The sequence below is a fragment of the Pseudoalteromonas sp. SIMBA_162 genome, assembly GCF_046535955.1.
In the GTDB taxonomy this organism is placed as follows: Bacteria; Pseudomonadota; Gammaproteobacteria; order Enterobacterales; family Alteromonadaceae; genus Pseudoalteromonas; species Pseudoalteromonas marina.
Map to the genome: position 1 here is coordinate 115,344 of NZ_JAWJBQ010000004.1, position 106,450 is coordinate 221,793.

Genomic DNA, 106,450 nt, shown 5'->3' on the forward strand with positions numbered 1-106,450 from the left:
TACGCAGGGCCACCTCTAAATTCGCCGTTACTATCGCGAATTTTATACACTTGGCCTAGTATACTTTCTGCAAATCCGGTTGCCATGCCCAATATAGCAATGACCCACATCCAAAATATTGCACCACTGCCACCAAGCGATATAGCGACTGCAACACCGGCTAAATTACCCGTACCTACCCGAGCACAAAGCCCTGTACACAATGCCTGAAATGACGAAATATCGTTTTTATTACATTTACTGCTGCCTTTTAATAGGCTAAACATATGCTTAAATTTAACTATTTGAATTGCTTTTAAACGCACAGAAAACCATACGCCGGTGAAAAGTAAAATATAAATGAGTACCTGACCTTCTCCCCACAAAAGGTTATTTACACTTTTTACTACCGTATCGAACATTGCGGATTCCTTATTATATTTTTATAGTTATGCGCTTTAACATAGGCATTTTAAAATGTACTGGCAACGCTTAATATTTTATTCGTAATAAAGGCAACCATGTTGCCTTTAGCTTTTGTTATTTGCTTTGTAAATGTACCCCTGCAATCATACATCTTACTGAACCACCAGCAGACTCAATGGTAGGTATGGGCAAAGGCACCAGTTTAGCCGTTTTTTGTATTGCAATTATTTGCTCGGCTGTAAGCGCATTATAGGCGGTTTGTGACAGCGCTAAAATTCGCCCATTTTTACCTTGTAATTCAATGGCATTCCCGCAAAAGTTATTTATTTGCTCAACCGACAAATCAATTACTTCGTGATGGCTTTGTAAAAAATGCCCTACCAGCTCACTGCGTTGGTCTTCAGGCACCATATTTAAGCCAATCATTACAAACTTGCTAGCCACACACATTAGTACATTAGTGTGATACACCGCTATACCTTGCTCGTCAGTTGCGTTAAACACAACCGGCTTAAACGAAAGTAAATTACACACCGTATTAACGACCGACCTTGTTGTGCGTTTAGATTCTACCGCGTAGGCAAGTTTATATTGGTGATCGAGCACCAGTGATCCGGTACCTTCCAGAAATGAATTTTCTTCCGCTAAATGCGCATAATCAGTCACTACCGCCACTTTATAGTGATCCGTTAAAAAATCAATTATATCTTTACGATATTCTAATCTTCTGTTTTCAACAAACATTGGGTAAATAATTAATTGCCCATTTTCATGCGTAGAAAACCAGTTGTTTGGAAAAACCGAGTCGGGTGTGTGTGTTTGCTCATCTTCAAATAAATGAACGGTTACACCTTCGCTTTGTAGTAACTCAACCGCGTGGGTCACCTCTTTAAATGCTTGCTCGCTTTCATTTTTTACTTCACATTCGCTTTGAAATGCATTGTCGAGCATGGTTTGTGGATTAGAAGTAAAGTGATGCGGACGAACCATAACAACCGCGCTCGGTGCTTGTTGTGTTAGGCTCATGCTGCATTCTCTTTATCTTTATGCGGTATTTCAAGAACTGAAAATAAATTGCGCGGGTCGCCCTGCTGAGTGATCAGGTCAAGTATTTCGTATTCTCCTGACTTAATAAGCTGCTCTCGAATATACACTAACGCGCTAAAGTCTTCGCTTGCAAAGCCTACACCGTCAAAAATAGTAAGCTCTTTTTCGCATGTACGACCAAGGTGCTGTTTATTAATTACTTTATGAAATTCGGTTACAGCAAAACACCTGCTCATTTGTTGAATCTCGCCCTCTACTCTAGTTTGTGGTTCGTACTCTACAAATACATTAGCACGTTCCAGCAACGCTGAATCAAGCTCAGTTTTTCCAGGACAATCGCCTCCAATTGCATTAATATGAACACCTTGTGGGATCATATCGTTTGTTAAAATGGTTGCGTTGGTTTTATCGGCCGTGCATGTGGTAATTATGTGCGCGCCCTTTATTGCTTCCTCTACACTTTCACAGATAGTCACGGTTAAGCCTTTATTGCTTAAGTTATTAAATGCTTTTTGAGAAGCTGCTTCGTCTATATCGTATAAACGAATGTGTGTAATACCTAATACCGCTTTAAATGCTAAAGCCTGAAATTCTGACTGAGCCCCATTACCAATCAGAGTTAAGGTTGTTGAGTTTTTTGGTGCTAAATAAGTAGCCACCAGCGCTGATGTTGCAGCAGTGCGTAGTGCGGTTAATAAGCACATTTCGCTAATCATTACTGGGTAGCCGCTATCAACATCTGACAAAATACCAAAAGCCGCAACCGTTTGAAGTTCCTTAAACGTGTTTTTTGGATGGCCATTGACATATTTACAGCTAAACATTTTTCCATCACTTACCGGCATAAGCTCTATTACACCATCCGGAGAGTGAGCTGCATAACGCGGCGATTTATCAAACTCATGCCACCGAGCAAAGTCGTGTTTTAACGTGTTAGTTAGGCTAACTAATACGTTTTCTATTCCTAATGTATTTATTAGCTTAGTCATAGCTTGAACACTTACAAATGGAACGCCTTGTTTTGGCTCTGCTATAAAATGACTCATGACTACCTCTGTAATAATAATATGAACTAATTAAAATAAGTTTATCGACTACAGATGCTATTTAATATGGTAATACTTTATACAAATAGTAGTGATTTTTATCAATTTGCTATGCATAAATGTAAAATTTTAGTATTTTGTATAAAAAACAACTAGAGGTAAGCGAATGGTCCCTTACATTTACGACTCATTAGATAACGCCTTAATAGCCGAATTAAGAAAAGATGGCCGTGCTTCTATTTCAGCCCTAGCCGATGTTTTAAAGGTGTCGCGCGGGACAGTACAAAATCGTTTAGACCGTTTAGTTTCATCGGGCGCTATATTAGGCTTTACGGTGCGTGTACACGAACACATAGAAACCGAAGCTGTAAGAGCAATAATGATGGTGGAAGTGGTGGGTAAATCTACATCGCAGGTAATTAAAACTCTGCGGGGCATACCAGAGCTCACTAAATTACATACCACTAACGGCGCCTGGGATTTAGTAGCAGAAATACAGGCGGCAAATTTAGGTGAGTTTGATGGCGTACTCAGGCAAGTGCGCGAAATAGAAGGCATTTTAAATAGCGAAACCAGTATATTATTATCATCTACTTAGGTTTTATTAACGCTATGTTTTACTTAAAGTATTTAAGGCAATACTCGATTTATTTATTAGGTAATGGAGTAGGCAATGAATAAGCTTTCTATTCGGTATTATTCGCAAGATATAAAGCGCCACCAGCATAATTACTATCAACTCGTTTTACCCCTACACGGGGAAATTTTCATAACGTTAAATAATGACTTTAAAACAACGGTGAGTACGGGCAGTTGTATCGTTATAGAGAAAAATGTAGTGCATGCTTTTACGGCCGATGAAGCCGCGCGTTTTATTGTGGCAGATTTAGACGCGCTTCCTGATAACCTTATTAACCTTTTATGCCCTAAAATCCCAATAGATAGCCGTTTATTAAGTTACTTACAGTTTATAGAGCAGCAACTGCTCGTTGTTAGCGATGAAAAGCTTACTAATTCAACTTTTGATTTATTTTACTTATTACTTTGTGAGCAAAGTAGCCACAGTAATATTGATAAGCGAATAGATAATGTAATAACCATTGTTAAGCAAAATTTAGCCTACCCCTACACGTTAAAAGAGCTGGCCGATATAGCCTGTTTAAGCGTTACGCAATTTAAAACTGTGTTTAAAAAAAGTACCACTATGAGTGCACTGCAATATTTAACTATGTTGCGAATGCAGCACGCTCGCGCCCTTTTAACCCATTCAGACTTACCGATTGCTTTAGTAGGCGAGCGCATTGGTTATAACGATGCCTCTGCGTTTAGCCGCCGGTTTCATTTATACTTTGGACAGCCACCTAAGGCGTTTGCAAAGCAGTAATTTAGATAACCTACACACGAGATGATAAATAAAGCTCAAGCAGAGAGTAGGTTAAATAGCGTCAGAGCAAACAATAATACCGTCTTTTTAGCATATTTTTATAAACCTATATTGATACACTCAGTACATAGTATTTACGGAGGGTAATTAATGGCAACACACATAGGTTTTTTAGCAATATTTTCGTGGGGGCTTTTAGCATTACTAGGTAATTTAACCAAAGCGATCCCTGCTTTTCAGTTACTTTTTATGTGCTTTGCACTTTCTTTTATTATTTTATTAGTAAAACGTTTTGCTACAAAACAACCATTATTGACCCCTCCAAAGCTTTCTAAAAAACAAATTGTAATAGGTGTTACCGGCTTATTTGGTTTTCACTTTTGTTATTTTATGGCTTTAAAATACGGTCCTTTAATTGAGGTAAGTTTAATAGTGTATCTTTGGCCATTATTACTGGGTGTATTTGTGGCTACCCCTGGGTCTAAATTTAAAGCAATATTGGGCGGATTACTGGGATTTTTAGGCACGCTTAGTTTAATTACCGATGGCAGTGGGTTATCTATCAATAGTGAGTATTACTTAGGGTATTTTTTTGCAGGTTGCTGCGCAGTATTGTGGTCTAGTTATTCTTATTTAATGTCGCAATTTAATAGCCATGTAGATGACATAGGCTGGCTTTCACTTATTGTGGCTGTGCTTGCCCTTTGTGCATATTTTTATTTCGAAACAACCGTTACTAGTTTGTCTGTTTCACAATGGCTAGGCGCTATTTTATTAGGATTAGGCCCAGTGGGAGGTGCATTTTATTTATGGGATCATGGTTTAAAATTTGGTAACCGCTCTCTATTAGCCTCGTTAAGTTTTTTAACGCCGGTGCTTTCTACTTTTATTTTAATACTCGCCTCGCAGGCTCCCTTTAGTTGGTCAGTATTTATTGCTTTAGCGCTTATTTTATTAGGCGCGGCAATTAGCAATAAAAAGCCATCGATAAATCTAAAAAAAGCATCGCTTTAATTTTACCAAGGCACTTTACTAACGCTTAAACTTAAGTGGTAATTTAAGTTTAAGCGTTAATCACAGCTACATGGCGTAGCTGTGTGCGTAATCTACAATACGTGCATTTTGGCTTTTTAAGTATTCTCGGCCTGCTTTTACACCAAGCTTATGATCTTTACGTAGATCGTCGTTTGTACTGCCTAATAATTTGCTGTGCAGTGTTTCGTCTGCAAAAATTTGTATAATTTCTACATCACTTGGCGGGTTTGCCATAAAGTTTAGCTCGTCTAAGTAAGCTTGTTCGTGCTGAATTAGGTAGTCGAGTGTTTTTGGGCAGTAACCGGCAGCTGTAGCAAGCGATCTAAGCTTTTGAACCCACGCAGATTGCGCTTGAAAATCAGCATCTACCGTTCTAATAACCACAATTTTACGTGCCCCACGGTTATACGCTTCGCGTACTGGTAATGGTGCTGCTAGCCCACCATCAAGAAAAAAATCTTCTTGGGCTTTGTTTATTTGCGTGGTTTCGTTAGCCGCTTGCGCATTTAACCAAGGCGTTAATTTAACACCTTGTTTGTATAAAAATGGTAAAGCACTTGACGCTTTTAATAGCTCTCTCCATTGGTGCTCTTCACCCGTTGGCGATAAGTAATACGCTTTTCTGTCGCGTGCGTTTGTAGCAGTAATAAGTAACTCACGTTTACCTAAAGACGTTTTAGCTGTTTTAAAGTCAATCGCTCTGTTTACTTCTTTTGTTTTATCAAAGTACCAGTCTAAATCAACAATGTGTTTTCCCATTAGGCCGCGACCTAGCTGAAAAAAACGTTTATTGCGAGACAGCCCTCTAATCAGGCGTTTAGCGTAACCTTTTTGACGTGCTAAATAGCTTGTTAAGTTTTGTGAACCTGCCGACGTGCCAATAAATAAATCGAATGGGTCGTAGTTTTGCTCTAACCACGCATCAAGTACACCTGCGGTGAAAATCCCTCGCTGCCCGCCACCTTCAGCAATTAACGCAACCTTAGGCTGTGCTATTTTAGTTACTGAAGAAGCTGTTGCGCTGTTTAGAGAGTTCACGGGGTACCTGCCTTTAATTTAATAATGTTTGTTTCAATAAATACATTTTATAGAATTAAAGTAATGCCTTAAAATTGATTGTTTAAATCAGTTTGATTGATAAAATAGAACGAAAAACTATCCATTAGTACACTTAGCTAATAATGACCAATGCGTTTTCCTGATTTTAAATATTTAGGCATCACATCAATTAATTTAAATTGTAAATTACTGATTGATGCCACTACTTTACCAAGCCTTAGGTGTACGCTTGCTTAACTAAAATAAAAATGAGTGTTGACGAGTGTATTAAATAGCTAAGTAACCTATTTTACTTAGCTATAATGAATTAAGCCGTTTGTTTATTAGCTTGGCGCTCTAACTTGTAGTTTTCTGAATTTAAGCCTTTTTTCCAGTAACCTGATGCCACTATGTTGCCCCTTGGTATTGAATGCGTGTTAGTTAATGCTGCTTTAAGCTCACCCACTAGCCCAGCTTCAAGTGCCATAAATACAATAGGTGGCTGTTCATAATGCTGTAGTGTGGTTAATGCATTAGCCATCTCAACCTCTGGCGTTGTAGTTATTAACCAAGTGACCTGGCGCGTTGAATCTAAGCTGATTATATCCGCATCAGTTGGGGCGTGAATAAACGCGTCAATTTTGGCGTTTATTGGCAATTGCTTAATGTAGCCTTTTATAGCGTTTACTGAGGTCAAATCGCCCATCAATATATAATGAGGGTGGGTAAAATTATCTAGCTTTTTAGGACCGGGGCCTGCAATAGCCAGTTCATCACCTACTTGAGCGGCTTTAGCCCAGTTAGTTGCAGGGCCTTGGTGCATATTAATAACAAAATCGAGCGTAATTGCACCATTGCTTTTATTTACATTTTGTATTGTGTAAGAACGCATACACGCCGTTTTTAAATTGAAGTCGGCCACACCGTTTTTTGGAATAAGCACTTTTACATAACTGCCAATGTGATCGGAAGTTAAATCTGTAAACTCTTCAGAGCCTAAAACTATACGTTGTAAATGTGGGGTTAGTTGCTTTGTGCTTAATACTGTTGCTTTACGTACTTTTTTTGCCATATAAATTAACCTCATTGATTAAAAATCACTGCTTTATAAAGCAGACATTGCATAACGCCCCATTGGTTGATAGAATCAACTATATAGATTTAATTGACTTTGTCAACCATTTGGGCTGTATTATGAACACCTCTTTAGCCAATACGCTATTTATGTTAATGCAAAACTACCGAGTAACCATACGCGAAGCCATTAATGCCAGCGAGCTCGGTTTAAATGCAATGCATGTACGTTGCTTGCATATTATTGCAAGTACCTCGCAGTGCACAGCAAACGACATTGTAAATAAAACCCAACGAGATAAGGCTCAAATAGCGCGGCTTGTAAAAGAACTTATAGCTTTAAAGCTTATAAATAAGTGTGCCAGCGAACACGATAAGCGCTGTTTTATTTTAACGTTTACCGATCAGGGTGCCGTGCTTTTTGAAAAATTACTGGCCGCAGAAAAACATGTAAACGATCAAATGTGTAAAACGTTAAACCCAAAGCAAATCAATGACTTTTTAAACACGGCTCAGCAAATGATCAAAAATATGCAATGATCTTTACTTCATTACTTGGCATAAGTTAAACAAAACACATATACTGTACACTTATACAGTATATGTGTTTTGGTTGTTTATTTATGTTTGTTATTCCTATTTATATAGAAGCAGGTATTTGCGGGTTTGAATCTCCTGCCGCACAATACACTGAGCTTGGCGTTTCCCTTGATGAGCTATTAATAAAGCACCCTGATGCCACTTTTATTGGTATTGCGTCGGGTAGCTCTATGCAAGAAGTAGGGATTTTTGAGGGTGATTTACTTGTAGTAGACCGAGCAGAACACGCTAAAGATGGCGATGTAATTGTGGCTAATTTAAATGGCTTATTTGTGTGTAAGCTACTTGATAAAACAAACGCTCGATTACTATCGGCTTCGCCTTTATATCAACCCGTTAATATTACGCCTAGCGATGAGTTTCAGCTTGAAGGCGTAGTCAGTTTGTCAATTCGGATGCATCGCCAAAGCCCTGAGTTACTTTCATGTATGCCTTAGTCGATGCCGTGGCGTTTTATGCCAGCGCCGAAAAAGTATTTGATCCCGCCATTCGTTCAAAACCTGTGGTTGTGCTCACTAATAACGACGGCTGCGTATGTGCGGTATGCCCTATTGCACGACGTTTAAATATTCCTAAATTTGGCCCTTATTTTAAAGTTAAGCAGTTACTAGAACAAAACAATGTGGTTGTACGCTCTAGTAACTATGAACTATACGCTAATTTAAGCGACCGAATGATGAGTGTGATTGGCCGCTTTTGTGACACCCAGCATATTTACAGTATTGATGAATCGTTTTTGCACTTTAGCGGTTACGAAAACGTTGTAAAAGATTGGCATACTTACGGGCACCTTATTAGACGAACCGTATGGCGAGAAACAAAACTCCCCGTTGGCGTGGGGTTTGGGCCAACGCCTACACTTGCAAAAGCGGCAAATCATGCAGCTAAAAAATTAACAGGCTTTGACGGTGTTGCTGTCATAAATGACGAAGCAAGCCGGCGAGCTATTTTACAGCGCATGGACTGCCAAGATGTATGGGGAATTGGCAAGCGCTTAGCTAAAAAGCTAAAAATAATGAACATAAATACCGCATGGCAACTTGCCCAACAAAACCCAAAAACTATGCGCCGCGCTTTTAGTGTGGTGGTAGAGCGCACAGTAAGCGAGCTTAATGGCTTAGTATGTTTAAACTGGGATGATGTACGCCAAGATAAACGCGAAATTTACTCAACTCGCAGCTTTGGAGAGCGTATTTATGAACCAACCGCTCTTAAAACTGCTTTAATTAACCATGTCACTATTGTGGGCAAAAAACTAAGAGCCCAAAAGTCGCTAACAAAGCAATTATATATTTTTGCATCTAGCTCATCTCATGAAGATGTATTTTATAAAAAGTCTTATATGTATCAGTTTAGCATGCCAACAAACGATACTTGCGTTATGGCCAATGCGGTGTCTGAAGTGTTTGAAAAAATTTACCAACCTGGCGTGCGGTTTTATAAATGTGGTGTAGGTGCACTAGAACTTACTGCTGAGCAATTTCAGCAAAGTGACTTATTTGCACCACAACAAGATAACCTAAAGTTAATGGGCTGTTTAGATGCTATTAATACCCGATACGGCAAGGGTATGTTGGGCTTAGCAAGTAGTAAATTAAACGATCGCTGGCATATGAACAGAGATTTTTTATCGCCTCAGTACACAACCCGCTGGCGGGATATACCAAAAATAAAATGCGATTAGCTAATAGTTGATATATTACTGGACAGCTTTTTTAAACTTGCACTCAACACTTGCTGAGCTTAATGTGTAAATAAGCATGTCATTAGGTAAAAAACGAATGCTTTGTCGAATTGTTTTTTCGTTTATTGGATCCTCACAACGGCTCATTCGTAAGCCATTATCAAGCCCATCACTTTTATATTTTAACGAACTAGTAATAAAGCAAAAGTTTGGCTTTTGTATAGTTTGAGTTCCGTTATGTAATGAGCCAAACACAATTTGTTCACCCAGCTTAAACCCCTCACTTGGGTTACTTGCATTAATTAAACTCAAGTCACTGTTTACGCATAACCCTGAATTAGCAGAAACCACCTTATATGTACCAAGTTTTGATTTTAAAAGGGGTATAAAGCGTGCCTTATTGCTTGGCTCAGCGGCTACGTGGACGCTGACCAAAACAAACATGAATAAAGTCAATTTGATGTGTTTCATTAAGTAAACGTATCCTTATGCGTTAATTATTTTTTTAGTTCGTATACTAAATGGCTTAACTTTATTACATAGCTAAATATAACAGAGATTTACTACTAGAAGACAAGGCTATATAAAAAGAAAAAACTAAATTAAGGCATGTAATTATTTATCACATTTTGAGATACGTTATCGAACAATAAAACGATTTAAAATAATGCGCTAAATAAGCGCATTACTATAAGATTTACTGCCAATATTTTGAGAATAATTGTGGGTAGGCTTGTTTTAAAAATTTTGCTTTGTCTTTAAAGCGTTTGCCTGCGGGTTGATCGCCTGATGGCACGAAGGGTAATTCATCCTCATTGCGCTCTTCATATAATAAGCCGGCGATGAGGTCATACTCGTCAATGTATGGGTAAGGCTGTTCATTTAAGTGATAAACAGGTGTACATAATGCAATGGAGTCGGCATTAACGAGCGCGTTATCAAACACTGTTTTACCGCGTGAAATAAGCCAACATCTAAACTCACTAAAACCATATTCGTCATTGCAGCCTGCCATAACAAATGCAGCGCCAAATAAATCCCATGTAAAACATTTACGCATATTTATGCCAAAAAACTTATCAAATGCAATAAGTTGCTGATCGTCTAAATTGCTTAGATTTGCTTTAAGGTGGTCGCTTACACTTTGCGGATCAAGGCCTAAGTCAGGTGTAGTCACTAATTCCCAAAAAGCCTGCTCTGATAACGCTGCCATTATAGAATCTCTTTTACTCGGCCTACTTGGCCATCTTCTAATCTCACTTTAATACCATGCGGGTGGTTTGGTGATTTAGTTAATAAACGCTCTACCACGCCTTCCGTTAATGTCCCGCTTCGTTGATCTTCTTTTAAAACAATATTAACTACAGTGCCTGGTGATATTTGCGAACGAGAAGGAACAGCCATTATTTAAACCCTAAATATAATTTTTTTAATTATAACGCCCAACTGCAGGCAAACCAACAAAACCCATTTTAATTGGCAAAAAACACTATATGTGACGGTTTTATCGTCAATTTAATACCCGTTAGTTGAGTAATAATTATAGATTTAAGGTGTTCAATCTCAGAGTCAGCGTTATTAAGCGCTATAGTATCTTCAAAATAGCAGTTAACTTTTAAGGTGTTAGCTTCGTTATTTAAATCGACAGTGTGTGTAAGGTATGCAAAATCGGTCACTGAGTCTTTTATAGACTCACAGGCTTTAGTCAGCGCTGCGCGTATTTGTTTGTCTCGTTGTTTTTGTGTTTTAGTCATGAGGAGGATTATTTACTTTTTTCTGCTTGTTGTTTTTTAAATTCTTCGTAATTTGAGTCTTGCTCTTTAAGGCACTCATAATATTCTTTATCGGCTTTGTAATTACATTCGTTAAGGCGGGCTGATTGCAATTGTTCAAAGCGTGCGTCGGAACTACACCCGGCTAAAATAGGTAATCCGATTATAAATACAGCACATACTTTTAATTTATTAATAACCATTAAATTTCCTTACACTATTGCGTTTAAAAAGACGTTAAATTATGCCGAATATATTGTATATTAGCGCCATAAAAATCTTCGTATTTACAGGACCACTTATTATGATGTCGCAGTTACAAGCCTTGTTTCAGCGTATAGACAAAAGCAAGATATTTCAATCATTTGTTATAGCTGTCATTATTGTTTCTGCCCTTACTGTAGGCGCTCATACCTATAGTCTTCATCCTACGGTTGAGCTTGCACTTAACTGGATGGATATTGGCATAACCGCATTCTTTTTAATTGAGCTGATTATTCGCTTTGTTGCAAGCAAAGGCATAAAAGACTTCTTTTCAAAGGGCTGGAATATATTCGACACCATTATTGTATTGGGTAGTTTATACCCCGCTGCGGGCTCTACGATGCTAATAGCGCGTTTACTACGTATATTTAGAGTGCTCAGGTTAGTGTCGATGATTCCTGAACTTAGACTACTCGTTAATTCCTTGCTTAAAGCAATCCCGCAAATGGGCTACATAGCTCTACTTATGTTTGTTATTTTTTATATTTACGCCGCTATGGGCAGTATGATGTTTGCCGACATTAACCCCGTGCTTTGGCAAGACGTGTCTATTTCAATGCTAACGCTATTTAGAATAGCGACCTTTGAAGATTGGACCGACATAATGTACGAAACAATGGCGGTGTACGAGCTAAGCTGGATTTACTACCTGACCTTTATATTTTTAACCGCCTTTGTGTTTTTGAATATGATGGTTGGCGCAATTTTAGAAGTAATGGGTGAAGAACACCGAAATGCACGAGAAGAACAGGCCGATAACGACTCGCTTCCTGCAACACAAGGACAAGTTAACGAATTACAAGCGCAAATAGCAGAGTTAAAAACATTGCTGAGTAAAAAGTAACAGTTTAAGCCTCACAAAATATGTTTGTGGGGCTTAAAACTCAATTAGCCTGTTTCTCATCTGATGTACTTTCTACTGTTTCAAACGATATCACGTCGTCCACTTCCATTTTAAACGCCTCTAAAAAAGCATTTTTTAATACCGATACCACTGCCTGAAACGTAGATATATCGGTGTTGTTTAATGTGCCATCGATCGGTATGCGCGCAGCAACTAACTCAGATTCATCATTTTCAAGTAATTCGCTGAGTATATCTATGCTGCCTTCAAAAATAGCAGTGAACAATCCATCATCGTCTTTTTCTATATCTTCACGCCACGAAAAAACACTCAAGTCATAAACACCGGCCTTTGCATAGCCGTTTAAAACATTGTCTTTTGCAGCAAGCTCCATTGCACCATCTATGCCACCAGCTTCAATGTCAAACGGGGTATACACTTTAAAAACCGTTTCTAGGTGTTTAACCGAAAAACGTTGAACCTCTACATTAAAGTCAAAGTTTGCTTTTTCACTAAATGGGTCTAATTGACCTTTAAGAGACAATGCAGCTTCGCCCATTAAATCCCCTTCAACGTTTAACGAAGTCACTAAGGTTTTTGTAAGGTTTTGAGCATTGGTTATGTTTTTAATCTCTGCGTCAATATTTGAGATATAGGTAGGTTTATCACCCTCGCTGGTGGCATTTACTAACGAAACTTTACCGTTAACAATACTTAAAGTGTCAATTGAAAAAGGGACTAAATTATTAGCAAGCCCTACCCAGGTTGTTTCATTTTTAACTTGTTTATTTTGCTCTGTTTTATTAGGGGCTTTGTCGTAAACCACAATTTCAGGGTAGGTAAATTGCATATTTGTCACTAAATTCCCTTTCAGTAGTGCTGACCATGAAAGCGAAAAATTGAGTGTTGAAACGCTAAGTAGTGGTTTAGCCGCTAAATTATCCTCTTTTGCATAAATTTTTATGCCGTCAATAGCATACGCACCGCGGTACAAATATAAATCAACGTCACCTACGTGGCCTGTTATTCCCTGCGTGTGTTTAATTTGTTGATTAACATAATATTGAATAGCATGGGGCGCACCAACACGGAATATTAATAAAAGCACAATGATTAAAACAAAACCAGTAAACCATTTAGCTCGAGTAACCTTTGAAATTAACGCCATATAACCATCCTTATTTGTGTAATTATGAGCATGACAATGTGTAAAAACTACACAAAAATAAGCACAACTGCGCTGTTAAGTACTTAAATTACTGGGTGCACGCAAAATACTATTTTAACTTTTGCAATGGGTATGCCACACAGGAGGTTATTTAAAAGCCACAAAAGAGTGTAAAAGGAAGGAATAAAAACTAAAAAGGGTTAGCACTATGCTAACCCTATAAAATTAAGAAATTAAAAAACTAAAATTACTCAGCGTCTACAATAATGCGAAGCATACGACGAAGTGGCTCTGCTGCACCCCATAAAAGCTGATCGCCCACTGTGAAAGCGCTAATATATTTAGGTCCCATAGCAAGTTTACGAATACGTCCCACTGGGATACTTAGCGTGCCTGTTACTTTAACCGGCGTTAAATCGGTGGATGTAATATCACGCTCATTTGGAATAACCTTAACCCATTCGTTGTGCGAAGCTAATATTTCTTCTATTTTTTCGACGCTTATGTCTTCACGTAATTTAATAGTCATTGCTTGGCTATGACAACGCATTGCGCCAATGCGAACACATAAACCATCAATAGGTACAGGCTGCTGGGTAGAGCCTAAAATTTTGTTAGCTTCAACTTGTGCTTTCCATTCTTCCTTTGATTGTCCACTTGGCATAAGCACGTCAATCCATGGGATCAAGCTACCTGCTAATGGCACGCCAAATTGATCTTGTGGTAAATCGCTTGAAGCCATTTTTTCACTGACTATTTTATCAATTTCTAAAATAGCTGAACTTGGGTTATCGAGTTGCTGAGCAACACTTGAATGAATAGCGCCCATTTGTGAAATCAGCTCTTTCATATTGCGTGCACCCGCACCCGAGGCTGCTTGGTAAGTCATAGGGCTTACCCATTCAATAAGGTCTTTCTCAAACAAACCACCTAAAGCAAGGAGCATTAACGATACCGTACAGTTACCGCCAACAAAGGTTTTAACGCCTTGCTCTAAACCTTGAGTAATGACATCTTTATTTACAGGGTCAAGAACAATAATGCTGTCATCACTCATACGAAGTGCAGAAGCTGCATCAATCCAGTAACCATCCCACCCCGATTCACGAAGCTTTGGGTAAACCGCTTTGGTGTAATCGCCCCCTTGACACGTAACAATAATATCCATTTTTGAAAGTTCAGATACATCGCTTGCATCAAGTAGCGGTTTTGCATCACCCGCTAAATCAGGACCAAGTTGTCCGGCTTGTGAGGTAGTAAAAAAAGTGGTGTCTATATTGGCAAAATCATTTTGCTTTTCCATACGCTCTAATAACACAGAACCAACCATGCCACGCCAACCGACTAAACCTACTTTTTTCATTGTTTTATCCACTGTTTTGTTCATAAAAGATGCCTTAATACATTAAAAATTAAATTCATTGCGTGAGATTCAATTTTCAAGTTAACAAACTAACACTGCTAGACGGCTAAAACTAGTTAATAAAACAGAACTTAAAAATTTTTCATGCGTAATTAAGGTATAAAAAAAGCCCTGCATTTAATACAGGGCTTATAGCGCGAATGTAAAAGGCTTAACGCATGCTAAAATTAAAATTCATAGCTATAGCTTAAGCTAAACTCGGTGCCGGTTTCTTGGCCCCAAAGGGTTAAACCTTCTTGCTCTATTTGTTTTTCTTGGCCAAGAATATTCTTCACTTTAAAATTAACTTTAGAGTTAAAGTTAGGAAAGTAAGAATAAACTAAATCAAGTGAGTGAAATGACTTTTCTTCAGCATCTTCATTTCCACGCGTACCTGGTACAATAATTCGAGGCCCAAACACATTGTAAATAACCGATGTTGAATGAAAACCGTCATCTGAATCGTAACCCATTTGTAAGTTAGCAACCCATTCAGAGTGGCCTACTAAACGGCGTTTGTTGTTAGTAACAATGTTTGAAACGGTATCGGCTTCGAGTGCTTCTTTAAGTTGCGTTTCAAATAATGAATCGACATTATCTGAGTCATTTATACCTAAATTGACGCTCGAATCAGATAGCGTTACGTTACCCGACAAAAATGCAGACGACCAATCTTTATTAATAAAACCAAAGTCAGTTAAAAAATCCACCTCAATACCAGATAGCTTACCCGACTGCGCATTAGCCGTAAGTAATTGCGGAGACGCACCACCTACACCTGCAAGTTCTACCATTTCAATTGGGTTTTCTATGTCCTTGTAAAACAATGCAACTGACAGGTTATTCCCTGTTGGCATGTACCACTCAAACCTAAAATCAACATTCGTTAATTCAGAGCTTTGTAAGCTAGGCGAACCACGAACCAAAAATTCAGTAAGCGGGTCAACAAAGAACGAAGTACTTACATCACGTAAGTCTGGGCGAATAGTGGTTTCACTCACGTTTAAGCGAAACTGCATTTCTTCATCCATGATGTACGTAACAGCAAGTGATGGAAAAAAAGTATCTTCGTTAATGACAACGTCTTGAATTTCTTCAAGCGTGTTTTCGAATAAGTTTGAATGTGCCTGATAGCCAATCGATACTTGTTTGAAATCTTCCCAGCGAACACCGCCGGTAATACGCCATGTATTTTCAAAAAAGTAGTCAGCCATAAAGTAATAGGCATCTAACTTATGCGCTGCACTGTATTTGTCACCGTCAGTTGTGCCATCATCAAAAATACCTGAACCCGTAGCACTTGTGTAAAACGCGTCGTTTGATGTGTTTGCATCAGCAAAAATATCGCTAATGTTATTACCAAACGTAAACTCATCGCTTATACCACGGTGCGTTATGCCAAATTTAACATTGCTTGCATCACGTTTTTTTTCTGAAAAGTCACCGCCAATTTTAAGTTCGAGCTCGTAGCCGTCCCCGTAAAAAGGTAACCCCATGTTCCAACCAAATGTTTCTACGTCATCGTGAAGTACCTGGTATTCACGCGTAATATTAGTTGCTGCAACATCTTGAAGCTGCTCTGACTCAAATACACCGTCGTTATAGTTTTGTTGAAAAACAACATCTAAACCGCCTGGTGCGTTACGGTTAGCTCTACTTAAGCCACCATACCAATCAAAGAATAAATTATTTAGCTCTGGAAAGTTATGTGTGCCTTTAAGCTGAGAAGAAAACATTTCACGTTCTTCGTAGCTAATATCAACACGGCGAAGCTCAGTAACACCCTCTTCGGTTTCATTGGCATCGTAATAGTTACGATTACGAACCCGATCGCTCATGTCGTGTAACGCAATGTTAGTCAGCTCAAATCGATGGTTTGAGTTAAACTCATAGCCAAGGTTTAACGTTCCGCTCCAGCGAACATTTTGTTCAGTCGATGTACCATCGTAATATTGTGCAAAACATTTGTTCTCACAACCCAAACTACCTAAGCTTGAACCACTTTGTTCTTGAACAACTTCCCATTCGTTGTCATAAGAAACAGCCGCAAGCACACCAAAGGTGCCTATTTCGCTTTCTAGTCTGTCGCCCACGGCAACAGAAAAGCTCATAGCTGGGTCAACATCTTCCTTGCTAATGCCTACATTCCAATCAAGCGATTGAATAAGGTTTTTACGCTCTTCAAGCGTAGAATTAATATTGCCTTCAAGGCCTGCGTCGCTGGTAAGTGCTGTAGTAAATACATTAGATAGCGCACGTGTGCCATCATCACGGCCCATCCAATCATCATCACCGCCTTCGTAAAAGTAGCCAGAATCACTATTTGACGTGTTATACGATGAGCCTACTTGTACTTTAAATAAAAAGTCAGACGGAATAGACTTGGTACGAATGTTTACATTACCACCACCAAAATGCGCAGGCATATCTGGTGAAAATGATTTTTGTACACTTAAGCTTTCGATAATTTCAGATGGAAATAAATCGAGTGGCACAACCGAGCGAGTAGGATCGGGGCTTGGTACATACATGCTATTTAATTGTGTACTTGAGTAACGCTCACCTAAACCACGCACATATATAAATTTACCGTCAACTAAGGTTAAGCCTGTTACACGGCGAAGAGCCGATGCAGCATCACCATCGCCGGTGCGTGAAATTTGGTCGGCACCCATAATATCAGCAACAAATGCCTGATTTTGGCGTTCTTGCAATACTGCACCTGCGCTCCCTTTGAGTCGTTGCCCTACTGCAACCACTTCTTCTATTTCTTGCTCTTGAATGTCGGCTTCTGCAGCAGCAGTATTTACCGACCAACCAAATAGTGCAGCCAAAACGGCGCAATTTAATGTTGATAAGGCAAGTTTAGAGGGTTTATAAGAATTCATTTTTATACTCCGAAACAAAACAAGACATTAGCCGGGCTTTCGCCCGGCCTAAAGCGTTTAAGGTTAAAGACCTACTTTTACCCAACCCGCTGTCCAGTCTGTTTGTGCATCCATTGCACCAATGTAATCTACTGTATCAAAGTAGCTATCTAGGCTAGAAGAATCAAAACCTGCACCTAGTAGTAATGATTCACTTGAAGGCATGTAACCGTTACTCGCTAGTGCAAGGCTTGCAGCTGTTTGCACTGAGTTACCAGCTTGTCCTAAGAACCAAGACTCAACATTGCCATCACCAATTGCTTGAGTACCAAAGTTGTTAGCTGTTTCACACGCAACCACTGAGTGAGTGATAGTAAGTGAACCGTCTTCGGCACGTGGTGCTGAATCAGAACCTACACGTAAACAGTTAGCGTAATCTGCGCCACCCGTTACCACTACGTTTTTAAGTATGCCCGCAGTACCTGCACGTAAGCGAATACCGTTTACGCCTGCGTCACCAATAATGGTTACATTAGAGATGGTAGGCATAGTAAGCGGTGATGCATCTGAATCAAATTCAGAGTTATCAGCTTCAATCGCGTTATCGCCCTCAGATCCTGATTGTTTGATAAGTACGTATTGCGCTTTACCCGTCCAACCAAATGACCAATCTAAAGAATCGTCACCAATATTAGTAAGCACTAAGTGGCTGATGTTTGCTGTGCCACCGAAAAACTCTACGCCGTCATCTAGGTTTTCATGAACGTGGATGTAATCTAGCTCTGTTTGGCTACCTACACCAGCAAGTGATATACCGTTTAGTTCATCACCATTACCTAAAGTTTTGCCCGCTTGTTTTACAGCAACATACTTTAATGTACCTGAGTTATCTTCTGGGTCATTACCACCAAATTGGCCCGCATCACCTTCAGCAGATACACCACAGTTTGCAAGTTCATCAGCTGTCGCTTCACCTTCTTGGTCGCCACATGAGTTAGCCGGTGCATTACCTAATAATACTAAGCCGCCCCATTGACCAATCGTTGTTTCGCCACCCGTTACATCTTGAATAGATGTCATGGTGATTGGCTGAGTTGCTGTGCCTACGGCCTCAATTTTTGAACCACGACGAACAACTAAAAAGTCATCACCCGATTCACCAATTAATGTTGTACCAAACTGAACATACAATGTTGTGTTATCTGCGCGGTCATTACCAACAGCTGTACGTCCTTTTAAAATCCAATGTGCATCATTTGTTAGTGTTACATCAGCTGTGAATACCACATCTGAATTTAACTGATAAACAGGCTTATCGGTAATAGCTGGAAAACTTGCAGACACATCTGTTGCTAGCCCTTGCTCTAATGCGTTTTGGATATCAGTTGGGAAGCTAGGTTTAATAGCAACGGTCCAGCCTTCCATCCAATTATTATCACCGTCAAACGCACCAATGTAATCGGTTTTAGTGAAGAACGAATCAAGGTCAGAAGTATCAACACCTGCACCTAGTAAAGGTGAACTCGACTTAGGTGTATATCCGTCAGTTGCTAAGCTTAGGTTTGCAGACGTGAGTGTTTGGTTACCTGTTTGGCCTTCAAACCACGATTGAACGTTTCCACCAGCAATTGCTTCGCTACCGAAGTTATTATCTTCATTACAGGCTACTACTGAGTTTTCAATAGAAAGCTCACCCGATTCTGCATTAGCTACCGAGTCAGAACCTACACGTAAACAGTTTGAATACCCATCTGGGCCAGTAATAACAACATTACGAAGCACACCCGCTGTACCTGCACGTAAACGAACACCGTTAGTACCATCTGCACCTACAATTGTTACGTTAGAAATAAGTGGCTTAGTCAATGGAGTTGCATTTGAATCAAATTCAGAGTTATCGGCTTCAATGGCATTATCGCCCTCAACAGCACTTTGTTGAATGTAGATATTTTGTGCACGACCTGTCCAACCAAACGACCAGTCAAATGCGTCATCGCCAATATCAGTAAGTACAATGTTACGTACATTTACTGTACCACCAAAAAACTCTACCCCGTCGTCTAGGTTTTGATGAACCTGGATATATTCAACCTTAGTTTGTGAACCTACACCTGCAAACGAAATACCGTTTAGCTCATCGCCATTACCCAGTGTTTTACCAGCATGTTTTACAACAATGTAACGAAGAACACCTGAGTTATCATCGGTGATATCACCACCAAACTGACCTGCATCACCTTCTGCCGATACACCACAGTTAGCGAGCTCTTCTGGTGTAGTCTCACCTTGTTGGTCGCCACATGAGTTAGCAGGTGCATTACCAAGTAATACTAAACCACCCCATTGACCAATATTTGTTTCGCCACCCGTTACATCTTGAATAGATGTCATAGTGATAGGTGCTGTTGCGTTACCATTAGCGTTAATTTGTGAACCACGGCGAACAACTAAGAAATCGTCACCAGTTTCACCAATAAGCGTAGTGCCCGCTTGAACGTAAAGTGTAGTCGCATCAGCGCGATCGTTACCTACCGCAGTACGGCCATTTAAAATCCAATGTGCGTCGTTTGTAAGCGTTACATCGGCTGTAAATGTTGTATCTTGTGTTAAACGGTAAACAGGCTTATCGGTAATTTGTGGAAATTCACTTGATACATTGGTCGCTAAACCCTGCTCCAATGCATTTGAAATATCTGTTGGGAAGCCACCATTAATACCTACTGTCCAACCTTCCATCCAGTTAGTTGTACCATTAAATGCACCAATTTGCCCATTGGCAATAAGCGGTGAACCCGGCAGTGGTGTGTAACCATTATCATCAAGCATTAAATCTGCGGGAGTTAGCGTTTGGTTGCCGTCTTGAGCTTCAAACCATGATTTAACATCGCCGCCATTAATCGCTTCACTACCAAAGTTGTTAGCTGTTGTTTGACATGCAACAACTGAATTAGTGATAGTTAATGTACCATCTTCTGCGCGTGGTACAGAGTCTGAACCCACACGTAAACAATTTTCATAAGTAGCTGGACCCGTTACGAATACATTACTTAATGCGCCCGCAGTGCCTGCACGTAAACGAATACCGTTGTTACCTTCAGCACCTACAATTGTTACGTTTGAAACGGTTGGCATTGTAAGTGGTGTTGCACTTGAATCAAACTCAGAGTTATCTGCTTCAATCGCATTATCACCCACGTTTGCAGCTTGTTGAATGTATACGTTAGTTGCAGAGCCTGTCCAACCGAACGACCAGTCAAGTGAATCATCACCAATGCTGGTTAATACAACATTGCTTACATCAACTGTACCACCGAAAAACTCGATACCGTCATCAAGGTTTTCGTGTACTTGAATGTAATCAACAGTTGTTGCAGAACCTACACCGGCAAACGAAATACCGTTTAGCTCATCGCCATTACCCAGAGTTTTACCTGCTTGCTTAACGATTAAGTACTTTAATGTACCTGAGTTATCATCTGCAACATCGCCACCAAACTGGCCGGCGTCACCTTCAGCAGATACACCACAGTTAGCTAGCTCGTCGGCTGTTGCTTCACCTTGTTGGTCGCCACATGAGTTAGCAGGTGCATTACCTAATAATACTAAACCACCCCATTGACCAATGGCTGTTTCACCACCTGTTACATCTTGAATAGAGGTCATAGTAATTGGCTGGCTTACTGTACCAACCGATTCAAGCTGTGAACCACGACGAACAACTAAAAAGTCATCGCCAGATTCACCAATAATTGTTGTGCCTTGTTGAATATAAAGCTTTGCGTTATCTGCACGGTCATTACCTACTGCTGTACGACCATTTACAATCCAATGCGCGTCGTTTGTAAGTGTTGCATCGGTAGTGAACGTTGTATCTGCTGTTAGGCGATACACTGGCTTATCAGTAATTTCCGGAAATTCGCTTGATACGTCTGTGGCTAAGCCTTGAACAAATGCGTTGTCAACAGTGGTAGGGAAACCAGTTGTGCCGTTTTGTGAATCATCACGAGATGACGTTTCACCGCCTGTGTCTGAGCCGCCTTCAACAACGTTTGTTATTGTATCGCCTTCGTTAATTGTTGTGTCGCCTTCAGATACTACTAAGTCACCACCACAACCCGCTAAAGATACTGCAGTTGCAATCAAACTAACTTTGAATAAGTCAGATAATTTCATTGTTCACTCCGTTAAAGTATTTAATTATTTTGTTAGCGCTTTATAAAAACTCAAGTCACTTTAAAGCACTTAATAATGCGTTAAGGTCACTTGAGTTATCAGCAGGGCTTACCTTACGGGAGCTATATGACACTGGAGTTACACTTTAATAAACATAACATGACAAAACTATATCATTAAAATTCAACAGCTTAATTACCAAGGCAATAAAAAAGCCGACTCAATTATTATTGAGCCGGCTTGCGTAGTGCGATTATGAAATTGATATTACAAGCACCAACGAAGTAGTGACTTGTTGTTTTAAAATTTAAAGCAGAGCGGTTCTTAACGTTTCAGCATGTACTTTTTCACGTTTGACATACTTAATCCATTGCTTAGCCAAACGCTGTGATTTTTTGTGTTTTTCAGCTTGTTCAAACGCTAAAATAGACGCATCGAAATTTTGCAAATTGTACTGCGCCATACCCAGTGCAACAAAGGCATTTGACTCAAAATCAAGTCCCCCTTTATCAAGCGCTTTACGCGCTGAATCCGCAGCATCTTCATAGTGCTCTGTATTAACATACACCTCAGCTAAACGCTGATCGTATTGCCCATGATCTGATAAATCGGCGGCTTTAACAAAATACTCTATCGATTTTTCATCTTCTTTTGCTTGGATCATCGCCTCGGCTACAAACGCATAGTTTTTAGCTGTTTTTTCGGCAATGCCATTATCTATTGCTTTACTCATAACTTCTGCCGCTTTAAAAGCAAGTCCATTGTATAAGTAAACTTGAGCAAGTTGGCGTAAGTCGGCTCTTGATGTTAAAAACCCTTGCTGATAGGCAGCTTCAATAACAGCTAATTGCTTCTTCTCTTGCCCTGTTTCACCATACATACCCGAAAGCTGTACCCAGTATTCTGGTTTATCATAAAGCTTAACCATGCGTTCAAGCACTTCAACCACTTTGTTAGTTTGATTTAGTGAATAAAACATAGCGCGCTGTAATACAAGCCAGTTTTCTTTTGGGGTTTTACCTTCGTCATCACTTAATGAAATAACTTTAGTGATGTAGTCTAGGCCTTGCTTATAGTCTTTTAACTGGTAATACGTTTGTGCACGAAGTAAGTAATACCCTTCAGGTATTGGCTGAGTGTTAATCTCATCCCAGTTATCCAAAAAGGCAATGACTTTATCGTAATCGCTGTTTGCCATTGCAAGCTGCGCTAAACTAAAAGTGGTGCTTAAACGCAATGTTTCAGGGATCCCTTCTTCTGCCACAACGCGTTCAAATGAAGCTATCGCTTTTGGTAAGTCATTTTGATTGTAGTAAATGAACCCGTAAAAATTATGCATCATGGCTATTTCGTACGAGTTCATACTTGAAGAACGTTCATTAATGCTATCGAGCGCTTCAAGTCCAGCTTTTACATCGCCATCGTCTGCCAATTTTTGTGCGCGAGCCAGTTGGCTGTATACTTTTTCACGAAGCGCAGGAACGCGTTTTGTTTTTTGCTCCTGCGCCGCTTGAGCACTTGCAATTGATACGCCAGGTAACAACGTTAGTGCACTGGGTGTAACAATACTGAACCCTATCGCAGTGGTACAAAGTAGTGTTACTTTTAAAAGTTTAGTTTTGGTTAATAATTTCATAATCGCCTCACGGTCTTATCTAGTTAGCTACTATCCGCCAATTTGAAAAGATATTTTGTTCTGAACACCCGCTACTTCAACAGCTTCACCGTTGACAACACGCGGTTTATATTTAAATTTAAGAGCAGCGTCCATTGCAGCCCGATCAAATAACGACTCTGGCTCTGCTTTTAATACTTGCGGATCGCGAACGGTACCTTGCTTTGTCACTGTAAATTCAACAATCACATACCCTTCAATACCGCGCGATAGCGCTCGACGCGGATAAACTGGTGCAACTTTTACAATGGGTAAATATTCGCCATCGCTCGTTTCCAGTGCTAATCCACCCGCCAGGTTCACTTCGGCGTCAACATTAGCACCAAAGTCAAAGTTGTTAGCGTTGGCATTAGCATCACTACTTTGCATTTGTGGCGACTCCAATGGTGGTGGCGGCTCTTTTGGCGTAGGTGGCTTTTGTGGTTTACGCTCTTTCTTTTGAACACTTTCTTCTTTTTTCAAACGAACAAAATCAAGTACATTGCCTTTAGCTGGTTCGCTCATTGCCCCTTCACCGCCGGTTATAAGTGCTTGCATGCCCAAAAACAGCATAAACGTGACTACACCGGCAACAATTAATGCTACTAAATAACGCATTACTTACCCTTACGCTTCTTGAGCCGCAATTGACACATCAAACACACCTGCAGCGCGTGCGGCATCCATTACTTTAATTAACGTATCGGTGGTTGCTTTTTTATCGGCTTGAATTACAACGCTACCTTGTGGGTTTTCAGCTTTTAAGCGTTCAATATTCGCCTGCACTGCGCGAACATCTATTTGGCGTTTGTTAATCCAAATTTCACCCTTATCTGAAATAGCAACTAAGATATTGGCTCTTTCTTTTTTAACCGCAGTTGCGGCTTCTGGGCGGTTTACGTCAATGCCTGCTTCTTTAACAAATGAAGCTGTTACAATAAAGAAGATAAGCATAATAAATACAACATCTAGCATGGGTGTCATGTTTATTTCTTCAGCTTCATCTTCTTGCATTAAATTACCTAAAGGCGCTCTCATTTTTATTCTCCTGATATGAGCGGGTATGTTTAGCCGCTCATAAAACTTATTTAGTGATCTAGCAACATGCTATCTTCAAGTAGTTCTACTTCACGTTTGGCTTTACGTTGTAAGTACGTTGAGGCAAATACACCAGATAATGCCCCTACCATACCCGCCATTGTCGGGATTGTGGCTTTGGATACACCTGACGCCATTGAACGCGCACTCCCGGTGCCTGTTATAGCCATTACATCAAACACTTCAATCATGCCCGTTACTGTGCCAAGCAACCCAAGTAGTGGACACAAAGCCACCATGACATTGATAAGCGGAAGGTTTGCATTTAAACGCATACTTGCTCGCGAAATCATAGCTTGGCGTATTTGCTCAGCATTCCAACTATTGCGTTCGTTACGGGTTGACCATGTTCCTTTAATGCTATTTTTGTATCCGCGAAACCCGTTGAAAAAGTATATAAATCGCTCGAGTATCAATAACCACATCGCGAAGATTAACACCCCAATGACCAAGAGGACTTGGCCACCGGTGTCGAGAAAATCACGGATAGCATTGATTGAGTCAATCAATAGCACCATGGTTTATTCTCCCTTCTCGCTTCGCTCAGCAATGATACCTGCGCTTTGCTCTTGTAAAATAAGCAGTAAGCCTTTTGAACGCGTGTTTAGTAATGTGTATATAAATACTGTTGGGATTGCCACAACTAAGCCAAGTACGGTCGTAACTAGTGCCTGAGAAATACCACCAGCCATTAATTTAGGGTCGCCAGTACCAAATAATGTGATTGCTTGGAACGTGTTGATCATACCGGTCACCGTACCTAGCAAGCCAAGTAATGGGGCAACAACAGAGATGATTTTTATAAGCGTTAAGTTACGTGTGATTTTTGGCATTTCACGTAAAATTGCTTCACTTAATTTAAGCTCTAACGTGTCGTAAGCAACATGTGGGTAGTCGTCTTTTACTTTCATTACACGACCTAGCGGATTGTCGTCACGCGCTACTGAATCTTTTAATTGGCGACGAATTTTTCCACCAACAAGTAACAATGAAATAAAGCGCTCAATTGCAATTAATAAAGCAAGCAAACCAACACCTAAAATGACATAACCAACCGCACCACCTTGATGAACTTGCTCTGATGTATCTGGTGCTTGAACAAGTAAACCTAAAATAGAGCCTCCTGTTGGGTCTAATGCAAACTGTACAACACCACTTTTAGCATCTTGTAAGTCAGCAGCTGTAGCGGTATAACGAGACACTGGTTGGCGAGTAAGCGCGCTCAGCGTGTTTGTTCCTGGGTTATATTCTAAGTATTGACCCTGTGAAATTAAGTTAAAGGCACCAACACGAACAACTTCTTGCTCTGCTTTATTTCCACCTTCAACAATAACTGAAGTATTAAAGCGACTGACTTTACCTTGCTCAGTCATTTCACGTTGCAGCTCGTACCACACCTTTTCAATATCTTCTATTGAAGCAAGCTTAGACGTTGAACCCATTTTTTGAGCTAACTCGTCCATAAAGTCACTACGGCCCGGTAATTCTGCTGATACAACCGAAGTAGCAAACTTATTGCTAGAGTCCCCAGCGACTTGCTGTAATACCCCAAATAACTCTTTAAGTGATCCCATTCGCTTAGATAAGGTATCGGTTAAGTTAGCGAGTTTAACTTCGTTTTCTTCAAATTGTGTTTCAAGGCGCTCTGATTCAACAAGCATTTGGTTACGCTTTGCAGTTGTATCATTTAACATTTGAACTTGCTGGTTTTGGCGAGAAGTAAACTCCTGCTCTCGTTGTTTATTTTGCGCACTTTGAACGGTCTTGCCGTTTTCTAATGTTTTTAATAATGAATCAAGATCCATTGTTTCTGCCGCAGTGCTAACGCCTGCAAAACCGAGGCTTGTAACAAACAATGCCATTTTTGTCATTTGAGTAAACAATTTCATTTTTAACCTCTTATTCTGCTGCGTGTACTGGCAGAGTTAGCATATCTGGGGCAAGTTGCTTGCGCGCAATACGTAAACCTTTATTGATTTGACTAATTGTTGAATCTGATAATGTTTCAAATGTTTTAGTCTCTGTGTTGTAGCTACCAGCTTGCTTACCATCACGTGTTAGGTAAATCAGCTCTAATCGGCCAATGCGTAAAAAGTCAACTTCACGCTCTTTACCGTTTACATCTAACAATGCGGTGTAAGCTTCAATAGTGCGCCCGTAATCTACCTCTACTTGGTAAGCTTCTAACACACGACGAAATTTTTCACTCGAGGTGATATCAGCGCGGTCCATCATGGCTTTCAGTGATACTAAACGCTTAGCGCGCTCGTCTTGCAAAAAGGGAATGTCTAACGATACAAACTGCTCAAGACCTGTGATCATTCGCATCATAAGTGGTGTAATTTGGCGCTCAATAATAGAAACCTGATCCATTGATAGGTTAAGCGATTCCATTTCTTCAATTTGATTATTAAGCTGTTTATTTAACTGCGCGTTATAAACAGCTAAACCGTCAATCTCTTTATTGAGCGTTTTAAATTGCTGTAAACGTCCTTGCATTGAATCTGCAATCTTGTCTATTTTTGTTTGTGATTGCGCAGCTGATTTATTAATTTCGCTGCTTTTATCAATAACCTTATCTAAATCGTTAGCGTGTACTGCTGCACTTGCGGCCACAATACCAGCTAAGATTAATGGTTTAACGCCTTTCATCGCATACACCTTTACTCGTTAATTAGCGGATTTGCTAGGTTGTATTTCAAGCCAATAAACAGAGCTTTAGTGGCTTGAATAATTCAATGAAGGGAAGTTTATAGATAAAAGATGACAAGGATGTTGCGCAAAAAAGTCGCTTTTATGACAGCTGTCATAATTAGGACTTATAGCAGAGTAAAGACGGTCGAGGCGTTAAAATTAACGCTGCCTAATCAATAATATTTAAAATTTGGCTGTAAGTACTTTGCCAATCAGTGTAATTAACGCCAATAGGATAGTAGCTGTTGTTATGAATAAGTACCAAGGAAGGAAAGCCATTAATAGGCAACGCATTAACAAATGCCAACTCGTCACTCAATTCATTATTTAATGATGAACTGACTAATTCATTTGCAAATCCCTCTTTATCTAGACCAATGCCTTGAGCGAGCGCTACTAAGGTGGCTTCATCAGAAGGGTTTTGCGCATTTAAATAGTAAGCATGTTGGATTGCTTCTATCATTTGCGCTTCTTTATTGGTTTTACGCGCGATCAGAGCTGCTCTACAAGCCGGGTAAGTAGAACGTCGAGGTTCGCAATTACGCCAAAAGTCATGATTAAACTGGGTACCTAACTGCTTTTGTATTTTGTGCCACGTATCTTCAAGCATTTCTTTCATTGCTTTTGGCATAGGCTGCTGACTATCGGCAGCTAAGCCGCCCACTTTATATTCAACAATAATTTTATGCTCAAGTTGTTCTTTTAATTTTAGCCACGTAGGTGCATAGCCCCAACACCAACTACACATTGGATCGTGTATATAAATTAACTTACTTTGAAACATAACAACTCCTACATAAAAGCTGAAACAACTTTATTTCGACCCGTTTCCTTTGCTTTATAAAGGCATCGATCGGCTTGTTTTAAAGCATCATTGTAATCTGATAGTTTATTTACTTGTGCTACACCTATGCTACAGGTAAGTGCTACGTTTTTACTTTCAACATTCAAAAGTGTTGTATTGGCGACACTTTCTCTAAAGTTGTTAGCAATGTGCTCTGCAATTTGAATAGTCGCTTTTGGGAGAATAACCACAAACTCTTCACCACCATAACGCGCTTTTATTGAATCGCTACTGAAGTGTGACTCCAGCATTTTAGTAAATTCTATTAGGACAGTATCACCACTATCATGACCATAGTTATCGTTTATAGACTTAAAATGGTCGAGGTCTAATAATAAAATACTAAATGGTAAATACTCATCTGGGCAGTCACTTACTAAGTTAAAAAAGTGAGATGTGACAAAACGTCTGTTTGCAGCGCCAGTTAGCTGGTCGGTATACGCGTCCTTTTTTTGCGATAAAGTAATTTCAGCAATAGACGCATGACTTTTTTGCCTAAAAAATTCGCCAATAAATGAAAAAACAAACACTAAACCAAAAGATGCCATAAAACGCGATTTTTCTACATCGCCATAATCTACCTGACCGATGTTAGGGCCATACAATAGCCCTAAACAACAGACTAATAAAAACCCACTAAGCCATAACCCTAATTTAACACCGAGAGTAGCAAAGGTGACAACTGGGTAAAACATGAGCCAATACAGCGCCGTGTTCTCTTTACCACCTGTGTAAATAAGCGCAATACACATAATGAATATGATAGACATGGTTGTTAAAGACACAACCTCTAATTTACCTGTTTTAAAAAAGTAAACGGTACAGGCAATAATCGTCATATTAGCAACGAGCAAAGCTACACTTAAAATAGGTGAATACACATCATAATTAGATAGAAGTAAAAAACCCAATACAACAATAGCAAAGGCTATCATAGTAAATAACGAAAATGCTTGACGCTGCCTGTCTGAGTTATAAACACTGTCTATATTAATCAAGTTGCGCCAACTCGATTTATTTAAGTTTTCATCATCCATATCTATACTCTAAACTTTTTAACCATTTGTTCTAAATCACCGAATTGTTGCCTCAGTTTTGTACATTCGTTTAGAGTATTATTTAGGTTGGTTTTACTTTGAATAGACAGTTCGCTGATAGTTTGTATATCTGCATCTAATGATTTAACAACTTGATTTTGTTCTTCTGTAGCGCCCGCAACGGCATGGTTAGCAGCACTTATTTGTTTTATATCCTCTATTACTTGCTGCATTAATTCTCCAACTGCATCAGCTTCTGATACGCTTTTTTCACTGCCTTGCAAACTTGTTTTCATTAACTCTACAGCCAAAGTTGACCCTTTTTGCAATTCTATGACTGTTTCTTCTATCTCTTGCGTTGATTCTTTGGTGCGATGAGCTAATTGTCGAACTTCATCTGCCACTACTGCAAAACCACGTCCGGCTTCACCTGCACGAGCTGCTTCAATAGCCGCATTCAATGCAAGTAAGTTGGTTTGTTCACTCACGCCTTTAATCACTTCTAAAACATTACCAATGCTTTCTGTATGTGCATTTAAGCTATTAATAGTTTGTTGAGCCTGCACTATATTTGCAGATAGCTCATGGATCCCAGCAACATTATTGCTTAATATTTCCTGGTTTTGTGTAGAGTGCTTATTAGCATCTTTTGCAAGTGTTGATGCGTCAGACGCACTATTGAATATATCTGATGTCATCCCTGTAAATTGATTAATTGCAGCTGCAACGCTATCAGTACGCATACTTTGATCGTCATACATCGCAAGTGAAGAATGTGTTTGTGATAGCAGACTGGCTATTACGCCATCAAGAAGTATTGTTGTATTTTTAACTTGTTCGATTGATGATTGAATTTTTTCGATAAACACATTGAATGAATGACTTAGCTCACCAAACTCATCGTCATTTTCTATCTCTAAACGGCGTGTTAAATCACCTTCCCCTTGTGAAATATCTTTTATAGCGTCATTTAACCGATTCATTGGACGCATTAAATAACGAAGTAAAAATTGCATTAAAATTACAATGACGATTGTACCCACAATTAAGTAAATAAATGCCGTTTCACCAAAACTAGATACACTCGCAAATGCTTTTTGTTGATCAATAACAACCCCTAAATACCAATTTACATTTTCAATACCACGTATTTTATTAAACGAAACTAATTTAGTTTCGTCGGCTATTTGATATTCAACAAACTCGCTACTAAGTAATGGTTTGGTGCCAAATAACTCAGCGATATTTTTTAGGTTAACATTGCTTTGTGGGTGACTTAATATTTGGCCGCTGTCATCGAGTAAAAAACCATAACCCAGCCCTAAAAAATCAATATTATTAATAATTTCTGTCACAGTTTGCATATCAATATCAGCACCAGCAACACCAACAAAACGGTCATTTTGGTTTATAGGCACAACAGCAGATATAGTTAACTCGTTAGTTGTTACATCAATATAGGGAGTAGTAAAGGCAGTATTGGTTTTGTTTTCGACTAGCTTATACCAAGGACGTGACGTTGCATCAAAATCTGGCGGTAAAACGATGCTTTGATCATTTAAAATAAAATTACCGTTAGATTGGCCAATATAAGTGTTTTTAAAACTACCTGCTAACCCTGCTGTGTTTAATTGTAGTAATGTAAGCGTATTTGGATCTGATGGTTGGTGGGTTTTAGCAAACGCGCTAACAATGGCCAACTTTGCATTTAACCAGCTAGCTATATTTTGGGAAACAGATTCTGAGTTTTGTTGCAACACGAGAGCAAGCTGATTTTGTGTTTGGTTTTTTAAGGTAAAGTAGTTATTTACAGTGAATAACCCTAATACCAAAACGAGTACAACAGACGCTGCTATTGTGACTTTTGTCGTAAACTTGAATGCCCCAAACATAAATGCCCTTTAATTTATTTTTAGCATTCTAGTTTTAGCAAATATTGGGAGGATTGTCTTAGCTATTTTCGGTTTTTCAGAAAATAGCAGCTAAAAACAATGAAAAAGAATTAGATAAACTTAGTTACAAATTTTAAGTAATTAATTTTACATAAATAATGTTCAATAGATAACACAATTTGGAATGTTCCACGTAAAAAGAAAATAATAATGACTGAATACGTATTCAGCCATTATTGTTCAATACATTTTTTACCATTTTTTAGCTAAACGAACAGCATTTAAACCATACCAAGCTATAAATACGTAACATACCATAGGCACGAAAAAGCTATCTTGAATATTTACGGTATCGGCAATATACCCTTGTAATAAAGGCACTAATGCACCACCTACAATCGCTAAACATAGCCAACCAGAGCCTTTACTTGTTAACGGGCCTAATTTTTCAATCGCAACAGAAAATATAGTTGGAAACATAATTGAATTAAACAACCCGATTGCCAATACTGAATACAAAGCGACATCACCTTGTGTAAAAATAGTGATTAATAACAACGCAATAACACTGATAGCATTAAAGGCAATTGCTTTAGAAGGCGCAATTTTTTGTAACAACGCAGAGCCTACAAAACGCCCAACCATTGCTCCGCCCCAATAATAACTAATAAGTGCCGCGGCAGCATGCTCTTCAAGCCCAGCAATGTGTGCTTCACCAAAGTAATTAACTAAAAAGCTACCTATAGCTACTTCACCGCCTACATAACAAAATATTGCTACAACCCCCATAGTAAGGTGAGGCGCTTGCATTAAAGAGCGAGTTTCAGTATCGGTACTGTCTTCCTTATGGGCTTCAATTTCAGGTAACTTTATAAATGCAAACACAATGGCAATTAATAAAAGTGCTGCAGCCAACATTAAATAAGGCACTTTTACTGATTCTGCCGATGCAGCAGACGCAGCCAATGTACCAGCAGTACCGAAAAAGAGAATGCCTCCTACATACGGTCCTACTGTAGTACCCAAGGCATTAAGCGCTTGTGCTAAGTTTAATCGTGAAGAGGCGGTTTTATCTGGGCCAAGAGCCGCAACGTATGGATTAGCTGATACTTGCAATACGGTTATACCAGCAGCAAGCACGAACAATGCGCCTAAAAACAACCAATACTCATGCACTACTACCGCAGGGTAAAAAAGCATACAACCAATCGAAGCAATAATAAGGCCCGTTAAAATACCTTTTTTATAGCCAAGCTGTTTAACTAAAATACCAGCGGGGATAGATACAATGAAATAGGCACCAAAAAAGCAAAACTGCACTAGCATTGCCTCAAAGTAGCTAAGATCAAATACGCCTTTTAATCGTGGAATCAATACATCATTTAATACTGTAATAAAACCCCATAAAAAAAACAGGGTTGTCATTGCAGTTAGGGGAAACAGATAATTTTTGTTGTTCTGTTTATTAACGCCATAATCGTGATGTGTGTTCAGTGTGCTCATTTTTATTTTCACTCCATTAACAAGTTAAACTGATTCTACATTGTTAATAAGTTGTTTGGGCACAAGGTGATTAGAACGTTCCAAATTATCATGCTTATTCAAACTGCACATTCTTCTGAAACAGTATTGATTAAACGCTCAGTCTCACCGCTATTATAAAATATATATAAGGCTTGATTTATGTCATCTAGCACTTCAAGCCAGTTAGGAGTTAGCTTACTTATAGCAAAATACAATGAGTTATAATGTAGTGGTTTACCATCTTGCTCAACTGCATTAAGCAGTTTTATTTTTTCATTTTGGTTAAGCTCAGAAAACGTAACTGAATGGGTTAACACCGAAGGATCACCTATAATAAGATCGACCCGCTTGGCAAAAAGTAATTGCATTAACTGCAAATCGTTTACCGCACTAATAACTTTAAACTCTTCATTATCCATCATGGCATCAAATTCAGGCGTGTTTTGATATCCTCTTACAACACCTATTGTTGAGCCTTTTAATGAGTTTAGATTACCTGTAAAAATACCAGGTGCGTTTTTTCGCTTTAGAAATACAATATTTCCACCTTGAAACGAATTTGAAATACCAAGCAGCTCTCTTCGCATTTTATTTTTAACATAGTCTGAAGGCGCAGTGTCTTCAATAAAGTACTCAGGCATTAAAATATCGGCTTTTCCAAGTTCCACATTACGCACAGCTCTTGCCCAAGGTAAAAATTCTAAATAAACGCTGTAACCCTGACTATTAAGAACAGCAACGGCAAAATGATAGACCCACCCTTTGTTACATAAGTCGTTACTTATATAAGGCGGCCAATCTAAGGTAACAATATGTAATGTGCGTTTACTATTTGGGGCGCTATATAAAAGCCCCGATTTATAACGCTGCCCTTCTACAGTTTTAAGGCTATTTTTATGAATGAAGGTTACGCTTTGACTCGCGAAACTAAAACAACTAATAAAGGACAACAAAAAGACTACAATGCGCATAATAAAGCTATCGTCAAACTAATAGTCAGTTAAGTGTAGGCGTTATTTACACTTTTGAAGGAGAAATAAATCTAGAGAATGAAAAATTGGTAGAACGTGAAATTGAATATAGACAGTTTCTAATGCCAACTAGCAGATTTAATTGGCATTACAAAAGTTATAAAGCAGGTTTAACCCATTTCATTTTATTGTTGGTATCGCGCGAACTTATTATTGTGTCATCACTGCTTTTAACACCACCTAATTTAGAAAGCCTATCGTAAAGTACTACATTACAGGTTGCAGCTAAGTTCATGCACCCTATAGTAGGAATGTAAACTACTTCATCACACCACTTTAGTACGTCTTTAGGAACAGAACCATCTTCTGGGCCCAAAACATAAAATGCATTTTCTGGGTGCTTAAATTCAGGGAGCGGTGTAGCACCTTCAATTAACTCAACGACAACAACGGTTGCTCCTTCAGGTTTTACTTTTTCTAGGCTATCAGTAGAGGTTAATGGAATACGTTCAACCACATTTTTAGTATCGGTATGAAATTTTTGCGCATTAAGATATCGATTACCCGTAAAATAAACCTGCTTTGCGTCGTAACACCCAGCAGCTCGTAACACACCGCCAACGTTAGTAGGGCTCTTCGGGTTTATTAAACCAATACTCGCTTTTAACTTGCTCATTAATCGCAGTCCTTTGTTGGCCACTCAGCAATGTATAGATCAAAATCATCTAATTTTACATTACTGTCTTTGACTGTTTTATCTTTTACTGAAATACCGAGATCATGCATAAGTGTTTTATCGCCGTTATTTAATAACGGGTGCCACGAAGCTAAACCACGCCCTTCATGTAAGCGGCGGTAACTGCAGCTCTGCGGCATAAAGAAAATATCTTTAAGGTTTTCTTTGGTTAGTTTTACGCAAGAAGGGACAAGTGTTTGGCGGTTTTCGTATTCGCTACACCCACAGGTATTATTATCTAAATACTGACAAACAATATTTGTGAAAATGAGCTGTTCACCTTCTCGTAGCTGATCTGTGGGGGAAAAATCGTCTTCGTCTTCACTATCTATAAACGTATTTAAACAACATTTACCACAGCCATCGCAAATGGCTTCCCATTCATTTTGGCTCATTTCGCTCAAGCTTTTTGTAAGCCAAAACTGTGTATTTGCTAACTGTTGATCAAACATAGTGTTCTCGCGCCCTTTTAAGAGCGCGCATTCTAACGTATTGCACTAAATGGCGCAAAGCGAATACCTCAATTTGATAATCACTTTGCGCTATTCATTAACGCTGCGATTGCACCCAACGCTTAATTTTTTTCTCCAAAATAGGCATGGGTAATGCGCCATCTATTAATATTTGCGTATGAAACGCCTTAATATCAAATTGGGAACCTAGCTCTTTTTTACAATAATCGCGAAGTTCTTTAATTTTAAACTCCCCTAATTTGTACGAAAGTGCTTGCCCTGGCCACGCAATATAACGCTCAACCTCTGCCACTACATCGCTTTCAGCCATTGATGAATTAGCGAGCATGTATTGTATACCTTGCTCGCGCGTCCACCCTTTTGCATGAAAACCAGTATCGAGCACTAAACGCATTGCCCGTAATTGCTCGTCAGCCAAACGCCCATACCACATATACGGATCGGTAAATAATCCAAGCTCTTTTCCTAAACTTTCTGCATACAGTGCCCACCCTTCAGCAAAAACCGTATACCCACCAAATTTACGAAAATCAGGTAAGCCGTCTATTTCTTGTTGAAGAGCGATTTGAAAATGATGACCCGGTGCCGCTTCATGAATCGAGAGTGTTTCGAGTAAAAACTTAGGTTGTGCTTTTAAATTAAAAGTATTGATATAAAAAATACCCGGACGTGAACCATCTGGTGCAGGGGCTGCATAAGAAGCACCCGCCGCAGACTGAGCACGATAAGCCTCTACTGGTTTAACAATGTAAGGCGCTTTAGGGGCCACATCAAATAACTGCGGTACTTTTGCATCAATTTTTTTCTTAACATTTTCGTACGCTTCAATAAGCTCATCAGCGGTATTAAAGTAGAACTCATCTGAATCACGCAAGTGAGTAAAAAATGTAGGCAAATCGCCGTCAAAGCCAACGGTGTGTTTTACCTTTTTCATTTCGCTCAAAATACGCGATACTTCGCTTAAACCAATATTGTGAATTTCGTCAGCAGATAAGTTAAGCGTTGTGTTTTTCTTTATTTGGTATTCGTACCAAGCTTTACCATTAGTAAAATCACTGTAGCCTACTGACACACGACTACTAGGTATATAATCGTTAATTAAAAATGTGTGCATGCTTTGATAAGCCGGCACTAATTGCTTCATGATTAAATCGCGGTATTGCGCTGTTATTTCTTGTTTTTGCTCAGCTGTAAACGAATTTGGTAAATTTTTTATAGTTCCCCAAAACAGTGAGTCTTCAGCCTTACTTACAACATGCGCACTAAATTGTGGGGCTAACTTTTTTGCAAGTGGCAAAGGTAAAACAATTTTTTGTTTTATACCTTCAGCCATAGAAAGCTCAACACTTTTAAGCCATTTGATATAGCCATCACTACGTTTTAAAAAATTATCGTAATCTTGTACTGTTTTAAAAGGTTGTGCACTTTGCCCAGAGCCAAATCCAGCAAACACATTATGTGCTCCCGACATTTGATTAATAGGCAGGAAGTAGCTTGGAAATTGCATCCCCTCGAGGTTAAGTGCAAGGTCACGTTTTAAAATCTCATAACTTAATAGCGCTTGCCCTGTTAATTGTTGTGAATCAATGTAAGCAAGGCGTTGTTGATACTTTTTATAAAAAGCCGCCTTTTTGTTACGATTTGTCGCTGAAATTTCAGGCGTGAACTGATCATTAAATTCATTTTTACCGCTATATGTTGCCCTGATTGGCGAAAATGCAAGCGACTCATTGTAGTATTGATCAACAAGCACGTCTAATTGCTGCTCGGCCGATAATTCTGAAACCACAGCATTTATAGATGATGAAACCGGTTTACTATTATTTTGTTGAGACGTTGTGCTACTACAGCCCATTAGCGCACCGATCACTGAAGAAGCGACCAGTGCTAATTTTAATAATTTCATATTAATCCTTATAAAAAACTCAGCTCGATTATGAGCTTTAAATTAAGCTAAATAAAGTAGTAACTTAGTCGTTATTTTATTGCACTTTTACTTGAGCTTGGTAAAGTCAAAACAACGTAACTTTCATATAAAAGAATTAAAAAGTGAAAAAGCACCTATTATCAGCCTCAATAGCCATATTATGTTTGAGCAGTCTACCAGCCCAGGCAGTCACCTACATTTCTGCAAAAGCCATGTTAGATGTAGAGAATGGCACACTCATTCAATCGCCATTAATTACTATTGATGATGGTGTGATCACCTCAATAGAACGTAATAAAAAGCCGAAACTAGGTAAAAATGATGAACTTATTAACCTACCACAGTTAACACTAGTCCCTGGATTGATGGACATGCATGTACACTTAACGAGTGATCCTACTGTTTCTCGAAGTGAGCGCTTGGGTCAATCAATCCCACGCATGGCAGTTAAATCGGCTTATTTTGCTAAAAAGACCCTTGAAGCAGGTTTTACTACCGTAAGAAATGTGGGCGCAGATGGTTATAGCGTTATTGCGGTGCGAGACGGTATTAATGCGGGTGACATTGTAGGCCCACGAATTTGGGCTGCAGGTCCTTCACTGGGTATAACTGGCGGGCACTGTGACAATAACCGTTTACCGCCAGAGCTAAAATATACCTCAGCAGGTGTTGCAGACGGACCATGGGCGGTTAGAACAAAAGTACGTGAAAATATAAAGTACGGTGCAAACGCTATAAAGTTTTGTGCTACAGGTGGTGTTTTTTCAAAGGGTACCAAAGTAGGTGTACAACAATATTCGCTTGAAGAAATGAAAGCCATTGTTGAAGAAGCTCACATGCGCGACCTACCAGTTGCAGCGCATGCACACGGCACAAGCGGCATAAAAACAGCCATCATTGCAGGTGTTGACAGCGTAGAACACGCAAGCTTTTTAGACGATGAAGCCATAGCCCTGGCTAAAAAACATGGCACTTGGCTTTCTATGGATATATACAACACAGAATACACATTAAGCTTTGGCGAACAAAATGGTGTAGACGAAGAAAACCTAAACAAAGAACGCCAAGTTTCTAAAAAACAAAGAGATAGCTTTAGCCGAGCTGTAAAAGCTGGTGTGAACATGGTATTTGGAACCGACGCTGCCATCTACCCACATGGTGATAATGCAAAGCAGTTTTCACGTATGGTTGAATTTGGCATGACTGAACTGCAAGCTATTCAATCAGCTACCATTAACAGCGCTAAACTGCTGAAAATGCATAACAAACTAGGGCAAATAAAAACGGGATATGCCGCCGATATTATCGCTGTTGAAGGAAACCCATTGAAAAACATTTCAACATTAGAGCAAATACCGTTTGTGATGAAAGCAGGTATTGTTTATAAAACTGAAAAATAAAATTTAAATCTAAGTTAAGGCTGGCTTTGTAGTGTTAGCCTTTACTTTTAACGTTAAAATTCATTAAATTTTAATTCTCAATCCTAAAAACACTCAAATTAAAAGCAGAGTAAAACAATGTGTTAAAGGTAAAGCTTTAATAGCATTGCTTTACCTGATCTCTATTGTCACTTTTAGTTTATTACTCTTAATTTGGGAGAGTTGTTAAAGAAAATCATATTGCAATTTGTTTTTCTTAATTGCCAAATTCGTCCCCTCCTTTATATTTGTTTGGTTTTTATTAACTAAGTCGGCCTATTTGTATAAAAAACACGCAAACAGTTGTTTTAATCTAATATTTATTGAACTTTTAGTATATTTTGCAAATAATAATCATTACCATTACCGCAAATAAATAAATGCGAATGGTTATCATAATGAAAAATTTTAAATACTCACTCCTCACCTTTGCTTGTTTAAATACACAAGCCGCTTTAGCATCAACCACTGCAGAACAAGATATTGAACACATAAGTGTTTATCAAAAACAAAATCAAGTTGTCATGAGTTCGGGTCTTGCCACAAAGTCAGATATGTCCTTAATGGAAACCCCTGCTCCTGTTGTTATTATTGATCGTGAATTAATTGAATCACAGGGCGTAGACAACCTACAAGATCTTGTCCGTAATGTGAGTGGTTTAACCCAAGCGGGTAATAATTATGGTATTGGTGATAACCTGGTTATTCGCGGTCTTGACGTCAATTACACTTATGATGGTATGTATGGGGGAGCTGGACTTGGAAACACCTTTAATCCAACTCGCTCATTAACCAATGTTGAGTCGGTTGAAGTGTTAAAAGGCCCAGCAACAGGTTTATATGGTATTGGTAGCGCTGGTGGTGTAATTAATTTAATTGAAAAAAAACCTGAATTTGAAGAAAAGCATAAAGTCGCTTTAGAGCTTGGTCAATGGGACAGCTACTCTCTTGCGTTTGACAGCACAAATGCACTTAGCGAGAACTTAGCGTATCGCGTAATGGCTAAAACAGCATCAAGCGATGGCTTTCGTGATTTAAAAGAAGAGCGTGATGAAATTTATACATCACTTAAGTATGTGTTAAACGATAAACAAGACGTTATGCTCTCTGCTGCCTATATTAAGGATTCAATTGCTGTTGACTCAATTGGCCACCCTATTCGCATATACAACGCAGAGACAGCGAATGGCTTAACTGCTGGTGAAGTAACCGCTGCAGACTTAGTAAACGATCCGACAGGCAGTGGCTTACAACTGACAAGTGAACAGCAATTACAATTAGCGAACTCTCTTTCTGCAACAGATGGTTTAACACCCTATGACTTTGGTACCAATGGGATTATTTCACCAATGGCAGATGATAATGAAGGTGAAGAATTACGATTTAAGCTTACGCATAATTACTTTATCACTGATGACTTATTCTTAAACCAGCAACTACAGTACCGTAATTACACATCAAGCTTTGCTCGTCAAACAGGGGCTTTTAATTACGTGTACTCAACTCGCAGTGGCGTTATTAATCAAGACCCTCGTGCTCCTTTAGTTGAAAATGATGTACTTTATCCATTTGCAGCTAGGCGCCAAGAGTATCGCCAAGTAGAAGCAGATGAAAAATCATGGCAGTACTTTTTAGATTTAAGATACGACTTTGAGATAGGCGATATTGATAACGAACTCTTAGTTAATGCAAATTATGAAGACCGTCATATTGGTTTCAAACAATACTCTATTTATGACAGCGATAAAGTAATTTACGACACTGATGGTAATGTGCTTTATCAAGGTGCTTTACCCTATATCTATGACATGAGGCAACCAAATTGGCCAATCGGTGGCTTTGACGATTACGACCCGCTAAAAACGAGTGATTATAATAAAAAGGTTCAAGCATGGGGAATGGGCGTTCAGCATGTAGGTTATATTAATGACACACTGACTACACGCATAGGAGTCGCCTATAACCGTATTAAGCAGAGCTACGAACATAATGGTGTAGATGAACGTTACAGTTCAAGCCGTGCAGAGCCAACCCCTGAGGCAAACACATCTGATTCAGGTTTAACCTATAATTTAGGTGCTACTTATCAGCCTACTGAAGATTTTTCTGTGTTTGTTAATCACTCTAAAGGCCGAACCGCATACAGTGTATTAGGCTCTGTTGCTGGTAACGAAGCAGATAGAGAAGACTCAGAATCAATAAGTAATGACTTAGGCTTTAGGTATAAAGCATTTGACGACCAGCTACTAGCTACTTTAGTTGTGTTTGAAAGCGCTCGTACAAATCTTGAATACAGTAACCCACTGTATGAAGCTGATGTGTCTGGCCCTGATATAGTAGAAAGCTACTTTGATGGCGAAGAGCAAACCAAAGGCGTTGAGCTTGATTTAAATGCGTATTTAAATGAGCAGTGGAAAATAAATGTTAACGCCGTATATCAAGACGCGCGTGATAAATCTAACCCCAATAGTAGCGCTTACGACACTCGTCAAAAAGGGGTGCCTTATGTAACTGCAAGCACATGGGTTACTTACTATGCAAACATATTTAATTTACCCGAGTCCGTTAATATTAGCGGGGGTATTACTTACGTTGATAACAGAAGTACTAACTCAAGTTCATTTAGTATTCCTGATGGCTATGTACCTGGCTACACTGTGTACGATGCTGCAATTTCGTATACAACTAAACAGTGGAACATGCAGCTTAATTTAAACAACCTATTTAACAAACAGTATTATTCTAAAGCGATGTTTTTAGGCGGTATGCCTGGTGAAGAGCGTAATGCAAAATTAAGTTTTAGTTACACACTTTAGTGATTAAAATTTATGGGTGCTTGTATTTACAAGCGCCCTTAATATTTAAAAACTATGCATAAAATGGCTTAAATTGTATTTAAGCTAAACTAAGATTATTTTAGTGCGCTTAATGCCTTGCTATCGCAAATCAACATGCTAGCATTTAATTTCTGAAATTACTGAAAGTTAATGATATGACTTTATCTGAAAAGAATTTTACCTTTGTGATGCATTGTGGCGAAATGGGCAGCCGTTGGGGCTTTAACCGCACAATAGGCCAAATGTGTGGTTTACTAATCATTACTAAAAACCCGATGACAGCGAATGAAATTGCCGACTCACTAAGTATCTCTCGTGGTAATGTGAGTATGGGCATAAAAGAGCTGCAATCTTGGCAATTAATTAAAGTTCAGCACATTCCGGGTGATCGTAAAGAGTATTATGCGCCTGCAGGCGATATTTGGGATATGGCTAATCGAGTATTTGAAGAGCGAAAAAAACGTGAAATCGATCCAACGCTCAGCCTTTTGCGAGATAACTTACTCGACGAAGCGAATAACGAAGAAGAAGTGTATGCCCAAAAGCAAATGGAAGAAATTCACAACCTACTTGAAACGGTCACTAAATGGTCGTCTGAGTTACAGCGTTTAACTCCCGAGCAGCTCAACAAACTTATGAAACTGGGATCAGGAATTGGCAAGGTCATCGATTTAAAAGACAAAATTTTTAAAAAAGAATAAAGCCGCATTTTGCGGCTTTATTTTTTATTGAACTATATTTTTGGGTATCCGATTCTATCAGACAAATAACCCACACTCGTTGCAAAGTAATAAGAGCGGTTCCAATGCATTAACACTTTGTAATTATCATAGGCCAAAAACATACGGCCGTTGATATCATCGGGCATAACCAGTGCTGCTCGTACATCAACGTTAGGCAACGCAGTACCGTCTGCTCTTCTCACCCCTAAAGCCTGCCACTCATCGAGTGAACGCTCAGAATCATTCCAATACTCAAGCCATTGTTTACGTGTTTTAGTACCACGAACTAAAATATATTTATTGTCAAAGTTATCAGGAAGCATAACTTGACGACCCCAAGTTAATGAGTCGTTCCACCCTTCTTGCTTTAAATAATTAGCAATTGAAGCAAACGCATCTTCTTTTGTAGTCCAAATATCTTTGCGACCATCATTGTTATAATCAATTGCATAAGCATTAAAAGACGTTGGCATAAATTGAGTTTGCCCCATAGCCCCAGCCCAAGAACCTTTAAACTTATCTAAGGTAATATGACCCGATTTTAAAATGTCTAAAGCCGCCCACAACTGACGTTTATAAAGTGCTTCACGGCGGCCATCAAAGGCAAGTGTCACTAATGATGAAATAACATTGTGACCGCCTTGAATAGTACCAAAGTTACTTTCAAGACCCCATAAAGCGACTATAAAGCGTGCTTGTACGCCAAACTCTTTAGCTACTTGCTCAAGAATATCTTTGTTCTCAGCATAAAGTTTACGAGCACGGTCAATTTTCCATTGTGGTACACGTTTTGGTAAATAGGTCTCGAGTGTTTCTTTCACTTCAGGCTGGTTTTTATCAGCTGATACCACTTTTTCTTTATACGTCGCGGTCGCAAATGCACTATCAATTAACGACTTCTCGTAGCCTTTTGCGATTGCTTCTTCTTTTAGGTTTACTAAGTAATCTTTAAATTCGGCTTGTGTTTTGGCAACAACTGACGAACTCAAGCATAAACCACATAATACAACTGCCAGTTTTTTAATCACGATCGGCTCCATTTTGTTTTCTTAGTTCAGTAAGCAAATTATCTTCCGGTGGTGGAAGTTGTAAATAGTATCCTTGATCGGTTAATGCACCCTTAACGGTTTCCAAATCCGCACCACCTAGGTGCTCACGTTTAGCTAAGTTGATGAGCATCACATATTGAGGTTTGCCAAACATAGCCATTAGAGGTTCTGGAACTTTGCTAAAATCATCTCTTTTTTCAACAAATAAGAAGGTATCCGTCTTTTTCTTACTTTTATATACCGCAGTTAACATTATGACCCTATAAATTCTTGCACAACAATGCTGCACACTATACCATGAGAGTAATAATAAGTTAGAAAATTTAGATTAGAAATTTTGATTAAGGCCTTATTCAGCCTGTGTTTATCTAATTATAATTTCTTATCATACAATTCAATTGAGCGTGTATGTCGGACCAAATTTTTGAGTTAAAAGGGAATCTTTTTACGTTATCAGTTTTACATCTTTATAGTGCTGATATAAACCTTTTAGCAGAACAATTGTACGTAAAAATAGCCCAAGCTCCTCGTTTTTTTGAAGGAGCCCCTATTGTTGTCAATTTAGAAGAAGTAAAAAGCAGTTCTTTAGACTTTGTTCATTTAAAGTCACTTATCGAACGAATGAGCTTCAACGCAGTGGGTGTATGCAATGGCTCTGATGGGCAGCATGCAAATGCCAAAAAAGCTGGCTTTTCAGTATTAAATTATTCGCAAGACGTAAAAGCAGAGCCCGTTGAAAAGCAACCAAACACGTCAATTGTCGAAAAAAATATTATACTTCCAGCACAAATAATTAACGGTACTGTACGCTCGGGTCAACAGGTGTATGCAAAAGACCGCGACCTTATTGTATTAGGCGCTGTTAGTCATGGTGCAGAAGTAATAGCAGATGGCAACGTACATATTTACGGAACCCTTCGTGGTCGCGCAATAGCGGGCGCAAAAGGATTAGAAAATGCACATATATTTTGCCAAAAGCTAGAAGCAGAACTTGTTTCCATAAATGGCAACTACTGGATCAGTGACTCTCTACAAGGTGAGTTTTGGGGCAGTGCAGTGCAAATACAACAAAAAAATGAATCATTAGAAATTTCAGCTTTGGTTAAAGGATAAATCTCATGGCAAAAGTAATTGTCGTTACCTCGGGTAAAGGTGGTGTTGGTAAAACAACATCAAGTGCCGCAATAGGCACAGGCTTAGCATTAAAAGGCTATAAAACGGTTATTATCGATTTTGACATCGGTTTACGTAACCTTGATTTAATTATGGGGTGCGAGCGCCGCGTTGTTTATGACTTCGTAAACGTCATAAACGGTGAAGCAAACCTAAACCAAGCACTTATCAAAGACAAACGTGTTGAAAAGCTATTTTTACTGCCAGCATCGCAAACGCGTGATAAAGATGCACTAACTCGTGATGGTGTAGAACGCGTTTTAAACGAGCTAAAAGAAGACTTTGATTATATTGTATGTGATTCACCAGCAGGAATTGAAGCGGGTGCGATGATGGCAATGTATTTTGCTGATGAAGCGATTGTAACCACCAATCCAGAAGTGTCATCTGTACGAGATTCTGACCGTATTTTAGGTATTTTGCATAGCAAATCTAAACGCGCTGAAGAAGGCCTTGAAAATATCAAAGAACACCTATTATTAACACGCTACAACCCTGAGCGTGTTGCTAAAGGTGAAATGCTTTCGGTAGAAGACGTACAAGACATATTAGCTATCGATTTGTTAGGTGTTATTCCTGAGTCACAAGCAGTATTGAGTGCATCAAATTCAGGTCAACCGGTAATATTGGATGGCGAATCAGATGCTGGTCAAGCATATGCCGATGCCATAAACCGCTTACTTGGTGAAACCGTCGATTTTCGCTTCTTAGATGTAGAGAAAAAAGGCATTTTTAAACGGATTTTTGGAGGCTAATGTGTCGTTACTTGACTATTTCCGCTCAGAAAAGAAAAACAGTGCGTCTCTTGCAAAAGAGCGATTGCAAATCATTGTCGCACACGAACGTTCTCAGCGTGGAACACCTGAATACCTACCACAATTAAAACAAGATATTTTGGATGTAATTCGAAAATATGTGAACGTTAATAGTGATGCAGTGCAGGTACAATTTGATCAGAATGAAGACGACTTAGCTGTATTAGAGCTAAACGTAACTTTACCTGACGAAGAAAAGAAATAATTGAAGAATGGGCGCGTTAAGCGCCCTCTTTATAACTAACAACTACTAAAATATTAACCTTTTAGGTATCCCACTCTTTTAAAGCTTCTTTAATAAAGCTATAACGCCAAGAGCTCAATAAATCTGGCTTTATATGTGTCTTTTTTTGCTCTGCCGTCAACTTCCAATTCCAGCTGATTAATTGATTAACTTGTTTTTTAGATGCTAAAACGTCCTCAGGAATATTATTAGCTTTAGCAACTTTCGTTATTTTTTGCTTAATATCTTTTGCCGTTTGTTTATAATTAGGAAAATCGATTAAACGCTTCAACACTTGCGGGTGCTCGTCAACAGCAATTGCTTTAGCTTTTTCTATACACTTTAAAATCTCAACCCCTGAGCGATTAACTTCAATCGATTCTACACCCGGTATTTGACGCAATGAATTTAAACTAGATGGCCCTCGCTTAGCGATTTCGGTCATGTTATGTTCTTTCAACACAAAATTGAGAGCAAGGTTTTTACGTATTGCTTTATTACGGCGCCATATGGCTAGCTCTTTTAATACAGCTAATTCATGTGGTCTTAACTGCCAAGCATTTTTAATATCTTTATAGAGCAATTCATCCGGTGTTTGAAAAGCTCGCTTATTAGCAATTAATTCGCTCTCATGCAGCACAATCTCAAACAAGTCAGCTTCGTTGATGCGATCGATAATTAATTCAAAGCACGGTAATAAATGAAATGTATCAGCGGCAGCATAATCAAGTTGCTTAGTAGTTAGCGGTCGTTGTAGCCAATTGGTACGTGATTCGCTTTTATCTATTTCAATACCTAGGAGTGTTTTAACCATAAGGGCAAACCCCATACAGTTTCCTTCACCAAGCAATTGCAAAGCAAATTGAGTATCAAACAATGGTGCAGGAACAAACCCAGCATATTTTTGAAATACTTCAATGTCTTCAGATGGTGAATGAAGCACTTTTAAAACTGCGGGGTCTTTTAAAACCTGCCAAAAATCAAATAACGAGAGCTCAGCTAAAGGATCGATAAGTGCTAAATGCTCACCGTCAAAAACCTGAATGAGTGCAACTTCTGGATACAAAGTGCGACGACGCATAAACTCGGTATCAATAGCTAATATAGGCTTATTTTGGATCTGCTCAACAAAGGTATTAAGCTGAACTTGTGTTTGAATTAATTGATATTGCACTTAGTCTCCTACAATAAAAAAGCCGGCTAATGCCGGCTTTTTTATAGTTTTCTAATCTTTCAAGGCTCGTCTGAGTATTTTACCTACGTTTGTTTTAGGTAACTCATCCCTAAACTCAACGAGTTTTGGAACCTTGTAATTAGTTAAATTATCACGACAATGGTTTATTATATCTTTTTCAGTTAAAGAAGGGTCTTTTTTAACAACAAAAACTTTAACTTGTTCACCGCTGACATCATGAGGAATACCAACAGCCGCCACTTCAAGCACACCGTCGTGCATTGCAACAACTTCTTCAATCTCATTTGGGAAAACGTTAAAGCCAGATACTATGATCATGTCTTTTTTACGATCTACTATATAGAAGAAGCCTTCATCGTCATATGTAGCAATGTCACCTGTTGCAAACCAACCGTCTTGTAAACATTCGGCTGTGGCATCTGGGCGCTTGTAATAGCCAAGCATAACCTGAGGGCCTTTAACGCATAATTCGCCAGGCTCACCTTTAGCTGCCTCTTCACCATTCTCAAGCATTAGCTTAATGTCAGTATTTGGTGCAGGTAAACCAATAGAACCGTTATAAGACTCTAAGTCGTAAGGGCTAATTGTAACAAGTGGAGCACATTCAGTAAGGCCGTAGCCTTCCATCAGTTTTGACCCCGTCACTTTTTGCCACTTTTCAGCAACAGGACGTTGAACCGCCATACCACCACCTAACGACATTTTTAGGTGGCTAAAATCAAGTTCATCAAAACCTGGTGTGTTTAGTAAACCATTAAATAATGTGTTAACACCGGTGATTGCTGTAAATTTAGTTTGGCTTAATTCTTTTACAAAACCCGGCATATCACGCGGATTAGTAATCAATAAGTTTAAACCACCATATTTCATGAACGTTAAGCAGTTAGCCGTAAGTGCAAAGATATGGTAAAGCGGCAGTGCCGTTACAACCACTTCTGTTCCACGGTTTAGTACCTTATCTAAACAACCAGACACCTGCTCAAGGTTACCCACCATATTACCATGGCTCAACATAGCACCTTTAGATACACCGGTCGTACCGCCTGTGTATTGTAAAAATGCTAGGTCAGATAAATTTAATTCAGGGCGTGTGTAAGCATTTTCGTCAGCGTTTAACAAATCTGAAAATTTAATCGTGTTTGGTAAGTTGTATTTAGGCACCATTTTTTTAACGTGCTTAACAACAAAGTTAACAATGTGCTTTTTAAGGCCACCCACCATGTCACCAACTTGTGTAACCACGATGTGTTTAACGTCTGTTTTACCTAAAGCCTTTTCAAGAGTATCTGCAAAGTTTGCAAGAATGAAAATGGCGCTTGTGTCTGAATCTTTTAACTGATGTTCGAGCTCACGTACAGTGTATAAAGGGTTAACGTTAACTACCACACACCCTGCTCGTAAAATACCTAAAATAGAAATAGGTGTTTGTAATAAGTTAGGCATCATTACGGCAACTTTGTCGCCTTTTTTGAGTCCCAAATCATTTTGAATATACGAGGCAATTTTTTTAGTTGCTGTGTCTATTTCTTCATACGACAACGTTTTACCCATGTTTGTGAATGCAGGTAAATCTTTGTAATCAGAAAAACTTTTTTCGAACACTTCGAGTAACGAGTTGTAATGCTCAGGATCGATTGTTTCAGGCATACCTTCTGGGTAGCGCTTAAGCCAGATTTTTTCCACTCTTAGCCCCTGTTTATAGTTATATTTTTATTAACCTTAATCTAAGTAAGGCACTTTAACAATTGAGCAAATACTCTAATGCGGGAATAATCCCACATTTAACGTCAATATACAATTAACGTGCACCACTTTGCACCATAAATGCTTGAATGTGCTCATAACATTCTTTGCTACTTTGCATATGGCAATGGTGCCCACCCTCCACATTAATTACACTCAAGTCATTGTAATAATTAATATACTTTTCTAAATTTTGTTTTACAAACACGTAACCTTGGTTACCTAAAATTAATTGGCATGGTGCAATTAATTCTTTTATTGCACCAATACATTGCACTTCATCAAACCTAAAACCTGAATGATTTTTGAGCTTAGGATCGGTTGTTAGTGTAAAACCCTTAGAAACTGCTTTGATATTTCGTTCCATCAATAGCGAAATTAATTCAACATCTAAGTCGGTTGTTTTAGACCGTGCCTCGTAAATATCTTTTTTACAGGGATATATTCTTGTTTTTTTATTATGCGTTCTTGCACGATTAAGCACAGCATTTTTTAGTTGCTCCGTAACTTCCTCGCTGGGTGTTGTTACGCAGCCAATACCCTCAATAAAATTTACCGATTTAACCATTTGGCTAAAGCAACTGGCGAAAAGACCCGCGACCATAGCTCCCATAGAATGCCCGACTAAATGAACTTTGTCAGCACCAATAGCTTCAATAAATTGATAAACATCATCGATGTAATCAACAAAATAGTAATGTGCGTCATCACTGCGCCACGATGTTAAACCATGTCCAGAAAAATCAATACAGTACCAAGTTTGCTCTGGCTTTTGGCCATCAAGCATGGGCTTAAAACTTTTACAATTATCTAACCAACCGTGAAGTGCTATTACTACCTCTTCACCAGAGCCTATTTTTAAACCATGAATATCTAAATTACGTGTTTGAATATTAAATGGCCGCACATAAACCTCTTTTTATTTTTGTAAATTTATAACATACAAGTTGTCAGACCACTAAATAGTTTCACTAAATGTTTGTTATTTTAGTCGCTGAGGCTACAACTGCAACCTAGAAGAATAAATAAAAACCGTCATTTATTCATAATGTTATTTTTAATTTAGCTCGACTATTATGTGTGTGTTTTTTGTTATTTGGTGTTTCCTAATAGATATTTTAACGGCTTTACAATAATTTTTACGCACAATAATCAGCTTATATATAGCTAAATCATCATTTGTCGCAATCTATTAATTTATTTATCATAGTTAAGGTATACAATAATTTAGCTATTAATAAAGTACACTCAAAAGGTACATAAAACATGAAAAAACAATTAAGTGTGTTAGCTCTAATGTGCACTGCATCTGGTGCAATGGCCGAAACTGCACCTAAAAATGTAATTTATATGATTGGTGATGGCATGGGGCCTGCTTATACTACTGCTTATAGTTATTTTAAAGATGACCCCACTACAAAGTCTGTTGAGCAAACCGTTTTTGATACCATGCTGACAGGAATGGCGCGTACTTACCCTGACGATCACACAGTTGTAACCGATAGCGCCGCAAGTGCGACAGCGTTGAGCAGCGGACATAAAAGTTATAATGGTGCAATTGCCGTAGATACTGATAAAAAACCACTTAAAACAATGCTTGAAATCGCTAAACAGCGAGGCATGACTACAGCCCTATTAGCTACATCACAAATAAACCACGCTACACCAGCAAGCTTTGCCGCTCATAATGAATCACGTAATAATTACGACGAAATTGCTAATGATTATATTGATAATAAAATTGCAGGCAAACTACCCGTTGACCTAATGCTGGGTGGTGGTACTAAATACTTTATTCGAGACGACAGAAATTTAGTTGACGAATTTAAAGCAGCGGGTTACCAGTATGGTGACGATATTCAAAACCTTAATCAAATTACGCAACTTCCAGCTATCGGTTTATATGCCGCTAAAGGCTTACCTTTTGCGTTAGACGAAAACCCAACAAGGTTAACTAAGCTTACTTCTAAAGCACTCGACCTTCTAGACAATCAAAATAAAGATGGTTTTTTTGTAATGATTGAAGGTAGCCAAATTGATTGGTGTGGGCATGCAAACGATATAGCTTGTGCCATGGCCGAAATGGATGACTTTGCATCTGCTATCGAAAAAGCTAAAGCATATGTTGATAAAAATAAAGATACTTTATTAGTTATAACTGCTGATCACTCTACAGGTGGCTTAACATTGGGTGCGCACGGCCAATATAAGTGGGAAGCAGATGTTGTGCATGGCGTAAAAGCAACAGCGGGTAAAATTACACAACACTTACTTAAGTCTGATGATTTAAAATCAGTGTGGAATAAATATACCAGCATTGCATTTACCCCTGAAAACAAAATAAAACTTGAGCAAGCTAAATCTATGGGTGACAAAGCACTCAACTTAGCCGTTAAAAGTATTATTAGTGACACAAGCTTTACTGGATGGACTACGGGTGGCCATACTGCAGTAGACGTACAAGTTTTTGCTTATGGTAAAGGGAGTGAACAATTTGTTGGCTCTCAAAATAATACAGATATAGCTGATAAGTTAATACACTTTATAGAACAGTAAAATACGTATAAAGCAAAAAAAACCGAACAATGTGAAGTGACCCCAATAAGTTGGACTCATTTCTAAGCGGCAACCAAGGCCTGATTTCGATATTGTATCGGACTCAGGCCTTTTAGTTTTAGCTTAATGCGTTCGTTGTTGTAATAATCGATGTATTCTTTGATGTTTTCAATGAGTTCATTTGCGTCCTTGAACGTCTCATTGTGATACATCTCAGTTTTTAATATGCCGAAGAAGTTTTCTGCAACGGCATTGTCTAAGCAGTTTCCTTTTCGAGACATACTTTGAATTAGCCCATGCTTTTTCAGGTGTTGTTGATATCGTTTATTTTGATATTGCCAACCTTGGTCTGAGTGGATGAGTGGTCTCTCATGCTTCAACAGCTTTGCTGTTGCGGCTTTAAGCATGTCAGTCACTAGTGGTAGCGTGACAGATGTCCTTACCTCATAGCTGACCACTTCTTGGTTAAATAGGTCTATTACCGGTAACAGGTATACCTTTTCTCCATTGACTTTAAATTCAGTGACATCGGTCACCCATTTTTGATTGGGCTTCTTTGCCGTAAATTCACGTTTGAGAACATTTTCAGCGATTCTACCGACTTCACCTTTGTAAGAGGTGTAGCGTTTAGGTCTGACTTTTGATTTCAAGCCAAGTTCGCCCATCAAGCGTTGCACGCGCTTATGATTAACCATCAAACCCATTGCTCTTAGCGTGCAAGTTACCCTACGGTAGCCGTATCGTCCTTTGTGCTTGTGATAGATATCACGTATTCTTTCGCATAAGTCAGTGTTGGAACAGGGCTGAACCAGTGTATTACGATGGTAATAATACACACTCTTGGGAAGCCCTGTGACCTTTAATAAGTGTTGTAAGCTGTATTTTGCCTTGAGCTCTTCGACAACTATCGTTTTGTCTTTGCTTTTTTCTTTCTGGCCTGAGCCAAGGCTTCTAACTTTTTTAAGACTGCGTTCTCTGCACGTAGATAGTCCAATTCTTCCCTGAGCTCTTTTTCAGACATGTCTGCTGATGGTTTAGGAGTTGAAGAATGATTCGTCACGCGAGGCCTACCTTTTTTCTGTGGTTTTAGTCGGGTTATACCCCCGTGAGCATAAAGCTTTTGCCATTGAAATAAAATACCTGGGGATGATAAGTCGAAATAGGCGCTAGTATAACCCAAAGACCAATCATTAATTTCCATCGTCTCGAGCACATGAATTTTGAACTCGCCTGAATAAGGTAACTGTTTATGTATAAAACTCTTTGACCCATTAAGCAGGTAGACCTGAAACCAATAACGAATAAGCCGAGCGCTAATATTGTACTTTCTACTTAATGCTTCAGAGTTTTCCTGCTCAGCAAGTTGTGCGAGCTTTAACTTAAATATTCTTTTGTGCTTGGACATAAAAAGACCCCCAGTAATTGGATTGTCCAACTATTGGGGGTCACTTCAATGTTCGGTTTTTTTATTAAAGGTTGATTACTTTTAAGCGTAAATATCTACCCCAATTAAATTTTGTACTTCAGCTCTGCGTTCTAAATTTGCAAACTCAGTATAGGTAGAAATGGCTTTGCTATTTTTTGCACTAGGCTGGTCGTAAATTGTTTGGCTGAAGTTATCACCCTTTGCGCTAGTTTTGAACAATCGATTAGCAAGCTCAACGCCCTCGGCACTGGTTTTTACATAATCAGTATTTGTTTTTTGAGCAGCAGCTTGATCTGCCAAACCTTGTGGTCTTGCAGTTACTCCCTTAGCAGGGATTACTCTACCAGGAATATCACCTGTAAAAAAACCTGAGCCAATAGGCAGCGTCATCACGCTTCTCCAACCTTAAAACATACCTAAAATTATGATTTAAAAACAATCAATTTGCAAATTAACGCGGTACTGTTTTATTCGCGCCCTGGTAACTTTTTCCATGTTACGGTATCACGAACGTACTTTGGTTGGGCATCACTTGCTTGAACGCCCTGGCCTGCAATAAATGCGGCATCAACAAAGGCAAGCATAAAACGTGCATCTGGTAATGTTATGTCTGTATTAATAGTGATGTTTTCAAAGTTTGCTAATGCATCAGGGTACGTTTTAAAACCTGTGCCTACTGCAACTGATGCTTCGTTACTCGTTATATACTCATTAGTTAAAAGTTCAGGTTTAATAACACACTCGTTATTAACTAATTCCATTAAACCATTATTTTCTTGGTATTGTGCAAAGTAAATTTCACCCATACGCGCATCTATACTTGGAAAAACAAGTGAGCTGTTGTTTTGCTCGTATGCTTGTTGCGCCATAACAGCCAATGTAGAAACACCTACCAATGGTAAATTAGTTGAGTACGCTAACCCTTGAGCTATAGCAACACTAATTCTTACGCCTGTAAAACTACCGGGCCCTTGGCCAAAACCAATAACATCCAGTTCTTTTAATTTACAATTTGCTTTGGCCAATAACTCATCAATCAAAGGTAGAATTTTTTGACTATGCTGCTGAGGGCACTCTTCAAAATGATGAAATGTCTCTCCCTTATAATGTAAAACAAGTGATAGTGCTTCTGTTGAAGCATCAAGGGCAAGAATATTACTTTTGATCATTTTATTACTCTAATTAATTTGTTGTAAAAATGTATTAGCGACTTCTAAGCTTCGCGTACGACGCATTGCAGGTAAGCTTTTTAAGAACACTTGACCATATTGGCGTGTTACTAATCTATTATCACATATAACAAGCACGCCTTTATCTTTGCTATCGCGAATTAATCGCCCTACACCTTGCTTTAAGGCAATAACTGCTTGTGGTAATTGGATATGTGCAAATGGGTCTTTTCCCTGCATTTGGCAATCCTGCATTTTAGCTTGCAACAAGGGGTCGTCTGGCGCTGCAAAAGGCAATTTATCTATAATAACACAGCTTAATGTACTGCCTCTCACATCTACCCCTTCCCAAAATGATGCCGTACCGAGTAGAACTGCATTACCATGGCGGGTAAATTTTTCTAAAATAATCCGCTTAGACATTTGCCCTTGCATATAAACGGGGTAGTCTATTTGCGTTGTGAGCCCCTCTGCAACTAAATGCATCATACGGTAACTTGTAAAAAGCACAAAACAGCGCCCTTGCGCTGATTTTATAAGCTCAAGCGTTAATTTTACAATAGCATGAGGCATATTATCAGCATGCGATTCTGGCAAGTATCTTGGCAAACACAATAATGCTTGGTTTGGGTAATCAAACGGGCTGTCAACCATCATGCTTTGTGCTGGTTTTAGCCCTAAGCTTGCATTAAAGTGGTCAAGCTTATTATCAACCGAAAGCGTTGCAGAGGTAAACACAAATGCAGCACCGGTGTCTTGCATCATTTGTGAAAATTTTGCCGATACATTTAACGGCGTAATATTTATAGTTAAAAAGCGCCGTGTTGTCTCATACCAGTAACTAAAACCAGTTTGTGCTGTATCAAAAACCCGCTCTAATTGACCTTTAAATACTAAAGCCCGTTCAAACGGGTGTTCTATTTTATCGCTTCTGTCTAAGCATAGTTTGAGTACTTGATAAACAAAGTCCAAATCACTAATGACACGATGCAGTGCTGCACAGATTTGCTTTTCGCTAAGCTTTTCTCGCCAATCACCTCTACTGCCATCGACACCAAACTGCAAGCGTAAATCAGCTACACTGGTCTCTAATTTATTTAAGCTTTTACCAAGTTGTAACATATCAGGAATTTCAGCTCGGTATATCGCGCGTAAATCGTTAATTAAATCCACCAGCTTTTTAGTACTTACACTTTCACCAAAATAGTCGCTGGCAATTTCGCTTAGTTGGTGAGCTTCATCAAAAATATAAGCGTCGGCTGTGGGCATCAATTCAGCAAAGCCACTTTCTTTAACAGCCATATCTGCAAAAAATAAGTGATGATTAATAACAACAACATCAGCTTCAGCAGCAGTTAAACGCGCTTTTCGTATGTAACACTCTTGAAAGTCTGGACACTCTTTACCTAAACAATTATCTGCAGTGGAGTTCACATAAGGTAAAACTTTGGCGTCATCTTCTATACCAATACAATCAGCTAAATCGCCTGATTGTGTTTCACTTGCAAATTTAGCAACCATGGCAAGTTGATGCATAATATCGGGATCGTCTGTAGGCACATGCGCAACATGTTGATTTAGCCTGTAAGTACATAAGTAATTAGCGCGACCTTTTAGTAAAGCCGTTTTTTTTGTAGCACTGAGTGCCTTTACTAATTGAGGTAAATCACGATGATACAGTTGCTCTTGTAGTGCTTTAGAGCCAGTAGAAATAATTGTTCTACCCATAGACTTAAGCGCGGGTGCCAAGTAAGCGAACGTTTTGCCCGTACCTGTGCCGGCCTCAACAACGAGTTGGGAACTGTTTTTTAACGCTTGGGCAACTGCAACGGCCATATCAATTTGCGGTTGACGTGGTTTGTAGCCATCAAAAGATAACGCTAAGGGGCCGGTTGCACTAAACAATTGTTTGATAACAGCAATCACATTTTAAAAACAATAGCGCGATTTTACGTAAGGCTGTAACCAAGGGCAAGCAAATACCCCTCCTAACAAAATATAAAAAATTAAAATTAAGTACTAAAGACTGCAAAAGGAGCAACCCATATAAAATATTTACTTACCAATATTTGAAAAATCGAGAGCTAAATGCGGGTAATAGTGATCACAACTTTTGTTAATAAGTGCCGTTGGCATTGCCGCAAATTGCCCATGATCTTTTAAATACTCCATATGCTTTTCGCCGTCAGCAGTAAATTGATGAAATAAAGAGTGGTTTACTCCATCAAATTCTAATGGCTTTATACTAACGAGGTCACATAGCTCTTTATTAAAGGCAGGTGTCGATTTCACCCACTTTCCCTCAATAAACTGCTCTACATAAGCGTGCATTGTAAACACATCATTTTTTAGTAACTTGTCTAACTTAGGTGTACTTAAATGATTACGAACATCTGCCAAACCCAAGCGGGCAGGAATATTAATAGCTCGGCTCAATGCAATTTGTAATGATGCCTTTGGAATACAGTATGCTGCTTTATTGTCTAAGCAATAGTCACTACTAAGTGATTTTGCCCCATCTAAAAGTGTAAAAGGATCATATTTAATTCCATCTCTTACAAGATAATAAATTGAAACGGCCTTAGTGCGATCGTCATGGCCTTTAACATTTTTCAACCAGTTATTTATTTCACTGTGCTTTTGATTAAAATAAGCATCATTTTGTATATACTGCTGCAAACCATTCCCCTTTGTGACTCTGATTTTTATAAATTAAAATATTTAAAATGCATTTAATATGAAACAAAACAACTTTAAAACAATCACTTAAAAAAATAACCGCTATTTAAAGTAGGTTTTAATGTTACTTTTACAAAGATTAAAATAATATGTCTTCACGGGTACTTTTAACAGTCCGATTGGGCCAAGTGAAATTATGAAAAATATAGCAATTATTGCCTACGAGGGATGCTGGGCAGTCAGCGTATTATTAGCTAAAGACTTTTTTACCATTGTTTCGTTACTCGACACGCATTATTCATTACCTCAGAGTTATAACGTAGAAATAGTTACGACAGACGGTGCACCTATAACAAGCTCAAGTAATTCACTTGTTGTTGCCGATAATTCGCTTTCTGACAAACCGTATGATTTAGTGATTATTCCACCAATTGAGGGCTCTAAATTAAAGAGTATGCCCTCTAGCAGTATATTAATAATTCAATGGTTAATACCTAAAATCAATAGTAGTACGTCTATTCTCAGCTTAAGCACTGGTTCTTATTTTTTAGCCGCCACAGGCGAGTTAAATAAAACAGCCATTGCAACTCATTGGAGTTTGGTTAAACCATTGAGTAAACTATTTCCCGGCTGCCAGTTTATTAATCATAAATCGTATTTAAAAATGGGAAGTATCTATACAACGGGCTCTTTTGAGGCGGGAATAAGTGTACTACTAGAAATAGTTGCAAAAGACAAAGGCGATCGCTTTTCCCAGCAATGTGCCACACATTTACTTATTTCTGACTCTGGTAAGTTAAATTTTGCATTACCAAAATATAGTAGCCACAGAGACGAAAAAATTAGTGAAGTGCAAGACTGGATTTATAATCACTCAAGCAGCGTAATCACAATCGTTGAGTTAGCAAAATACTTTAATTTTAGTGAGCGCAATTTAAAGAGGCGATTTACGCAAGCAACCGGTATATCAATAAATAGGTACGTGCAAGAAGTGAGAATAGACAAAGCCAAAAAATTATTACTATCTACAGATAAAACCGTAAACGAAATATCAATTAACGTAGGCTACGAAAACAGCAGCTTCTTCACCCGCCTATTTAAAAAAAACACAGGGCTAACACCCGCAAAGTGGCGTAAAAATGAATAATAAGTTTTAATTTTATGAGCATTTATGCCCATGTGTCTAAATGCTCAATACCATCGTCATCTTTATTAACGCTCTTTTTATGGGTTGACGGTTGAGTCTCGTCACTTAAACCGTTTAGTTTTTTCTTTTTCTGTAATTCTCTCTTTTTTTTGTTTTCAAGTTCTACTTTTTCACTCGCCGCGCTACTTTGCACACCTGCAATATGGAATGCCCCTTTAGTTTCAATTGACAGTCGCGTTATTCTACCCAAATAAGGGATCATCATATCCATTAATACATCCTTAAAGCCAAAGCCTAGTTGTGAGTGAAAATCAACCAATTGATATAATACAAACTAATGCGGTTACATCTATAGTATCGGCAGTTATAAGATATGCTTTAATTAAGCTTAAAAAACACTTGCCAGAGTGGTGCATAATATGTTTTTATAATCGCGAAATTTATTAAAACAGATATTTGTTGAGCGTTACGTTAGTAACGAGCAGCACAAAGGAAATAAAAATGCGCTTAAACCTGACAACAGTACATCATCACCACCATTCACCGGAATAACCTGTCAGGTCTTTCGCTGAGAGGTTATTCCTAAAAGGAACCTCTGGCGATTCAAAACACATTGATTCATTTTCGCCCTGAGGTTCCCCTCGGGGTTTTTAGTTTTTAAATTAAAGGAAAATGAATAATGAGTAACACAAATCGTCTACGTATCGCCATCCAAAAAGGCGGTCGCCTGTCTAAAGATTGTCAAGATTTACTAAAGCAACTAGGTGTTAAATTAAACCTACGTGAGCAACGCTTAATTGCACATTCAACTAATATGCCAATTGACGTACTGCGTGTGCGCGATGACGATATTCCGGGCTTAGTAATGGACGGCGTATGTGATTTAGGTATCGTTGGCGAAAACGTACTAGTAGAAGTACAAGCAGAACGTGAACGCCAAGGTGTACCAAGCGAAGTGAGCAAACTAGCTAAACTAGACTTTGGTTACTGCCGCCTTGCACTTGCATGGCCACAAGAGCTTGGCCCTCGTGATAAGAGCTGGTTTGAAGGCAAACGTATTGCTACAACCTACCCAGAAATTTTAACGCAGTGGTTAAAGCGCGAAGGCATAAATGCAAGTACTGTAATGCTTACAGGGTCAGTAGAAGTTGCCCCACGTGCAGGTCTTTCTGATGCAATTTGTGATTTAGTTTCAACCGGTGCAACACTTGAAGCAAACGGCTTAATTCAAGGTGATACAATTTTAGAATCAAACGCATGTTTAATTCAAAATAAAGACCTTCAAGATGAAGACAAACTAGCGCTAATCAATAAGCTTATGCCGCGCCTTCGTGGTGTTAAACAAGCAAAAGAAAGCAAATACATTATGCTACACGCGCCAAAAACTAAACTTGATGAAATTTGCGAAATTTTACCAGGCTCAGGCCAACCTACTCTACTAGCACTTGCTGGTAATGAAGAGTACGTAGCGCTTCACATGGTAAGCAGCGAAACATTATTTTGGGAAACAATGGAGCAGCTTAAAGCCCTAGGTGCTAACTCTATTTTAGTAATGCCAATTGAAAAAATGATGGAGTAAGTACCATGCTTCGTTGGAATGAGGAATCTTCACAAGTACAAGCAGCGGCGCTAATGCGCCCTGCGGTTTCTGCCAGCGCAAAGGTTGAAGCAATATGCCAAACAATTATGAGCGATGTTAAAGAGCAAGGCGATAAAGCCTTACTTGATATGGCTAAAAAGTTTGATAATAGAGCTAACCCTCGTTTACGTGTACCGCTTGATGAAATAAACGCATCAGAGCAAGCACTAAGCGCAGAGCTTAAATACGCAATTGACACCGCTTATGCAAACGTTAAACGTTTTCACGAAGCGCAATTGCCTAAAGATATTAAGTTATCAACCCAACCTGGCGTTGTATGTGAACTGAAATATCAGGCCATCGAAGCTGTGGGTATTTATGTACCAGGTGGCAGTGCTCCACTGCCATCATCGGTTATTATGCAAGGTGTACTTGCGCAATTAAGTGGTGCTAAAACCGTCGTACTAGCAACCCCTGTTCAAGGTAATGAACGTATTAATCCTGCCATTTTATATGCTGCAAAACTATGTGGTATCACAACTTTAATTGAAAGTGGTGGCGCAGGCGCAATAGCCGCAATGGCCTACGGCACTGAATCAGTGCCTAAAGTGAACAAAATTTTTGGCCCAGGGAATAGCTTTGTAACGATGGCAAAACAGCTTGTTGCGCAAACAATCCCTGGTATGGCAATCGATATGCCAGCAGGCCCATCTGAAGTATTAGTTATTGCAGATGAGCGTGCAAACCCAGAATTTATAGCAGCAGATTTACTCTCGCAAGCTGAGCACGGCGGCGACTCACAAGTTATTTTATTGTGTAACAGCGAAAGTATCATTGAGCAAACGCAGCTGGCGCTTACACGCCAACTTGCAAACTTAAGCCGAAAAGAGACAGCCGAGCAAGCACTGGCTAATTCATCACTTATTTTAGTAGACTCTGTTGAACAAGCATTTGCCGTATCAGCGCAATATGGCCCTGAGCACTTAATTTTGCAATTAGCAGATTCAACACCTTATTTAGATAAAGTAAAAAATGCAGGCTCTGTATTTGTAGGCGACTACACGCCAGAGTCAGCGGGCGACTATGCATCGGGTACTAACCACGTGTTACCTACCTATGGTTACAGCGCAACGTATTCTAGTTTAAACTTGCTTGATTTTTTCCGCACTTACACTGTGCAAACTATTAGCAAAAGTGGCTTAACGCAGCTGTCAAAAGCTATTTTACCACTAGCAGATGCAGAAGGCCTTGATGCACACGCAAATGCGGTTTCAATTCGTTTAGAGGCAATTAAAAATGAGCAATGAGAGCGCACAAGCGACACGCTTATTACCACAAAATATTGCAGCACTTGCTGCCTACAGCTCTGCTAAAAGTGAAAAGCTAACCGGTACAACGTGGTTAAACGCCAACGAAAGCCCTTATGCTAAAAACCTTGAACTGAGTATTGAAGATTTAAATCGCTACCCAGATCCACAACCGCAACTGGTGATTGACCGCTACGCTGCTTATACAGAGCTTGAAAGCGAAAACGTATTAATGACGCGCGGCGCCGATGAAGGCATTGAGCTTTTAGTACGCACTTATTGTGAACCAGCTAAAGACAGCATTGCGTTATTTTTACCAACCTACGGTATGTATAAGGTTACGGCCGATACTCATAACGTTGCCATTAATAGCCTAACACAAGCGCTATTACTCGATGGTAGTGTAGATGAAATAGTAAAGGCTGTGGGCAACTCGAAACTGGTGTTTATTTGTAATCCAAATAACCCAACAGGCAGCCTAACACCGCTTAATAAAGTAAAAGAAATTGCAACAGCGCTTGCGGGAAAAGCACTCGTCATTGTTGATGAAGCCTATATTGAATTTTGCCCAGAGCAAAGCGCCACAGCACTTATAAACGAATTTAGTAATGTAGTAGTACTGCGCACACTATCTAAAGCGTTTGCGCTTGCAGGCCTAAGAACGGGTTTTACACTTGCACAACAAAGTGTACTGGCGCCAATTCGTAAAGTGATTGCGCCGTATCCGGTATCGGGTGTGGTGGCAAGTATTGCAGCGCAAGCAATTGCACCTGATGCAATTACATCAATGCGCCGCCAAGTGACTATTTTAAATAGCTTAAAAGCTAAACTTGTACAGTGGTTAAACGCCTCCCCCGCTGCATTAAAAATTCTCACTGGTGAAGGTAACTTTGTTACCTTAAAATTAGCCAATAAAAACTACTTTAAAGTAGCCCTTGAGCAAGGTTTAGTAATGCGCGCGTTTACCCTTTACGGTGAAGACGATTGGCTACGAATTTCAATTGGTAGTGAACAAGAGCTCGAACAAGTAAAAATTTGGTTAGATGGCTTACAAACGCCAGCTACCACAGCACCATTAGCAGGAAACGAAGTATCATGAGTAACCCCTATTTATTTATTGACCGCGACGGCACCATAATTGAAGAGCCAATTACCGACAAACAGGTAGACAGCCTTGAAAAACTTGCCTTTTTACCAGGTGTTATCCCGGCTTTATTACAATTACAAGCCGCCGGTTACCGTTTAGTGATGGTATCGAATCAAGATGGCTTAGGCACAGACAGCTTCCCGACTGCTGACTTTGATATAGCACAAGATAAAATGATGGACATAATGCAAAGCCAAGGCATTAGCTTTGATGAAGTATTAATTTGTCCACACTTTGACGAGCAAAACTGTGATTGCCGTAAACCTAAAACAGGTTTATTAACTGAGCTTATGCGCTCTGGTAAAGTTGATTTAGCACGTTCATATGTAATTGGCGATCGCCAAACAGATATTGGCCTTGCACAAAATTTATGTTGTGAAGGCATTTTGTACGATGGCAGCTGGCCTGCCATTGTTACCAAGCTAACCACAGCTAACCGCGAAGGCCGTGTTACGCGTAACACCAAAGAAACACAAATTGATGTAGCCATAAACCTAGATCAAACTAAAAATGGTAGCATAGACACCGGCCTTGGCTTTTTTGATCATATGCTTGATCAAATTCGCACACACGCAAACATTGGTTTAAACATTAAAGCCAAAGGCGATTTACACATAGACGAGCACCACCTTGTTGAAGACATTGGTATTGCCCTAGGTGTTGCGCTTAAACAAGCGCTTGGCACTAAATCGCAAATAGCGCGCTATGGTTTCGCTCTTCCGATGGATGAGTGTAAAGCAGAGGCACAAATTGATTTATCGGGTCGCGCTTCATTTGTATTAAACGCTAACTTTAGCCGCGAAAAAGCCGGTGATTTAGACGTGCAAATGGTTGAGCACTTTTTCAAAAGCTTAAGCGATAATGCTGCTATTAGTCTTATTTTATCGGTAAGCGACGGTAACTGTCATCACCAAGTAGAAGGGTTATTTAAAGCGTTTTCACGTGCCCTTCGCATGGCAGTAGCACAAGACACGAGCCAACAAACAGCCAGCTCTAAGGGATGTTTATGATTGCCATAATTAATACCGGTTGTGCCAACATAAATTCAGTACGTTTTGCCTTTGAGCGCTTAGGGCAAACGCCAACAGTAATTACCTCGCCAGAGCAATTAAAAGGCTTTGAGCGTGCAATATTACCAGGCGTTGGCCATGCATCTGTTGCCATGAAACGCCTAGTAGATAACGGCTGGCAACAAGCTATAAACGAATACCAACGCCCACTTATGGGAATTTGTTTAGGTATGCAGTTACTGTGCGAAAGCACCGAAGAAGGTAACGTTCAGTGCTTAGGTAAAATTCCAGGCCAAGTAAAAGCCCTTGATGTTGGCAGTTTAACGTCGCCGCATATGGGTTGGAATAACTTAAGCATTAATAAAGAGCATGCACTTACTAAAGGGCTAACACAAGACGAGCAAGTGTACTTTGTACATAGCTTTGCACACACTGTAAACGATGCAACACTTGTAAGCGGCGAATACGGCCAAACCTTTTCAGCTATAGTTGCAAAAGACAACTACGCTGGCATGCAATTTCACCCTGAGCGCAGTGCAAAAGTAGGCACACGTTTATTACAAAATTTTGTTGATTGGCAGCTATAAACTGCCCATTAACCAACAATAAAGAGATTATTTGTGATTATTCCAGCATTAGACGTATTACAAAATCAAATTGTTCGTTTATACCAAGGTAAATACGACACCGCTCAGTATTACCCTTTTGAGCTTGGTGCACGTTTAAAAGAATACGCCGACAGCGGCGCAGGTAAGCTGCACCTTGTTGATTTAGAAGGTGCACGCGATCCGAGTAAAAAGCAGTGGCAACATATTCAAGCGGCCACTAAATCACTTAACGTACCGTATCAAGTGGGCGGCGGTATTCGCTCAGAGCAAGATGTAAGTGATTGGCTAAAAGCCGGTGCAAACCAAGTGGTTATTGGCTCAATGGCGGTAGAAAAACGCGAGCAAGTAAAAGCCTGGATTGAACAATTTGGTGCAGAGCACTTTGTTATTGCCCTTGATGTAAATAAAACAGCTACGGGCTGGGCACCTGCTACGCATGGTTGGTTGAGCGAATCTGAGTTTGGTTTACTTGAGCTTGTTGATTTTTATGTAAGCTTGGGCGTTGTTGACTTTTTATGTACGGACATCAGTAAAGATGGCACCATGACTGGCCCATCGTTTGAATTGTATGAAGATTTAACTCGTCACAACAGCACCATTAAAGTACAAGCTTCTGGTGGCGTAAGTTCACTTGATGACATTAAAAAACTTAAAGAGCTTGGCGTAGGCGGCGTTATTTTAGGTAAGTCACTGCTTGATGGCGCATTTAGTGTTGAGGAGGCGTTGGCATGTTATCAAAACGCATAATTCCGTGTTTAGATGTTAAAGACGGCCAAGTAGTAAAAGGCGTTAAATTTAAAGGCCATGAAGTTGTCGGTGATATTTTAACAATGGCAAAAGCATACAGTGATGCTGGTGCCGATGAACTGGTTTTTTATGAGATCAGCGCAAGTGTTGAAAAACGCCTACTTGATGTTAACTGGGTAGAGAGCATTGCCCGCCATATTGATATTCCATTTTGTGTGGCTGGCGGTATTAAATCGGTAGCCGATGCAGCACGCGTTTTAGAGCGTGGTGCCGATAAAATAAGTATTAACAGCCCTGCTATTGCACGCCCTGAGCTTATAAAAGAGCTACACGATGAATTTGGTAAACAATGTGTTGTTGTAGGTATTGATAGTTTTTACGATGAAGTGACCGGCGAATATTTAGTATATCAATTAACCGGCGATCCTAATGCATCAAGCCGCACACGTTATAAAACCGAGGAATGGGTTAAACGCGTTCAAGACTTAGGCGCAGGCGAAATTGTTTTAAACTGTATGAACCAAGACGGCGTACGTAATGGTTACGACAACGAGCAGCTAAGTAAAATGCGCGCATTATGTAATATCCCGCTTATCGCATCAGGCGGTGCAGGTAGCATGCAAGACTTTGTAGACGTATTTAAACAAAGCGAAGTCGATGGCGCATTAGCAGCCAGTGTTTTTCACAAAAATGTGATTAACATTAGCGAACTAAAACAATTTTTAACTGATAACCAAGTGGCAGCAAGATTATGCAATTAACACAACAAAACCAAACCCAAGTTGATTTTGCTAAAAGCGAAATGATCCCTGCGATTGTTCAAGATGCTCGCTCTGGTGTTATTTTAATGCAAGGCTTTATGAACAGCGAAGCACTAAAGGCGACGCTTGAAAGTAACAAAGTGACCTTTTACTCGCGTTCAAAGTCACGTTTATGGACCAAAGGTGAGTCATCAGAAAACTACTTAAATGTGGTATCGGTTCATACCGATTGTGACTACGACTCAATTTTAGTGCTTGCTAACCCTGAGGGCCCAACGTGCCACTTAGGCACACAAAGCTGCTTTGGCGATGATGCTAAACCAAGTTTGAGCTTCTTAGCACAATTAGAAGATGTCATTGTTGAGCGTAAAAATGATGACCCATCAAAAAGCTACACCGCTTCATTGTTTGCTAAAGACTTAAGTCGTAGTTGTCAAAAAGTAGGTGAAGAAGGCGTAGAAGTGGCGCTTGCCGCAATGAAACACGATAACGATGAGCTTACTAACGAATCAGCTGATTTAATTTATCACCTTACTGTACTACTACAACGCCAAGGCTTAAGCCTAGAAGACGTAGTTAAGTGCCTTCAAGGTCGCCATAAATAACACCAGCTAATGTAAATTAAAAGAGGCTCATATTTTATGGGCCTTTTTATTTTCCCTTTTAGTTGAATAAGTTATGTGTGGTATAGTGCGAGGCTCAATTTATCGGTTACTGTGAACTATGAAAAACTATATTATTCTTCTTATTGTTGTGTTTATTTTAGCAGGCTGTACAAGCAAAACTAATCAGACTACAACTACAGCAACCACTATTACAACGAATCAGTCTGTAAAAACCACAGTAACACCCAGTGAATGTAGCACCATAAATAATCTTATAAGCAGTTATGAGTCTGGTTTTAATTCAATAAAAACAGATAAAGTGAATAACCAGTTTACTAACCAATGGCGCACTAACACTCATTTAATTGGATCAGCCTGTACTGTTACTTTAAATGAGTCTAAGCAGGTAAGTTACCAATGCCAAACGCCCATAAAAACACAAACGCATGCAGTAAAGTCGCATCAGATACTTGCTATGCAATTACGCCAGTGTCTATCAAAAACAGGTTGGTTTGAAAGCCAAAAAGAAACAGCAAGTTCAATTTACAGCACCTTTGTACTTGATACTAAAAATCCGGTTATTACACTTTCTACAATTCAAGAAGGTAATGGGTTTTCTACTCGCTTTGAAATTGCTCCACCGTTAGGATTTTAAAATGCGAAAAAACAATAAAAATACATCTAAATTAAAAAGTGACTGTTTAGGCATATGTGAACGTCGCAGCGGTTATTGCACTGGGTGCGGGCGAACTAATGAAGAAATATTCGATTGGATCATTCTCTCTCAGGATGAAAAAGATGCAATTTTAGCGCAGCCAAGAGCGGACTTAAAAAAGCCATAAATTTGCAACTGCCATGTAATACAGCCCTCTTACTATAAGTAAAAATTGTAAGAGGCATTAGGTATGGCAGCAATATTTGTAATTAATTTGGCACGCTCAACCAAGCGTTTAATACAAACCACAGAGCGGCTATCTGCAGTTAACTTAACGTTTAAGCGTATAGACGCTATTGATGGCAATAACTTAACTGATAAACAAAAATACCTTCATTACAGCCCACAACTAAACAAACAAAAGTACCACTACGCACTTAGCAATGGCCAAATTGGCTGCTATTTAAGTCATCGTAAAGCTTGGCAAAAAATAGTTGATGAGAAATTAAAATACGCAATTGTGCTTGAAGATGATTTTTATATTAATGAGTCTATTCATGATGCGATTAAAAATATTGAGCAGCTAAACCAGCCTTGGCAACTTATTAAACTTGCAGCCTATGAAAACCGCACACGCCCTATCGCCTATCAGCACAGCCTTAATAACCACCAGCAGTTAGTAATACATAAAAAACTAATGACCGGCTGCTGCGCTACAGCAATAAGTTATGAAGGTGCAAAACAACTACTTAAAGCCACAGCCCAATTTGGGCGCCCTGTAGATTGCGACTTGCAACATATATGGGAAACACAGGTTAATGGTTTTTCACTTATGCCATACCCAATTATGCAAGACGCCAACATAAAAAGTGACATTGCCAGCTGCACAACTAAAACACGAATTAAAAAAGCATTTTTGCGCCGTAAAATACAGCAGATTAAAAGCTGTATTTTTAATAAGGTTTATACAAGCGCCTTTGTAAAAAATTTAAACAGAATGAAACAGGAGCCACAAAGGCTCCAAGTTTAATTACTCAACGCTTATAACATCCTTAAAAGTTGAGAACCGGGTATGCCAGTTTGCGGTAATAACGCGGGGGTAACTGCAAATACGTCTGGAATTTTACTTTTGATTTCGTTCATCTTTTTGCGGTTATTTTGTTTATCATAAACATAGTATTTAAGGATATTTCCGTATACATCATCTTTTGCATCAACCTGCTCTAGAGTTTTTAATGCCTTATCGTAATCAGCAAGGTAAATATATGCCAGTGCTAAGTTATCAGCAGATCCAACATGTAGTTTCCCTCCAAGCTGTTTTGATAAATCTTCAAGCTCTACAACTGCAAGCTCATAACGCCCTAGCTGTATATACGCGGTTGCTAGTGAATTTTTTAAAAAGTAAGGCGGGTTACTACCAGGCTCATACCATTTTTCGTAAGCACTCAGTATATCTTCATATTGCTCAAGTTTAGCGTAAATGTGATTTAGCAGCCTAAAGCTTTGTAATTTGATTTCAGCTTCTTCAAAACCAGTAAGTTTATCTCTATTTAAGTGCCACTGTTGAATGCCTTGCGCAGCTTGGTTTAACAGTTCGGGGTTATCACTTTTTGCCCCTGCTGCACTTTTAAGAAGTTGTGCAAGTTGTTGATTATAAGCTTCACTTTTTACAGGTACCTGAGAAGTTCTACTACTTTGCTGTTTACTACCCGTATTACCATCTACAATTTGCGCTGCAGCTAAAGCACTAAAAGACATTGCCGCCGCAACCATAACCAAATATTTACTTTTCATTGTTTTTTCCTTGTTTAACATTTTGATCCTCTGAATATTAAAGCTCTTAGAATGAGCAATATTCAAAAGTGGGGGGGTAAAAAAGTTGTTTTTGCTTGTAACGTTTTGCTTCTTTAGTAATAAACTGGCTAAATCTAATTGGTATTTATCTTTTAGCTTTTCCATACACAACTCGTCACAGCTAAGTTCAAGTTGCTCCCGCGCTAAACTAGTTAACTTTAAGCAGATAGGGTTCCACCAAAAAACGCTTTCTGTAAAACAAATAAGCCACGTCCAATAAATATCACCTTGTTGTAAGTGAGTTACCTCATGTTGAATAACTGAATTTAATTCTTCACGATTCATCATCGACGACTCTAACCAAATAACAGGCTTTATTAATCCGGTAGCAAAAGCTGGCTCTGTATGGGTTGTTAGTCTAATTGGATACTGATTTTTGATGTGTTTAAGTTCAGGACTTGGCTTTGAGTTAATGTATAAAGTTTTTATAAGCTTTACGTATAAGCCCATGCGTAATAAAAACAATCCACAACCACTAATAAGCAGAATAATAAAAATATTATTAAGTGATGGAACAAAGTCCCATAAACTCTGCTTACTTAGTAGCGTGTTCGGAGTCGTTGTTTGTATGGTATCTGGAATTAACACTTTTATATCGGGAACAATTTGCGCCACATTAAATGTGTAGCGTTCTGCTCCTTCAAAAAATGATAACTGAGATAAGTATTGCCAAGGGACAAACCAACATGCCAAGGCAATCATCAAAAGGTAAAAGTTTAATCGTGCAGGGGCATTTTTTAACCCCTTTACTGTAAGTAAAATACATAAGCTAATAAGTGTGCTGGTAAATAAATAATCCGTCATTACCCTCTCCTTTAATCTAACTTCTTATTTTTTAAAAGCGTTTGTAAGTATTCAATATCTTCGTCGTTTAGCTTTTCTTCTTTAATAAAGTGAGCAATTAAACTACGGGAATTGCCTTTAAAAAATCGTTGCATAAAACTAGGCATAGCTTGCTCCGATAACGTGTCTTGAGTAACGATTGTTCTAAAAACAATAGCTCGCCCTTCAAGCCCACAGCGCTCTATAGCGCCTTTTTGCTCTAGCCTATCAACAATGGTTTTAACCGTTGTATAAGCTACTTTTTTATCTTTTTGCTTATCTGATAAAAGTACTTTATGTAGTTGACTGGCGGTACAGGGTTCTTCCTGCCAGAGAAGCTGCATAATATCCATTTCAAAATCACTAAGTTTCATTGTTGCTCCTATTACTACACTTGTAGTGGTACTGTTACAAATGTAGTAGTAAGTAATCTTAGTGTCAATACAAAATTGACATATGAATAAAAAACAGACGGTAGAAATATAAAAGTCTTAGGAAGGTTTTATAATAAAGGCATATAAAACAATGAGGTATACTTATTAATCGATTTTAGAAAAACATAAAAAACGAGAGTGTATTTTCAACTAACGCTTTTTATGCTTTAAAGTTTTTTATGAAAGGTAGTGAGGTAACTATGCTTTATCGAGCGCTTGGCTTACATCCGCAATTATGTCCGCAATGTTTTCAATACCAACCGATAGGCGAATTAAATCGCGGCTCACACCTGCGTTTGCAAGCTCTTCATCATTTAATTGGCGGTGTGTAGTTGACGCTGGGTGACAAGCCAGCGATTTAGCATCGCCAATATTAACTAAACGCAGGATCATATTAAGCGCATCAATAAAGCGCGTGCCTGCTTCAAGGCCGCCTGCGATACCAAAACTTAAAATGCCTGAGGCTTTACCACTGGTGATTTTTTGGCTCATTGCATTATATGGGCTTGATGTTAAACCAGCGTAGTTAACCCAAAGAACTTTAGGGTGATTTTCTAAGTATTCAGCCAGTTGCTGTGCGTTTTCGCAGTGGCGATCCATTCGTAAGCCTAAGGTTTCAAGGCCGATTAAAATGTCAGATGCGTTTTTAGGGGCAAGCGCTGCACCAGTATTTCTAAGTGGCACTACTCTACAACGACCAATAAAGGCTGCTTCTGCAAAGGCATCGGTATAGACCACATTGTGATACGACGGATCGGGCTCATTCATCATTGCAAAGCGTGTGGCATTGGCTTTCCAATCAAATTGACCTGAATCAACAATCATACCGCCAATAGCTGTACCGTGCCCGTTTATGTACTTTGTCAGTGAGTGAACCACTATATCGGCGCCTAGCTCAAATGGCCGGCATAAATACGGGGTAGCCACAGTATTATCAACGATAAGTGGGACACCTTTGCTATGAGCAATCTTAGCTAAACGCTCAATATCGACAATATTACCTGCAGGGTTACCAATGGACTCACAAAATACTGCGCGGGTGTTGTCATCAATGGCATCCTCGAATGCGCTAAAGTCATCAGCCTTAATCATACGCGCTTCAATACCTTGGCGGGGTAATGTATGGGCAAATAAATTATACGTACCGCCATATACTTGGCTGGTGCTGACAATATTAGTGCCTACTTCACATAAGCATTGAATCGCATAGGTAATAGCTGCCATGCCCGAGGCTACCGCTAGCGCGCCAATGCCCCCTTCCATAGCAGCAATACGCTGTTCAAGCACAGCATTGGTTGGGTTCATTATGCGAGTGTAAATATTTCCAGGTACTTTTAAGTCGAATAAATCAGCACCGTGTTGCGTGTTATCAAACGTGTAAGATGAGGTATTATAAATAGGTACTGCTGCTGATTTCGTGGTTTCTTCAGACTCGTAACCATGGTGCAGTGCTAATGACTCTAATTTCATAATTAATTCCTTTGGTAAATTATTAAAACATACCATTTAAGGGTAATTAAATGCACGTAAAAATATAAAAACAAAATAAAGAAATAATATAATCAATAAATACACAATCTATGATTAAACTAGTTAATTTTATTTTAGAGTGCCTGACAGCTAATACTAGAGGATGAACTAAACTTGTTAATTCTTATTGTCTATTAAATTATCACCTCAATACATAGCAGACGCTGAATGTGAAGTGCTAATATAACTCGACCGATTTAAGAGCCATGGCACAGTAAAAACCCAACAAATACGCCTTCATGCTGCTGTATATGGAAGTAATAAATTAAACGAAGTCTTAAATCGATTTATGTTTGAATTAGAAAACCATTTAAAAAATGTTATTTAAACACGGTAGTTACATCGCACCCGTTACAAGGTTTACTGCAAGTTAACTATAAAAACGTATCGAAAAATCAATGAGGTCCTGCTCAGGTATTGGTTTACTAAAATAATATCCTTGAGCTAGATCGCAACCAAGTTCTTTTAATATTGTGAGTTGTTCTTTTGTTTCTACGCCTTCAGCGACAACTTTTAACCCTAAACCATGTGACATGGCAATTGTTGCTTCTACTAAACTGTAATCCTCATTATTTTTTGTAATCCCATTTATAAAACCACGGTCTATTTTTAGTACATTAAACGGGTACTTCCTTAAATAACTTAACGAGGAATAACCTGTGCCAAAATCATCCATTGACAATATAACACCTAAATTTGTTATATCGTTTAATGTGTCAGTAATGCTGGACTCTCCACTCATTAAAACACCTTCTGTAATTTCAAGTTCAAGACTTTGAGGTTCAATGTTCGCATTTGATAACGATGTTTTGATAAAGTTGAACAGGCTCAGGTCTTTAAATTGGCTAGGAGATAAATTTACTGCAATTGAAAAATTTCTGTTGAGCTGTTCTACGTTATTCCATCGATTGAGTAAACTAAGTGACTCTTCAATAACAAACTCACCAATAGATATGATCACGCCTGTTTTTTCTGCAATAGGGATAAACTCATCTGGTGCCACACTTCCTAGTACAGGGTTTAGCCACCTGAGTAATGCTTCTGCCCCTATAATTTCGTTCTTTTTAACATCAAATTGCGGTTGGTAATAAAGAATGAATTCATTGCGCTGCAAAGCACCTCGCATTTGCTCTTCTATTGTTAAGCGTCGTTGGATTACAGTATTCATTTGATTAGTAAAAAACGAGTATGTATTTCGACCCAGAGCTTTGGCTTGATACATTGCCGTGTCGGCGTTTCTTAATAAGTCAGACACAGATTTGCCGTTATCTGGAAACATTGCTACCCCAATGCTAATTGTTAACATTAACTCTCGCCCCTCAATTGTGAAAGGTTCTCGAAAATTTTGCAGGAGTTTTTCGGCAATACCCACAGCATTTTGTTGAGTGGAAATTCCTTTTGACAAAATAATGAATTCGTCGCCACCTAAGCGACCAATTGTGTCAGCTTTTCTTAATGCCCTTTGTAAACGATTGGCTGTTTCAATTAAAACTTTATCGCCTGCTTCATGACCTAGTGAATCGTTAATTTTTTTAAAATCATCTAAATCTAAGAAAAATACTGCTGCTTTTTCATCATTACGAGTCGCCTCAACTGTTAGCTGTGATAAACGGTCAAGAGCGAGTAAACGGTTTGGTAATTGTGTAAGACTATCGAAATAAGCTTGCTTACGAATGAGTTGCTCTGATTGGTGTTGTTCGGTTATATCTCGAATAATTATCATTATTTGGTCGTATTTTAAAACTTTGTTAATTCTTGCTTCAAAATACACCTGCCCTTGAGGAACGGACAGCTCATATTTAAACGTTACAATTTCATCTTGTTCAATTGCTTTTTCTATGTAAACTTCAAACTTTTTAGCAACACTCTTCGGTAAAATATCAAGCATATTATTACCAACAAATTGGTCAGGGGAGACATAGAGGGCATCTTGATTATTAGCATGGTAATCGATAATTATTCCGTTGTAGTCCATTAAAAAAAGCAAGTCTGGGATTGCTTCAAAAATGGTTTTTAGCATTTGTTCTTTAAATGTGGCAATGGCTTGGGCTTTTTTTACATCCGACAAATTAATGTCCATACAATACATTTGCTTGTTTTTAAATTCATTTTCAAACATTGCGTGGCTTGAATAAACGTATATGTCAGTTCCATTTTTATGTTTAAGTAATATTTCTGCAGCAGGGATTGCTACGCCTTCATTGATCCACTTTGTATGAGCCTCAATTACCATGTCTCTCATAGGGGCTGGTACTATTAGTTCTTCTAGCTTCTTTCCAAGTGCTTCCTCTTGTTTATAGCCATAAAGGAGTTCACTTCCTTTGTTCCAATACACAACTCGTCTTTGATCATCATAACCTTGCACTGAGATTGAATTAACACTTTCAAATAATTGGTGCAATGAATCGTTAGTTACAAACTGTTTAGATAATTGATTCACAATTGAGTTGGCAGTCATGCTGTGACTATCTCCTTTAAAATTTCCTTATTTTATAATAGAAGTTAATTGTTGAATTTCCATACACATATATTTAAAAAATAAGCTTAGGTTTATTATTAATTGTTGGAGCAATAAAAAAGGAGCCTTAGCTCCTTTATTACTATTTTTAAATCCTATTTAGTATCATTAGGATGCTCAACACCCATCCAAGCTTTGAAAAGGGCTTTTTGTTTCTCACTTGCTTGTAAATTAGCAGTTAACTTTTTAGGTTTATCAAACTTTTCCGTTAATACTAATGTGAGGCTTTGTAATGCATCACGACGAATAAAGTCAATAACCACTTTATCACCAGGTTTAAACGTCTCAAGGCTAGACTTTAAATCTTTATTAACATGGAGCTTATTAATAGCTACAATTTTATCGTTAGTTGTTAAGCCTGCTTTCCACGCGCTACCACCGCGTTGAACATGCGTTAATGTTAAAAGCTGGCCGGTATTTTTAGCCACTGCATCTATGCTGGCAATAGCCTTAGCACCTTTCGGCCGCTCTAAAGTCAAACCTACTTTATTAAGCAACTCGTCAAAATTAATATTTGCAGGTGAGTCAACATGCTCTTCCCACCAATTTGAATAATCGAGACCTGTCAGGTTTTGTAAAATGCTTAGTACATCTTTTTCATCAAAGCCCGCTGGTAGCTTATGATTGTTATATAGTGCTTTATGCACATCACGGTAACTTACTTTACCCGCTGTTTTTTCTAGTAAGTCAATATCAAGTACCATTGATAACAATGAGCCTTCTGAATATATGTTGGTACTGTAGTTGCGTCCGTGATCCCCACCTTGGTTAATCCATTTATCAAAACTCGTTTCACTGGCACTTTGAACTTCTCTGCCTGGTGTTTGTAAGTGTCTATTTATGGTTTTTGTTAGGCCTTTAAAAAACTCATCTGTCGTTTCAATGCCTGAACGCACTAATAAATGATCCTCAAAGTAGCTTGTTGAGCCTTCTGCAATCCAAAGTAATTTTGAGTAATTCATATTGGTGTAATCGTAAGGTACCAATCCATTTGGACGATATGCTTTTACATTCCAAGTATGAATAAACTCATGAGCTGCTGTGCTTATGAAACCTAAATAATCTTCACGAGAGCCAAATCGATCACGCGGCCTTTGAATTATGGTCGAATTTAAATGCTCGGTTGCACCACCAGCGCCAGAAGTAGCATGCACCATAAAAACGTAGCGCTCATATGGGTAACTATCCCAAATTACATTACCGGTTGTTACCAGCTTTTTAAGATCACGCAACATTAATTCAACGTCGTAGTTACCCTCTCCCCAAATAACTAATTCGTACTCACGTCCATCAACGTTAAATGAGTGAAGTTGGTTAATACCTGTTTCGATAGGCGAGTCCACAAGCACATCGTAATTAGCTGCCTTGAACGAATGAGTAGAATCTAAATTATCCATTCCAGATACTGAACGCCACTGCTTTGGAACATCTAAATTAACCGTTACAGGCTCTTGTCGAAATGATTCGCTAAACATAAAAAAGCCAGAAGCGTCTATAAAAGCGTGGCTATCATCAATATGGCGAGCACGTTTACCAAGCTCGTTTGCATAAACCTGGTACCCTACACTTATTTCTGTGGGTGTATCAATGTGAACACGCCATGTGCTGTGATCGATTTTTTCCCACTTTAAGGGGTTACCCTCTTTATCTGTTGGGTTAAAGTAACGAACGCCATTGGCAAGATTTAGTATTTCATAACGACCGGTGCGCCAAGAAGGTAATTTAATATCAAGATGGGCTTGTGCTGATTTAGGGAATTGAACGCGCACATCACCAAGATGATGTTGAGGCTCGTCAATACTCAATGAGTAGTTAACATCTGCAAATGCAGATGCAGATAACGCAGCACAAATTGATAAAACTAATAACTTTTTCATAGAAACCTAATTAAGACCTTAATTGTGCTCAAGGTTAACAAGCGTACATTTAAATGTGAATTAAAAGCGATAAACACTCATGTATACGAGTTTGTACGCACTAGGTTAATAAAATTATAGAGTTTTTACCGAGATAACTACACTTAATATAAATTTGTTGTAGACTTAGAATAATAAAATTACAAATCATGGTGGCTTGCCTAGGTGTCAGAAAAATCTACTGCTACAGAGAAAAAACTTAAACAAGCAATTGGTGCGCGCATGGCACTTGAAGACGCGCGAAAACATCAAGTAGACACCCTCTCTATTTTCTCATCTAAACTATCTTTAGCCTGTAAAGGTCTAGACACGGAGCTAGATAACAGACTTGCTAACTTTAGAAGCGCATTAAATAAAGGCGTTGGTTTTGACGATTTATCCCCTTTAATCGACGAAACAATAGAGCTGTTAAAAAAACAAGAAGCCATACAACTATCACAACAACGTGACCTGCAAGAAAGTGTTTTATCTGCTGGCAGACAACTACAAAAAATCAAAGGCTTGCCAGAGGGTACACGCCGCTCGTTAAGAAACTTACTAGATCACGAAATGAATAACGTCCACTCCACTCATGACTTTATTCCGCTACTAGAAAAATTAATAAGCTTTTATCATCAGGCATTAAACACAAAGCTACGTGCTGATAGCAATATTAGCTGTGAGGCCACGCCTGCACTAGCGCAAAAGCTGCTTGAACTCGCTAACGACTTAGTTCTTGAAGATGAAGCAACTGTAGAAATTAAACGTATTAAGAGCATTATATCTGAAAGCGATAATTTAGGTTCTTTGCTCGATACGGCCATAAATATAATTACTGTTGTTGTTAAAAATATAAATAAAGAACGAGAATCAGCGCAAAGCTTTTTATCGTCGCTTAACCAAACAATTGAAGAACTACACAAATCAATAGTCGCTACAAGTAAGCACTCAACCTCAATGGGGACTGAGTTTGAAAACCTAAATAAAAGTATTAAAAGTAAAATAGAAAGCTTAAACGAAAAAACACAATCTGCGACTTCTATTTCATCATTAAAAGAGCTTGTTGATAATGAGTTAAAGTCGTTAACTCAAGACTTTATGGCAAAAGAAAAACTAGAACGCGAAGACAGAGAAATACTTGTATCTAGTTTTAATGAGATTAATGGCCGTATTGGCACGCTTGAAACAAAGCTTACAAAATACAAAAAACGCTTAAACGATCAACGTTTTAAAAGCCTGCTGGACGGGTTAACAAAATTACCTAATAGAGCCGCTTTTGACGAACGTTACAATCACGAAATGCATTTATTTAATGTTCAGCAATCAAATGTTACGCTGGTTGTCATCGATGTTGACCACTTTAAGTCAATAAACGATAGATTTGGCCACACAGCTGGCGATATAACGTTGCAAGTTATTGCAAAAGCATTACAAAAATCGATAAGAAAATCTGATTTTATAGCGCGATATGGCGGTGAAGAATTTGTCCTATTAATGAGCGAAACCACTGTTGATAATGCAGTTGCACCGCTTGAAAAACTCAGAAAGGTTATAAAAAACATCCCTTTTAAATTTAAAGACAAGCAAATTGAAATAACTATCTCCGTAGGCGCTACACAATTAAAAAAAGGGGATACGCCGATTAAAGCTTTTGATAGAGCCGACGACGCTCTTTATGAGGCCAAAAATACAGGTAGAGACCGCCTTTGTATAAGTAAATAATGTCATTCGATTATAAATATTGTAAATGTATGACTCAGTAGTAATTTACATAAATAGCAAGGAGTACGCCCATGTTAATACAGTTAAACCCAACTGGTGTATTAGATTTACTATCTCAGTTAGAGGTTGATTTATTAGAACAATCTTCTACCAGCGAACGTTATAAATTATTTAGAAATTGCGTGTTGGCGGTACTCAATGTAGGCAGCCACACAGACGAAAGTTCGCAAATATACGACAAATATAAAGACTTTGATATACGCTTACTCAGCCGAGAGCGCGGTATAAAAATTGAACTTGAAAACCCTCCAAAAACAGCCTTTGTAGATGGTGAAATAATCACCGGTATACACGAACATATATTTTCAGTTATTCGCGATATTTTATTTATTTGTCAAAAGTACGAAAAAGACCTGCAAGAACAAAAAGCCATAACTCATATGGTGTTTGATATGCTCAGAAATGCGCATGCACTTCGTGTAAACAGCGAGCCTAATATGGTGGTTTGTTGGGGTGGACATTCAATAAACGAAACTGAGTACAAGTACACCAAACAAGTGGGTTATGAACTTGGCTTGCGTGGATTGAATATTTGTACTGGTTGTGGACCTGGGGCAATGAAAGGTCCAATGAAAGGTGCCACCATTGGCCATGCTAAACAACGTATTAAAAACAATCGTTATTTAGGGTTAACAGAACCCAGCATTATTGCAGCTGAACCCCCTAACCCAATAGTAAACGAACTCGTTATTTTGCCAGATATAGAAAAACGATTAGAAGCATTTATACGCACAGCTCATGCAATTATTATCTTTCCAGGTGGTGCGGGCACTGCCGAAGAACTATTGTACTTACTAGGGATTTTATTGCATCCAGATAACGAAAAGCAGTGTTTGCCCGTTATTTTAACAGGACCAAAACAAAGTAAAGATTACTTTGAAAAACTCTGTGAATTTATCGAAATGACACTCGGCAAAGAAGCATTAGACAAATTTGAAGTGATTATTGATGATCCGAGTTTAGTAGGTCAAAAGCTAAAATCTAAAATGGCCAATGTACGCGAGTATAGAAAAAGTGAAGGCGATGCGTATTACTTTAATTGGACGCTTAAAATTGATCACGATTTTCAGCAGCCTTTTGCACCCACACATGAAAATATGGCAAGCTTAGACCTACATTTGGATCAACCAAAACAGCAGCTTGCAGCAAATTTACGACGTGCATTTTCTGGTATTGTTGCGGGTAATGTTAAAGATGAGGGTGTAAGCGCTATTAAACAACATGGACCTTACACTCTCAGCGGCGAGCCTGCCTTAATGCAAGATATGGATGTACTTTTACAGGCTTTTGTTGATCAAGGTCGTATGAAACTTCCTGGTAGTAAGTATATTCCGTGTTACAAAATAAAAGCATGAGTCGTATAGTTTGAAACCCCATTTATTATTAATTGATGCGCTTAATTTAATTAGGCGCATTTACGCAGTTGATGCAAATCAAAAACATAGCAACGAAGAGGAATTAGTGCTTACGTGCAGCGAGCGTGTAGCTCAAGCATGCAAAAAAATGCTTCGCATAACGGATGCAACACATGCAATTGCGGTATTTGATGGGGATAAAAGTTGGCGTTATCACTTTTATGAACATTATAAACACTCCAGAACCCCAATGCCTGAAACGCTAAAAAATGCTTTGCATCATTTTAAATCAGCAATAGAGGAAATCGGCATTGTTTTTTTTGAACCAATAAATGATGAAGCTGACGATATTATTGCCACCCTTGCTTGCAAAGCTGCTGATAATAAAATCACGAGTACTATCGTATCCACTGACAAGGGATTTTTACCGTATTTAAACAGTGAAATACATATTTACGATTACTTTAAAAGGCAGCATTTAGATGAACCTGCAATACATGAACGCTTTGGGGTAGATAAGAATAAACTCGTCGACTTTTGGGCGCTTGCAGGCGATAAAACGAATGATATACCTGGCGTTAAAGGCGTTGGTATAAAATCAGCTCAACAGCTTGTTAATAATTACACCTCTATAAATGAAGCATTGAGTGATGAATTACTTAATTCAGGACTACGCAAAAAACTTGAAACCAGTATGGATATGTACGTTATCTCCAAACAATTGGTTAGTTTAAGAACAGATATAAATTTAGGGTTTAGTTTAAAGCAGCTCAGGCTTAATTAGTCGCAAGTAAATAGCGTGTATTTATAGCAAAACGTATACTAATACCCGTGGTAGTATTTAAGGTAAATAGTGTTGAAAAAGTTTATACGGTATTTAATTTTAGGGTTGGGGCTATATGCGCTCATTGCAACTTTGGTGATTGCTTTTTACAAAGATGATCCTCAAGCTATGATTTGGCAAGATCGAGAGTCATTTAACAAGCGCTACATTGAAAAACTTTCGCTAGATTCTCAAACTACACTCAATACCGTACTTGATTATCTTGGTAGCCCAGACCTGACATTTGCTAAGCGGGATAACGAACAAGTATTACAGATTATTTTTTATCGTACTCAGCATATTACGTCAGACGGGATAACGACAATGGATGAATGCACAGGTTTATTATTTAAAAATGGCCAGCTCATTTTATGGGGACCTAGTGCGTACAGTAAATATCAGGAAGAAGTTAGGTGAAGGCATAATGGATGAGCCTCTTGCGAATCGTTTAAAGCAGCTGCACGAAAATACGCAGCGTTTTTTAACCGGCTATAATAACAAAGAGCAATGGCAAGCCTTATACCCTATGGCTTGTAAATTAGCTGAACAATATAGAATCTTATACGAACACTGCCCTAATGCACTGTTGTCTAAATTAACGTTATTTAATCCTCAATACAGCTATTCGACTAATTTAGTTATAAGCCAATGTGTAATTACCGCCGGCTTATGCGCTAGCCAAAATTACGATAAAAAACTTACCGAACTTTATATTAGCGCTGCGCTTGTGGAGCATATATGTGTTTGTTCGCAGTTAAATAAGCTAGCTGAACAGTCTAAATTTAGTGCCAATGATAAAAAAATTTGGCAGCTTCGCCACCAATTTGCAGCAAAAATAATGTTGAGCTGCGGCAATAGCGCAGCCCCTATTACACATATACTGGCTAAACTAAATAAATATAAGCAAGCCCTTGTAAACACGCCTAAAACAATGCTTTACGATGGTGGAATTACGCTTGTTGCATTAGCTAATATAATAGCAATGAATATAACTCATACCCCTGCTAAAAAGCACATAAGTTTTTATCAAGCTTTGGCCGATTTATATTTGCGCACGCCAAATCTGTTTGCACAACATTTGGTTAAGTCTTACGTGGCCGACGTGGGACCCTTTTTAGCTGGTAGCCGAGTTATATATCAAGATCAAAGTATGGTTTATTTAGCTACGGACAAACAAAACCGACACATTTTAGTTAACTCAGAAAATAAACAGAAATTAGCTTGGTATAGAATAAAAGCGTCACTAAAAGACAATCCCAAACAATGGAAGTGTGCAGATAAAAAGCTTATATACAGTGTATGGAACAGTGAACATATTACTATTAACGAGCCAAGCAGTTTAGATAAACCAAGGCAACTAATTGAGTTAATTAGTCAAATTAAAGTTAACCAAGAATATAGTTTTAAAGGTTTGAATAAAATAATGGGTCATCACCCTGAGATTATTGCGCGAGTATGTGAAGCCGTAAAACCTTATAATAAAGAACATCAAGCAGCTAAAGATCTCCGCCATAGCTTGTCGATGGTTGGATACAATAATGCACCTGCGATTATTCAGCGCGTTGTATTTGAGCAATTGGTGAATTCAACACCCCATCCACTACAAAGATTTATAGTAAATCGATTAGACAGCTTAGTAAAAATAATGGCTTTATTGGTAGCACCTAATAAGCAGTATCAATTTGAGCACATAACTTTACCTCTGTATGCATATACTCATTTTATGTTAACCCAATGCAGTAGTCGCTTGACACGAAAAGTAGCTATTGATGAAGTGCCTAACAAAACGCTAAGTGCACCATTTAGTGCATTTTTTGGTGTAGAAAGTATTAAAAATGAACACATCGAATCATTGTTTTCACAATTGCTGAGCGATAACCCTTGGGCAAACACATTGTTACAGGCAGAGCACACAGCAAAAAAACAGCTAACAAATAAACATAAGCTATGGGTCGCTTTAAAAGTAATTGCGCAACAGGTTTTCAAACCAGAACTAAAATTAACCCCATGGCAACAGCAAACTCTCAGTGAACAACTAAGCTTAAATGGCTGGAATGAAGAGCGCACTTTTTACGACCAATTAGGAAATCTACAAATATATAACAATATTTAGTTCGGTTATTACCATTATAAATACAGATTATACCCATTATTTATTCTATAAACTGGCAAAATAAGCGGTAAATTGGTATAAATGCGCCCTTAAAATTTTCAACCATTCACATAAATGACCTAACAAGCAGCTACTCTCTCAGAGTAGTTATTTATGTGCACATCAAACTCTTTAAAGGAAAAGATAATGGCCAAACAAACCATCACAGTGATCAAAGGCGACGGCATCGGTCCTAGCATCATCGACTCAGCACTTGAAATACTAAAAGCCGCAGGATGCGATTTTGATTATGAATTTGTTGATGCTGGCCTAGCCGCTCTAGAAAAAACAGGTGAGTTACTTCCACAAGAGACAATTGATACAATTGCTAAAAACAAAATCACACTTAAAGGCCCGTTAACTACCCCTGTAGGTGAAGGTTTTACGTCTATTAACGTAACACTGCGCAAGCAATTTGGCTTATACGCTAACGTACGTCCAGTAAAATCATTTGTAGGCACTAAAGCACGTTACGATGATATTGATATCATCACTATTCGCGAAAATACACAAGGTATGTACTCAGGTGCTGGCCAAGTAGTGAGCGAAGACGGTAATGAAGCAGAAGCAAAGTCTGTAATAACGCGTGAAGGCGCTGAAAAAATCGTAACATTTGCTTATGAGCTTGCGGTACGAGAAGGCCGTAAAAAAGTAACAGCGGTTCACAAAGCGAACATTTTAAAATCTACTTCTGGCTTATTTTTAAAAGTTGCTCGTGAAGTAGCTGAGCGTTACCCACAAATTGAATCAACAGAGATGATTGTTGATGCAACGTGTATGAAACTTGTAATGACACCAGAAGAGTTTGACGTTGTTGTAACGACTAACTTATTTGGTGATATTTTATCAGACCTATGTGCTGGCTTAGTAGGCGGTTTAGGTATGGCACCAGGTGCAAACATTGGTGAAGATGCTGCAATTTTTGAAGCTGTGCACGGTAGCGCACCAGATATCGCGGGTAAAAACCTAGCAAACCCTACCTCAGTAATTTTAGCGTCTATTCAAATGCTAGAGCACTTAAACATGGGTGACACAGCGGAGCGAATTCGTAGCGCTGTTGCTGATGTAATTAAATCAGGTGACCGTACTACACGTGATTTAGGTGGCAGCCACGGAACAACTGATTTCACACAGTCAGTGATCGACCGCCTGTAATTTAACAAAACGTTCAAAAAAGCCAGCATTTTTGCTGGCTTTTTTATGCCATTTAAGCGCGTTTAAATCTAATTGAAATTAACAACATAAAAATTAATAACCCGCCAAGCGCCCCTCCACTGGAGCTTGAACCGCTATTAGTTTGAGATTGTGCTACCGTTACGGATAATTCATCACTAATAACCTCTCCCGTAATTGTGTCGGTTATAGTTAAAGTAACAGAATAACTGCCCGCATTTTGATACGTATGACTTGGGTTTTGAACTTGAGAAAGCTCACTGCCGTCACCAAAATCCCAGCTATAAGTATAATTTTTAAACCCACCTATCGCATCAGCGTTAAATTGGACCGTTAAATTATTTGTTGAAAAACCGGTATTAACTGCGAGTGGAACATTGACGTTTACATTTACGTTTTGAGATACCGACATTCCTTGGTCGTCAGTCACTGTTAGCGACAATAAATAATCACCCGAGTGTAAATAGTCATATGAAATGGCTTGTGATGCTAGCGAACTGCCATCGCCTAAATTCCACAAATAACTGTATGGTGCTAACCCTCCTGCAACTTCAGCTTTTGCCGTTAGTAGCCCTTGTGTTATTTCGTAATCAATTTCAGTGATACTCAGGGGTGCGGCAATAATGACTGTTGTTGTTGCTACCTGCTCTTCTTCACCGTTGCTTGCCGTAAATGTTACATCATAGCGTCCGTAACTCTCAAAAACGTGCGAAGGGGATAACTCAGAACTTGTTCTGCCGTCACCAAAATCCCAAGTAAACGTATCAGATGGCGAAAGCGTCAATCCATCAACTGTAAAATCTGCTGTGAAATCTGAGAGTGAGTAACTAATGCCATTTGATGGCTCGTAATTTAATAATATTTCTATGCTTTGATTATCGTTTTCTTGGTTTGTGAGCGTAAAACCAAAGCCAACTTGTGGTAATTTAACACCCGATTCAGCTTGTTCTGCAAAGCCATAGTCCATCTCGTCACTAAAAGAGCTGATAGCAGATAAATCGTCATCTCCTAGCCCTGCTCGTTGAGCATAAAGGCTAAATGCGGCATCTCTTATTTGAATAGCGGTATTTGCTGGTGATTGCGTGCCTCCTTTATTGATAGCACGCTGATCTGCGTCAACAACCAATGCAAAACCACTACCGGGGTGCTCAGTTGTATTGTTATCAGTGTGCGACTCATCGCTGTACCACAGTAATAATCCCGGCGAGTAACCTTCTTTTTGTAATCCACTATCTATACCCGAATAGTCACGTAACTGCAGGTAGTAGTAAGATGGCATAGCAAATACATAACTTCCTACTTTTGCAAACCCGGATAAGGTCGTATTACTTTGAGTTTCTGCGTTATTTTGCCAAATTAATGAACCATTTTGCTCAATGCGCATATCGTCAATAACAAAACCATAATAATGCGTATTAGCGTCTGTTAAGTATTGTACTTGTAACTCTATTGTTTGCCCTGCATAAGCAGATAAATCAAATTGATGCGTTAAGTATCCGTTAGGAAGTTGTGCATCAGGATTTAAAAATGAATCACCTGTAATATAAGGACCAATATTGCCATAGAAAGGGTTAGTAGGTTGCGTATAGTTACCCGCGATTGGCACACCATTAACCTTTATTTGAACTAAGTCATAATCTTGCTCAATGCTATAAAAAGCAACAAAGCTCAGCATAAGCGATTCTGTCGTGCTTGGTAAATTAATGGTGTTCACTAAGCGAGTATTAAGATTATCGCCGGTATTTGAATAATATTGAAAAACGCCTTCGACTGGCGTTTTAAATTTTTCAAGCCTTGGTGGCAATGTGACCTTTACTTGGCTTTGTGATTTAGACGTACTTGATGCGTTATTAATCACTTGCACTGGGTTCGTAACAACCTCATCCATATCAAGGCTAAGCTGGTTTACCCAGTTACCTTGGTAGCGTGTTTGAAGATACTCCAGCGCATATGGGCTAAACATTACTGGCTCAGACCCGCGTGGTGAACCCGCCCACGTACCTGACGACATAACCGACCATGAAGCGACAGGCTCACCTACCGTATTAGACTGTAAATCGTATTCATCCTTTAAACCTAAATCGTGCCCAAACTCATGAACAACAACACCAATGGCGGCATCAATAGGGTTTATTGTGTAACCAAATAGCTTTATATCACTCCCAACAACTTCAGTTGGTTGGCTATTTTCGTCTAAAACATAATAACGATGTGACCAAATTGCATCTGTTGATAAATAACCCCCGCCCGACTCCTCACCAATACTAGAATGAAAAATCATAACATGATCGATTATCCCATTTGGTTCGTCGGTAATACCATCACCGTCTATGTCATCAAGATCAGTTAAGTCATAATCAGCCAAATTAATATTAAATTGTGCAACCGCTTTTTCAACAGCTTCTTTTACAAGGCTCGGCGCATTTTTATCTCGGGTAGAGCCTAAACGTTCACCATAAAATTTAGCGTTATTATTTGCAGTTACCCACCCGTAAACTTGCCCTTCAAAATTAAGACTGTTGCCAGAAGCCGCTTTATAATAATCGGCCGCCGATAAAAGAACCTGTCCGTCAGGGCCTTCATAGCCGTTAGTGTTAAACAGCATCTGCTGGTAATGATCTGGGGAGTAGTCGGTATAAAACATATCAGTGTCTTGGGGAGTTAACTGGTTTTCGTCGTGCTTTAAATCAGGAAAATCAACTAAAATAGTTAATACTTTAACTGTATTAACTCTATCATCTGGTGTTAACCCCGCTGAAAAACTAGATTGTTCACTAGGTAAGAGCCCCTTTTGTATTGAGTTATATGTCGATAAACGAGGTAGCTGACTAAACCCATTTTTTAACGCTACTTGCACAGGTGATTTGTTATTGATGTATTCATTGTAAGACGCTTCTAACTCATCGGAAGTTAAGTCTTCTTTTTTATTAAGCCAATACAAAATTCGTTCTTTGTTGGTCACACCTACATCGTGCGGAGTAGATGTTTTAGCTACAGTTATAGAGCTAAACAACGTAGTAATAAGAGTAAGTAACGCTATTTTGTTCACTGTATATTCCTCAAACAATTTGTTAAGCACATCATACCTAATAACAACTATTTAAACATGTTATAAACCAGCTTAAAGTATACGTAAGCAATCTATAATTGCTTACTACTAAAACAACAGCAAACAAAGCAAAAACAAGCGCACTGCATATTATCTCCCTAAAAACTTCAAATTAAACGCACAAAAAGCAACAAACCACTAAAAAACAATAAAAAACGAATTTAAAATGCAAAAAACAACATTCAAGGTTGACATAAACACTTAAAACACTTAAAAATAAACCCATATAAAATTTCACACCAAAGCAGTGTTTTGCTGAGTAGAGTAAATAACTATGAAAACACAATTTAACCTTCTAGTCGTTCTCGTACTGGTCTTAGTAATAAGCCCAGCGGGGATGTATTAAAAGGTAATACTGCTTTTTAAAAACCCCCGCACCACGCGGGGGTTTTTTTATGCACAAAAAAAGCGCAGAGGAATGAGGATGAGCAAACAAGAGTATAATGGCTCTGAACTAGTCGTTCAGGCATTAAAAGAATTAAAGGTAAAATATATATTTGGCTACCCAGGTGGCTCAGTATTAGATTTATACGATGCACTTTTTCAACAAAATGATATTGAGCACATCTTAGTTAGGCATGAACAAGCAGCAACACACATGGCTGACGGTTATGCACGTGCTACTGGTGAGGTCGGTGTTGTTCTTGCTACTTCAGGCCCTGGTGCTACAAATTGTATAACCGGTATTGCAACTGCATACATGGACTCAATTCCGATGGTTGTATTATCTGGGCAGGTACCTACTAGTCTAATTGGTGACGACGCCTTCCAAGAAACAGACATAGTGGGTTGCTCTCGACCAATTGTAAAACACAGCTTTAACTGCAGAAGTGCGCAAGAAATACCTGCAATCTTGGCAAAAGCTTTTTATATTGCCAGCACTGGTCGCCCTGGGCCTGTTGTTGTTGAGCTGCCAAAAGATATGCTTAATCCTGCTGTCAAATTTGAATACGACTTCCCTGCAACGACTGAACTTCGAACTTACAGCCCAAATACCAAAGGCCATTCAAAACAAATTAGAAAAGCAGTAGCCGCTATATTGGAAGCTAAAAAGCTAGTTATATATTCTGGGGGGGGCATTATCATCTCAAACACCTCAGAGCAATTAACGCACTTAGTAGAATCATTGAATGCACCTATTACCAACACTTTAATGGGTCTAGGTGGTATTTCAGGGGTTCACCCTAATTTTATCGGTATGCTCGGGATGCATGGCACGCTAGAGGCCAACAAAGCTATGGCAAATGCCGACGTTATATTGGCATTAGGCGCTCGCTTTGATGATCGGGTTACAAATAACGTTAAAAAGTTTTGCCCTAATGCGACTATTGTTCACGTAGATGTAGACCCTACCTCTATTTCTAAAACCATTAAAGCGCATATACCTGTTGTAGGTTGTTTAGACACTGTACTTAAACAACTTCAAGATGGAATAGACAAAAGTACAATTCAAATAGATCGCAGTGCACAAGAAGATTGGTGGCGACAAATTATTAGCTGGCGTGAACAAAAATGTTTGGGTTACAAACAAAGCCCTTCAGAAAAAATCAAGCCTCAAGCTGTTATTGAGGCGCTTTATAAAGCAACTGACGGCGAAGCCTACATCAGCTCTGATGTAGGGCAGCATCAAATGTTTGCAGCACAGTATTACCCATTTAAATACCCTCGCCAATGGATAAATTCAGGCGGATTAGGCACTATGGGCTTTGGTTTACCGGCTGCCATGGGCGTTAAGCTCGCATTTCCTGATAAAGAGTCGGTGTGCGTAACTGGCGATGGTTCTATTCAAATGAACATTCAAGAGCTTTCTACGTGCTTGCAGTACAACTTAGCCGTTAAAGTCGTCTCTCTTAACAACCGATCATTAGGAATGGTACGCCAATGGCAAGATATGGTGTATGGCGGTCGTCATTCATCATCTTACATGGACTCACTACCTGACTTTATAAAATTAGTTGAAAGCTATGGACACGTAGGCATTCAGGTAAACACACTTGACGAGCTTCAACCCGCGATTGATAAAGCAATGAGCATAACGGATCGTCTTGTATTTTTAGACATACTAGTCGACGAAAAAGAACATGTGTACCCAATGCAAATTAAACTAGGTAGCATTGACGAAATGTGGTTACGTAAAGGAGTTAAAGCATAATGCGTCGTATTTTATCAATATTATTAGAAAACGAACCCGGTGCACTATCTCGTATTGTTGGACTATTTTCACAACGAGCATACAACATTGACAGCCTAACAGTAGGTACTACTGACGATCAGTCTTTATCGCGTATTACCATAACAACAATGGGTGATGACCGAATTGTTGAACAAATTACCAAGCAAGTGAACAAGCTAGTTGATGTATTAAAAATTATTGATTTAACAGAAATGAGCCACATTGAACGAGAACTACTCCTTGTAAAAGTATTTGCACAAGACGAAACAACGCGTGCCGCAGTTACTCGTGTAGTAGATGTGTTTAAAGGTGATATTTTAGATATGGGCCGTCAGAGTTACAGCTTACAACTTGTGAGCAGCACAGACAAAATAGAATCATTTTTAGATACGCTGCGCCATGAAACAGATATCATAGAAGTTGTACGTTCAGGTGCAGTTGGAATTGGTAGGGGCGATAAAGCCTTAAAAGCATAACTTTTCAAATACTGAGCCGTTACATTACGGCTTTTTCAATACAAAAAAAAAGGGCTTATTAGCCCTTTTTTCAATTAATTTGTAAAACCAATTATAGGTTTACTTGGTCTTTAAGACCTTTACCTGCTTTAAAGCTTGGGATAGTTGCCGCTGCGATTTGGATCTCAGCACCCGTTTGAGGGTTACGGCCTGTGCGTGCAGCACGTTCTTTAACTGAGAAAGTACCAAAACCAACTAATGCTACTGAATCACCTTCTTTAAGTGCAGAAGTTACAGCGCCAGTAAATGCGTCAAGAGCACGTGTAGCTGCGGCTTTAGAAATTTCCGCGTCAGTAGCAATTTTTTCAACTAATTGAGCTTTATTCATTGTTAGATTCCTATTCGTTATTATTTTGCCTTCGCAAACCTATCTTTATGTATTTTTTAAAAGTTAGCAACAGCAAATTGCAATTTTTAGTTAAAATCTTATAAAACACATAAAATTATATTAATTTCCGCTAAAATACAGCATCTTGTGTTAACAAAGACTTAATTTTTGTACAATTTTGGTGCATGTTAATCAGCATATAAAAACTATATTTTTTCGATAACTAAGGTCACTTCCCCGACCTCGACACCAAACTTAACAATAGATGTGCGGTTAATCAAGCGCGATTGTGTTACCAAGTACATCCAATCATCAAAATTAACTTCTAAAGTACTTCCGTCATAAGGGAGTTCTACGTTGTAGTTCCAATGAAATACACTGCCATCGCTTTTACCTTGTGCAACGCCAAGAACGTCTGCAGCAGTCCCTGTAAGGGTGTTATCGTCATTAAGGGTTATTTTCCAGATACGTTTTTGTGTTTCACCATCATCATACACAAAGTCTTCTTCTATGACGCCCTGGTTGCCCTCCCACGTAGCGTTCATATCAACGACTAACTTACGGGTTAACTCACCTTTAAAGTCTTGCACTACACCGTAAGCTTTTAATTTGCCGCTAAAGAAGGTTTTAAAGTCAAAATTGGGAGTTGTTTTACTGTAGTGTTCTACATTAGGCGCTGAGCAACTAACCAAAAAAAGTGCAAATACACACACAAAAATCGTTTTTAACGCGTTATTAATAATCATTTTAATTTCCTAATAGTTTTTTTCTTAAAGCTGGCTCTGACGTATTTTTACCTAACCAAATAGCTAAAAAATCACTTGAAAACGCAACATCATCAATTACGCCAACCTCGCTATCGTTATGCAAAAAAGTACTCTTGCCTTCTTTATCAGTTATCAGCGTTAACGAATCACCTTTACCTATGTTTGGCCAAATAGACAAAAGCACCTCATCGTACTTGCCGACTAGATTTTTTTTACCTATGTGCTCCCACTGCTCATTGGTTGCTTTAACTATATCTTTGGCGTCAAAATCACGTAAATAAGTCAGCTTAAATTTGACAGGGTGTTCACCCAAAGCATAATCGCCGGAAGGGGTATATAAGGTGGCGTCGTAAACATCCCAAAACAAGTATTCCATTCTACCCTCGCCCACTTTGCTAAATTCAACATTAGCAAAAGCAGAAGTAGACAATAAAAGACATAAAACAGTTATGGTTATGATTGATTTCACAATTAAAGTCCTTCTTTAAATAAAAAATAGTAGGGTAAACTAATTTTAACTTGCTAAAATAATCGACTTAATTTTTTGGTTTATAAATACAATAAACGTAAAGGCTGCCGACCAAATAACACCGTAGGCTACCCAAAACTGCCATAGCGGTAAGCCTAAATTAATTACGTTAAAACGCGCACCCGCCCAGTAGCTAGCTGGCGCAAAAATAAGGCAAACAACAAATACATGCCAAAGTCTTAATCGACTTAAAAAATGCATCGATGTATTTAATGAAAGAAGCAACGCGGCCCATAGAAGTACCAGCCAAATTGGAAAAGGATCAACTTTAAATGAAAGTAGACCAAGCTCCACCGCTATGTATTCAAGTAGCAAAGCAATAGGAAGTGCTTTTAATAGCAATAATGCATCTTGTTTTTTTTGCTTTGACAAATAAAACATTAAGACAATGATGCCAGCGCTAAATAAAAGTGATTGTCCTTCAAGCAGTAATGATAAAAACCACACTGCTTGAAACAAGACAAAATTAATAAGCGAGTGCAATTTCATCTACATTGCTACTAAAGCGAGGTTTACGCGCCATTAAATGTACAGTACTGGTTGCACGCGTTCTAAATGCGCCTTCACAGTACGCAAAATAAAATAACCATAGCCTATAAAAGCGGTCATCAAATTTTGTGCGGTCTAGATCTGGCCAACTTTTGATGAATCGTTCACGCCAGTCAGCTAAGGTTCGTGCGTAATGCGTTCCAATATCACTAACAGTATGGATAACCATATCGGTGTTATTTTTGATTTGCTCACTCATTTCGTTTAATGAGGGTAAACACCCCCCAGGGAAAATATACTGTTGAATAAAATCTGAATTTTTAAGGTAGTGCTTATATCGCTGATCGCTAATGGTGATTGCTTGTATCAACATTGCGCCATCGTCTTTGAGTAGCGAACCACACTGGGTGAAAAAGCTAGGTAAATATTCGTGGCCAACCGCTTCAATCATTTCAATCGAAACGAGTTTGTCGTATTTGCCCGTGAGTAGTCTGTAATCAAGCTTAAGAAGCGTAATTTTATTCTCTAAGCCTAACTCTTTAATTTTTTCTGCAACAAAGTCATGTTGCTCGTCAGATATTGTTGTAGTGGTCACGTGGCAGTCGTAATGTGTTGCTGCGTAAATGGCAAATGCGCCCCATCCAGTGCCAATTTCTATAACGGAATCGCCAGGTTGCAATTCTACCTGTTCACATATGCGCTTTAATTTGTACTGCTGCGCGTCTTCTAGACTGGCATCTTTTGATGGATAAACAGCACACGAATAAAGCATTTCTTTACTCAAAAACGATTCGTATAAATCGTTACCTAGATCATAGTGAGCGACAATATTTTTTTTAGAGCCTGACTCAGAATTTTTATTTTTTAAATGAGTTAGTCTGTGGGCAATGTTGCTGAAAAACGCGAATTTTTTCTCAAACTCGTCTAACTGTTTTTCATTTATAGCAAATAACTCAATTAGTCGGGTTAAGTTGTCACAACTCCATTGACCTAAAATGTAAGACTCGCCTGCACCAACACTTCCAGATAATGCAAACGCCTTGTACATCGCTTTGTCGTGAATTGTTACCGTTACTTTTAAGTCGGATGATGCATCTCCAAAAACAAGCTGCAGATCTTCATCAATAACGGTGATTTGCCCTGTTTCTATTGAAGAAAAAGCTTTAAATACTAATTTTTTATAAAGCCCTGTAAACCAGCCTGTGTTTTGTTCGCAATTTAAGCTAGACACTTTTTCCATTAGAACACCTATATTATTTTTATTACTGCTTGTATGTAATTTGTGACTTTTAAGAATGACCTAAAAAAGGCACTCTTTTTATAAACAGCTTCAACGCTTGGTAATAAATACCTTTAAATATTGTCCACGTCATTGCTGGGAATCGCTTTAACAACTGACTCATTTCTTTTTCAGTCAGTTCTTTGCGGGTTAATCGAAGAGTAGCATCAAATAGCAATTCTCCATCCCGTTTATTTTCAATATGAATCAATGTTTTATCTTGCGTTAACCTAATTGTCCAATGATAGTTCATATCGAGGTTCATAAAAGGTGATACGGAAAATACTTTTTTAAAGTTCACTTTTTTTTCTAGTGGTATCAAGTAGTAGTGTCGCTCATTCCATGGCGTATTACTAACTTCAGCCACCATGTACTTAAATTCACTGTCGCTATGACCATAAAAGAAGAAATTTACTGGGCTAAAGTAAATACCAAAGCAACGGAGCTGTCCTAGCATGTATACATGGTTAAAAGTCTCAGTTACACCAAGCGATAATAACTGATGATTTGCACGTTCAATGATTGACGCATCATTATTGTGGGGCTTATTAACAAAGTAGTCTGATTCGTTAAACTTTAATGCTTTTGAACCAGACGTACCTAACCATTTATGCTTATTGTTCAATTGCTCTGGGTTGTTGAGATCAACCCACATCATGTAAAGTGGATTACTAAAATGATGAGTCTTAACAGCAAAACGGCGATGCTTAACATCGCCTAAATAAACAGCACTAGTCAAATTCAACCCCTAACTGCCTTGCCACGTCTACACCACTGCGCACACCATCCTCATGAAAGCCGTTGTACCAATAGGCACCACAAAAATAACTATTATTTTGACCATCGATCGTTTGTTTAAGCCCTTGCGCAGCAATAGACTCTTTGTTGAAAACAGGGTGATGATAAGTGAATTCACGCAATATTTTGCTTTTATCTATCCCTTCAAGGTGGTTTAACGTAACGCAAAACTGCGTGTCTGAATGAATACCTTGCAATATATTCATCTGGTAAGTAACAACAGCTGCTTTGTCGGTATTGTTATTTAATAAATAATTCCAACTAGCCCAAGCGGCTTTTCTGTCAGGTAGTAAATTTGTATCTGTATGAAGTACTACTGAATTTTCAGTATAAGGAATTGCGCCAAGTACTGATTTTTCTTGGCTTGTTGCATCACCAAGTAGTTTGAGTGCTTGGTCAGAGTGGCACGCAAAAATAACTTTATCAAAAACGTGCTGCTCACCACTGGCAAGCTCAATGGTTACATCGTCATTTGCACGTGTTACCGATTTAATATCAGTGTTAAGCTTTATTCTGTCAGCAAACCCTTTAATTAATGGGTTTATGTATTCACGTGAACCACCAGGTACAACATACCATTGCGGCCTATTTGTGATATCTAAAAGGCCATGATTAAAGAAAAACTTTACAAAAAACTCTACGCCTACGTTTTCCATTTCTTTAATACTAGTAGACCAAATAGCTGCGCCCATAGGTAAAATATAATGATATTTAAAAAAGTCGTTAAACTGATTTTCATTAAGTAGCTGACCGAGTGTTTGCGATTGCTGATATTCGCCTTTTTCGTGTATGGCTTTACACAGTTTGTTAAATTTAACTATGTCAGATAACAAGCGCCAAAATTTAGGCCTAAAAATATTTCTTCTTTGTGCAAATAAACTGGTGAAGGTATGGCCATTGTACTCAAAGCCTGTTGCCTCATTATGAACACTGAAACTCATTTGGGTTTCTTGTTTTTTTATACCAATACGCGCAAGTAACTTTTCAAAATAAGGGTAGGTTCGGTTATTAAAAACAATAAATCCGGTATCCACGGCGTAATTAACACCCTTAACATCTACGTCAACAGTCGCAGTGTGCCCGCCAATATAATCGTTTTTTTCAAATAAAGTGACATCGTAGTGTTTGTGAAGCAAATGCCCACATGTTAAACCTGATACACCAGTTCCTATTATTGCTATTTTTTTCAACGGGTTAATCCTTTTGCTATTTTAAGCCAAAGCGGTAAAGGCAATATCCGCAATGCTTTTAATATAAGCGTAAAGCGATACGGAAAGTGTACCTCTTTACGTCGTTTGTTTATTCCTTTGATCATATAATCTGCCGCTTCTTCAGCGGTCACTGCCATAGGCATAGGAAAATCGTTTTTTTCGGTCAGAGGCGTTTTTACAAACCCTGGGTGAACTAACGTGACATCCACATCCATCAAATCAACGGCTAGGCTTTTAGCTAAATAACTTACGCCCGCTTTAGACGCCCCATAAGCCTCGGAGCGTGGTAACGGTAAGTATGTAACGCTTGAGCTAACAATAACTAATTGACCGCCGCTTTTAACTTTAGGGAGTAATGCTTCTAAGCAGTAGCCAACCGACAGTAAATTTGCATTAATTACGCGCTCAAACAAAGCACTGTCAAAGTTTTTTGCGTCGTCTATGTATTCACAATTGCCCGCATTAAGAATTACTCGGTCAAAGTGTGGGTATCCAATGGTTGCTTCTTTAATATCTTTTAGGCTTGTTGCATCAAACTTACAACTCTCTATGTTGTTATGTTTTGAAAGCTCAGCTAGTTTTTCTGTATTACGTCCACATGCAATAACGGTGTCGCCCATTTGTGCATATTTAATAGCTAGTTGTTCGCCAATGCCTGACGTTGCGCCTGTAATTAAGGTAACCATAATTAGCCCGCCCTCTTATCAATGTAACTAACCACACTACCTAGAATTGGAATATGCTTGTAAAGTAGTTCGCCAACGTTGAAATAATCACGATGCTTAACAATTTTATCATTATCAAAAATTAGCTTACTGTGCCCCTGCACAGATATGGTTTTGCCAGAAGCCAGTTTGGGATGTGAATAATGCATTGTCCAATAAACAAATGCATTGTTGTTGATACCAAACGAATCCGTTATATCAAATTGACAGTGCTTAACATTGCTATATAAATTTGCAAAATAGTTACGCAAACTTTCTATGCCGTTAATTTCGTGCATCGGATCAATAAATTGAATATTGTCGGCATAAATGTCACTTAATAAGTCCAAATTAGAGCTATTAAGTTGCTGGTAAATATCAACAAATTTATCTACTGGTAACTGGTTATCCATATCATACCTTAAATGCAGCGAGCGCACGTTCACGTGCAGCTTTGTGGTCAACAATTGCTGGCCAGTAACATTCACTTCCCTTGCCTGTTGCAGCTAAGTAAGTATGCGGAAAATGAATGTGTTTATCTGGCACATTTTCAAGCTCAGGCAAATACTTACGTATAAACTTACCTGTTGGATCAAAGCGCTCACTTTGAGTAATAGGGTTGAAAATCCTAAAATACGGTTGTGCATCACACCCTGTGCTTGCAGCCCACTGCCAGCCACCATTGTTAGAAGCTAAATCGCCATCAATAAGGTGCTGCATAAAAAAGCGCTCACCTTCACGCCAGTCAATTAATAGGTGTTTAGTTAAAAAACTGGCCACTACCATTCTTAAACGGTTATGCATCCATCCAGTTTGCTTAAGCTGTAACATAGCTGCGTCTACGAGTGGGTAACCAGTTCGACCTTCGCACCACGCGTTAAATTCTTTTTCACTTTTTCGCCATTCAACAGGATTGTATTTCTCGTTAAAGTTTTCACCACGAGAGAGCTTCGGGTACTCTGCAATAAGATGCCTGTAAAACTCTCGCCAAATAAGCTCGTTAACCCACGTGAATGTTTTACTTTTTGATGTAGTCAAAATGTCGGGGTAACGTTGCTGTATATTAATTAGCAACTGCTTTGGGCTAACAATGCCCAGCGCTAAATACGGGCTCAAACCCGATGTACCTTTAATACTGGGGATATCACGCTGATCGTCGTAGCTTGTTAACTTATCGCAAATAAAATTATCAACAACACTCAAAAGTGTTTCATCATCAACAGGCCATTTATCCGAACTACCATCGCTTTCAAGGTACTGGCTTTTTTCAATTTTGATAGGGTTTTGCTCTAGTGGCCATTGAGCCAGGCTAAAGTGAGTATCTTGATACTGTTTTAACCATGCGCGTTTAAATGGTGTGAATACTTTATACATTTCATTACTTTGGTTTTTAACGCTACCAACAGGCGCAATTAAATCTCCTTCGTATAATGTAAAAGTAATGGAACGTTTGTCACATTGCGCTAAAACAGCTTTGTCTCGATTTACTTCGTTAAGCTCGTATTCTGTATTAGCAATAATATGCTGAATATCATGCTTTTCACAAAACGAAAGTAGTTCAGATTCACAATCACTAAAGCTAGGAGCGTTTATTACATTAAGCGTAATGCCGAAATTGGCAAGTTGCTCTTGCAAATAAGTTACACGTCGCTTTAGTAAATCAATTTGTATTGGCGCTGCTTGGTGTTGTTGCCACTGCTTTTCGCAAACAAAAAAAATGGCGTGTTTAGCGCCATTATTTAGCGCTTCTATTAACGCTTCATTCGAAAAAAGGCGCAAATCGCGCCTAAACCAAAATAATGTATTCATTAAATACCAAATCGTAGTTTTAAATCATGAGGATAGGGATTAAAAAACACCTGTTTTTCTAGGTACTCTTTAGGGTGAACTTTTAGATGGTGCTTAAGTAAAGTAAGAGGCACATAAAGCGGCACTAAACCAGAGCGATACTCGTCTATTGCTTCACGTAGTTCTTGCTTTTCTACCTTAGCAAGGTCTTTTTTAAAGTAACCTTGTAAATGCATTAACGTATTACAGTTATTACGACGAGATGCAGGTTTTTTAAGCCCTGTCATTAAGCCTAAAATGTATTCATCAGCCAATGCGTTTATATCATCACCAGCGTAGGTTCCAAGTAACTTGCCAAGCTCTCGATAAGCTTGGTAATTGTGTGCCATTAATAAATACTTATGCTTTGCATGGAATTGCGTTAAGTGATGAACACTTAATGGTTCTTTTACAAGCTGCTGCCAACTGTTTAAAACGTACACACGCATTACAAAATTTTCACGCAGGTGTATGTCGTTTAACCTACCATTTTCCTCGCAAGGCAAAAGTGGGTTGTGCTTCATAATTTGTTCTGCAAAAAAACCAACGCCCTCTGAGGTGTTACCCGTCCCAGCCTCGTTGTATATTTTTATACGTTCCATGCCACAACTTGGGCTTTTGGCGCAAAATACAAAACCACTCAACTCTTTAGCTTGCTCAGTAGCAACCTTTTTACCGTACTCAGTTAACTGCTGTCCAACGTCACCAGAACCATCAGGACGGCAAACTTTAATTGTGTCGCCAACTCGAACTTGGCGAATTGTAGGCCGAGGTATTGGTAAGCCAACCGCAACCTCAGGACAAAAGCGTGTATATTCAACATGCTTTGCAAGTTCGTCCATACAAAAGTTTGACCTTTTGTGACCTGTATCAAATCTAACTTTCTCGCCTGCTAAGCAGGCGCTTATACCTATTTTTATTGTAGTTTTTTGCATGTAATCTCTTAGTAGATTAAATTACCAATTGGATTTAGTAATTTACTTAGCCCTTTATTAAAATGTAGCGCACTGCTCACAACTGTAAAGCATAAACACCCATCTTTTGTTATTGGCGTGTGTTGATGACGACCATCTTGCCAAATAAAGTCACCTGGCACGTAGTGTCCGTCTTCATCACAAAACTCACCGTCAAGTAATAGGGTTATTTCAAAACCTGTGTGCGTGTGTTCAGGAATTTCACCGCCCGCATCTATGTGCAGTAAACTTGAACGTAATGCACCATCATCTAGTGCTACACGTGAACGGGCTAATTTGCCAACTTGAGTAAACTTGCTGTGCGAAATACGAGTCAGAGCACGAGGAAGTTGGTAATTGTGATCATTTACACTTACTTTAACTGGCTCTACTTCATATACTTCGTCTATAGAGTCGTCTGCAGTAATTAAGTCAAGCACATTCATATCAAACTCTTCAAGCAACTGAGATTGATTATTAACTGGTTGCTCAAAAGTTTCGGTGTCTTCACTAAACAAAGCATCTGCGTTGCTTGCTTCTATTTTTGCTACTTTTTCTTGGCAAACAGGACACATATCCACATGTATCGAAACTGCAAGGCTCAAAGAGGCACTTAACGACGCTGAACAATACTCTGTAAGTAGTGTTTCACTCGGGTGATGTTTAATCATGCTGATCTCCCATTTCATTACGTAATTTCTGCAAGGCTAAACGTAATCGTGATTTTACCGTGCCTACTGGAATATTAAGTTGTTGAGCTAGTTGCTCTTGCGACATATCTTGAAAGTAAACGCCACGAACAACTTCACGTTGAGCGATAGGCAATTTATCAAGGTAGCGTTTAATTTGTTTGTCTTCTAAATGGTCAGTGTATTCGTGATTTGTGTCTTCAGAATCATTAATTAAAGGCCAAATGTCTTCGCTGATGTTTTCTTCTTTATTGCTCTTCATTTTACGAAGCATATCAAATGACGCATTACGCATTACTGTATAAACCCACGTAGTCGCAGCACCCTTATCGCTGTTGTATAAGTGTGCTTTACGCCATACAGACGTTAATGTTTCTTGTACAAGCTCCATGGCTTGTGCTTCAACACCAAATTGCTTTATTCCAAAGCGTTTAATTTTTGGTGAAAAATATTCAAATAAATAGGCAAATGCTTTTTTATCACGGTTTTGTGCGACCGATAGTAATGCTTGCATAAGTTCAGAACTAGGCGTTTCTGGCATGGCAGTATACTTACCTGTATTAGGTTCACAACGAGTTGACTGTTGTTGACTTACCATAGTAATTAATCCCATTATTGTTTTGATAAAGGTAATACGTGCAACAAATGGTACGAGATCACATTATTTAGGCAAATTCGTTATTAATTACAGTATGGAGGAAATTAAGTAAGTTATCAAAGTTAGTTTCGAACGCAAGTTGTTGTTTTTTCTCGATCGAAATAGGTAACAACTCAAGCCAACGGGCGGCTATCCAAGCTAAATTATTAAAGTTAGTTGTTTTGTAAAGTAGGCTAAGTTCAGGGTTACCATAAAAAACATTACGCAATGCGTCATGCAATAAAAAATGCTCACCAACTTGTTTGTTTTTATCGCTATACCAGTAAGGCGTTTTGCAATCAGATATTAAACCATGGCGAAGCTCTTCTTCGTCTTGGTAAACATCATTTATTTGAACACTTTTAGACGCAAAAACATCAATAAGCAGCACGTCATTATCGTCTTGGTCAAAGTCGATTATATCAACCAAGCATCCTTGGGCGCTAATGTTAAAAGGTGTGTCATGCTCAAACGTACATAGCACAAACCCCGTGTTATTTTTCAATGCGGTTTTAACCATGTTTAAATAACGAGGTTCAAAAATACGCAAACGCGTATAACCTTCAGGTAAAATAAATATGGGTAATGGGAAAATCGCACGTTTCATAAAGTCTACTTCTATCACTAACACTGCCTTTATTTACGTGCGTTTTTACTAAGTCGATCAGCTTTAAGTAAACCGAATTAATTGCATTATACTTAATTGGTTAAATATTAAGCCACCCACCCATACTCTTTAGTGCTTGTACAGATACATACGCAGTTATAATACTCACTACGGGTGCCAACATAAGTGCAAATAATCCAAGCTCGGTACTCATCGCCTTATTCCTTTAAGTTGCTTATTTTACGTTATTAACTGCAGGGTCTTTACTTTCTGCCGCTTCATTACTCACCAAATCAGCAGGCTCAATTAACGTTTCCAGTGTTAATTTTGTATCAAAATAAAGTGTTTCTTTTATAGATTTTTCAAGCTCAATGGTGGTTTGCTTAATGTAGCTAGTTACACTGTTTGTTAAAATATCAGTTACATCTAGGTCCACTTCTGTCGCGTTTACTTGCGAAGAACCTAATACTAATAAACTAGCCATAGCGATTTTAATTGAATGTTTCATAATGGTATTCCTTGTTTGTGTATTGTTTAGACGTAGTTATATACTCAAGGGTTGTGCCAAGATGAAAATAAAGTTTAAATCGCTGATATTAATAAAGTTTTAATGAGCTGGTTAATTTGTTGAAATTCAGGAAAGGTTAATTTAACCACGTAAATTTATTTTTTAGCCACTTTTTAGTTAAAAAATAAAATAGGGGTATGCTTAATTTTTTTATGCTAGCTAAAAAATTTATATACAAAATGGCACGGTGAATTACAAAGTCATTACGAAAAAACACACAACTTTAAATAATGGTTTTGAAATAACAAAAAAGTGAATACAAAAAAATGGGGAGGCCTGGGTTACTTTTTACCTAAACGATAGGCATCAACCATACTCAGCACCCAAATAATTATCATAAGTGGCAAATATTTGTACTCTGCAAGTTTTGCACATGCCAGTGACGGCTCTTTTGCAGCACCTAAAATAGAGGTGATGGTCATCGGTATTTTTCCTGCCACAATTTCATTGGCTGTACATTGTGCAACGGCAAATATATCTTTCATCGTTAAAATTAATAATACCGAAAACACACCAGCAAATATTGCACCTATTAAATGTTTTTTTAACGAAAAGTGCCCTGCCCCTGGGTAAATAATGGCTGTTAGTAATGCGGCTTTTAAATTTGCTTTCATGGTTATTAACTTGAGTTTTGTTGTAAATAGGCCAACCCATAGTGAATTATTTTTGTTTAAAATCAAGAAAAGCTTTAACTTATACAGTGATTGAAAGTTTCAGCGTACACTTGTACACTAAATGAAATTTACATAGTGGTAGGAGCAGTAATGTCACTCGACGCCCCTTATTCTCGTAAAGAAGAACAGCTCAATGTTATAAGCCACGCACTCGGTATTTTTTTTGCTGTTTTTGTTATGTGGGATTTATTTAACCAAGCAACCAGCACTAAAGCCAATATAAGTACCGCAATATACGGTAGTAGCTTATTTATACTATTTTTATCTTCAACACTATACCACGCGAGCGTGCAACCTAAGTTGCGTGCCTTGTATAAAAAGTGTGACCACTGCGCCATTTATTTACTTATTGCAGGCACATACACTCCTTTTTTATTACTCTCACTATCGGGGGCCTGGTCATGGGGTACACTCAGCTTTATATGGACTGTTGCGATTGCAGGTGTTGCATACAAAATACTTGTTAAAAATGGTAACAAAAAAATATCCCTAGCCACCTACCTACTCATGGGATGGTTTGCATTAGCAATTGTCTATCCGTTGTATTCAAGCATTGATGTAAAAGCTTTGTATTGGCTACTCGCTGGCGGAATTTTTTATAGCGCAGGCACATTATTTTACAGCGCTAAAACAACTCAATTCAGTCACGCAATTTGGCACTTATTCGTAATAGCTGGTTGTATTTGTCATTATATTTCGATCAGCACCTACGTTTATTAATGGCTGCTTAGAGCTTTAGTTAACAGTTACTTTTTAATTTCGTCAAAGTATAGTGCTTGCATAGTCAGGAAAACGACCCAATCGCTCGTTTTTGTCTTGAATTGAAAACCAGAACAACTGTATTTTGTTAGTACTAGCAAATGCTTAAGAAGTTTGTTACAAATGAGTAATTAAGACAAACGAGCTGGGCTGTGGTAGAAATACGCGCGATTAGCTCGCTATAAACATGTTGAACTAAGCCGCTACGCGGAGATCCTATTCTTACCATTTGAGCCACACTTACCTTGGGGTTATCCCATAACTTGGAGGTAAGTCATGAATACACTCATTGAACAAGTCAAAACTGAAATAGCCTATTTTGGTTATTCACAAAGTACCTGTAAAAGTTACTGCGAGCATTTGCTTAAACTCAGCCATTATTTTAATAAACCACTCGATTTAATTACTGATGATGAGCTGAATATATTTTTTAAAGATCCCGCTATTCGCAAGCTCTCCAGAGCAAGCCAAAAAATACAGATAAACAGCATTTGGTTTCTGTTTAAGAATATTTTACACCGCCCACTTAACTTAGATATTGCACTGCCAAAAGTAAAACTTCGCGCACCCACGTATTTATCGCGCGATGACATGCGACGGCTTATAGAAAGTTGCACCGATATGCGCTTAAAAACATTGATAGTGGTGTGTTATGGATGTGGCTTACGTATAAGCGAACTGCTACGCATTAAAGTACAAGATATCGATGGGCAGCGTAAAACCATTTTAATTGAACAGGGTAAAGGAGATAAGTCACGCTATGTTGTTGTATCAGATAGCGTGCTAAATCAATTACGTTGCTATTGGAAAATGTATCACCCAACGGGCTGGATGTTTTATTCACGATGGTTAATGGATAAACCCATGTCACCCTCAAGCTTCAGAAAGGCATTGAGAAAACATACACAAGCGTGTGGCAAAGCACTGTAATCCACATGCTTTACGCCATGCTTATGCAACACACCAACTTGAATCAGGTATGCCACTTCATCAACTGCAACATCAGCTTGGTCATAGTAATATTAAAACCACACAAAGTTACTTACATTGGTTACCAGAGTTAGGTCATGGCGGCATTGATTTACTTGCGAGCTGGGGAAATCAATGAGCGGCTTGCACCTCGCTGATATTTTAAACTCGAATCTTGAGAATTATCGCCAGCATCATACGATGAGCTATCAACAACTGCGCGTGTGTCAGCACCTTCAATCATGCAGAACGGGTCAGCTCGGTTACCAAGCATGGCAATGTGATAACTGTGGTGAGTCACAAAAGATTGGATGTAGTTGTCGAGACCGTCATTGTCCGCGTTGCCAAGGCATGGCTACTGCTAAGTGGGTGCAAAGGCAGCAAGAGGATTTATTACCGTGTCGGTATTTCCACCTTGTTTTTACGCTCCCTCATGAGTTGAATATCATTGCGCACTATAACCCAAGCGCGTTGTACCAGTGTTTATTTAAAGCCGCATGGCAAACGCTGAGTAAATTTGCGAAACGAAAGAGACATGGTCAGTTAGGCATGACAAGCGTACTGCATACATGGGGGCAAAACTTAAGTCAGCATATCCACTTGCATTGTTTGATACCCGCAGGTGCACTTGAAAAAGCGCATTGGCATGAAATAGAAAAAGGCTACTTATACCCCGTAAAAGCGTTATCAACAGTGTTTAGAGGAAAAATGCTGGCGGCGTTAAACGAATGCGATGGTTCATTCGCGAAGATAAACACGCCAACCAAATGGTGCGTATATAGCAAAGCCTGTTTAACGTACAGTGAAAAGCTAGTTAGTTACCTTGCTCGTTATACACGAAAAGGCGTGATGTCAGAATCGCGCTTAGTGTCAGCGAATGAGCAGTTAGTGAGCTTTAAATATCGGGATTATGCAGATAACAACCGTGATAAAGTCATTACGCTAAGTTGTGATGAATTTTTACGGCGTTACCTACAACATATATTGCCGAAAGGGTTTATGCGCATTCGCCACTATGGTTTTTTAGCTAATGCATGTCGCAAGCGAAAGTTAGTGTTAATAAAGGCTCAAGCATCAGCAACTTCATTCAGAGCGGTGAAGCCGAAGGTAGAGCAAGAACGATTAATACCCCATTGGTCTTGCCAGTCATGCAAGGTAGGTACCTTACGATTTATTGGTGTGATGAATATAGATGTGGCGACAAATAAAATAGCGCGAACGAGTTAGCAGCCTTGCTTGCTGCATCAAATCAATGAGTTAACCTGCTTAATTGCTCAGGCTAGCGGCCTCTGTACGTGTAAAAAATATAATTGCTTATTAAGGCAAATTTAGGTGTAATGAATACATAATAAGCGCTGAGCAATGCAGGGAAAGCTTACATAACACTAGCTAAGCTGATTAAATTAGCGAGGAAAGTGAGAGCCTTCAAAAAGCAAATTCCCATAGCATAAACAACACCAACTCTGACACACCGAGCAGGTAGCGGCTCAGTCCAACAAGCGATTATGCAACACAAACTGCGTGTCGCATAAATACTAAAATGTTATGTTGTTGGACTAGGCAATCCCGCCCTAGTTTAGTTGTTTGAGGGATAATTCAACTAAAGGATATTATTATGGAAAATTCTCACGGTAGTGTAGGAAATGACTTCAGAAAGCTGGTGGATAAAGTTGCTCCCCGCATATCAGATGAGGCATTGCTTCAACTCTCGCAACTTATGGGACCCGCTGATGAGGGTAATCCGGCTATACCAGCGGGCTATACATATTTTGGTCAGTTTGTAGATCATGACATTACTTTCACTGCTCAAGACGGAGTAAATGCTCGAACACCGATATTTGACTTAGATAGCCTGTATGGTGATGGTCCAAACTCTGTCAAGCATGGACATATTTATGAAGCCGTTCAAAACGAGAATTTCATTTTTAAAATTGGTAACCCTGGAAACGCTGATGGGGATCTTTTAAGAAATGAAAATTTCGTTGCACAAATACCTGACCCTAGGAACGACGAAAATATAATTGTTGCGTCAATTCAGCTGTTGTTTCAAAAGTTCCACAATAAATTGGTACAAGAGGAAGGACTGTCATTTGATAATGCTAAAATTGCCGTGACTTGGCACTATCAGTCAATAGTATTAAACGATTTTCTAGTTAGAATAATTGGCCAAAATCGAGTAGATAGAATTTTACAAAACGGCAGAAAAATCTACCTTCCTCAAACTGAGGATGATGTTTTTATGCCTACCGAATTTGCTGGTGCGTGCTACAGATTTGGCCATAGCATGGTTAGGGAGCGATATAGCTTTAACGATTTTTTTAACGACACAAGAACCCATCCTAATATATTTTTTGGTTTCCCTGGAGGTAGGCCGGTTCAAGGTGGGCACCAAATAACGGAAATATGGACATTGCAAGGTGCTGACAAGACACTAGAGAGATTCTTTGACCCTTCTATTTTGAATCAAGATATTGATGCAGATAACTTTTCCGGGAAGATGGATATAAAACTCCCTCCAGTCCTCTTTAATCTAGAAGTCCCGACTGGGGAAAATAATATTTTGGCACACAGGAACTTGCTGTCTGGGCGAGCTTTATCTTTATCAAGTGCACAACAATTTTTAGAAGAGATAAATGGACTTGGAGTCCACATAGATTTGCTTTCACCCGACGAAATTAGCGTTGAAGGCATTCCTCCTGAAATTGTAGACAATACACCGCTATGGTATTACACGCTGAGAGAAGCGGAAGTGAAAGAGAGTGGTCATGTATTAGGGGAACTGGGCTCAATAGTCGTTGGGGAGACTATTATAGGGCTTCTTCAGGTTTCTTCGAAATCATTTATCCATCCTGATAATGAAAATTCTAATTGGCCTTTTACTTTGAGCGAAGTAACAAATAAAAAAGTGTCGATGTTAGATGTAGTTAAATACGTTTCCAATTAAAAAACATAACAAGGCCAGTCAGTAGGACGCAGTAAAGCTGCGCCTCTGCTGGCGGCGTTAGATATTCAGGGAAGGTTCGAGTTTGTTTAATCTATTAAAATTTATAAGTATCGTTTTACAAGGCTTTTTACTCTTATCATTATTTAATTTTTTTTCAGGTTTATATTCCGCATTTCTAGAATTATCTACAAACGATCCTAAATTAATAGCAGGTCATTTATCGACAGGCATCGTGTTTTCTCTTATACAAATAACTCCTGCTTTAATCGGTCTAATTATCAGTGTTTGGTTATTGAATAAAAATCATAGCTCCAAGTTGTTTGTTATTTACTGCAAATACTTCGCGTATCTGTGGCTTTTATTTATTCCTATTGGTACATTTTTAGGTATTAAGCAACTAAAAAGGTTAAAGAATACCTAACAAGGCGCTCAAGAGGGAAAATTTACAGTTGGCTGTTTTCACTCCGTTCAACATTTTAGCCAACAATATTTTTCCGCTTAAGTGGGTGTTATATCGCTGTAAACATCGCCTGTCGCCTCACTGTCGTGTGAATTTCGTAACCGACAATCGATTAAAACATGGATAGTTTCCTCTCACATTGGTAAGGAGCCCAAATGATAGTCAAACGTCTTAGAGAAAAACGAAACTGGTCACAAGAACAACTTGCCACGTTAAGCGGCTTGAGTACTAGAACTATTCAACGAATTGAAAGTGGAAACAAGGCCAGTATAGAATCTCTTAAAGCCCTTGCCTCTGTGTTTGAAATTGACATTTCTAAACTTCAAGAGGAAATTATCGTGATAGACAAAACATCTAAAGAATGGAACAAAGAGCCGTTATGGGTCAGGTTTTCGTTTTGGGGAGTAAAAGCAAGAAAGCAAATTATTATGTTAGAAATGATGACGGTGCTCTTGGGCCTATTAACTTGGTTCATAAAACCCGACGTTATTGCGACGCCGGCATTTTTTCTATTAGCTTACATCTTTTCCAACATGAAGCATTATATTGATACGAAGAAATACTGGTGAGTAGCGATATAACAACTCAATAAACTCACTCACTTCATTCGCTGGGACGCATACACGCGGGGCGGCTTCGCCATTATGCCTCACATTTATGCGCCCTTTATTGGAAAGTTAGCTGTATAAATATAGGTTCGTATAAATGGAAATTTTAGAAGCAAATATTGGAGATGCACCTATTATTCTTCAGATTCAAAAGGAAGCGTACATTTCAGAAGCTGAACTACATAATGATTTTAATATACCTCCGTTAACTCAGAGCTTAGCTGAACTTGAGTCTGAATTTAATGATAAGTGTGTTCTAAAGGTTATTTTGAACGAACAAGTTATTGGAAGTGGGCAAGTAAAATTAAATGGTACAACTTCTCATATAGGTCGTATGGCTGTGAAAACTAATTTTAAAGGTATGGGGATTGGCTCAAAGCTACTTAGTGCATTAGAGCAATTTTATCCTGAAGCTCATAAAGTTGAATTGTTTACTGGTATAAATAGTAAAGCCAATTTAAGCATGTATGAGCGCCGTGGATATAGGCGTATTAAAGAAGAGAGTTTGGGCAAAACAACAGTTGTATTCTTAGGTAAGTCGTTAAATGCAGCTAACAAGCAAATTAATCAAGACAAATAACAATTGGGTTTACTCCTGCTTCGCTTATTTTAATCAATTGTTATTTGGCATTAGCTATACAAGAAAAGTTTGGTGTTTGATCGGATCAAAAAAACAATGTCTAAAGGCATTTGGCACTCATTAGCAGTAATAATAGTAATGCTCATTGCTGGACCAGAAATTATAGTGAGCATGGAACTCATGGCAATGGTAGAGCTGCTTGGAGCTTCAACATTCGTTTTAATGTACGTTTCAGGCTTAAAATTGTTTTTTACAAAAGTTTTGCTTAAATATAAACATTTCGAGCGCCACTCATTTTTATTTAAACCTTCGCTATCAAACCTAAAGCAAATGCCTTGTTTAGCTATACACGCAATACCAGAGAGAACATTTAGTATCTGCTTTGTCGGATTCATGATTGTCTGCATGTCACACAATTACATACACATGCTTATCTGTGCACATTATAGCTAACACACTCTTTATAACGGAACTGCTCCTCACCCGTTTAAGTGGACACCTCATCATTACTTTGAGGAGGCTAATATGCCTAGATATACCCAATCTAGAAAGACATATTTTACCCCGTTAATTTTAAAATCAAAGCAGTCAAACTTAGCTTACGAGACGATGCAATATCACAGGATGTTGCCGAGGCGTTGGTATGACTCCCATTGTCAAGTTAAACGCACTGATCCTTGCCTAACTTTTTAAGCCATAATTATTTTAGCT

101 protein-coding genes and 1 pseudogene (1 of these 102 running past the window's edge) are annotated in these 106,450 nt (G+C 38.7%); 40 read left to right on the forward strand and 62 right to left on the reverse strand.

Annotated elements, in window-relative coordinates; all coding sequences use genetic code 11:
• The 3 genes from R0J88_RS04430 to R0J88_RS04440 all read right to left on the reverse strand — a co-directional run.
• Nucleotides 1–401: the 5' end (the start) of an alanine/glycine:cation symporter family protein gene (locus R0J88_RS04430; protein WP_006794782.1), read on the reverse strand. The gene continues 1,006 nt to the left of window position 1, outside the view; 401 of the gene's 1,407 nt are visible here — the first part of the coding sequence; the start codon lies at nt 399–401; its stop codon lies off the left edge, out of view.
• A 118-nt stretch (nt 402–519) separates the two neighbouring features.
• Nucleotides 520–1,431, reverse strand: a complete 912-nt coding sequence (gene ctlX, locus R0J88_RS04435) for a citrulline utilization hydrolase CtlX (protein WP_410899215.1) — start codon at nt 1,429–1,431, stop codon at nt 520–522.
• Nucleotides 1,428–2,498, reverse strand: coding sequence for an ornithine cyclodeaminase (locus R0J88_RS04440; protein ID WP_410899216.1), 1,071 nt, complete (start codon nt 2,496–2,498; stop codon nt 1,428–1,430). The genes ctlX and R0J88_RS04440 overlap by 4 nt, the downstream gene beginning before the upstream one ends.
• Nucleotides 2,499–2,664: 166 nt before the next feature.
• Here R0J88_RS04440 and R0J88_RS04445 point away from each other — a divergent pair, with 166 nt between their 5' ends.
• The 3 genes from R0J88_RS04445 to R0J88_RS04455 all read left to right on the forward strand — a co-directional run bounded on the left by R0J88_RS04445 (nt 2,665) and on the right by R0J88_RS04455 (nt 4,896).
• Nucleotides 2,665–3,096: an Lrp/AsnC family transcriptional regulator gene (locus R0J88_RS04445; protein WP_271481046.1), complete on the forward strand. Its 432-nt coding sequence runs from the start codon at nt 2,665–2,667 to the stop codon at nt 3,094–3,096.
• 75 nt (nt 3,097–3,171) lie between these two features.
• Nucleotides 3,172–3,882 (forward strand): helix-turn-helix domain-containing protein, encoded by a 711-nt coding sequence (locus tag R0J88_RS04450; RefSeq protein ID WP_410899217.1) that lies wholly within the window; start codon nt 3,172–3,174, stop codon nt 3,880–3,882.
• A 150-nt stretch (nt 3,883–4,032) separates the two neighbouring features.
• Nucleotides 4,033–4,896, forward strand: a complete 864-nt coding sequence (locus R0J88_RS04455) for a DMT family transporter (RefSeq protein WP_410899218.1) — start codon at nt 4,033–4,035, stop codon at nt 4,894–4,896.
• A gap of 66 nt (nt 4,897–4,962) precedes the next feature.
• Here R0J88_RS04455 and R0J88_RS04460 read toward each other — a convergent pair whose 3' ends face one another.
• Both R0J88_RS04460 and R0J88_RS04465 read right to left on the reverse strand, forming a co-directional pair.
• Complete coding sequence (locus R0J88_RS04460; RefSeq protein WP_410899219.1) at nt 4,963–5,955, reverse strand: patatin family protein; 993 nt, start codon at nt 5,953–5,955, stop codon at nt 4,963–4,965.
• A gap of 328 nt (nt 5,956–6,283) precedes the next feature.
• On the reverse strand, nt 6,284–7,027 hold the full coding sequence (locus R0J88_RS04465; RefSeq protein WP_410899220.1) for a siderophore-interacting protein: 744 nt from the start codon (nt 7,025–7,027) through the stop codon (nt 6,284–6,286).
• A 122-nt stretch (nt 7,028–7,149) separates the two neighbouring features.
• Here R0J88_RS04465 and R0J88_RS04470 point away from each other — a divergent pair, with 122 nt between their 5' ends.
• The 3 genes from R0J88_RS04470 (at nt 7,150) to R0J88_RS04480 (ending at nt 9,313) form a co-directional block, all read left to right on the forward strand.
• Nucleotides 7,150–7,569 carry a MarR family winged helix-turn-helix transcriptional regulator gene (locus tag R0J88_RS04470; protein ID WP_006793498.1) on the forward strand — a complete coding sequence of 140 codons (420 nt, stop codon included), beginning with the start codon at nt 7,150–7,152 and terminating at the stop codon, nt 7,567–7,569.
• 83 nt (nt 7,570–7,652) lie between these two features.
• Nucleotides 7,653–8,066: a translesion error-prone DNA polymerase V autoproteolytic subunit gene (gene umuD, locus R0J88_RS04475; RefSeq protein WP_010556176.1), complete on the forward strand. Its 414-nt coding sequence runs from the start codon at nt 7,653–7,655 to the stop codon at nt 8,064–8,066.
• Nucleotides 8,054–9,313: a Y-family DNA polymerase gene (locus R0J88_RS04480; protein WP_410899221.1), complete on the forward strand. Its 1,260-nt coding sequence runs from the start codon at nt 8,054–8,056 to the stop codon at nt 9,311–9,313. The genes umuD and R0J88_RS04480 overlap by 13 nt, the downstream gene beginning before the upstream one ends.
• A gap of 15 nt (nt 9,314–9,328) precedes the next feature.
• Here the strand turns inward: R0J88_RS04480 and R0J88_RS04485 are convergent, their stop codons facing one another.
• From R0J88_RS04485 to R0J88_RS04505, 5 genes are all read right to left on the reverse strand, one after another.
• Nucleotides 9,329–9,784: a hypothetical protein gene (locus R0J88_RS04485; protein WP_410899222.1), complete on the reverse strand. Its 456-nt coding sequence runs from the start codon at nt 9,782–9,784 to the stop codon at nt 9,329–9,331.
• A 226-nt stretch (nt 9,785–10,010) separates the two neighbouring features.
• A complete protein-coding gene (locus R0J88_RS04490) occupies nt 10,011–10,526 on the reverse strand; it encodes a DUF4240 domain-containing protein (protein WP_039037357.1) in 516 nt (171 codons plus the stop codon).
• Nucleotides 10,526–10,717 (reverse strand): YwbE family protein, encoded by a 192-nt coding sequence (locus R0J88_RS04495; RefSeq protein ID WP_006793492.1) that lies wholly within the window; start codon nt 10,715–10,717, stop codon nt 10,526–10,528. The genes R0J88_RS04490 and R0J88_RS04495 overlap by 1 nt, the downstream gene beginning before the upstream one ends.
• Before the next feature lie 68 nt (nt 10,718–10,785).
• A complete protein-coding gene (locus tag R0J88_RS04500; protein ID WP_058429277.1) occupies nt 10,786–11,067 on the reverse strand; it encodes a hypothetical protein in 282 nt (93 codons plus the stop codon).
• 8 nt (nt 11,068–11,075) lie between these two features.
• Nucleotides 11,076–11,288: a hypothetical protein gene (locus tag R0J88_RS04505; RefSeq protein WP_008131755.1), complete on the reverse strand. Its 213-nt coding sequence runs from the start codon at nt 11,286–11,288 to the stop codon at nt 11,076–11,078.
• Nucleotides 11,289–11,389: 101 nt separating this feature from the next.
• Here R0J88_RS04505 and R0J88_RS04510 point away from each other — a divergent pair, with 101 nt between their 5' ends.
• Complete coding sequence (locus R0J88_RS04510; RefSeq protein ID WP_006793489.1) at nt 11,390–12,193, forward strand: ion transporter; 804 nt, start codon at nt 11,390–11,392, stop codon at nt 12,191–12,193.
• 40 nt (nt 12,194–12,233) lie between these two features.
• On the opposite strand, the gene R0J88_RS04515 is transcribed toward R0J88_RS04510, so the two are convergent.
• The 18 genes from R0J88_RS04515 to R0J88_RS04600 all read right to left on the reverse strand — a co-directional run bounded on the left by R0J88_RS04515 (nt 12,234) and on the right by R0J88_RS04600 (nt 36,632).
• The gene (locus R0J88_RS04515; RefSeq protein ID WP_410899223.1) at nt 12,234–13,361 is read right to left on the reverse strand and encodes a DUF748 domain-containing protein; all 1,128 of its coding nucleotides are present in this window, start codon (nt 13,359–13,361) and stop codon (nt 12,234–12,236) included.
• Nucleotides 13,362–13,608: 247 nt separating this feature from the next.
• Entirely contained in the window at nt 13,609–14,748 is a 1,140-nt protein-coding gene (asd, locus tag R0J88_RS04520) for an aspartate-semialdehyde dehydrogenase (RefSeq protein ID WP_410899224.1), read from the reverse strand.
• Between the two features lie 203 nt (nt 14,749–14,951).
• Nucleotides 14,952–17,651, reverse strand: a complete 2,700-nt coding sequence (locus tag R0J88_RS04525; RefSeq protein WP_138740592.1) for a TonB-dependent receptor domain-containing protein — start codon at nt 17,649–17,651, stop codon at nt 14,952–14,954.
• Between the two features lie 63 nt (nt 17,652–17,714).
• On the reverse strand, nt 17,715–21,803 hold the full coding sequence (locus R0J88_RS04530) for a hypothetical protein (RefSeq protein WP_410899225.1): 4,089 nt from the start codon (nt 21,801–21,803) through the stop codon (nt 17,715–17,717).
• A 307-nt stretch (nt 21,804–22,110) separates the two neighbouring features.
• Entirely contained in the window at nt 22,111–23,439 is a 1,329-nt protein-coding gene (locus tag R0J88_RS04535) for a tetratricopeptide repeat protein (protein WP_203987583.1), read from the reverse strand.
• 30 nt (nt 23,440–23,469) lie between these two features.
• Nucleotides 23,470–24,075, reverse strand: coding sequence for an energy transducer TonB (locus R0J88_RS04540; RefSeq protein WP_410899226.1), 606 nt, complete (start codon nt 24,073–24,075; stop codon nt 23,470–23,472).
• Between the two features lie 9 nt (nt 24,076–24,084).
• A complete protein-coding gene (locus R0J88_RS04545) occupies nt 24,085–24,495 on the reverse strand; it encodes an ExbD/TolR family protein (protein WP_006793481.1) in 411 nt (136 codons plus the stop codon).
• Nucleotides 24,496–24,545: 50 nt separating this feature from the next.
• Nucleotides 24,546–25,073, reverse strand: coding sequence for a MotA/TolQ/ExbB proton channel family protein (locus tag R0J88_RS04550; RefSeq protein ID WP_006793480.1), 528 nt, complete (start codon nt 25,071–25,073; stop codon nt 24,546–24,548).
• Nucleotides 25,074–25,076: 3 nt separating this feature from the next.
• Complete coding sequence (locus R0J88_RS04555; RefSeq protein ID WP_006793479.1) at nt 25,077–26,444, reverse strand: MotA/TolQ/ExbB proton channel family protein; 1,368 nt, start codon at nt 26,442–26,444, stop codon at nt 25,077–25,079.
• Nucleotides 26,445–26,454: 10 nt separating this feature from the next.
• Nucleotides 26,455–27,207 (reverse strand): DUF3450 domain-containing protein, encoded by a 753-nt coding sequence (locus R0J88_RS04560; RefSeq protein ID WP_410899227.1) that lies wholly within the window; start codon nt 27,205–27,207, stop codon nt 26,455–26,457.
• Between the two features lie 211 nt (nt 27,208–27,418).
• Nucleotides 27,419–28,033, reverse strand: a complete 615-nt coding sequence (locus R0J88_RS04565) for a DsbA family protein (RefSeq protein ID WP_410899228.1) — start codon at nt 28,031–28,033, stop codon at nt 27,419–27,421.
• A gap of 8 nt (nt 28,034–28,041) precedes the next feature.
• A complete protein-coding gene (locus R0J88_RS04570; RefSeq protein ID WP_410899229.1) occupies nt 28,042–29,130 on the reverse strand; it encodes a diguanylate cyclase in 1,089 nt (362 codons plus the stop codon).
• Between the two features lie 2 nt (nt 29,131–29,132).
• Entirely contained in the window at nt 29,133–31,022 is a 1,890-nt protein-coding gene (locus R0J88_RS04575) for a methyl-accepting chemotaxis protein (protein ID WP_410899230.1), read from the reverse strand.
• A 252-nt stretch (nt 31,023–31,274) separates the two neighbouring features.
• On the reverse strand, nt 31,275–32,525 hold the full coding sequence (locus tag R0J88_RS04580; protein ID WP_410899231.1) for a sugar MFS transporter: 1,251 nt from the start codon (nt 32,523–32,525) through the stop codon (nt 31,275–31,277).
• A 98-nt stretch (nt 32,526–32,623) separates the two neighbouring features.
• Nucleotides 32,624–33,517 carry a substrate-binding periplasmic protein gene (locus R0J88_RS04585; protein WP_410899232.1) on the reverse strand — a complete coding sequence of 298 codons (894 nt, stop codon included), beginning with the start codon at nt 33,515–33,517 and terminating at the stop codon, nt 32,624–32,626.
• Between the two features lie 157 nt (nt 33,518–33,674).
• Nucleotides 33,675–34,193 carry an RNA methyltransferase gene (locus R0J88_RS04590; protein WP_006793471.1) on the reverse strand — a complete coding sequence of 173 codons (519 nt, stop codon included), beginning with the start codon at nt 34,191–34,193 and terminating at the stop codon, nt 33,675–33,677.
• A complete protein-coding gene (locus R0J88_RS04595; RefSeq protein WP_006793470.1) occupies nt 34,193–34,705 on the reverse strand; it encodes a YcgN family cysteine cluster protein in 513 nt (170 codons plus the stop codon). The genes R0J88_RS04590 and R0J88_RS04595 overlap by 1 nt, the downstream gene beginning before the upstream one ends.
• Before the next feature lie 97 nt (nt 34,706–34,802).
• Entirely contained in the window at nt 34,803–36,632 is a 1,830-nt protein-coding gene (locus R0J88_RS04600) for a DUF885 domain-containing protein (RefSeq protein WP_410899233.1), read from the reverse strand.
• Between the two features lie 143 nt (nt 36,633–36,775).
• Between R0J88_RS04600 and R0J88_RS04605 the strand changes: the two genes are divergently transcribed.
• The 3 genes from R0J88_RS04605 to R0J88_RS04615 all read left to right on the forward strand — a co-directional run bounded on the left by R0J88_RS04605 (nt 36,776) and on the right by R0J88_RS04615 (nt 41,609).
• Nucleotides 36,776–38,053, forward strand: a complete 1,278-nt coding sequence (locus R0J88_RS04605) for an amidohydrolase family protein (protein ID WP_410899234.1) — start codon at nt 36,776–36,778, stop codon at nt 38,051–38,053.
• A 416-nt stretch (nt 38,054–38,469) separates the two neighbouring features.
• Nucleotides 38,470–40,887: a TonB-dependent receptor gene (locus R0J88_RS04610; RefSeq protein WP_410899235.1), complete on the forward strand. Its 2,418-nt coding sequence runs from the start codon at nt 38,470–38,472 to the stop codon at nt 40,885–40,887.
• Nucleotides 40,888–41,063: 176 nt separating this feature from the next.
• Nucleotides 41,064–41,609: a GbsR/MarR family transcriptional regulator gene (locus R0J88_RS04615; RefSeq protein WP_010556194.1), complete on the forward strand. Its 546-nt coding sequence runs from the start codon at nt 41,064–41,066 to the stop codon at nt 41,607–41,609.
• A 32-nt stretch (nt 41,610–41,641) separates the two neighbouring features.
• Here R0J88_RS04615 and R0J88_RS04620 read toward each other — a convergent pair whose 3' ends face one another.
• A complete protein-coding gene (locus R0J88_RS04620) occupies nt 41,642–42,658 on the reverse strand; it encodes a lytic transglycosylase domain-containing protein (protein ID WP_410899237.1) in 1,017 nt (338 codons plus the stop codon).
• Nucleotides 42,651–42,932, reverse strand: coding sequence for a YcgL domain-containing protein (locus tag R0J88_RS04625; RefSeq protein ID WP_006793464.1), 282 nt, complete (start codon nt 42,930–42,932; stop codon nt 42,651–42,653). The genes R0J88_RS04620 and R0J88_RS04625 overlap by 8 nt, the downstream gene beginning before the upstream one ends.
• A gap of 155 nt (nt 42,933–43,087) precedes the next feature.
• On the opposite strand from R0J88_RS04625, the gene minC reads away from it, so the two are divergent.
• Genes minC through minE form a run of 3 tightly spaced genes read left to right on the forward strand, consistent with a single transcriptional unit; the run spans nt 43,088 to nt 44,872 of the window.
• On the forward strand, nt 43,088–43,792 hold the full coding sequence (gene minC, locus R0J88_RS04630) for a septum site-determining protein MinC (protein ID WP_010556195.1): 705 nt from the start codon (nt 43,088–43,090) through the stop codon (nt 43,790–43,792).
• Nucleotides 43,793–43,797: 5 nt separating this feature from the next.
• Complete coding sequence (gene minD, locus R0J88_RS04635) at nt 43,798–44,607, forward strand: septum site-determining protein MinD (RefSeq protein WP_006793462.1); 810 nt, start codon at nt 43,798–43,800, stop codon at nt 44,605–44,607.
• Nucleotide 44,608: 1 nt separating this feature from the next.
• Entirely contained in the window at nt 44,609–44,872 is a 264-nt protein-coding gene (gene minE / locus R0J88_RS04640; RefSeq protein ID WP_006793461.1) for a cell division topological specificity factor MinE, read from the forward strand.
• A gap of 61 nt (nt 44,873–44,933) precedes the next feature.
• Here the strand turns inward: minE and rnd are convergent, their stop codons facing one another.
• From rnd to R0J88_RS04655, 3 genes are all read right to left on the reverse strand, one after another.
• Complete coding sequence (gene rnd / locus R0J88_RS04645; protein WP_410899238.1) at nt 44,934–46,064, reverse strand: ribonuclease D; 1,131 nt, start codon at nt 46,062–46,064, stop codon at nt 44,934–44,936.
• 51 nt (nt 46,065–46,115) lie between these two features.
• Entirely contained in the window at nt 46,116–47,768 is a 1,653-nt protein-coding gene (gene fadD / locus R0J88_RS04650; protein ID WP_410899239.1) for a long-chain-fatty-acid--CoA ligase FadD, read from the reverse strand.
• Nucleotides 47,769–47,883: 115 nt separating this feature from the next.
• Nucleotides 47,884–48,735, reverse strand: coding sequence for an alpha/beta hydrolase (locus tag R0J88_RS04655; protein WP_410899240.1), 852 nt, complete (start codon nt 48,733–48,735; stop codon nt 47,884–47,886).
• A gap of 359 nt (nt 48,736–49,094) precedes the next feature.
• Between R0J88_RS04655 and R0J88_RS04660 the strand changes: the two genes are divergently transcribed.
• Nucleotides 49,095–50,384: an alkaline phosphatase gene (locus R0J88_RS04660; RefSeq protein WP_410899241.1), complete on the forward strand. Its 1,290-nt coding sequence runs from the start codon at nt 49,095–49,097 to the stop codon at nt 50,382–50,384.
• Nucleotides 50,385–50,446: 62 nt separating this feature from the next.
• On the opposite strand, the gene R0J88_RS04665 is transcribed toward R0J88_RS04660, so the two are convergent.
• From R0J88_RS04665 to R0J88_RS04690, 6 genes are all read right to left on the reverse strand, one after another.
• Nucleotides 50,447–51,379 (reverse strand): IS3 family transposase, encoded by a 933-nt coding sequence (locus R0J88_RS04665; protein WP_410899270.1) that lies wholly within the window; start codon nt 51,377–51,379, stop codon nt 50,447–50,449.
• A complete protein-coding gene (locus R0J88_RS04670; RefSeq protein ID WP_058429285.1) occupies nt 51,289–51,789 on the reverse strand; it encodes a transposase in 501 nt (166 codons plus the stop codon). Before R0J88_RS04670 ends, R0J88_RS04665 begins: the two co-directional genes overlap by 91 nt.
• 81 nt (nt 51,790–51,870) lie before the next feature.
• Nucleotides 51,871–52,200: a hypothetical protein gene (locus R0J88_RS04675; RefSeq protein ID WP_010556199.1), complete on the reverse strand. Its 330-nt coding sequence runs from the start codon at nt 52,198–52,200 to the stop codon at nt 51,871–51,873.
• 77 nt (nt 52,201–52,277) lie between these two features.
• Nucleotides 52,278–52,979, reverse strand: coding sequence for a tRNA (adenosine(37)-N6)-threonylcarbamoyltransferase complex dimerization subunit type 1 TsaB (gene tsaB / locus R0J88_RS04680; RefSeq protein ID WP_006793454.1), 702 nt, complete (start codon nt 52,977–52,979; stop codon nt 52,278–52,280).
• Between the two features lie 9 nt (nt 52,980–52,988).
• Nucleotides 52,989–54,905, reverse strand: a complete 1,917-nt coding sequence (locus R0J88_RS04685) for an ATP-dependent DNA helicase (RefSeq protein WP_410899242.1) — start codon at nt 54,903–54,905, stop codon at nt 52,989–52,991.
• Between the two features lie 129 nt (nt 54,906–55,034).
• On the reverse strand, nt 55,035–55,658 hold the full coding sequence (locus tag R0J88_RS04690) for a transglutaminase-like domain-containing protein (protein ID WP_288337267.1): 624 nt from the start codon (nt 55,656–55,658) through the stop codon (nt 55,035–55,037).
• Nucleotides 55,659–55,854: 196 nt separating this feature from the next.
• Between R0J88_RS04690 and R0J88_RS04695 the strand changes: the two genes are divergently transcribed.
• Nucleotides 55,855–56,805 (forward strand): GlxA family transcriptional regulator, encoded by a 951-nt coding sequence (locus R0J88_RS04695; RefSeq protein ID WP_410899243.1) that lies wholly within the window; start codon nt 55,855–55,857, stop codon nt 56,803–56,805.
• Between the two features lie 22 nt (nt 56,806–56,827).
• On the opposite strand, the gene R0J88_RS04700 is transcribed toward R0J88_RS04695, so the two are convergent.
• Complete coding sequence (locus tag R0J88_RS04700; protein ID WP_058429252.1) at nt 56,828–57,076, reverse strand: hypothetical protein; 249 nt, start codon at nt 57,074–57,076, stop codon at nt 56,828–56,830.
• A 408-nt stretch (nt 57,077–57,484) separates the two neighbouring features.
• Here R0J88_RS04700 and hisG point away from each other — a divergent pair, with 408 nt between their 5' ends.
• From hisG to R0J88_RS04755, 11 genes are all read left to right on the forward strand, one after another.
• On the forward strand, nt 57,485–58,384 hold the full coding sequence (gene hisG / locus R0J88_RS04705; RefSeq protein WP_004586378.1) for an ATP phosphoribosyltransferase: 900 nt from the start codon (nt 57,485–57,487) through the stop codon (nt 58,382–58,384).
• 5 nt (nt 58,385–58,389) lie between these two features.
• Nucleotides 58,390–59,691, forward strand: coding sequence for a histidinol dehydrogenase (hisD, locus tag R0J88_RS04710; protein WP_410899244.1), 1,302 nt, complete (start codon nt 58,390–58,392; stop codon nt 59,689–59,691).
• Nucleotides 59,681–60,790 carry a histidinol-phosphate transaminase gene (gene hisC / locus R0J88_RS04715; protein WP_410899245.1) on the forward strand — a complete coding sequence of 370 codons (1,110 nt, stop codon included), beginning with the start codon at nt 59,681–59,683 and terminating at the stop codon, nt 60,788–60,790. The genes hisD and hisC overlap by 11 nt, the downstream gene beginning before the upstream one ends.
• On the forward strand, nt 60,787–61,848 hold the full coding sequence (hisB, locus tag R0J88_RS04720) for a bifunctional histidinol-phosphatase/imidazoleglycerol-phosphate dehydratase HisB (RefSeq protein WP_211015610.1): 1,062 nt from the start codon (nt 60,787–60,789) through the stop codon (nt 61,846–61,848). Before hisC ends, hisB begins: the two co-directional genes overlap by 4 nt.
• Nucleotides 61,845–62,435 (forward strand): imidazole glycerol phosphate synthase subunit HisH, encoded by a 591-nt coding sequence (gene hisH / locus R0J88_RS04725; RefSeq protein WP_058405288.1) that lies wholly within the window; start codon nt 61,845–61,847, stop codon nt 62,433–62,435. The genes hisB and hisH overlap by 4 nt, the downstream gene beginning before the upstream one ends.
• Nucleotides 62,436–62,468: 33 nt before the next feature.
• Entirely contained in the window at nt 62,469–63,203 is a 735-nt protein-coding gene (locus R0J88_RS04730; protein WP_410899246.1) for a 1-(5-phosphoribosyl)-5-[(5-phosphoribosylamino)methylideneamino] imidazole-4-carboxamide isomerase, read from the forward strand.
• The gene (gene hisF / locus R0J88_RS04735) at nt 63,185–63,964 is read left to right on the forward strand and encodes an imidazole glycerol phosphate synthase subunit HisF (RefSeq protein WP_211001113.1); all 780 of its coding nucleotides are present in this window, start codon (nt 63,185–63,187) and stop codon (nt 63,962–63,964) included. Before R0J88_RS04730 ends, hisF begins: the two co-directional genes overlap by 19 nt.
• Complete coding sequence (gene hisIE / locus R0J88_RS04740; protein ID WP_410899247.1) at nt 63,955–64,569, forward strand: bifunctional phosphoribosyl-AMP cyclohydrolase/phosphoribosyl-ATP diphosphatase HisIE; 615 nt, start codon at nt 63,955–63,957, stop codon at nt 64,567–64,569. The genes hisF and hisIE overlap by 10 nt, the downstream gene beginning before the upstream one ends.
• Nucleotides 64,570–64,687: 118 nt before the next feature.
• Nucleotides 64,688–65,224, forward strand: a complete 537-nt coding sequence (locus tag R0J88_RS04745; RefSeq protein ID WP_410899248.1) for a hypothetical protein — start codon at nt 64,688–64,690, stop codon at nt 65,222–65,224.
• Between the two features lies 1 nt (nt 65,225).
• Nucleotides 65,226–65,411, forward strand: a complete 186-nt coding sequence (locus tag R0J88_RS04750; RefSeq protein ID WP_410899249.1) for a DUF1289 domain-containing protein — start codon at nt 65,226–65,228, stop codon at nt 65,409–65,411.
• Nucleotides 65,412–65,474: 63 nt separating this feature from the next.
• Complete coding sequence (locus R0J88_RS04755; RefSeq protein WP_410899250.1) at nt 65,475–66,254, forward strand: glycosyltransferase family 25 protein; 780 nt, start codon at nt 65,475–65,477, stop codon at nt 66,252–66,254.
• Between the two features lie 11 nt (nt 66,255–66,265).
• Here R0J88_RS04755 and R0J88_RS04760 read toward each other — a convergent pair whose 3' ends face one another.
• The 5 genes from R0J88_RS04760 to R0J88_RS04780 all read right to left on the reverse strand — a co-directional run bounded on the left by R0J88_RS04760 (nt 66,266) and on the right by R0J88_RS04780 (nt 74,259).
• Nucleotides 66,266–67,882, reverse strand: a complete 1,617-nt coding sequence (locus R0J88_RS04760) for a M56 family metallopeptidase (RefSeq protein ID WP_410899251.1) — start codon at nt 67,880–67,882, stop codon at nt 66,266–66,268.
• A gap of 11 nt (nt 67,883–67,893) precedes the next feature.
• A complete protein-coding gene (locus tag R0J88_RS04765; RefSeq protein WP_039037384.1) occupies nt 67,894–68,274 on the reverse strand; it encodes a BlaI/MecI/CopY family transcriptional regulator in 381 nt (126 codons plus the stop codon).
• A 258-nt stretch (nt 68,275–68,532) separates the two neighbouring features.
• A complete protein-coding gene (locus R0J88_RS04770) occupies nt 68,533–69,804 on the reverse strand; it encodes an O-acetylhomoserine aminocarboxypropyltransferase/cysteine synthase family protein (protein ID WP_410899252.1) in 1,272 nt (423 codons plus the stop codon).
• Nucleotides 69,805–70,234: 430 nt separating this feature from the next.
• Complete coding sequence (locus R0J88_RS04775) at nt 70,235–72,322, reverse strand: EAL domain-containing protein (protein ID WP_410899253.1); 2,088 nt, start codon at nt 72,320–72,322, stop codon at nt 70,235–70,237.
• A gap of 155 nt (nt 72,323–72,477) precedes the next feature.
• Nucleotides 72,478–74,259 (reverse strand): M61 family metallopeptidase, encoded by a 1,782-nt coding sequence (locus R0J88_RS04780; RefSeq protein WP_410899254.1) that lies wholly within the window; start codon nt 74,257–74,259, stop codon nt 72,478–72,480.
• 204 nt (nt 74,260–74,463) lie between these two features.
• On the opposite strand from R0J88_RS04780, the gene R0J88_RS04785 reads away from it, so the two are divergent.
• The 6 genes from R0J88_RS04785 (at nt 74,464) to R0J88_RS04810 (ending at nt 81,544) form a co-directional block, all read left to right on the forward strand.
• Nucleotides 74,464–75,999 (forward strand): diguanylate cyclase, encoded by a 1,536-nt coding sequence (locus R0J88_RS04785; RefSeq protein WP_410899255.1) that lies wholly within the window; start codon nt 74,464–74,466, stop codon nt 75,997–75,999.
• A 71-nt stretch (nt 76,000–76,070) separates the two neighbouring features.
• A complete protein-coding gene (gene ppnN / locus R0J88_RS04790) occupies nt 76,071–77,414 on the forward strand; it encodes a nucleotide 5'-monophosphate nucleosidase PpnN (protein WP_058429242.1) in 1,344 nt (447 codons plus the stop codon).
• Nucleotides 77,415–77,424: 10 nt separating this feature from the next.
• Nucleotides 77,425–78,198: a flap endonuclease Xni gene (xni, locus tag R0J88_RS04795; protein ID WP_410899257.1), complete on the forward strand. Its 774-nt coding sequence runs from the start codon at nt 77,425–77,427 to the stop codon at nt 78,196–78,198.
• Between the two features lie 69 nt (nt 78,199–78,267).
• A complete protein-coding gene (locus tag R0J88_RS04800) occupies nt 78,268–78,654 on the forward strand; it encodes a DUF3192 domain-containing protein (RefSeq protein WP_033019488.1) in 387 nt (128 codons plus the stop codon).
• Between the two features lie 7 nt (nt 78,655–78,661).
• Nucleotides 78,662–80,350 (forward strand): hypothetical protein, encoded by a 1,689-nt coding sequence (locus R0J88_RS04805; protein WP_410899271.1) that lies wholly within the window; start codon nt 78,662–78,664, stop codon nt 80,348–80,350.
• Between the two features lie 186 nt (nt 80,351–80,536).
• Entirely contained in the window at nt 80,537–81,544 is a 1,008-nt protein-coding gene (locus tag R0J88_RS04810) for an isocitrate dehydrogenase (RefSeq protein ID WP_006793428.1), read from the forward strand.
• Nucleotides 81,545–81,596: 52 nt separating this feature from the next.
• Here the strand turns inward: R0J88_RS04810 and R0J88_RS04815 are convergent, their stop codons facing one another.
• The gene (locus tag R0J88_RS04815) at nt 81,597–84,611 is read right to left on the reverse strand and encodes an immune inhibitor A domain-containing protein (protein WP_410899258.1); all 3,015 of its coding nucleotides are present in this window, start codon (nt 84,609–84,611) and stop codon (nt 81,597–81,599) included.
• 484 nt (nt 84,612–85,095) lie between these two features.
• Between R0J88_RS04815 and R0J88_RS04820 the strand changes: the two genes are divergently transcribed.
• Both R0J88_RS04820 and ilvN read left to right on the forward strand, forming a co-directional pair.
• Nucleotides 85,096–86,823: an acetolactate synthase 3 large subunit gene (locus tag R0J88_RS04820; protein ID WP_410899259.1), complete on the forward strand. Its 1,728-nt coding sequence runs from the start codon at nt 85,096–85,098 to the stop codon at nt 86,821–86,823.
• A complete protein-coding gene (ilvN, locus tag R0J88_RS04825; protein WP_006793425.1) occupies nt 86,823–87,320 on the forward strand; it encodes an acetolactate synthase small subunit in 498 nt (165 codons plus the stop codon). The genes R0J88_RS04820 and ilvN overlap by 1 nt, the downstream gene beginning before the upstream one ends.
• A gap of 91 nt (nt 87,321–87,411) precedes the next feature.
• Here ilvN and R0J88_RS04830 read toward each other — a convergent pair whose 3' ends face one another.
• The 16 genes from R0J88_RS04830 to R0J88_RS04905 all read right to left on the reverse strand — a co-directional run bounded on the left by R0J88_RS04830 (nt 87,412) and on the right by R0J88_RS04905 (nt 99,359).
• A complete protein-coding gene (locus R0J88_RS04830; RefSeq protein ID WP_006793424.1) occupies nt 87,412–87,687 on the reverse strand; it encodes an HU family DNA-binding protein in 276 nt (91 codons plus the stop codon).
• Nucleotides 87,688–87,893: 206 nt separating this feature from the next.
• Complete coding sequence (locus R0J88_RS04835) at nt 87,894–88,433, reverse strand: DUF3833 domain-containing protein (protein WP_006793423.1); 540 nt, start codon at nt 88,431–88,433, stop codon at nt 87,894–87,896.
• Between the two features lies 1 nt (nt 88,434).
• Nucleotides 88,435–88,914 (reverse strand): chalcone isomerase family protein, encoded by a 480-nt coding sequence (locus R0J88_RS04840; protein ID WP_410899272.1) that lies wholly within the window; start codon nt 88,912–88,914, stop codon nt 88,435–88,437.
• A gap of 54 nt (nt 88,915–88,968) precedes the next feature.
• Nucleotides 88,969–89,472, reverse strand: coding sequence for a DUF2878 domain-containing protein (locus tag R0J88_RS04845; protein WP_410899260.1), 504 nt, complete (start codon nt 89,470–89,472; stop codon nt 88,969–88,971).
• Entirely contained in the window at nt 89,450–90,712 is a 1,263-nt protein-coding gene (locus tag R0J88_RS04850; RefSeq protein ID WP_039037395.1) for an SAM-dependent methyltransferase, read from the reverse strand. Before R0J88_RS04850 ends, R0J88_RS04845 begins: the two co-directional genes overlap by 23 nt.
• 49 nt (nt 90,713–90,761) lie before the next feature.
• Complete coding sequence (locus tag R0J88_RS04855) at nt 90,762–91,490, reverse strand: DUF1365 domain-containing protein (RefSeq protein WP_008129195.1); 729 nt, start codon at nt 91,488–91,490, stop codon at nt 90,762–90,764.
• Entirely contained in the window at nt 91,483–92,739 is a 1,257-nt protein-coding gene (locus R0J88_RS04860) for an NAD(P)/FAD-dependent oxidoreductase (protein ID WP_410899261.1), read from the reverse strand. The genes R0J88_RS04855 and R0J88_RS04860 overlap by 8 nt, the downstream gene beginning before the upstream one ends.
• Nucleotides 92,736–93,446, reverse strand: coding sequence for an SDR family NAD(P)-dependent oxidoreductase (locus R0J88_RS04865; RefSeq protein ID WP_008129197.1), 711 nt, complete (start codon nt 93,444–93,446; stop codon nt 92,736–92,738). Before R0J88_RS04865 ends, R0J88_RS04860 begins: the two co-directional genes overlap by 4 nt.
• Before the next feature lie 2 nt (nt 93,447–93,448).
• On the reverse strand, nt 93,449–93,877 hold the full coding sequence (locus R0J88_RS04870; RefSeq protein WP_410899262.1) for a nuclear transport factor 2 family protein: 429 nt from the start codon (nt 93,875–93,877) through the stop codon (nt 93,449–93,451).
• Nucleotide 93,878: 1 nt separating this feature from the next.
• On the reverse strand, nt 93,879–95,273 hold the full coding sequence (gene phrB / locus R0J88_RS04875) for a deoxyribodipyrimidine photo-lyase (protein ID WP_410899263.1): 1,395 nt from the start codon (nt 95,271–95,273) through the stop codon (nt 93,879–93,881).
• Complete coding sequence (locus tag R0J88_RS04880; RefSeq protein WP_410899264.1) at nt 95,273–96,226, reverse strand: YbgA family protein; 954 nt, start codon at nt 96,224–96,226, stop codon at nt 95,273–95,275. The genes phrB and R0J88_RS04880 overlap by 1 nt, the downstream gene beginning before the upstream one ends.
• A gap of 8 nt (nt 96,227–96,234) precedes the next feature.
• Nucleotides 96,235–96,915, reverse strand: a complete 681-nt coding sequence (locus R0J88_RS04885; RefSeq protein ID WP_138739696.1) for a ChrR family anti-sigma-E factor — start codon at nt 96,913–96,915, stop codon at nt 96,235–96,237.
• A complete protein-coding gene (locus tag R0J88_RS04890) occupies nt 96,908–97,531 on the reverse strand; it encodes a sigma-70 family RNA polymerase sigma factor (RefSeq protein WP_410899265.1) in 624 nt (207 codons plus the stop codon). The genes R0J88_RS04885 and R0J88_RS04890 overlap by 8 nt, the downstream gene beginning before the upstream one ends.
• 67 nt (nt 97,532–97,598) lie before the next feature.
• Nucleotides 97,599–98,177, reverse strand: coding sequence for an LON peptidase substrate-binding domain-containing protein (locus R0J88_RS04895; RefSeq protein ID WP_033025371.1), 579 nt, complete (start codon nt 98,175–98,177; stop codon nt 97,599–97,601).
• Between the two features lie 235 nt (nt 98,178–98,412).
• A complete protein-coding gene (locus R0J88_RS04900; protein WP_010556231.1) occupies nt 98,413–98,685 on the reverse strand; it encodes a hypothetical protein in 273 nt (90 codons plus the stop codon).
• Nucleotides 98,686–99,026: 341 nt separating this feature from the next.
• Entirely contained in the window at nt 99,027–99,359 is a 333-nt protein-coding gene (locus R0J88_RS04905) for a hypothetical protein (protein ID WP_008129213.1), read from the reverse strand.
• A 150-nt stretch (nt 99,360–99,509) separates the two neighbouring features.
• Between R0J88_RS04905 and trhA the strand changes: the two genes are divergently transcribed.
• From trhA to R0J88_RS04935, 6 genes and pseudogenes are all read left to right on the forward strand, one after another.
• Nucleotides 99,510–100,139: a PAQR family membrane homeostasis protein TrhA gene (gene trhA / locus R0J88_RS04910; RefSeq protein ID WP_410899266.1), complete on the forward strand. Its 630-nt coding sequence runs from the start codon at nt 99,510–99,512 to the stop codon at nt 100,137–100,139.
• A 315-nt stretch (nt 100,140–100,454) separates the two neighbouring features.
• A pseudogene (locus R0J88_RS04915) lies at nt 100,455–101,286 on the forward strand (tyrosine-type recombinase/integrase).
• Entirely contained in the window at nt 101,283–102,374 is a 1,092-nt protein-coding gene (locus R0J88_RS04920; RefSeq protein WP_410899267.1) for an IS91 family transposase, read from the forward strand. Before R0J88_RS04915 ends, R0J88_RS04920 begins: the two are co-directional and overlap by 4 nt.
• A 388-nt stretch (nt 102,375–102,762) precedes the next feature.
• Nucleotides 102,763–104,091 carry a peroxidase family protein gene (locus tag R0J88_RS04925; RefSeq protein WP_410899268.1) on the forward strand — a complete coding sequence of 443 codons (1,329 nt, stop codon included), beginning with the start codon at nt 102,763–102,765 and terminating at the stop codon, nt 104,089–104,091.
• 615 nt (nt 104,092–104,706) lie between these two features.
• Nucleotides 104,707–105,120: a helix-turn-helix domain-containing protein gene (locus R0J88_RS04930; protein WP_276754987.1), complete on the forward strand. Its 414-nt coding sequence runs from the start codon at nt 104,707–104,709 to the stop codon at nt 105,118–105,120.
• A gap of 136 nt (nt 105,121–105,256) precedes the next feature.
• Nucleotides 105,257–105,739 carry a GNAT family N-acetyltransferase gene (locus tag R0J88_RS04935; protein ID WP_410899269.1) on the forward strand — a complete coding sequence of 161 codons (483 nt, stop codon included), beginning with the start codon at nt 105,257–105,259 and terminating at the stop codon, nt 105,737–105,739.
• Nucleotides 105,740–106,450 lie beyond the last annotated feature (711 nt).

What these genes read in the sequence shown, in the direction of transcription:
- ctlX (WP_410899215.1), bottom strand. Translation starts at nt 1,431, where the DNA reads ATGAGCCTAACACAACAAGCACCGAGCGCGGTTGTTATGGTTCGTCCG.
- R0J88_RS04440 (WP_410899216.1), bottom strand. Translation starts at nt 2,498, where the DNA reads ATGAGTCATTTTATAGCAGAGCCAAAACAAGGCGTTCCATTTGTAAGT.
- R0J88_RS04445 (WP_271481046.1), top strand. Translation starts at nt 2,665, where the DNA reads ATGGTCCCTTACATTTACGACTCATTAGATAACGCCTTAATAGCCGAA.
- R0J88_RS04450 (WP_410899217.1), top strand. Translation starts at nt 3,172, where the DNA reads ATGAATAAGCTTTCTATTCGGTATTATTCGCAAGATATAAAGCGCCAC.
- R0J88_RS04455 (WP_410899218.1), top strand. Translation starts at nt 4,033, where the DNA reads ATGGCAACACACATAGGTTTTTTAGCAATATTTTCGTGGGGGCTTTTA.
- R0J88_RS04465 (WP_410899220.1), bottom strand. Translation starts at nt 7,027, where the DNA reads ATGGCAAAAAAAGTACGTAAAGCAACAGTATTAAGCACAAAGCAACTA.
- R0J88_RS04470 (WP_006793498.1), top strand. Translation starts at nt 7,150, where the DNA reads ATGAACACCTCTTTAGCCAATACGCTATTTATGTTAATGCAAAACTAC.
- umuD (WP_010556176.1), top strand. Translation starts at nt 7,653, where the DNA reads ATGTTTGTTATTCCTATTTATATAGAAGCAGGTATTTGCGGGTTTGAA.
- R0J88_RS04480 (WP_410899221.1), top strand. Translation starts at nt 8,054, where the DNA reads ATGTATGCCTTAGTCGATGCCGTGGCGTTTTATGCCAGCGCCGAAAAA.
- R0J88_RS04485 (WP_410899222.1), bottom strand. Translation starts at nt 9,784, where the DNA reads ATGAAACACATCAAATTGACTTTATTCATGTTTGTTTTGGTCAGCGTC.
- R0J88_RS04490 (WP_039037357.1), bottom strand. Translation starts at nt 10,526, where the DNA reads ATGGCAGCGTTATCAGAGCAGGCTTTTTGGGAATTAGTGACTACACCT.
- R0J88_RS04495 (WP_006793492.1), bottom strand. Translation starts at nt 10,717, where the DNA reads ATGGCTGTTCCTTCTCGTTCGCAAATATCACCAGGCACTGTAGTTAAT.
- R0J88_RS04500 (WP_058429277.1), bottom strand. Translation starts at nt 11,067, where the DNA reads ATGACTAAAACACAAAAACAACGAGACAAACAAATACGCGCAGCGCTG.
- R0J88_RS04505 (WP_008131755.1), bottom strand. Translation starts at nt 11,288, where the DNA reads ATGGTTATTAATAAATTAAAAGTATGTGCTGTATTTATAATCGGATTA.
- R0J88_RS04510 (WP_006793489.1), top strand. Translation starts at nt 11,390, where the DNA reads ATGATGTCGCAGTTACAAGCCTTGTTTCAGCGTATAGACAAAAGCAAG.
- R0J88_RS04515 (WP_410899223.1), bottom strand. Translation starts at nt 13,361, where the DNA reads ATGGCGTTAATTTCAAAGGTTACTCGAGCTAAATGGTTTACTGGTTTT.
- asd (WP_410899224.1), bottom strand. Translation starts at nt 14,748, where the DNA reads ATGAACAAAACAGTGGATAAAACAATGAAAAAAGTAGGTTTAGTCGGT.
- R0J88_RS04525 (WP_138740592.1), bottom strand. Translation starts at nt 17,651, where the DNA reads ATGAATTCTTATAAACCCTCTAAACTTGCCTTATCAACATTAAATTGC.
- R0J88_RS04530 (WP_410899225.1), bottom strand. Translation starts at nt 21,803, where the DNA reads ATGAAATTATCTGACTTATTCAAAGTTAGTTTGATTGCAACTGCAGTA.
- R0J88_RS04535 (WP_203987583.1), bottom strand. Translation starts at nt 23,439, where the DNA reads ATGAAATTATTAACCAAAACTAAACTTTTAAAAGTAACACTACTTTGT.
- R0J88_RS04540 (WP_410899226.1), bottom strand. Translation starts at nt 24,075, where the DNA reads ATGCGTTATTTAGTAGCATTAATTGTTGCCGGTGTAGTCACGTTTATG.
- R0J88_RS04545 (WP_006793481.1), bottom strand. Translation starts at nt 24,495, where the DNA reads ATGAGAGCGCCTTTAGGTAATTTAATGCAAGAAGATGAAGCTGAAGAA.
- R0J88_RS04550 (WP_006793480.1), bottom strand. Translation starts at nt 25,073, where the DNA reads ATGGTGCTATTGATTGACTCAATCAATGCTATCCGTGATTTTCTCGAC.
- R0J88_RS04555 (WP_006793479.1), bottom strand. Translation starts at nt 26,444, where the DNA reads ATGAAATTGTTTACTCAAATGACAAAAATGGCATTGTTTGTTACAAGC.
- R0J88_RS04560 (WP_410899227.1), bottom strand. Translation starts at nt 27,207, where the DNA reads ATGAAAGGCGTTAAACCATTAATCTTAGCTGGTATTGTGGCCGCAAGT.
- R0J88_RS04565 (WP_410899228.1), bottom strand. Translation starts at nt 28,033, where the DNA reads ATGTTTCAAAGTAAGTTAATTTATATACACGATCCAATGTGTAGTTGG.
- R0J88_RS04570 (WP_410899229.1), bottom strand. Translation starts at nt 29,130, where the DNA reads ATGGATGATGAAAACTTAAATAAATCGAGTTGGCGCAACTTGATTAAT.
- R0J88_RS04575 (WP_410899230.1), bottom strand. Translation starts at nt 31,022, where the DNA reads ATGTTTGGGGCATTCAAGTTTACGACAAAAGTCACAATAGCAGCGTCT.
- R0J88_RS04580 (WP_410899231.1), bottom strand. Translation starts at nt 32,525, where the DNA reads ATGAGCACACTGAACACACATCACGATTATGGCGTTAATAAACAGAAC.
- R0J88_RS04585 (WP_410899232.1), bottom strand. Translation starts at nt 33,517, where the DNA reads ATGCGCATTGTAGTCTTTTTGTTGTCCTTTATTAGTTGTTTTAGTTTC.
- R0J88_RS04590 (WP_006793471.1), bottom strand. Translation starts at nt 34,193, where the DNA reads ATGAGCAAGTTAAAAGCGAGTATTGGTTTAATAAACCCGAAGAGCCCT.
- R0J88_RS04595 (WP_006793470.1), bottom strand. Translation starts at nt 34,705, where the DNA reads ATGTTTGATCAACAGTTAGCAAATACACAGTTTTGGCTTACAAAAAGC.
- R0J88_RS04600 (WP_410899233.1), bottom strand. Translation starts at nt 36,632, where the DNA reads ATGAAATTATTAAAATTAGCACTGGTCGCTTCTTCAGTGATCGGTGCG.
- R0J88_RS04610 (WP_410899235.1), top strand. Translation starts at nt 38,470, where the DNA reads ATGAAAAATTTTAAATACTCACTCCTCACCTTTGCTTGTTTAAATACA.
- R0J88_RS04615 (WP_010556194.1), top strand. Translation starts at nt 41,064, where the DNA reads ATGACTTTATCTGAAAAGAATTTTACCTTTGTGATGCATTGTGGCGAA.
- R0J88_RS04625 (WP_006793464.1), bottom strand. Translation starts at nt 42,932, where the DNA reads ATGTTAACTGCGGTATATAAAAGTAAGAAAAAGACGGATACCTTCTTA.
- minC (WP_010556195.1), top strand. Translation starts at nt 43,088, where the DNA reads ATGTCGGACCAAATTTTTGAGTTAAAAGGGAATCTTTTTACGTTATCA.
- minD (WP_006793462.1), top strand. Translation starts at nt 43,798, where the DNA reads ATGGCAAAAGTAATTGTCGTTACCTCGGGTAAAGGTGGTGTTGGTAAA.
- R0J88_RS04660 (WP_410899241.1), top strand. Translation starts at nt 49,095, where the DNA reads ATGAAAAAACAATTAAGTGTGTTAGCTCTAATGTGCACTGCATCTGGT.
- R0J88_RS04670 (WP_058429285.1), bottom strand. Translation starts at nt 51,789, where the DNA reads ATGTCCAAGCACAAAAGAATATTTAAGTTAAAGCTCGCACAACTTGCT.
- R0J88_RS04675 (WP_010556199.1), bottom strand. Translation starts at nt 52,200, where the DNA reads ATGACGCTGCCTATTGGCTCAGGTTTTTTTACAGGTGATATTCCTGGT.
- tsaB (WP_006793454.1), bottom strand. Translation starts at nt 52,979, where the DNA reads ATGATCAAAAGTAATATTCTTGCCCTTGATGCTTCAACAGAAGCACTA.
- R0J88_RS04695 (WP_410899243.1), top strand. Translation starts at nt 55,855, where the DNA reads ATGAAAAATATAGCAATTATTGCCTACGAGGGATGCTGGGCAGTCAGC.
- R0J88_RS04700 (WP_058429252.1), bottom strand. Translation starts at nt 57,076, where the DNA reads ATGGATATGATGATCCCTTATTTGGGTAGAATAACGCGACTGTCAATT.
- hisG (WP_004586378.1), top strand. Translation starts at nt 57,485, where the DNA reads ATGAGTAACACAAATCGTCTACGTATCGCCATCCAAAAAGGCGGTCGC.
- hisD (WP_410899244.1), top strand. Translation starts at nt 58,390, where the DNA reads ATGCTTCGTTGGAATGAGGAATCTTCACAAGTACAAGCAGCGGCGCTA.
- hisC (WP_410899245.1), top strand. Translation starts at nt 59,681, where the DNA reads ATGAGCAATGAGAGCGCACAAGCGACACGCTTATTACCACAAAATATT.
- hisB (WP_211015610.1), top strand. Translation starts at nt 60,787, where the DNA reads ATGAGTAACCCCTATTTATTTATTGACCGCGACGGCACCATAATTGAA.
- hisH (WP_058405288.1), top strand. Translation starts at nt 61,845, where the DNA reads ATGATTGCCATAATTAATACCGGTTGTGCCAACATAAATTCAGTACGT.
- hisF (WP_211001113.1), top strand. Translation starts at nt 63,185, where the DNA reads ATGTTATCAAAACGCATAATTCCGTGTTTAGATGTTAAAGACGGCCAA.
- hisIE (WP_410899247.1), top strand. Translation starts at nt 63,955, where the DNA reads ATGCAATTAACACAACAAAACCAAACCCAAGTTGATTTTGCTAAAAGC.
- R0J88_RS04745 (WP_410899248.1), top strand. Translation starts at nt 64,688, where the DNA reads ATGAAAAACTATATTATTCTTCTTATTGTTGTGTTTATTTTAGCAGGC.
- R0J88_RS04750 (WP_410899249.1), top strand. Translation starts at nt 65,226, where the DNA reads ATGCGAAAAAACAATAAAAATACATCTAAATTAAAAAGTGACTGTTTA.
- R0J88_RS04755 (WP_410899250.1), top strand. Translation starts at nt 65,475, where the DNA reads ATGGCAGCAATATTTGTAATTAATTTGGCACGCTCAACCAAGCGTTTA.
- R0J88_RS04760 (WP_410899251.1), bottom strand. Translation starts at nt 67,882, where the DNA reads ATGACGGATTATTTATTTACCAGCACACTTATTAGCTTATGTATTTTA.
- R0J88_RS04765 (WP_039037384.1), bottom strand. Translation starts at nt 68,274, where the DNA reads ATGAAACTTAGTGATTTTGAAATGGATATTATGCAGCTTCTCTGGCAG.
- R0J88_RS04770 (WP_410899252.1), bottom strand. Translation starts at nt 69,804, where the DNA reads ATGAAATTAGAGTCATTAGCACTGCACCATGGTTACGAGTCTGAAGAA.
- R0J88_RS04775 (WP_410899253.1), bottom strand. Translation starts at nt 72,322, where the DNA reads ATGACTGCCAACTCAATTGTGAATCAATTATCTAAACAGTTTGTAACT.
- R0J88_RS04780 (WP_410899254.1), bottom strand. Translation starts at nt 74,259, where the DNA reads ATGAAAAAGTTATTAGTTTTATCAATTTGTGCTGCGTTATCTGCATCT.
- ppnN (WP_058429242.1), top strand. Translation starts at nt 76,071, where the DNA reads ATGTTAATACAGTTAAACCCAACTGGTGTATTAGATTTACTATCTCAG.
- R0J88_RS04805 (WP_410899271.1), top strand. Translation starts at nt 78,662, where the DNA reads ATGGATGAGCCTCTTGCGAATCGTTTAAAGCAGCTGCACGAAAATACG.
- R0J88_RS04810 (WP_006793428.1), top strand. Translation starts at nt 80,537, where the DNA reads ATGGCCAAACAAACCATCACAGTGATCAAAGGCGACGGCATCGGTCCT.
- R0J88_RS04820 (WP_410899259.1), top strand. Translation starts at nt 85,096, where the DNA reads ATGAGCAAACAAGAGTATAATGGCTCTGAACTAGTCGTTCAGGCATTA.
- ilvN (WP_006793425.1), top strand. Translation starts at nt 86,823, where the DNA reads ATGCGTCGTATTTTATCAATATTATTAGAAAACGAACCCGGTGCACTA.
- R0J88_RS04830 (WP_006793424.1), bottom strand. Translation starts at nt 87,687, where the DNA reads ATGAATAAAGCTCAATTAGTTGAAAAAATTGCTACTGACGCGGAAATT.
- R0J88_RS04835 (WP_006793423.1), bottom strand. Translation starts at nt 88,433, where the DNA reads ATGATTATTAATAACGCGTTAAAAACGATTTTTGTGTGTGTATTTGCA.
- R0J88_RS04845 (WP_410899260.1), bottom strand. Translation starts at nt 89,472, where the DNA reads ATGAAATTGCACTCGCTTATTAATTTTGTCTTGTTTCAAGCAGTGTGG.
- R0J88_RS04850 (WP_039037395.1), bottom strand. Translation starts at nt 90,712, where the DNA reads ATGGAAAAAGTGTCTAGCTTAAATTGCGAACAAAACACAGGCTGGTTT.
- R0J88_RS04865 (WP_008129197.1), bottom strand. Translation starts at nt 93,446, where the DNA reads ATGGTTACCTTAATTACAGGCGCAACGTCAGGCATTGGCGAACAACTA.
- R0J88_RS04870 (WP_410899262.1), bottom strand. Translation starts at nt 93,877, where the DNA reads ATGGATAACCAGTTACCAGTAGATAAATTTGTTGATATTTACCAGCAA.
- phrB (WP_410899263.1), bottom strand. Translation starts at nt 95,273, where the DNA reads ATGAATACATTATTTTGGTTTAGGCGCGATTTGCGCCTTTTTTCGAAT.
- R0J88_RS04880 (WP_410899264.1), bottom strand. Translation starts at nt 96,226, where the DNA reads ATGCAAAAAACTACAATAAAAATAGGTATAAGCGCCTGCTTAGCAGGC.
- R0J88_RS04885 (WP_138739696.1), bottom strand. Translation starts at nt 96,915, where the DNA reads ATGATTAAACATCACCCGAGTGAAACACTACTTACAGAGTATTGTTCA.
- R0J88_RS04890 (WP_410899265.1), bottom strand. Translation starts at nt 97,531, where the DNA reads ATGGTAAGTCAACAACAGTCAACTCGTTGTGAACCTAATACAGGTAAG.
- R0J88_RS04895 (WP_033025371.1), bottom strand. Translation starts at nt 98,177, where the DNA reads ATGAAACGTGCGATTTTCCCATTACCCATATTTATTTTACCTGAAGGT.
- R0J88_RS04900 (WP_010556231.1), bottom strand. Translation starts at nt 98,685, where the DNA reads ATGAAACATTCAATTAAAATCGCTATGGCTAGTTTATTAGTATTAGGT.
- R0J88_RS04905 (WP_008129213.1), bottom strand. Translation starts at nt 99,359, where the DNA reads ATGAAAGCAAATTTAAAAGCCGCATTACTAACAGCCATTATTTACCCA.
- trhA (WP_410899266.1), top strand. Translation starts at nt 99,510, where the DNA reads ATGTCACTCGACGCCCCTTATTCTCGTAAAGAAGAACAGCTCAATGTT.
- R0J88_RS04920 (WP_410899267.1), top strand. Translation starts at nt 101,283, where the DNA reads ATGAGCGGCTTGCACCTCGCTGATATTTTAAACTCGAATCTTGAGAAT.
- R0J88_RS04925 (WP_410899268.1), top strand. Translation starts at nt 102,763, where the DNA reads ATGGAAAATTCTCACGGTAGTGTAGGAAATGACTTCAGAAAGCTGGTG.
- R0J88_RS04930 (WP_276754987.1), top strand. Translation starts at nt 104,707, where the DNA reads ATGATAGTCAAACGTCTTAGAGAAAAACGAAACTGGTCACAAGAACAA.
- R0J88_RS04935 (WP_410899269.1), top strand. Translation starts at nt 105,257, where the DNA reads ATGGAAATTTTAGAAGCAAATATTGGAGATGCACCTATTATTCTTCAG.